The 115,343-nt window shown below is 63.0% G+C and carries 97 protein-coding genes, 1 tRNA gene, 2 pseudogenes and 1 riboswitch (1 of these 101 running past the window's edge); of the genes and pseudogenes, 50 read left to right on the top strand and 50 right to left on the bottom strand.

Features of this window, described 5'->3' with window-relative positions; genetic code table 11:
• The 5 genes from B5V02_RS13400 to pdeM form a co-directional block, all read left to right on the top strand.
• Positions 1-1,208, top strand: the 3' portion of a protein-coding gene (locus B5V02_RS13400) for a leucyl aminopeptidase family protein (RefSeq protein WP_111544650.1). It extends 157 nt beyond the left edge of the window; 1,208 of the gene's 1,365 nt are visible here — the last part of the coding sequence; the start codon falls outside the window, past its left edge; it ends in the stop codon at positions 1,206-1,208.
• A 72-nt stretch (positions 1,209-1,280) separates the two neighbouring features.
• Positions 1,281-1,631, top strand: a complete 351-nt coding sequence (locus B5V02_RS13395) for a MarR family winged helix-turn-helix transcriptional regulator (RefSeq protein ID WP_111544649.1) — start codon at positions 1,281-1,283, stop codon at positions 1,629-1,631.
• A 74-nt stretch (positions 1,632-1,705) separates the two neighbouring features.
• On the top strand, positions 1,706-2,566 hold the full coding sequence (locus tag B5V02_RS13390; RefSeq protein ID WP_111544648.1) for a C40 family peptidase: 861 nt from the start codon (positions 1,706-1,708) through the stop codon (positions 2,564-2,566).
• Positions 2,567-2,688: 122 nt separating this feature from the next.
• Positions 2,689-5,208, top strand: coding sequence for a ligase-associated DNA damage response DEXH box helicase (locus B5V02_RS13385; RefSeq protein WP_111544647.1), 2,520 nt, complete (start codon positions 2,689-2,691; stop codon positions 5,206-5,208).
• Between the two features lie 13 nt (positions 5,209-5,221).
• A complete protein-coding gene (gene pdeM / locus B5V02_RS13380; protein WP_111544646.1) occupies positions 5,222-5,938 on the top strand; it encodes a ligase-associated DNA damage response endonuclease PdeM in 717 nt (238 codons plus the stop codon).
• Positions 5,939-5,961: 23 nt separating this feature from the next.
• Here the strand turns inward: pdeM and B5V02_RS13375 are convergent, their stop codons facing one another.
• The 4 genes from B5V02_RS13375 to B5V02_RS40585 are packed head-to-tail and all read right to left on the bottom strand — an operon-like array spanning position 5,962 to position 10,893.
• Entirely contained in the window at positions 5,962-6,897 is a 936-nt protein-coding gene (locus tag B5V02_RS13375) for a dimethyl sulfoxide reductase anchor subunit family protein (RefSeq protein ID WP_111544645.1), read from the bottom strand.
• Between the two features lie 5 nt (positions 6,898-6,902).
• The gene (locus B5V02_RS13370; RefSeq protein ID WP_111544644.1) at positions 6,903-7,637 is read right to left on the bottom strand and encodes a 4Fe-4S dicluster domain-containing protein; all 735 of its coding nucleotides are present in this window, start codon (positions 7,635-7,637) and stop codon (positions 6,903-6,905) included.
• Positions 7,634-10,564, bottom strand: a complete 2,931-nt coding sequence (locus B5V02_RS13365; RefSeq protein WP_167458487.1) for a molybdopterin oxidoreductase family protein — start codon at positions 10,562-10,564, stop codon at positions 7,634-7,636. Before B5V02_RS13365 ends, B5V02_RS13370 begins: the two co-directional genes overlap by 4 nt.
• Positions 10,561-10,893, bottom strand: coding sequence for a hypothetical protein (locus B5V02_RS40585; protein ID WP_167458480.1), 333 nt, complete (start codon positions 10,891-10,893; stop codon positions 10,561-10,563). The genes B5V02_RS13365 and B5V02_RS40585 overlap by 4 nt, the downstream gene beginning before the upstream one ends.
• Between B5V02_RS40585 and B5V02_RS13360 the strand changes: the two genes are divergently transcribed.
• A complete protein-coding gene (locus B5V02_RS13360) occupies positions 10,843-11,751 on the top strand; it encodes a LysR family transcriptional regulator (RefSeq protein ID WP_111544643.1) in 909 nt (302 codons plus the stop codon). The two genes, B5V02_RS40585 and B5V02_RS13360, sit on opposite strands and share 51 nt — an antisense overlap.
• Before the next feature lie 10 nt (positions 11,752-11,761).
• On the opposite strand, the gene B5V02_RS13355 is transcribed toward B5V02_RS13360, so the two are convergent.
• From B5V02_RS13355 to B5V02_RS13340, 4 genes are all read right to left on the bottom strand, one after another.
• Entirely contained in the window at positions 11,762-13,018 is a 1,257-nt protein-coding gene (locus B5V02_RS13355) for an Hsp70 family protein (RefSeq protein ID WP_111544642.1), read from the bottom strand.
• 221 nt (positions 13,019-13,239) lie between these two features.
• Entirely contained in the window at positions 13,240-14,031 is a 792-nt protein-coding gene (locus B5V02_RS13350; RefSeq protein WP_111544641.1) for a TIGR02186 family protein, read from the bottom strand.
• Positions 14,031-14,954, bottom strand: a complete 924-nt coding sequence (locus tag B5V02_RS13345) for a sulfite exporter TauE/SafE family protein (protein WP_111544640.1) — start codon at positions 14,952-14,954, stop codon at positions 14,031-14,033. Before B5V02_RS13345 ends, B5V02_RS13350 begins: the two co-directional genes overlap by 1 nt.
• A 192-nt stretch (positions 14,955-15,146) precedes the next feature.
• Complete coding sequence (locus B5V02_RS13340; RefSeq protein ID WP_111544639.1) at positions 15,147-19,244, bottom strand: peptidoglycan-binding protein; 4,098 nt, start codon at positions 19,242-19,244, stop codon at positions 15,147-15,149.
• 455 nt (positions 19,245-19,699) lie between these two features.
• Here B5V02_RS13340 and B5V02_RS13335 point away from each other — a divergent pair, with 455 nt between their 5' ends.
• From B5V02_RS13335 to B5V02_RS13300, 8 genes are all read left to right on the top strand, one after another.
• Positions 19,700-20,161, top strand: a complete 462-nt coding sequence (locus B5V02_RS13335; protein ID WP_095082335.1) for a MerR family transcriptional regulator — start codon at positions 19,700-19,702, stop codon at positions 20,159-20,161.
• A 275-nt stretch (positions 20,162-20,436) separates the two neighbouring features.
• The gene (locus tag B5V02_RS13330; protein WP_111544638.1) at positions 20,437-22,227 is read left to right on the top strand and encodes an acyl-CoA dehydrogenase; all 1,791 of its coding nucleotides are present in this window, start codon (positions 20,437-20,439) and stop codon (positions 22,225-22,227) included.
• 50 nt (positions 22,228-22,277) lie between these two features.
• Positions 22,278-23,450 carry an acyl-CoA dehydrogenase family protein gene (locus tag B5V02_RS13325; protein WP_111544637.1) on the top strand — a complete coding sequence of 391 codons (1,173 nt, stop codon included), beginning with the start codon at positions 22,278-22,280 and terminating at the stop codon, positions 23,448-23,450.
• 10 nt (positions 23,451-23,460) lie between these two features.
• The gene (locus B5V02_RS13320; protein ID WP_111544636.1) at positions 23,461-23,862 is read left to right on the top strand and encodes a DUF4259 domain-containing protein; all 402 of its coding nucleotides are present in this window, start codon (positions 23,461-23,463) and stop codon (positions 23,860-23,862) included.
• A 39-nt stretch (positions 23,863-23,901) separates the two neighbouring features.
• On the top strand, positions 23,902-25,110 hold the full coding sequence (locus B5V02_RS13315; protein ID WP_111544635.1) for an acetyl-CoA C-acetyltransferase: 1,209 nt from the start codon (positions 23,902-23,904) through the stop codon (positions 25,108-25,110).
• Between the two features lie 15 nt (positions 25,111-25,125).
• Positions 25,126-27,345 carry a 3-hydroxyacyl-CoA dehydrogenase NAD-binding domain-containing protein gene (locus tag B5V02_RS13310; protein ID WP_111544634.1) on the top strand — a complete coding sequence of 740 codons (2,220 nt, stop codon included), beginning with the start codon at positions 25,126-25,128 and terminating at the stop codon, positions 27,343-27,345.
• An 82-nt stretch (positions 27,346-27,427) separates the two neighbouring features.
• Positions 27,428-28,078, top strand: coding sequence for a S24 family peptidase (locus B5V02_RS13305; RefSeq protein WP_111544633.1), 651 nt, complete (start codon positions 27,428-27,430; stop codon positions 28,076-28,078).
• Positions 28,079-28,087: 9 nt separating this feature from the next.
• The gene (locus B5V02_RS13300; protein ID WP_425374392.1) at positions 28,088-28,939 is read left to right on the top strand and encodes a thermonuclease family protein; all 852 of its coding nucleotides are present in this window, start codon (positions 28,088-28,090) and stop codon (positions 28,937-28,939) included.
• Here B5V02_RS13300 and B5V02_RS13295 read toward each other — a convergent pair.
• Positions 28,905-30,551 (bottom strand): lysine--tRNA ligase, encoded by a 1,647-nt coding sequence (locus B5V02_RS13295; RefSeq protein ID WP_111544631.1) that lies wholly within the window; start codon positions 30,549-30,551, stop codon positions 28,905-28,907. The genes B5V02_RS13300 and B5V02_RS13295 overlap by 35 nt on opposite strands.
• Positions 30,552-30,744: 193 nt before the next feature.
• On the opposite strand from B5V02_RS13295, the gene B5V02_RS13290 reads away from it, so the two are divergent.
• Positions 30,745-31,158, top strand: a complete 414-nt coding sequence (locus B5V02_RS13290; protein WP_167458486.1) for a tellurite resistance TerB family protein — start codon at positions 30,745-30,747, stop codon at positions 31,156-31,158.
• 19 nt (positions 31,159-31,177) lie between these two features.
• Here B5V02_RS13290 and B5V02_RS13285 read toward each other — a convergent pair whose 3' ends face one another.
• Positions 31,178-32,029, bottom strand: a complete 852-nt coding sequence (locus tag B5V02_RS13285; RefSeq protein ID WP_111544630.1) for an ABC transporter substrate-binding protein — start codon at positions 32,027-32,029, stop codon at positions 31,178-31,180.
• A 261-nt stretch (positions 32,030-32,290) separates the two neighbouring features.
• Between B5V02_RS13285 and B5V02_RS13280 the strand changes: the two genes are divergently transcribed.
• The 3 genes from B5V02_RS13280 (at position 32,291) to B5V02_RS13270 (ending at position 34,522) form a co-directional block, all read left to right on the top strand.
• On the top strand, positions 32,291-33,022 hold the full coding sequence (locus tag B5V02_RS13280) for a helix-turn-helix transcriptional regulator (RefSeq protein ID WP_111544629.1): 732 nt from the start codon (positions 32,291-32,293) through the stop codon (positions 33,020-33,022).
• Positions 33,023-33,119: 97 nt separating this feature from the next.
• Complete coding sequence (locus B5V02_RS13275) at positions 33,120-33,758, top strand: acyl-homoserine-lactone synthase (protein WP_111544628.1); 639 nt, start codon at positions 33,120-33,122, stop codon at positions 33,756-33,758.
• A gap of 14 nt (positions 33,759-33,772) precedes the next feature.
• Positions 33,773-34,522, top strand: coding sequence for an enoyl-CoA hydratase-related protein (locus B5V02_RS13270; RefSeq protein WP_111544627.1), 750 nt, complete (start codon positions 33,773-33,775; stop codon positions 34,520-34,522).
• Positions 34,523-34,629: 107 nt separating this feature from the next.
• On the opposite strand, the gene ppk2 is transcribed toward B5V02_RS13270, so the two are convergent.
• On the bottom strand, positions 34,630-35,532 hold the full coding sequence (gene ppk2, locus B5V02_RS13265; protein ID WP_111544626.1) for a polyphosphate kinase 2: 903 nt from the start codon (positions 35,530-35,532) through the stop codon (positions 34,630-34,632).
• 182 nt (positions 35,533-35,714) lie between these two features.
• On the opposite strand from ppk2, the gene B5V02_RS13260 reads away from it, so the two are divergent.
• The 3 genes from B5V02_RS13260 to B5V02_RS13250 all read left to right on the top strand — a co-directional run bounded on the left by B5V02_RS13260 (position 35,715) and on the right by B5V02_RS13250 (position 38,923).
• Positions 35,715-36,980: an ATP-binding protein gene (locus B5V02_RS13260; protein WP_111544625.1), complete on the top strand. Its 1,266-nt coding sequence runs from the start codon at positions 35,715-35,717 to the stop codon at positions 36,978-36,980.
• Positions 36,981-37,095: 115 nt separating this feature from the next.
• Entirely contained in the window at positions 37,096-37,821 is a 726-nt protein-coding gene (gene phoU / locus B5V02_RS13255; protein ID WP_111544624.1) for a phosphate signaling complex protein PhoU, read from the top strand.
• Between the two features lie 91 nt (positions 37,822-37,912).
• A complete protein-coding gene (locus tag B5V02_RS13250) occupies positions 37,913-38,923 on the top strand; it encodes a magnesium and cobalt transport protein CorA (protein ID WP_111544623.1) in 1,011 nt (336 codons plus the stop codon).
• A gap of 86 nt (positions 38,924-39,009) precedes the next feature.
• On the opposite strand, the gene B5V02_RS13245 is transcribed toward B5V02_RS13250, so the two are convergent.
• Entirely contained in the window at positions 39,010-39,528 is a 519-nt protein-coding gene (locus B5V02_RS13245; RefSeq protein ID WP_111544622.1) for a GcrA family cell cycle regulator, read from the bottom strand.
• 358 nt (positions 39,529-39,886) lie between these two features.
• Here B5V02_RS13245 and B5V02_RS13240 point away from each other — a divergent pair, with 358 nt between their 5' ends.
• The 3 genes from B5V02_RS13240 (at position 39,887) to B5V02_RS13230 (ending at position 43,128) form a co-directional block, all read left to right on the top strand.
• Positions 39,887-41,086, top strand: a complete 1,200-nt coding sequence (locus B5V02_RS13240) for an aspartate aminotransferase family protein (protein ID WP_111544621.1) — start codon at positions 39,887-39,889, stop codon at positions 41,084-41,086.
• 17 nt (positions 41,087-41,103) lie between these two features.
• Positions 41,104-42,015: an ornithine carbamoyltransferase gene (gene argF / locus B5V02_RS13235; RefSeq protein ID WP_111544620.1), complete on the top strand. Its 912-nt coding sequence runs from the start codon at positions 41,104-41,106 to the stop codon at positions 42,013-42,015.
• A 78-nt stretch (positions 42,016-42,093) separates the two neighbouring features.
• On the top strand, positions 42,094-43,128 hold the full coding sequence (locus B5V02_RS13230) for an Hsp33 family molecular chaperone (protein WP_111544619.1): 1,035 nt from the start codon (positions 42,094-42,096) through the stop codon (positions 43,126-43,128).
• 45 nt (positions 43,129-43,173) lie between these two features.
• Here the strand turns inward: B5V02_RS13230 and apaG are convergent, their stop codons facing one another.
• A complete protein-coding gene (gene apaG / locus B5V02_RS13225) occupies positions 43,174-43,566 on the bottom strand; it encodes a Co2+/Mg2+ efflux protein ApaG (protein ID WP_095084266.1) in 393 nt (130 codons plus the stop codon).
• A 227-nt stretch (positions 43,567-43,793) separates the two neighbouring features.
• On the opposite strand from apaG, the gene B5V02_RS13220 reads away from it, so the two are divergent.
• On the top strand, positions 43,794-44,945 hold the full coding sequence (locus B5V02_RS13220; protein ID WP_111544618.1) for a ceramide glucosyltransferase: 1,152 nt from the start codon (positions 43,794-43,796) through the stop codon (positions 44,943-44,945).
• Between the two features lie 14 nt (positions 44,946-44,959).
• Here the strand turns inward: B5V02_RS13220 and B5V02_RS13215 are convergent, their stop codons facing one another.
• Positions 44,960-46,147, bottom strand: coding sequence for an O-succinylhomoserine sulfhydrylase (locus tag B5V02_RS13215; RefSeq protein WP_111544617.1), 1,188 nt, complete (start codon positions 46,145-46,147; stop codon positions 44,960-44,962).
• Positions 46,148-46,204: 57 nt separating this feature from the next.
• Positions 46,205-46,282, bottom strand: a riboswitch (SAM riboswitch).
• 132 nt (positions 46,283-46,414) lie between these two features.
• Between B5V02_RS13215 and B5V02_RS13210 the strand changes: the two genes are divergently transcribed.
• Positions 46,415-47,509, top strand: a complete 1,095-nt coding sequence (locus B5V02_RS13210; protein ID WP_111545377.1) for a 2'-deoxycytidine 5'-triphosphate deaminase — start codon at positions 46,415-46,417, stop codon at positions 47,507-47,509.
• A gap of 101 nt (positions 47,510-47,610) precedes the next feature.
• A complete protein-coding gene (locus B5V02_RS13205) occupies positions 47,611-48,384 on the top strand; it encodes an ABC transporter substrate-binding protein (RefSeq protein WP_111544616.1) in 774 nt (257 codons plus the stop codon).
• A gap of 264 nt (positions 48,385-48,648) precedes the next feature.
• Here the strand turns inward: B5V02_RS13205 and araD1 are convergent, their stop codons facing one another.
• From araD1 to chvE, 4 genes are all read right to left on the bottom strand, one after another.
• Positions 48,649-49,641, bottom strand: a complete 993-nt coding sequence (araD1, locus tag B5V02_RS13200) for an AraD1 family protein (RefSeq protein ID WP_111545376.1) — start codon at positions 49,639-49,641, stop codon at positions 48,649-48,651.
• Positions 49,642-49,839: 198 nt separating this feature from the next.
• Positions 49,840-51,132: a multiple monosaccharide ABC transporter permease gene (gene mmsB, locus B5V02_RS13195; protein WP_111544615.1), complete on the bottom strand. Its 1,293-nt coding sequence runs from the start codon at positions 51,130-51,132 to the stop codon at positions 49,840-49,842.
• Positions 51,129-52,661: a multiple monosaccharide ABC transporter ATP-binding protein gene (mmsA, locus tag B5V02_RS13190; RefSeq protein WP_111544614.1), complete on the bottom strand. Its 1,533-nt coding sequence runs from the start codon at positions 52,659-52,661 to the stop codon at positions 51,129-51,131. The genes mmsB and mmsA overlap by 4 nt, the downstream gene beginning before the upstream one ends.
• Positions 52,662-52,782: 121 nt before the next feature.
• On the bottom strand, positions 52,783-53,850 hold the full coding sequence (chvE, locus tag B5V02_RS13185; RefSeq protein ID WP_111544613.1) for a multiple monosaccharide ABC transporter substrate-binding protein: 1,068 nt from the start codon (positions 53,848-53,850) through the stop codon (positions 52,783-52,785).
• Between the two features lie 311 nt (positions 53,851-54,161).
• Here chvE and B5V02_RS13180 point away from each other — a divergent pair, with 311 nt between their 5' ends.
• Both B5V02_RS13180 and B5V02_RS13175 read left to right on the top strand, forming a co-directional pair.
• Positions 54,162-55,151, top strand: a complete 990-nt coding sequence (locus B5V02_RS13180; RefSeq protein WP_111544612.1) for a LysR family transcriptional regulator — start codon at positions 54,162-54,164, stop codon at positions 55,149-55,151.
• A gap of 140 nt (positions 55,152-55,291) precedes the next feature.
• Positions 55,292-55,507, top strand: coding sequence for a hypothetical protein (locus B5V02_RS13175; protein WP_111544611.1), 216 nt, complete (start codon positions 55,292-55,294; stop codon positions 55,505-55,507).
• Between the two features lie 22 nt (positions 55,508-55,529).
• Here the strand turns inward: B5V02_RS13175 and B5V02_RS13170 are convergent.
• The 10 genes from B5V02_RS13170 to B5V02_RS13125 all read right to left on the bottom strand — a co-directional run bounded on the left by B5V02_RS13170 (position 55,530) and on the right by B5V02_RS13125 (position 65,002).
• A tRNA-Gly gene (locus tag B5V02_RS13170) sits at positions 55,530-55,603 on the bottom strand.
• Positions 55,604-55,699: 96 nt separating this feature from the next.
• Positions 55,700-57,652: an acyltransferase family protein gene (locus tag B5V02_RS13165; RefSeq protein WP_245445904.1), complete on the bottom strand. Its 1,953-nt coding sequence runs from the start codon at positions 57,650-57,652 to the stop codon at positions 55,700-55,702.
• 150 nt (positions 57,653-57,802) lie between these two features.
• Entirely contained in the window at positions 57,803-59,284 is a 1,482-nt protein-coding gene (locus B5V02_RS13160) for a hypothetical protein (RefSeq protein ID WP_111544610.1), read from the bottom strand.
• Positions 59,285-59,320: 36 nt separating this feature from the next.
• Positions 59,321-59,797 (bottom strand): GtrA family protein, encoded by a 477-nt coding sequence (locus tag B5V02_RS13155; protein ID WP_245445902.1) that lies wholly within the window; start codon positions 59,795-59,797, stop codon positions 59,321-59,323.
• On the bottom strand, positions 59,775-60,476 hold the full coding sequence (locus B5V02_RS13150; RefSeq protein ID WP_111544608.1) for a class I SAM-dependent methyltransferase: 702 nt from the start codon (positions 60,474-60,476) through the stop codon (positions 59,775-59,777). Before B5V02_RS13150 ends, B5V02_RS13155 begins: the two co-directional genes overlap by 23 nt.
• Entirely contained in the window at positions 60,469-61,488 is a 1,020-nt protein-coding gene (locus tag B5V02_RS13145; RefSeq protein ID WP_208647076.1) for a glycosyltransferase family 2 protein, read from the bottom strand. Before B5V02_RS13145 ends, B5V02_RS13150 begins: the two co-directional genes overlap by 8 nt.
• A gap of 126 nt (positions 61,489-61,614) precedes the next feature.
• Positions 61,615-63,045 (bottom strand): sensor histidine kinase, encoded by a 1,431-nt coding sequence (locus tag B5V02_RS13140; RefSeq protein ID WP_111544607.1) that lies wholly within the window; start codon positions 63,043-63,045, stop codon positions 61,615-61,617.
• Positions 63,042-63,716 (bottom strand): response regulator transcription factor, encoded by a 675-nt coding sequence (locus B5V02_RS13135; RefSeq protein WP_111545373.1) that lies wholly within the window; start codon positions 63,714-63,716, stop codon positions 63,042-63,044. The genes B5V02_RS13140 and B5V02_RS13135 overlap by 4 nt, the downstream gene beginning before the upstream one ends.
• A gap of 58 nt (positions 63,717-63,774) precedes the next feature.
• On the bottom strand, positions 63,775-64,167 hold the full coding sequence (locus tag B5V02_RS13130) for a hypothetical protein (RefSeq protein WP_111544606.1): 393 nt from the start codon (positions 64,165-64,167) through the stop codon (positions 63,775-63,777).
• 217 nt (positions 64,168-64,384) lie between these two features.
• The gene (locus tag B5V02_RS13125) at positions 64,385-65,002 is read right to left on the bottom strand and encodes an outer membrane protein (RefSeq protein ID WP_111544605.1); all 618 of its coding nucleotides are present in this window, start codon (positions 65,000-65,002) and stop codon (positions 64,385-64,387) included.
• A 455-nt stretch (positions 65,003-65,457) separates the two neighbouring features.
• Between B5V02_RS13125 and B5V02_RS13120 the strand changes: the two genes are divergently transcribed.
• Positions 65,458-65,721, top strand: coding sequence for a DUF6460 domain-containing protein (locus B5V02_RS13120; RefSeq protein ID WP_111544604.1), 264 nt, complete (start codon positions 65,458-65,460; stop codon positions 65,719-65,721).
• A 76-nt stretch (positions 65,722-65,797) separates the two neighbouring features.
• On the opposite strand, the gene B5V02_RS13115 is transcribed toward B5V02_RS13120, so the two are convergent.
• Entirely contained in the window at positions 65,798-66,703 is a 906-nt protein-coding gene (locus B5V02_RS13115; RefSeq protein WP_111545372.1) for a histone deacetylase family protein, read from the bottom strand.
• A gap of 132 nt (positions 66,704-66,835) precedes the next feature.
• Here B5V02_RS13115 and B5V02_RS13110 point away from each other — a divergent pair, with 132 nt between their 5' ends.
• Positions 66,836-68,176: an MATE family efflux transporter gene (locus B5V02_RS13110; RefSeq protein ID WP_111545371.1), complete on the top strand. Its 1,341-nt coding sequence runs from the start codon at positions 66,836-66,838 to the stop codon at positions 68,174-68,176.
• Here the strand turns inward: B5V02_RS13110 and B5V02_RS13105 are convergent.
• The gene (locus B5V02_RS13105) at positions 68,169-69,248 is read right to left on the bottom strand and encodes a quinone-dependent dihydroorotate dehydrogenase (protein WP_111544603.1); all 1,080 of its coding nucleotides are present in this window, start codon (positions 69,246-69,248) and stop codon (positions 68,169-68,171) included. The two genes, B5V02_RS13110 and B5V02_RS13105, sit on opposite strands and share 8 nt — an antisense overlap.
• Positions 69,245-69,595, bottom strand: a complete 351-nt coding sequence (locus B5V02_RS13100) for a DUF952 domain-containing protein (RefSeq protein WP_111544602.1) — start codon at positions 69,593-69,595, stop codon at positions 69,245-69,247. Before B5V02_RS13100 ends, B5V02_RS13105 begins: the two co-directional genes overlap by 4 nt.
• Positions 69,596-69,704: 109 nt before the next feature.
• Between B5V02_RS13100 and B5V02_RS13095 the strand changes: the two genes are divergently transcribed.
• Together B5V02_RS13095 and B5V02_RS13090 are read left to right on the top strand one after the other, a co-directional pair.
• Positions 69,705-70,133, top strand: a complete 429-nt coding sequence (locus tag B5V02_RS13095; RefSeq protein WP_111544601.1) for a hypothetical protein — start codon at positions 69,705-69,707, stop codon at positions 70,131-70,133.
• A 126-nt stretch (positions 70,134-70,259) separates the two neighbouring features.
• Positions 70,260-70,919, top strand: coding sequence for a response regulator transcription factor (locus B5V02_RS13090; RefSeq protein WP_111544600.1), 660 nt, complete (start codon positions 70,260-70,262; stop codon positions 70,917-70,919).
• A 32-nt stretch (positions 70,920-70,951) separates the two neighbouring features.
• On the opposite strand, the gene B5V02_RS13085 is transcribed toward B5V02_RS13090, so the two are convergent.
• Complete coding sequence (locus B5V02_RS13085; RefSeq protein ID WP_111545370.1) at positions 70,952-74,440, bottom strand: PAS domain-containing hybrid sensor histidine kinase/response regulator; 3,489 nt, start codon at positions 74,438-74,440, stop codon at positions 70,952-70,954.
• Positions 74,441-74,706: 266 nt separating this feature from the next.
• Between B5V02_RS13085 and mscL the strand changes: the two genes are divergently transcribed.
• Positions 74,707-75,129 carry a large conductance mechanosensitive channel protein MscL gene (mscL, locus tag B5V02_RS13080; RefSeq protein ID WP_111545369.1) on the top strand — a complete coding sequence of 141 codons (423 nt, stop codon included), beginning with the start codon at positions 74,707-74,709 and terminating at the stop codon, positions 75,127-75,129.
• Positions 75,130-75,239: 110 nt separating this feature from the next.
• The gene (locus B5V02_RS13075) at positions 75,240-76,406 is read left to right on the top strand and encodes a pyridoxal phosphate-dependent aminotransferase (protein ID WP_111544599.1); all 1,167 of its coding nucleotides are present in this window, start codon (positions 75,240-75,242) and stop codon (positions 76,404-76,406) included.
• 19 nt (positions 76,407-76,425) lie between these two features.
• On the opposite strand, the gene hemA is transcribed toward B5V02_RS13075, so the two are convergent.
• Positions 76,426-77,703, bottom strand: coding sequence for a 5-aminolevulinate synthase (gene hemA / locus B5V02_RS13070; protein WP_111544598.1), 1,278 nt, complete (start codon positions 77,701-77,703; stop codon positions 76,426-76,428).
• 266 nt (positions 77,704-77,969) lie between these two features.
• On the opposite strand from hemA, the gene galE reads away from it, so the two are divergent.
• The 3 genes from galE (at position 77,970) to B5V02_RS13055 (ending at position 82,149) form a co-directional block, all read left to right on the top strand.
• The gene (gene galE, locus B5V02_RS13065; RefSeq protein ID WP_111544597.1) at positions 77,970-78,965 is read left to right on the top strand and encodes a UDP-glucose 4-epimerase GalE; all 996 of its coding nucleotides are present in this window, start codon (positions 77,970-77,972) and stop codon (positions 78,963-78,965) included.
• 104 nt (positions 78,966-79,069) lie between these two features.
• Entirely contained in the window at positions 79,070-80,320 is a 1,251-nt protein-coding gene (locus B5V02_RS13060; RefSeq protein ID WP_111544596.1) for a D-amino acid dehydrogenase, read from the top strand.
• 2 nt (positions 80,321-80,322) lie between these two features.
• Positions 80,323-82,149: an alanine racemase gene (locus B5V02_RS13055; RefSeq protein WP_111544595.1), complete on the top strand. Its 1,827-nt coding sequence runs from the start codon at positions 80,323-80,325 to the stop codon at positions 82,147-82,149.
• Positions 82,150-82,213: 64 nt separating this feature from the next.
• Here B5V02_RS13055 and B5V02_RS13050 read toward each other — a convergent pair whose 3' ends face one another.
• The 7 genes from B5V02_RS13050 to B5V02_RS13020 all read right to left on the bottom strand — a co-directional run bounded on the left by B5V02_RS13050 (position 82,214) and on the right by B5V02_RS13020 (position 89,459).
• Complete coding sequence (locus B5V02_RS13050) at positions 82,214-83,590, bottom strand: FGGY-family carbohydrate kinase (protein WP_111544594.1); 1,377 nt, start codon at positions 83,588-83,590, stop codon at positions 82,214-82,216.
• Positions 83,587-83,904, bottom strand: coding sequence for an L-rhamnose mutarotase (rhaM, locus tag B5V02_RS13045; protein ID WP_111544593.1), 318 nt, complete (start codon positions 83,902-83,904; stop codon positions 83,587-83,589). Before rhaM ends, B5V02_RS13050 begins: the two co-directional genes overlap by 4 nt.
• Positions 83,904-84,899: an ABC transporter permease gene (locus B5V02_RS13040; RefSeq protein ID WP_111544592.1), complete on the bottom strand. Its 996-nt coding sequence runs from the start codon at positions 84,897-84,899 to the stop codon at positions 83,904-83,906. The genes rhaM and B5V02_RS13040 overlap by 1 nt, the downstream gene beginning before the upstream one ends.
• On the bottom strand, positions 84,896-85,873 hold the full coding sequence (locus B5V02_RS13035; RefSeq protein WP_111544591.1) for an ABC transporter permease: 978 nt from the start codon (positions 85,871-85,873) through the stop codon (positions 84,896-84,898). The genes B5V02_RS13040 and B5V02_RS13035 overlap by 4 nt, the downstream gene beginning before the upstream one ends.
• Positions 85,870-87,411, bottom strand: a complete 1,542-nt coding sequence (locus tag B5V02_RS13030; RefSeq protein WP_111544590.1) for a sugar ABC transporter ATP-binding protein — start codon at positions 87,409-87,411, stop codon at positions 85,870-85,872. The genes B5V02_RS13035 and B5V02_RS13030 overlap by 4 nt, the downstream gene beginning before the upstream one ends.
• A 187-nt stretch (positions 87,412-87,598) precedes the next feature.
• Positions 87,599-88,594 carry a rhamnose ABC transporter substrate-binding protein gene (rhaS, locus tag B5V02_RS13025; protein WP_027055502.1) on the bottom strand — a complete coding sequence of 332 codons (996 nt, stop codon included), beginning with the start codon at positions 88,592-88,594 and terminating at the stop codon, positions 87,599-87,601.
• A 55-nt stretch (positions 88,595-88,649) separates the two neighbouring features.
• Positions 88,650-89,459, bottom strand: a complete 810-nt coding sequence (locus tag B5V02_RS13020) for a DeoR/GlpR family DNA-binding transcription regulator (RefSeq protein WP_111544589.1) — start codon at positions 89,457-89,459, stop codon at positions 88,650-88,652.
• A 185-nt stretch (positions 89,460-89,644) separates the two neighbouring features.
• Between B5V02_RS13020 and B5V02_RS13015 the strand changes: the two genes are divergently transcribed.
• The 3 genes from B5V02_RS13015 (at position 89,645) to ggt (ending at position 94,985) form a co-directional block, all read left to right on the top strand.
• Positions 89,645-91,747: a bifunctional rhamnulose-1-phosphate aldolase/short-chain dehydrogenase gene (locus tag B5V02_RS13015; protein WP_111544588.1), complete on the top strand. Its 2,103-nt coding sequence runs from the start codon at positions 89,645-89,647 to the stop codon at positions 91,745-91,747.
• A 114-nt stretch (positions 91,748-91,861) separates the two neighbouring features.
• Positions 91,862-93,154: an L-rhamnose catabolism isomerase gene (gene rhaI / locus B5V02_RS13010; protein ID WP_111544587.1), complete on the top strand. Its 1,293-nt coding sequence runs from the start codon at positions 91,862-91,864 to the stop codon at positions 93,152-93,154.
• A gap of 91 nt (positions 93,155-93,245) precedes the next feature.
• On the top strand, positions 93,246-94,985 hold the full coding sequence (gene ggt, locus B5V02_RS13005) for a gamma-glutamyltransferase (protein WP_111544586.1): 1,740 nt from the start codon (positions 93,246-93,248) through the stop codon (positions 94,983-94,985).
• Positions 94,986-95,008: 23 nt separating this feature from the next.
• Here ggt and B5V02_RS13000 read toward each other — a convergent pair whose 3' ends face one another.
• Both B5V02_RS13000 and B5V02_RS12995 read right to left on the bottom strand, forming a co-directional pair.
• Positions 95,009-95,356 carry a hypothetical protein gene (locus B5V02_RS13000; RefSeq protein WP_167458483.1) on the bottom strand — a complete coding sequence of 116 codons (348 nt, stop codon included), beginning with the start codon at positions 95,354-95,356 and terminating at the stop codon, positions 95,009-95,011.
• A gap of 349 nt (positions 95,357-95,705) precedes the next feature.
• Entirely contained in the window at positions 95,706-97,877 is a 2,172-nt protein-coding gene (locus tag B5V02_RS12995; RefSeq protein ID WP_146606065.1) for a TonB-dependent siderophore receptor, read from the bottom strand.
• Between the two features lie 194 nt (positions 97,878-98,071).
• Between B5V02_RS12995 and B5V02_RS12990 the strand changes: the two genes are divergently transcribed.
• The 3 genes from B5V02_RS12990 to B5V02_RS12980 are packed head-to-tail and all read left to right on the top strand — an operon-like array spanning position 98,072 to position 101,942.
• On the top strand, positions 98,072-98,995 hold the full coding sequence (locus tag B5V02_RS12990) for an ABC transporter substrate-binding protein (protein WP_425374391.1): 924 nt from the start codon (positions 98,072-98,074) through the stop codon (positions 98,993-98,995).
• Positions 98,988-101,033 carry a Fe(3+)-hydroxamate ABC transporter permease FhuB gene (gene fhuB / locus B5V02_RS12985; protein ID WP_111544584.1) on the top strand — a complete coding sequence of 682 codons (2,046 nt, stop codon included), beginning with the start codon at positions 98,988-98,990 and terminating at the stop codon, positions 101,031-101,033. Before B5V02_RS12990 ends, fhuB begins: the two co-directional genes overlap by 8 nt.
• 24 nt (positions 101,034-101,057) lie before the next feature.
• Entirely contained in the window at positions 101,058-101,942 is an 885-nt protein-coding gene (locus B5V02_RS12980; protein WP_111544583.1) for an alpha/beta hydrolase, read from the top strand.
• Between the two features lie 45 nt (positions 101,943-101,987).
• Here the strand turns inward: B5V02_RS12980 and B5V02_RS12975 are convergent, their stop codons facing one another.
• Together B5V02_RS12975 and B5V02_RS12970 are read right to left on the bottom strand one after the other, a co-directional pair.
• Positions 101,988-102,419, bottom strand: a complete 432-nt coding sequence (locus tag B5V02_RS12975) for a hypothetical protein (RefSeq protein ID WP_111544582.1) — start codon at positions 102,417-102,419, stop codon at positions 101,988-101,990.
• A 187-nt stretch (positions 102,420-102,606) separates the two neighbouring features.
• On the bottom strand, positions 102,607-104,151 hold the full coding sequence (locus B5V02_RS12970; protein ID WP_111544581.1) for a winged helix-turn-helix domain-containing protein: 1,545 nt from the start codon (positions 104,149-104,151) through the stop codon (positions 102,607-102,609).
• Between the two features lie 187 nt (positions 104,152-104,338).
• On the opposite strand from B5V02_RS12970, the gene B5V02_RS12965 reads away from it, so the two are divergent.
• On the top strand, positions 104,339-105,040 hold the full coding sequence (locus B5V02_RS12965) for an alpha/beta hydrolase (RefSeq protein ID WP_111544580.1): 702 nt from the start codon (positions 104,339-104,341) through the stop codon (positions 105,038-105,040).
• A gap of 318 nt (positions 105,041-105,358) precedes the next feature.
• The gene (locus tag B5V02_RS40580) at positions 105,359-105,505 is read left to right on the top strand and encodes a hypothetical protein (RefSeq protein WP_167458482.1); all 147 of its coding nucleotides are present in this window, start codon (positions 105,359-105,361) and stop codon (positions 105,503-105,505) included.
• A gap of 1,839 nt (positions 105,506-107,344) precedes the next feature.
• Here the strand turns inward: B5V02_RS40580 and B5V02_RS12950 are convergent.
• Positions 107,345-107,617 (bottom strand): hypothetical protein, encoded by a 273-nt coding sequence (locus B5V02_RS12950; RefSeq protein WP_342633857.1) that lies wholly within the window; start codon positions 107,615-107,617, stop codon positions 107,345-107,347.
• A 107-nt stretch (positions 107,618-107,724) separates the two neighbouring features.
• On the opposite strand from B5V02_RS12950, the gene B5V02_RS12945 reads away from it, so the two are divergent.
• Positions 107,725-108,021, top strand: coding sequence for a hypothetical protein (locus B5V02_RS12945; RefSeq protein WP_111544577.1), 297 nt, complete (start codon positions 107,725-107,727; stop codon positions 108,019-108,021).
• Positions 108,022-109,205: 1,184 nt separating this feature from the next.
• Positions 109,206-110,228, top strand: a complete 1,023-nt coding sequence (locus B5V02_RS12930) for an acyltransferase family protein (RefSeq protein WP_111544574.1) — start codon at positions 109,206-109,208, stop codon at positions 110,226-110,228.
• On the opposite strand, the gene B5V02_RS12925 is transcribed toward B5V02_RS12930, so the two are convergent.
• Positions 110,212-110,589 carry an SRPBCC family protein gene (locus B5V02_RS12925; protein WP_245445900.1) on the bottom strand — a complete coding sequence of 126 codons (378 nt, stop codon included), beginning with the start codon at positions 110,587-110,589 and terminating at the stop codon, positions 110,212-110,214. The genes B5V02_RS12930 and B5V02_RS12925 overlap by 17 nt on opposite strands.
• 67 nt (positions 110,590-110,656) lie before the next feature.
• Positions 110,657-111,380 (bottom strand): annotated as a pseudogene (locus B5V02_RS12920) (trans-sulfuration enzyme family protein); the annotation flags it as partial.
• Between the two features lie 454 nt (positions 111,381-111,834).
• On the opposite strand from B5V02_RS12920, the gene B5V02_RS12915 reads away from it, so the two are divergent.
• On the top strand, positions 111,835-112,968 hold the full coding sequence (locus B5V02_RS12915) for a trans-sulfuration enzyme family protein (protein ID WP_111544573.1): 1,134 nt from the start codon (positions 111,835-111,837) through the stop codon (positions 112,966-112,968).
• Between the two features lie 30 nt (positions 112,969-112,998).
• On the opposite strand, the pseudogene B5V02_RS12910 reads toward B5V02_RS12915, so the two are convergent.
• The 3 genes and pseudogenes from B5V02_RS12910 to B5V02_RS12905 all read right to left on the bottom strand — a co-directional run.
• Positions 112,999-113,635 (bottom strand): annotated as a pseudogene (locus B5V02_RS12910) (alpha/beta hydrolase); the annotation flags it as partial.
• Positions 113,632-113,763, bottom strand: a complete 132-nt coding sequence (locus B5V02_RS42235; protein WP_281004935.1) for a hypothetical protein — start codon at positions 113,761-113,763, stop codon at positions 113,632-113,634. The gene B5V02_RS42235 and the pseudogene B5V02_RS12910, both read right to left, overlap by 4 nt.
• A gap of 339 nt (positions 113,764-114,102) precedes the next feature.
• Complete coding sequence (locus B5V02_RS12905; protein ID WP_111544572.1) at positions 114,103-114,834, bottom strand: sulfotransferase domain-containing protein; 732 nt, start codon at positions 114,832-114,834, stop codon at positions 114,103-114,105.
• Positions 114,835-115,113: 279 nt separating this feature from the next.
• On the opposite strand from B5V02_RS12905, the gene B5V02_RS41105 reads away from it, so the two are divergent.
• The coding region (locus B5V02_RS41105) for a hypothetical protein (protein ID WP_208647075.1) at positions 115,114-115,343 on the top strand (230 nt) is incomplete at its 3' end.

The raw sequence follows: 115,343 nt of genomic DNA, 5'->3' as shown, positions 1-115,343 counted from the left end.
CCGGCGAAAACGGAGCGCTCGGCGGCGCCTTGTTCGGTGTCGGCGACGGCGAGGGCGCGCTTGCTCTCGGCGCGTTGTCGAAAGCCTTGCCGGAAGGCGACTGGCATTTCGCCTCCGCGCCGGCCGAGCCGGAACTGGCGGCAACCGCGCTGGTGCTCGGTGGCTATGTCTTTACCCGTTATGGCAAGAAGCCCGGCAAGGCGCTGCGCTTCGACTTGCCGGCCGGCGTCGATGCCGGGCGCGTTCGCCGTATTGCCGATGGTGTCTTCCTGACACGCGATCTGGTCAACACGCCGACCAGCGATATGGGCCCGGAAGAATTGGAGAAGGCGGTGCGGAGCCTGGCCGGAGCGCACAATGCCGAAGTCTCGGTGGTGAAGGGCGACGATCTCCTCAACCGGAATTTCCCGATGATCCATGCCGTCGGTCGTGCGTCGACCGGCGCGCCGCGCCTGATTGACATGAAATGGGGGCCGCAAGGCGCGCCGAAGGTGACGCTGGTCGGCAAGGGCGTCTGTTTCGACACGGGCGGTCTCGACATCAAGCCGTCGTCCGGCATGCTGTTGATGAAGAAGGACATGGGCGGCGCGGCCAATGTGCTTGGTCTCGCCTCGATGATCATGGCCGCCAGGCTGAACGTGCGTCTGCGCGTTCTCATTCCCGCGGTCGAGAATTCGATCGCCGGCAACGCCTTCCGGCCCGGCGACGTGCTGACGAGCCGCAAGGGCATTACCGTCGAGATCGGCAACACGGACGCCGAAGGACGGCTGGTGCTGGCCGATGCGCTGGCGCTGGCCGACGAGGAGGAACCACAGCTTCTGGTCGATATGGCGACGCTGACAGGGGCAGCCCGTGTCGCGCTCGGCCCCGATTTGCCGCCTTTCTATACCGGCGACGAAGCGCTGGCGTCCGACCTGGCGGCGGCTTCCGTCGCCGCCGAAGATCCGCTGTGGCGCATGCCGCTTTGGCGGCCTTACGATGCAAAACTGTCGTCGAAGATCGCCGACATCAACAACGTCACCACGGACGGTTTCGCCGGCTCGATCACGGCAGCGCTGTTCCTCAAGCGCTTTGTCGAAAAGACCGCAGGCTGGGCGCATTTCGACATCTTCGCCTGGAACCCCGCCGACCGTCCGCATGGCCCCGCCGGCGGCGATGCGCAAGGCATTCGCGCGCTGGAGCGGATCATCTCGAAACGCTTTGGTTGATGGCCACAGCAGAGCCGGCAAAATTGCTGAAACTGAAACGGAACCGAAACAATTTGCCGTCATGCTGGCGCGATGTCGATTGCGATGCGCCCGAGCCAGGCCTTGCGACTGTGGCAGCAGGTGATGCTGTCGCAGGTGCGCGACGACGAGCCCGACCTGACCATGCGCCAGACGGCGATCCTGTTCACCATCTATCTCGATCCGCCACCGCACACGGTGCGCGGGCTCGCCGCCCGGCTCAATGTCACCAAGCCGGTGATCACCCGCGCGCTCGACACGATGGGTGCGTTGAAACTGGTGTCGCGCCATCGCGACGAACTCGACAAGCGCAATGTTCTGATCAGGCGCACGGTCGAGGGCGCGCTCTTTGTCGAGCGCTTCGGCGATGGTATCATCGCCAAGGCCCACGAATTGCCCATCTAAAGCATGATCCCGAAAAGTGGGAACCGGTTTTCGGACAAGATCATGCTCAAACAAAGTAGTTCAGAGTTGCCGATTTGACTGCCAGGGATGCCCGCCTTCACGCTTTCCGTTCCGACCTTGCCGATGCACGGCTGAAGGGCGAGGTCGCCGCCGACCGCTTCGTCGCCGGCCGGCCGGCGCGGATCACCGCATCCGTGGCCGATGTGCGCAAGGCGCCGCGGCCGGATGCCGGCGTCAACACGCAGCTTCTGTTCGGTGATGATGTCCTCGTCTTCGAGGTCGCCGAAGGCTGGGCCTGGATCCAGGCTGAGCGCGATGGCTATGTCGGCTATATCGCCGATACCATGCTGGGCGGGCAGGACCATGCGGCGACCCATATCGTGTCGGTGCCGCGCACCTTCCTCTACCCCGGGCCGGATCTGCGGTTTCCAATCGCAGGACAATTGTCGATGGGATCGACGGTGACGGTGACGGATGCCGCCGAAACGCGCGGCACGCATTATGCCATCCTGCCCTCCGGCGAGGCGATCATCGCTGGCCATCTGCGGCCTGTCGGTGATGTGGCCGCCGACTATGTTGCGGTGGCCGAGATGTTTCTCGGCACACCCTATCTGTGGGGCGGCACTTCGGGCTTCGGCATCGACTGTTCGGGCCTTGTGCAACTGGCGATGCGCATGACCGGCAGCGACGTGCTGCGCGATTCCGACATGCAAGCGGCGACCCTCGGCGAGCCGCTCGATCCGGATCCGGACTACGGCGGGCTGCGGCGCGGCGACCTCGTCTTCTGGAAAGGCCATGTCGCCGTCATGACCGACACCGAGACCATGATCCACGCCAATGGCCACACCATGCTGGTGTCGCGCGAAGGGTTGAAGGATGCGATCGCCCGCATCGGCTACCTCTATGGCGCCCCGACTGGGTTTCGGCGGCCCTAAATGCTTGTCGCCCAAAAGTGGGCACCGGTTTTGGGTAACGACATGCATCAGAGCGAAGTCTTCGATCCCCTTTTGTTCCGATTCTTCTTGGCGATTGCCTGCCTTCGCGCTACCTCTGGCGCGTGACAGAGCAGCCGCGCCTTGCCGAACACAATGCCACTGTGGCCCTGCCCGAACCATTCATCAGATGGTTTGGCGAGAAGGGCTGGTCGCCGCGTGCCCACCAGATCGAATTGCTGGCAAGGGCCCAGGGCGGGCAATCGGTGCTGCTGATCGCCCCGACCGGCGCCGGCAAGACGTTGGCTGGCTTCCTGCCTTCGCTGACCGAGCTGGCCAACCGGCCAAGGCGAAAACCGGGGCAGGCGCATCGCGGTATCCATACCCTCTACATCTCGCCGCTGAAGGCGCTGGCGGTCGACATCGAGCGCAATCTCGGCAAGCCGGTCGAAGAGATCGGCCTGCCTGTCACCATCGAGACGCGTACCGGCGACACGCCCGCGCACAAGCGTCAGCGCCAGAAGCTGGTGCCACCCGACATTCTGCTCACCACGCCCGAGCAATTGGCGCTGCTGATCGCGGCGCCCGACGCCCGGCGCTTCTTCGAGGATCTGCGCTATGTCGTGCTCGACGAGTTGCACTCGCTGGTGACGTCGAAGCGCGGGCATCTGCTGGCGCTCGGCCTGGCGCGGCTGCGCAGCTACGTGCCTGGCCTGCAGACGATAGGCTTGTCGGCTACGGTCGCCGAGCCCGACGAATTGCGGCGCTGGCTGGTCGGCCAGAATCCGCCAGGCGCCATGGCCGGTCTGATCACCGTGGCGGGTGGAGCCAAGCCCGACATCACCATTCTCGACTCCGAACAGCATGTGCCGTGGTCCGGCCATTCGGCCCGCTACGCCATTCCCGAAATCTACGAGGCGATCAAGCGGCACCGCACGACGCTGCTGTTCGTCAACACCCGCAGTCAGGCGGAATTGCTGTTCCAGGAACTGTGGCGGGCAAATGAGGACTCGCTGCCGATTGCCTTGCATCACGGCTCGCTCGATGTCGGCCAGCGTCGGCGGGTCGAGAAGGCGATGGGCGAGAATGCGCTGCGCGCCATCGTGGCGACGTCGACGCTCGATCTCGGCATCGACTGGGGTGATGTCGATCTGGTCGTGCACGTCGGCGCGCCCAAGGGGGCGAGCCGGCTGGCGCAGCGCATCGGCCGCGCCAACCACCGCATGGACGAACCGTCCAAGGCGATCCTCATTCCGGCCAACCGTTTCGAGGTGCTGGAATGCCGGGCGGCACTCGACGCCAACTATCTCGGTGCACAGGACACGCCACCGCTGATCACCGGCGCGCTCGACGTGCTGTCGCAGCATGTGCTGGGCGTCGCCTGCGGCGCGCCCTTCGATGCCGACTATCTGTTCGAAGAAGTGCGCAGTGCCGCGCCCTATGCCGCGCTGGCGCGCGACACCTTCGACCGTGTCGTCGATTTCGTCGCCACCGGCGGCTACGCGCTGAAGAACTATGAGCGCTACGCCCGCATTCGAAAGACGGTCGGCGGGCTGTGGCGCGTCTCGCATCCGCGTGTCGCCCAGCAATACCGGCTGAATGTCGGCACCATTGTCGAAATGCCGGAACTCAATGTCCGCTATGTCAGGCAGGGCCGTGGCATGGCTGGGCGCGGTGGGCCGGTGCTGGGCAAGATCGAGGAGTATTTCGCCGAGACCTTGCGCCCCGGCGACAATTTCCTGTTTGCCGGCAAGGTGCTGCGTTTCGAGGGCATTCGCGAGAACGAATGCGTCGTCTCCAACGGCACCGGCGCCAACATCATCGTGCCGTCCTATGCCGGCGGCAAGTTTCCGCTGTCGACCTATCTCGCCGATCAGGTGCGCGGCATGCTGGCCGACAGCGACCGCTGGCAGGCGCTGCCCGAACAGGTCGCCGACTGGCTGCGGCTGCAGAAGGAAAAGTCGGTGCTGCCGAAGCGCGGCGACCTTCTGGTCGAGACCTTTCCGCGCGGCAACCGCCACTACATGGTTGCCTATCCCTTCGAGGGGCGGCTGGCGCACCAGACACTAGGCATGCTGTTGACGCGGCGGCTGGAGCGGGCCAACGCCCGCCCGCTCGGCTTCGTCGCCACCGACTATTCGCTGGCCGTCTGGGCGCTGGACGACATGGCGGCACTGTTTAAGGCCAGGAAGCCGTCATTGGCCGCATTGTTCGACGAAGACATGCTCGGCGACGACCTCGAGGCCTGGCTCAACGACAGCTGGATGCTGAAGCGGACGTTCCGCACCTGCGCGGTCATCGCCGGACTGATCGAGAAGCGCTTTCCCGGGCAAGAGAAGAGCGGCCGCCAGGTAACCGTCTCGGCCGACCTGATCTACGATGTGCTGCGCAGTCACGAGCCGGACCACATCCTGCTGCAGGCGACGCGCACCGATGCATCGGCGGGCCTGCTCGATGTCAGCAGACTTGCCGAGATGCTCTCGCGTGTTCGCGGTCGAATCATGCATAAGCATCTTGAGCAGATATCGCCGCTGGCCGTGCCGATCATGCTGGAGATCGGCAAGGAATCGGTGAATGGCGGCGCCAACGAGTCCTTGCTCATGGAAGCCGCCGATCTGGTCGAGGAGGCTATGGGCCAAAGATGAAACTGATTTCGAGATGAATTTTTCGCTGGCGCGCACATCGCTGATCGCCGAGGCCAATCTTGTCGGCATCGCCGGCGAGCGTGCCGTCTGCGACCCTCGCGGCGTGCTTTATTTTCCGGATCTGCGGCTTCTGGCCGTTTCCGACCTGCATCTCGAAAAAGGTTCGTCGCTGGCACGGCGCGGCGCGCTGATCCCGCCTTACGACACCGGTGCGACCTTGCTGAGACTGCAGGCCGTGATCGCCGACTATCAGCCATCCATCGTCATCAGCCTGGGCGACAGCTTCCATGATGGCGGCGGCGCCGAGCGCATGCATGCAAGCTTCCGCGAACGGCTGGAAGCGCTGATATCAGGCCGCGACTGGTTCTGGGTTGCCGGCAATCATGACCCGGAAGCACCGGCCGACCTGCCTGGCGAGACGGTGCGTGAACTCGCCATAGGCTCGCTGCTGTTCCGGCATGAGCCGTCGAAGGAGCGTGTCGAAGGCGAAATAGCAGGCCATCTGCACCCATGCGCGCGCATCGTGCAGCGCGGCCGTTCGGTGCGGCGGCGCTGCTTTGTCGGCGATGGCGACCGCATGATCATGCCGGCCTTCGGCGCCTATACCGGCTCGCTCAACGTGCTCGACCGCGCCTATGCCGGGCTGTTCCGGCTGGACACGCTGATGGCCTACATGCTCGGCGCCGAGCGCATCTTTGCCATCTCCCGCTCGATGCTGCGGCCTGGCTGAAGCCGCTCTTTCGTCAATGGTCTCTATCGGCCGTAGTAGAGGGTCACGGTGTGCTTCGCCTCGGCGAAGAACAGCCATCTTTCGACCAGCATGCCGGCGAACTGGACGATGGCTGCAAGGACCGACAGCATCGCCGCGAAGGGCCACGGCAGGGCGAATGCGGCGGCAAGCAGCAGGACGGGCAGGGCGAAGGCCAGAATCTGCGTGATCTGGCGCAGGCGCGCGCTGTACTTGCGCGCGATGCGGAACCCCATTTCCTTGAGCAGATAGTTCTCCTCGGTATGCGGCCATTCCAGCGATCGTACCGTGCCGCCGGCCAGCCCGGTCGCGGTATTGGCGGTGGTCGCGATGTCCAGCCGGTCATTGTAGCGCCAGGTCGCCAGCTTCCAGCCCCAGCCGAGCAGACCTAGCAGCACCGAGGCCGCCAGAAGGGTCTTCGAGCCGATAGCGAAACACTGCAGCAGCGCGTTCAACAGCACACTGCCGGTCATCGCCGAGAAGATCAGGTAGGCCGGCAAAGTGAAGCGGCTGTGCCACTGGGCGATCGGCTTCAGCGACGCATAGATCATGCCGGTGGTGCAGACGGTGACGACCGCGCCGATGGCTGCCAGCAACCCGGCGATGGCCACCCAGCCGCCGGCGCGGCCGAACAACACCCAGCCGATGCCGAACAGTCCCGCCGGGACAAAGGTGATGACAGAGGCAACGCCTTCGCGCGACAGCCATGAACTGCGCCATTGCGAGAACGCCCGCCAGGCGCGTTCGGGTCTGCCGAGATGACCGGTCGAGGACAGCAGTCCCGCCGCGATCAGGCCAAGCGCCAGGCCCATGCCGATGAGGCCCAGCCAGAAATCGGGCGGGATGATCTGGAAGCCTCCGAGCACCCCAAGCAGTGCAAGCAGCCCATAGCCGGCGCCCGTGGCGGTGGTGAAGAAGACGACGGAGAAGGCTGGATGCATGGATGTCAGTTCGAAAGCATGCGGTCGACCCAGCCAAGGAAGCCGCCTTCGGCACGCACCGGTTCGAGTGCCGGCGCGGCCACCGATGCGGCGCGCTTGGTGTGGGCGCGCGGCAGCAGGTATTTGTTGGTCGGGTGATAGCCGAGTTCCGGCATCAGGTCGACGCCGCCACGTTCCACCACCAGCTGGGAGACGGCCGACGCGGGATCGCCGAGATCGCCGAAATGCCGGGCGCTGGTCGGGCAGGCCGCGACGCAGGCCGGCACGCGGTCTTCCTGGGCCAGATTGTCATTGTAGATGCGGTCGACGCACAGCGTGCACTTCTTCATCACGCCGACATCGGTGTCGAATTCGCGCGCCCCATAGGGGCAGGCCCAGCTGCACAATTTGCAGCCGATGCACTTGTCCTCGTCGATCAGCACGATGCCGTCCGAGGCCCGCTTGTAGGAGGCGCCGGTCGGGCAGACCGTGACGCAGGCTGGCGTCTCGCAATGCAGGCAGGAGCGTGGGAAGTTCACGGTCCGCCCGCCCATCTCGGTGGTGTGCTCGTAGCTGTGGACGCGGTTGAACCAGACGCCGTCGACATGGCCGCCATAGGGGTCGATGTCGGTCAGCGGCGCCATGTGGCCGCCGGTGTTCCATTCCTTGCAGGCGGTGACGCAGGCCTGGCAGCCGACGCAGGTGTCGAGATCGATGACGAGGCCGAGCTTCTTGCCGCTTTGACTTGGCAGACAGGTCATTTTGCCGCCTCTCTTGCCCGGCGGAATTCAGCGCCGAAACTGAGCTTGTCGGGTGAGGGTTCGAAATGCGGCGGTTGCTGGAACCGCTCGAACTGCGGCTCGGTGAAGCCGGCTTCTTCGGCCGCGCATTTGACGATGCGCACGCGCAAATCGAACCACGCCGCCTGGCCGGTCACCGGGTCGGAATTCGAATAGCGCTTGCCGTTGGCGTCGGCCGAGGTCTGGTCGCCGATGATGTGGTTGAGCAGGAAGCCGCGATTGGATTCGGCGGCGTCATCCTTCAGACCCCAGCTGCCACGCCGCTTGCCGATCGCATTCCAGGTCCAGACCGTGCTTTCGTTCACCCCGTCGACCAGCTTGATCTGCCCCTTGACCTTGCCGTTGATGCTTTCGATCCACACCCAGTCGTCATCGACAAGGCCGAGACTGCTGGCGGTTTGGTGATGCACGAACAGCCGGTTCTGGCTGGTGATTTGTCTCAGCCACGCGTTCTGCGAGCCCCAGGAATGATACATATGCATCGGCCGCTGCGTCAGCGCATGCAGCGGATATCTTTCGAAGTCGACTGCCGCTTCCTCGAACGGCATGTACCAGAACGGCAGCGGGTCCATGTAGGTCTCGATACGCTGGCGGTTGCCCTTTGGCGGCACCACACGGCCATGGCCGCGCGCGGCGAGCCTGAAGCGCTGCAGAGGTTCTGAGTAGAGCTGGAAGACGATCGGCTCCGCCTTGGGGATGAAGCCCATCTGCACCGCGAAGTCGAGATAGGAGCGGTTGGCCATCTTGTAGTAGCGCTGGTCTTCAGCGAAATCCTGGTGCCAGAAACCGCCATTGTCGATGTAGCGCTGCAACTGGTCCGGATTAGCCTCGCCCGTGCCAAACGAGGCGCCATCCTTGCCACGCCAGCCAGCAAGCGGGCCGATGCCGGGCGTGCGCTCGTGGTTGACGATGTAGTCGGCATAGTCGCGGTATTTGGTGGAGCCATCGTCATCGACGAAGCCCGGCAGGCCAAGCCGCGCGCCGAGTTCGATCAGCACCGACTGGAACGGCCTGACATCGCGATCCGGCTCGACGACGGGATGGCGGATGGCGTCGCCCGGTCCGTCGGCATGGCTGATCGGCCGGTCGAGCAGGCTGATGCAATCATGCCGCTCGAGATAGGTGGTGTCCGGCAGCACGAGATCGGCGAATGGCACGGTCTCGGAATAGTAGGCGTCGGAATAGATGATGAAGGGGATCCTGTAGTTGCCCGCTTCGTCATGGTCGGTCAGCATGGCGATGGTCTCGACGGTGTTCATCGAGGAGTTCCAGGCCATGTTCGACATGTACATCAGCAGCGTGTCGATCGGGTACGGATCACCGGCCCAGGCATTGCGGATGACGGTGTGCATCAGGCCATGTGCCGCCAGCGGCGCGTCCCAGGAATAGGCCTTGTCGATGCGAACAGGCGTGCCGGCCTCGTCGACCAAAAGGTCGTCCGGCCCGCAGACGAAGCCGAGCGGGATTCCGTCGAGCGGCGTCATCGGCTTGACGGTCTTGCCCGCCGGCTTTGGGCCCGGCGGTGCCGATCTGGGGTAGGGTGGCTTGAAGCGGAAGCCGCCGGGAACATCCACGGTGCCGAGCAGCACCTGCAAGAGATGGATGGCGCGGCAGGTATGAAACCCGTTCGAATGGGCGGAGATGCCGCGCATGGCATGCATCGAGACAGGCCGCCCCTTGATCGTCTCGTGCCTTCGCCCGGCCCAATCGGTCCAGGCGACCGGCAGTTCGATCGTCTGTTCGAAGGCGACATGGGCAAGCTCGGCGGCGATCCTGCGGATCGTGTCGGCAGGAATGCCGCAGCGCTCCGCGACCGCATCGGGTGCGTAGCTCTCATCGAGGTAGCGGTCGGCGATGAGCTGGAACACGGGCACGCAGCGGCGGCCGTCGACGATGGAGCTGCCCGTCAGTGCAGGCTTGGCCTCGGTATCGGTGGCGCTGACCGGTCTCTTCGCAACCCTGTCCCAGGCCAGCGGATTGCCGTCGGCGTCACGCACGAACAGCCCGTCATCGGCAGCATTCGGCTCCTGGATGACGAGCAAATGGGCATTGGTGTAGCGCAGGAGGTAGTCGAGATCGACGCGGCCGGCCTTCAGCAATTCGTGGATGAGGGCGAACACGAACAGGCCATCGGTGCCGGGCCGGATGCCGATCCAGTCGTCGGCAATGGCGTTGTAACCGGTCCGGCACGGATTGATCGAAACCACCTTGGCGCCGCGCGCCTTGAGCTTGCCGAGGCCGATCTTGATCGGGTTGGAATCGTGATCCTCGGCGACGCCGAACAGCATGAAGTATCTGGTGTTGTCCCAGTCGGGTTCGCCGAACTCCCAGAACGAGCCGCCGATCGTATAGAGGCCGCCGGCCGCCATGTTGACCGAACAGAAGCCGCCATGGGCGGCGAAGTTCGGCGTGCCAAACTGGCTTGCCCACCAGCCGGTCAAGGATTGCGATTGGTCGCGGCCGGTGAAGAAGGCCAGTTTTTTGGGGTCGGTCCGGCGGATGGCCGAAAGCCGTTCCGTCGCGATGGAGAAGGCTTCCTCCCATTCGATCTCCCGGAATTCTCCCGAGCCGCGCGGACCGGTGCGCTTGAGCGGCTTCTTCAGCCTTGCCGGGCTGTAGTGCTGCATGATGCCGGAGCTGCCCTTGCCGCAGATCACGCCGCGATTGACCGGATGGTCCTTGTTGCCGTTGATGTAGCGGACCTTGCCGTCCTTGATGTGCACGTCGATGCCGCAGCGGCATGCGCACATGTAGCAGGTCGTCTTGGCGATGCTGTCTGAGATATCCGGCGAGGTGTCGACGCCGTCGCCTTCATCGGGTGCGCGCGTGTCGGCAAGCGGACGTTGCGATGGTGCCGAATTTGCGCCGCGTGGCGGTCGGTGCATCATGATCCGGTGGTGCCTGCGCGGCCGGCGGATTTGGCTCGTGTCTTCGGCCCGGGGCCGCGCATGTAGTGCTCTTCCGGGTGGTATCGGTCACCGACCAGCCGCCGCCGGATGCCGCGGGTCCAATGGGCAAGCAGGGATCTGAACCGCCCGATCATTTTGTTCTCTGCGATTCGATGGCGAATTTTTTCTAACTTCACCCGAAAACGTAGGATAAAGCTATCGATCTGTCTAATCAGTTGTTCTTGTAAATTCGATCGATATTGGTTCTTAATGCGCGCATGACCTTGGACCAATTGCGGATTTTCGTCGCCGTTGCCGAGCGCGGTCACATGACCAAGGCGGCGGAGCTGCTGGGCATTTCCCAGTCGGCCGCGTCGGCCGCCATCCGCGCGCTTGAAGAGCAGCACGGCGTCCATCTGTTCAACCGGGTCGGCCGCAACATCGAGCTCGCCCAGACCGGGCATCGGTTCCTGCCCGAGGCCAAGGCTGTGCTGGAGCGGGCGGCCGCCGCGCGCAATGTGCTTGAGCATGTCTCGCAGACAGTCACTGGCAGCCTCTCGATCGCCGCCAGCCAGACCATCGCCAGCTATTGGCTGCCGCGCCGGCTGGCTTCCTTCCACGAAGCCTATCCCGCCGTCAGGTTGAGCGTCACCATCGGCAACACCAGGCAGGTCGAGGCCAATGTCCTCGATGGCGCGGCGGATCTCGGTCTGGTCGAGGGGCGCACGGAATCCGATATCCTGCGCCGCGCCAAGGTCGACGTCGACAGGCTGATGCTGGTCGTTGCCAGCGCCCATCCGGAGATCGCCGAAGTCTCGCAGGGCCGGCCCGACATCAAGGGCCTGCGCTGGATCATCCGCGAGGGCGGTTCAGGTACGCGCGAAGTGCTGGAGGATCTGGCCCGTCGCGAAGGAATTTCGCTCGCCGATCTGCAGATATTCCTGGTGCTGCCGAGCAACGAGGCGATACGCCAGGCGGTCGAGGCGGGGGCCGGCGCCACCATCATCTCGGAGCTTGTCGTGGCGCGCGCCGTCGCTGAGGGCACCCTGCGGTCGGTGCCGTTCGAATTGCCGAAACGCGACTTCGCCATGATCACCCATCGCGATCGTCAGGCAAGCCTGGCCCAGATGGCGCTCAAGGCGCATCTCGGCGCCAGCGCCGATCAAACAGTGCCCGCCCGCCTGTGAGTGGGCCGTGTCAGCCAAACTTCCGCTGAGCGTCGAGCGCCAGGCCAAGCCCGACCGAGCCGAACATGTCGCCGTCGATGACGGATGCCTGCGGCACCAGCGACAGGATCTCTCGTCTTGCCAGCGGGATCGCGGTCGAGCCGCCGGTCAGGAACACCGCGGTGATATCGGATGGCTTGACCTGGGCGTCGCGGATGGTCTGTCCGACCGTTGCGGTGACCCGCTCGATGTCCCTGGCAATCGTGGCGTCCAGGCCAATACGCGTGATTTCGGCGGCGAACGCCGCGCCCGGCAGCTTCACCGCCACGTCAGCGGATGATCTGTCGGTCAGCTCGATCTTGGCCTTTTCGACAAGTGCTGCCAGCGCATGTCCATAGCGATGCTCGACGATGTGGATAAAGCGGTCGACCAGGTCGGCGCGCACCGCCTCGTAGCGGATCTGGCGCAGATGCGTCATCGCCTTGGCGGTGTAGACCAGGTTGATGCGCTGCCATGTCGCGAGATCGATGAAGTAGCTGGCCGGCAGATTGCGCTTGCCGTCCTTGGTCGGGGTCAGGTAGCCGAGCTGCGGCATCACATGGGCGATGCTCAACAGCCGGTCGAAATCCGTGCCGCCGATATGGATGCCGCGGCTGGCCAGGATGTCGTCCTTGCGGTCAAGCAACCGCGAGCGCTGCGGTGAGACGCGCACGATCGAGAAGTCCGACGTGCCGCCGCCCATGTCGACGATCAGCGCCAGTTCCTCGCGCGTCACCTTCTGCTCGTAGTCGAGCGCCGCCGCGATCGGCTCGAACTGGAAGGCGATGTGTTTGAAGCCCTGCGCACGCGCGGCCTTTTCGAGTTCGCCCTGGGCGTTTGCATCGGCTTCAGGATCGTCGTCGACGAACTGCACCGGGCGGCCGAGCACCACCGTCTCGACCGCGCCCCCGGCATCTTCCTCCAGCTTTTTGCGGAGATGGCCGAGGAACAGGCCGACGATCTCCATGAAGCCGATCGAGCGGGCCTTGATGCGGGTCTTCTCGTGGGCAAGCGAACTGCCGAGCACGCTCTTCAGCGAGCGCATCAGCCGGCCTTCGATGCTGTCGGTGTAGTTGGCGATGGCATGGCGTCCGAAACAGGTGCGGTTGTCCTCGAAGTTGAAGAACACGGCACTGGGTAGCGTGACCTGGCCATCTTCAAGCGCGACGAGGCGCGGCTGCCCGTTGCGGACCACGCCAACGGTAGAGTTTGAAGTGCCAAAGTCGATACCGCCGAATGCTGGTCGCATGGCAAGTTTCCTGTATTTTGTCTTTTGGGGAGCGGCAGCTCGTGTCCGGTCGGGCCGGGGGCGTGCTCTAACGCATGACGCCGGAAAGGGAAACCTTTTTCGGAAAAAAGGTCCGGCGCTTAAAGCGCGTTGCGTCGAAACGGATTCATGCGACGCGCTTTAAGTCTTTGTTTCTATGCATGTCGTTGTCTCAAAACGGGGCCACTTTTGAGCGACACGCATTAATCCTTTCGGAAGATCACCCTTCCGAGCCAGCCCGTCAGCATGGCCAGCGATATCGCGAAGACGCCATAGAGGAAGGAATAATTGTGTGCGACACGGAAGATCGACTGCTCGAAACCGGATTTGCGGATTTCGAGCTGGGCCGAGCTTTCCTTGATGAACACGCCGCTCTTGAACAGGAAGGCGCGCGCCTTGTGGGTGCCGACCGGAACATTCGGCGCCAGCCTGACGGTGGCGCGGAACAGGTTCTGCGACAGGAATTGCACGCCGCCGACATTCTCGCTGTAGAGGCCGGTCGCTGTTTTGCGACTGCGCAGCGCCGCGGTGAATTCCTCGATGGTCGCCGGGCTGTCGCCGTCGTCGGCCGGCTGCATGTAGAGGTTGGAGGCGCCGAGCGACAGCTGCCTGTAGCTGTTCGGTTCGGTGATGTCCTGCAGCGGCCGCGTCGTGGCCACCGAATAGGACATCGGCACATTCTCGAAGGTTTCGGACTCCAGATTGACCCAGACGCCGAGCACCCGGTCCTTGCGGCGCACCACCACCGGGCGCGGCGGACCCTCGAGCACGACGATGACATCGTATCTGCCTTGGCGGGCAACCAGCGGGTCGGGATTTTCCAGCGAGCCGAAAATGGTCAGGTCGGCGCCGGAAAAGCCGGCGGTGATCGAGACATTGTCGGTGGAGAGCCCGATCTGGATACCTTCTACCGGTGGCGTCTGTGCCTTGGCCGGCACGGTGGCCGTAAGCAACGACAGGAGAATGGCGGTTGCGAACGCTTTCGGACCCGTCATCAGTTGAGGCCCGCGGAGGACAGCGAATAGAGATTGGGCGGGGTGACGAAGAGATCGATGGCGAGCCGGATCGCCACCGCCAGCACCAGCAGCGCCAGCAACGCCCTGAGCTGCTCGCCGCGCAGCCTCTGGCCGGCCTTGGCGCCATATTGCGCGCCGGCAACGCCGCCCGCCATCAACAGGAAGGCCAGCACGACATCGACCGTCTGGTTGGTGGTGGCGTGGACCAGCGTGGTGTAGGCGGAGGTGAAGATGATCTGGAACAGCGAAGTGCCGATGACGACGTTGGTCGGCACTTTCAGCAGATAGATCAGCGCCGGCACCATGATGAAGCCGCCGCCGACGCCCATGATCGACGACAGGAAGCCGATGCCGGCGCCAAGGCCAAGCACCGGGATGACGCTGACGAACAGTTTCGAGGCCCTGAACCGCATCTTCAGCGGCAAGCGGTGGATCCAGTTGTGCTGGCCGGATTTCTTCAGCACCGGCGCGGCGCCGCTGCGCGTGGCGCGCAGCGCATTGACGCTTTCGACCAGCATCAGCCCGCCGACAGTGCCGAGCAGCACGACGTAAAGCAGCGAGATGAACAGGTCGAGCTGGCCGAGCCTGCGCAGGAAGGCGAAGACGAAGATACCGCCGGTGGAGCCGACGATGCCGCCGGCCAGCAAGACGCCGCCGAGCTTGAAGTCGAGCGTGCCTCGCTTCATGTGCGAAAGGACGCCGGAGAAGGAGGAGGCGATGACCTGGTTGGCGCCGGTGGCGACCGCGATCGCCGGGGGGATGTTGTAGAAGATCAGCAGCGGCGTGATGAGGAAGCCGCCGCCGACGCCGAACATGCCCGACAGGAAGCCCACTGCCGCACCCATGGCCAGCAGCACGAAGACGTTGACGGAAATTTCCGCGATCGGGAGATAGATGCCCACCCGTCAGTCTCGATCAGTTCTGCCTGTCGGTGAATGCAACCGTTGCGGGCATCTTGACCCGACAAGCCAATTTGTTCTTGCGCTGGAGGTGCAACGAAGTCAAACCGCGTCGCGCCGCCGAAACAAAAAACAACTCAATCAGTTAACAGGCAAATGTGTGGCAAGGGCGTCGTGGAAGCGACGCATCTGCCGTTATTTGCGCGCCAGCAGCGCCTTGACCAGTTTTTCATCGACCGTGCCGGTCGCCGGCAGCTTGTTATCGGTCTGGAAAGCCATGATCGCGGTCTTCGTCTTCTGGCCCATCTTGCCGTCGGCGTCGCCCGCATCGTAGCCATTCTTGTTGAGAATGCGCTGGATGTTCTGGACGGCCTTCTTCATGTCGACGCTGGCGGTCGTCTGCGGCGTGCCGTCCTGCCAGGATTCGGGAATGTCGACCGAATTGGCTGCCGCATCCAGCGACTTGGCCTTCCACAGTTCGGCTGCGGCGCGGGCGCGTTCGAGCTGCTCGGGCCGCATCGCATTGGCGATCTCGTCGCGCTTGGCCGCCGCATCCTTGTCGCCGGTCTTGGCGACGAGCGCGAACCATTTGTAGGATTCCTCGAGGTTCTGCTTCATGCCGACACCTTTGGCAGCGAGGATGCCGAGGTTGAACTGGCTGTCCTTGACGCCGACGTCTGCCGCCGCCTGGAACCAGTGCGCGGCCGACTCATTGTCGGTGACGCCATCCGCAGCCATGGCGAACAGCACGGCCAGATTGTGCATGGCGCTGGCGTTACCCTGCTCGGCGGCGAGCTGGTACCAGGTCTTCGCCTTCTTGATATCGCGCGCGACGCCAATGCCCTTCTCGAAGAAATTGCCGATGCGGTATTCGGCCGGCGCGAAGCCGAGTTCCGCCGACTTCTCGTACCATTTGGCGGCTGCCGCCATGTCTTCCTTGACGCCGCGCGACTCGGCGTAGCGCGAACCGACCTCGAACAACGCCTTGGCGTCGCCATTGCCGGCAGCATCGCGCAAGGCGACCGGGCCGACGTCGGTGGGAATGTCGAACTTGGCCGTCGCCGCCGCTGGCGAAGCGTCCGCCGGCGGAACCGCGCCAGTGGTGTCCTTGGCGGTGGTCGGTTCGGCCACATCAGGCTGGGTGCCGGTATCGGCATCGGTCGCTTCCGCGGCGACAGGAGCCGGACCAGCCAGGACCGCAGCAGCCGAAGCTGTCGTGTCGGACGCCGCCGGGCTCGCATCGGCGGGCGTCGCCGAAGCAGCAGGCGCGGGAGCCGGCTCGGCTGTCGGCGCTGCATCCATCGACGGCTCGATGCCTGGCGGCGTGGCCATCGTGCCTTGCGCGGCCATGTCATCCTTGGCTGCCGGTTCGGACGGCTCGGCCTGTCTGACGGCACGGGCCGGCGCGCTTTCCACGGCCTGGGGGTGAATGTCCGTCTTCGGCTGGCTAGGGGCATCGACCGAGGCGGTTTGCACCGGTTGCGAGGCGGCGATCGGCGCGACGTCGTTGCTCGCCACCTGCGCGGGATCGGCGAAGAAGGCCTTGCCCAACTGCAGGCCGGCAAGCGCCAGCATGATTGCGGCGGCCGCCATCAGGATCGGCTTGCGCCGCGCCTTGAGCAGGTCGCCGATCCGCAGCGCCTTCACCGGTCCGGTCATCGTTGACTGGCGCTTCAGGGCATCGGCTTCGGCGGCGGCGGCCTGCGCCGCGCGCCTGGCGGCGGCGATGAAGTCCGACTTGGCGGCATCAGTGGTGTCGCTGGGCTTGGCCGGCTGGCCGCGCTCGTCGCGCACGCGCTTCATGATGGCATTGAGGTCAGGCGCGCCAGAGCCTGGCTCCAGCGGCCGGTTGGCCATTTTCGGATCGAGCGGTTCGTCGAGGTCGACGCTCGGTGTCGGGGCAGTCGGCGCCGAGCCGGCCAGCGGCGGGATGTCCGCCTCCTTCTTGCCCTTGAATGCGCGTGCCAGCCCGCTGAACAACGATTTGCGGCCGCCTGCCTGTTCGCTTTTCTCGGCGATCGTGTCGGAACTGAGAGCGGCCATGGCCGCGGCAGCGGCGGCCTCGGCCGGCGAGCGCGTGCCCAGGTCGCCACGCATACCCAGGTCGCCACGCGTGCCCAGGTCGCCACGCATACCCAGGTCGCCACGCGTACCCAGGTCGCCACGCATGCCTGGTTCATTTCGCGAACCCGGCTCATCACGCAGGATGGCGGCGGCGCGGCCATCGAGATCGGCCATGTCCCCGGTCAGCGGCATCGGCTGATCGATATCCATCGACGGCGCATCGACGGCCATCTTGGACCGCCGCGCGCCGCGCCGGCTGTTCGGTTCGACCACCGCCGCATCCAGGAGTTCGCTCACCGCCTCGACCGGTTCGCCGGGTTCCAGCGAACCCAGCCGATCGACGATCTTGAGCAACGTGTCGTGGATGGCTTCGAACGTTCTCGAATTGCGCTCGTCCGAGCGCCGCGTCAGCGTTTCGAGTGTCTTCAGATCCTGGGCGAGGCCGGAAACGGCCGTCGTGTTGGCGCTCGAACCGGCCAGCGAACGCACTGCGTTCTCGGCCGCTTCGCGCGCCGCGCCGAGGATGGAATCGCGGGTTCCCGCCAGCGACTTCTCGATCTCGTTGAGACGCGGGCTGATGTCCTCGAATTCCGGCAGCGGCGTGCTGGGCCTTGAAAGGTGGGCGGACAGGCCGGCGACCTGCGCCTCCAGGCTGCGGATCAGCGCCGGATCGATGCCGGCCACCTGCGCGGCCGATGCATCCAGCCGGCTTGAAATGTCTTCGAGCCGGCTTTCCAGGCCGCGGATCGCCGCTTCGCCTGCGGGATCGGGAACACGCGTTTCCATGCGCTTGGCCAACGCGGTGAAGCGGGCGTCGATGGCTTCCATGATGCCGGCGCTGTCGACTTGCGGCATGCGCTGGTCCAGCCTGTCGGCAACCTCGTCAAGCCGCCGCTCGAGATCGCGGAACAGCATGTTGCCCTGTTCGATGGCGTCACCCTGGCGACGTTCCATCATGCCCGACAGCACGTCGAAGCGTTGTTCCAGGCCATGGAAGATATAGTCGGCGTCGGGCATGGCAGGCGCCTGGTCGATCTTGTCCGCGATGAGCGCGATCTGCTTGGCCAGGCGCTCCATCGCCTGCTCGGGCAGGTTGGCGCGGCCGGCGAGATCGTCGACGCGGCTCGACAGCGTGCTCAGCCGATCCATGACCGCATTGCCCGGGCGATCCTGCGCCACTTCCTCGATCTGTTGGGCAAGCGAGTCGATCCGCTTCTCGATGCGCTCGAAAGCCTCGTGGTCGAATGAATTGGCTTGCGCGGCGACCGTCGAGGCGACGATGGCGCGGGAAATCTCGTCCAGCCGCTCGTCGATCATGCCAAGCGTGTCGCTGCCGCGATTGTCCTGCTGGCTGGCGAAATGATCGACGGCGCCGGCAAGGGTGCGGACTTTTTCCTCGAGCGAGCGCAGCGACAGCGATTCCGGCAGGTTGTTGACGGCGTTGCTGATCTGCTCCAGCCGGTCGGTCAGCATCGACAGGCCGGGGTCGTCGGAGCGCTTGCGCTGGTCGGCATCGACGCGATCCTCGAAGGCTGTCCAGCGGCGATCGAAATCGTCCCAGCGGCGATCGACCTTCTGCACGCTCTCTTCGCGCGCCAGCGTGTCGAGCGCGGCCTTGACCTGCTCGAGCTCGAGCCGCAGCATGTTGACGCTTCTGTCGTCGCTCTTCTCGGCCAGTGTCTGGATGGCGCCGGAGAGCCGTTCGAATTCAAGGCCGAGTTCGGCGCTGCCCTTGGCCGAGGCGCCAGGCTTGGCGCTCGACTGGAAAGCCCGCTCGATGTCCTTGCGCAGCGCTTCGAATTCCCGCTGCAGCCCGGCCGTCATCTGGTGGCGCAGTTCCTCGCGCATGCCGCGCAACTCGCCGGCGATCTTGCCAACCATGGCAACGCCGTCTTCCTGGCCGCGCACGCGATCGATGTCGCGGGCGATGGCCTGGTAATTCTGCCCGAAAGCGGCGGCGGGCTGCATCGGGCTCTTCGGGCGCGGCGCCGGCTGCGGATCCTCGTACCAGCGCTGCTGCCTGGAGGGTTGGCCAGAGGGTTGGGCTGCTGGATAGCGCGCGTCGGCCCCGTATTGGCGGGGCTCCGGACGTGCCATCGGGTCCTCGCGCGTACGCTCCAGCCGCTGTTCCAGCGTTTCGAGGGAACGGTTCAACTGCTCGAGCGTGGTCTGCGACCTGCGCTGCCTGCCGGCGTTGAGTGTATCGAGGTAGGACCGCTTGCTATTCATCGGTGCGTCCGTCTTTCAGAATGGCTGGCTCGCGGCCAGATTCCCCCAAGTCCCTGTCGGAACGAGGCGACAGCGGCCATGCCGCGGTGGAAGACGAGCTTCCCGGGTTCTCACCCGCGCTCCGAAAAACCGTGAAAAATTCGATACAGGATAACCACGGGTAGCCGACGCGCCCACATTTCGCCCAACGTGGTAAACAACGCGTTAACCAAACTTAAGAAGTTGCAAGGATGTCGGATGCCGGCCTGACGGTGCGGCATAAAGCTCGTCGCGCAGAACGCCCTTGCGTCATGAGGCGGCTATCGGTATAGAATTGACGTAAACGTAAAAGACGCATCGAGCGTGCTGTTTGCGATTTGTTTGTTGAAACCACGACCGGAAGCAAGCCCCCGCTTCCAGTCAGGCGACGCACGGTCCAGGACCGCGACGCCACCAGACGGGGAAAGCCAGTGACCATGAAGCTTATCTCGGCCGGCGAGACCGCGGCCAATACCAACAATATGTCTGTCGAAACCGGCGAGGACCTTGTCCGCATCGGCGAGATGGCCAAGAAATATGGAGTGACGCTGCGCACGCTGCGTTTCTATGAAGACAAGGGCCTGCTTAACCCGCAGCGCGACGGTTCGACCCGTCTCTACACGCGCCGCGACAAGGCCCGGCTGAAGCTGATCCTGCTTGGCCGCAAGGTCGGGTTCTCGCTGCGCGACGTCAAGCAGATGATGGACCTCTACGATCCGACCGGCTCCAACACCAAGCAGCTGCGGCTGGCGCTGGACAAGTCGGAAAAGCAGCTTGCCCGCCTGCAGAAGCAGCGGGCGCTGATCGACGACGCCATCAACGAGCTGAGCGGCTCGATGTCGGCGGTGCGCCAGATGCTGGCCGAGCGTTCGGCGCCGCAGGCGAGCGTCGCGGGCTAAGTCATCCGCCGATTGTCTGACTATCAAAGCCGCGTGGCCCTGCCGCGCGGCTTTTCGTCGTCTTGGCCGCGCCCCAATGCAGCCTTTCGGCGCTAGCTTGTGCAACGCCGCGCCGCTACGTTCACCGCGCGGTGGGCGGGAAATCTTGTCGCATCGAAAAAATTGACGTTTACGCAAACGTCAATTTTTGCTATCCCGCTAGCAACATGGGTCCGCATGCCACCCTGGCTGACTTCGGGGGCTTTCGGATCAGGTCTGCAGGGTGGAGAAAAAGCATGCCGACATACAGGGCTCCGGTCCAGGATACGCTGTTCGTGCTCAACGAGGTGCTGGGCTATCAGCGCTATTCGAACCTTCCAGGATTTTCCGACGCCACGCCCGATGTTCTGGAGGCTATCCTCGCCGAAGGCGCCAAGCTCGCCGAAAACGTCATGCATCCGCTGAACCGTGTCGGCGACATGGAAGGCTGCGTGCGCCATGACGACGGCTCGGTGACGACGCCGAAAGGTTTCAAGGAGGCCTTCGACCAGTATCGTGAGGGTGGCTGGATGGGCCTGGCCGCACCGGTGGAGTTCGGCGGCCAGGGTCTGCCCTACGCCGTGCACACCGCCGTCGCCGAATATATGGTGTCGGCCAACATGTCGCTGATGATGTATCCGGGCCTGACGCAAGGCGCGATCGCGGCGATCATCACCCACGGCACCGACGAGCAGAAATCCAAATGGCTGCCGAAGATGGTTGAGGGCGCCTGGACCGGCACCATGAACCTGACCGAGCCGCATTGCGGTACCGATCTTGGCCTGCTGCGCACCAAGGCGGTGCCCAATGGCGATGGCACCTACAAGATTTCAGGCCAGAAGATCTTCATCTCGGCCGGCGAGCACGACATGTCGGACAACATCGTGCATCTGGTGCTGGCCCGCATCGAAGGCGCACCGGAAGGTGTCAAGGGCATCTCGCTGTTCATCGTGCCGAAGCTCAAGCTCGACGCATCGGGCAATCCGGGCAACAGGAACACTGTCTCCTGCGGCTCGATCGAGGAGAAGATGGGCATCCACGGCAATTCGACCTGCGTCATGAACTATGACGAGGCCGAAGGCACGCTGCTCGGCGAGGCCAATGGCGGCTTGAAGGCGATGTTCACGATGATGAACGAGGCGCGGCTTGGTGTCGGCCTGCAAGGGCTGTCGCTGTCGGAGATCGCCTACCAGAACGCCGTCGCTTACGCCAAGGACCGCTTGCAGGGCCGCTCGCTGTCGGGGCCGAAGGCGCCGGACAAGAAGGCCGACCCGATCATCGTCCATCCCGACATCCGCCGCAGCCTGATGACCATGAAGGCCTTCAACGAGGCCGGCCGCGCGCTGGCGCTGTGGACGGCGATCAAGTCCGACATCGCCCACCGCTCCGCTGACGACAAGGACCGCCAGGTCGCCGACGACTACACCGGCCTGATGACGCCGGTGGTCAAGGGCGTGCTGACCGACAAGGGGTTCGACCACGCCGTGATGGCGCAGCAGGTGTTCGGCGGTCATGGTTACATCGAAGAGCACGGCATGAGCCAGTTCGTGCGCGATGCCCGCATCGCCATGATCTATGAAGGCGCCAACGGCATCCAGGCGCTCGACCTCGTCGGCCGCAAGCTCGGTTTGAATGGCGGCCGCGCCGTGCAGGCCTTCTTCAAGGAGGTCGGCGAATTCTGCGAGGAAAACCGTTCCGACGAGAAGATGGCGCCGTTCACCAAGGCGCTGAAGAAGGGCCTCAACGATCTGCAGGCGGCGACCATGTGGCTGCTGCAGAACGGCATGGCCAAGCCCGACAATGCGGGTGCCGCCTCGACCGATTTCATGCATCTCTTCGGCCTTGTCGCGCTGGGCTACATGTGGGCGCAGATGGCCAAGGCAGCACTTGGCAAGACGGGCGCCAACGGCTCCCAGTCCTTCTACGACAACAAGGTTGTGACCGCGCGCTTCTTCATGGAGCGGATCATGCCGGAGACCGGCGCTCACCTCGCCCGCATTTCGAGCGGTGCCGATACGCTGATGGCTCTGCCGGCGGAAGCGTTCTAAGCTCGAACGCCGGCACCGCCGGCCTTGTCTGTCGATGCGCGGAGGAAATCGTGGCGACAAATCCCGCCGAAGTGCTCTCTTTGCCGAAGCCCGCCTGGGCGGCGGATGAGGTCGGCATGCTCTACGACATGGCGCACCGCTTCATGTCGGAGGAGATCGCGCCGCGTTACGACGAATTCGAGAAGAACGAGATGGTCGACCGCGAGAGCTGGTTGAAGGCGGGTGCTGCCGGTCTGCTCTGCGCCTCGATGCCGGAGGAATATGGCGGCTCCGGCGGTACCTTCGCGCATGAGAGTGCCATCATCGAGGCCATCGGCCATGTCGGTGTCGATGGTTTCGGCATCGGCCTGCACAATTCGATCGTCGCCCCTTACGTCCTTCACTACGGTTCGGAAGAGCAGAAGAAGAAATGGCTGCCGAAGCTTGCGACCGGCGAACTGATCGGCGCCATCGCCATGACCGAGCCCGGTGCCGGCTCCGACCTGCAAGGCGTCAAGACGCGGGCGCAGAAGGATGGCAACCAGTACAAGATCAACGGCTCCAAGACCTTCATCACCAATGGCCAGCTTGCCAACTTCATCATCGTCGTCACCAAGACCGATCCGGAGAAGGGCGCCAAGGGCACCTCGCTGATCGTCGTCGAGACCGATGAGGTCGAAGGCTTCCAGCGTGGCCGCAACCTCGACAAGATCGGGCTGAAAGCCAACGACACCTCGGAACTGTTCTTCAACGATATGCGCGTGCCGACCTCCAACCTGCTCGGCCATGAGGAAGGGCAGGGCTTTGTCCAGCTGATGCAGCAATTGCCGCAGGAGCGGCTGCAGATCGGCACCGGCGCGATTGCCATGATCGAGCGGGCGCTGGCGCTGACCATCGACTACGTCAAGGAGCGCAAGGCGTTCGGCAAGGCGATCATCGATTTCCAGAACACCCAATTCAAGCTGGCCGAGCTCAAGACCGAAGCGACCATCGGCCGCGTCTTCTACAATGATTGCGTGACCCGCCACATCGCCGGTGGCCTCGATCCGGTGACCGCGTCGATGGCCAAATACTGGCTCAGCGACCTGCAGGGAAAAGTCGTCGACGAATGCCTTCAATTGCATGGCGGCTATGGCTACATGAATGAATATCCGATCGCCCGCATGTTCCGCGACGCTCGCGTCCAGCGCATCTACGGCGGCACCAACGAGATCATGAAATTGCTGATTGGGCGGAGCCTTTAGGATAGCAATTATGGGCGCATGGGGTTTCAAGATTTTCGAAAACGATGACGCAGCGGATTTCGTCGCCGAATTTGAGAACAGTGGCGCCGTCGCTGTTGCAGGCGCGCTCGATGTGGCTTGCAACAATCTGGACTACATCGAGGCTCCGGATGGCTCGGTTGCACTGGCCGCCGCTGCAATTGTCGCCGCAGCTAGCGGGAAGTCCGAGTTCTTGTCGGAACCCGCAGAAACAGCATTGCGAACTGTCTCGAACTGGCAAGCTTTGAGTGGATTGAAGGGCAAGGCAATCCAGGCAGTCGAATGCGTGAGCAGCCCTAACTCTGAACTCATGGAACTCTGGGCTGAAGCCGCTCCTGCTGATGCAGCCAACTTCAAGAACGAACTGAATCGCCTGCGTGCGGCTTTGCGTTAAAGCAAGCCTTAGACGGCACCACAAGGAAGGAACCGAAAGATGGCCGAAGCTTATGTCTATGACGCCGTGCGCACGCCGCGCGGCAAGGGCAAGAAGGACGGATCGCTGCACGAGGTGCCGGCGGTGCGGCTTGCCGCCAAGACGCTTGAGGCGTTGCGCGACCGCAATGGGCTCGACACCGGCAATGTCGACGACATCATCTTCGGCTGCGTCGATCCGGTCGGCGAGGCGGGCTCGGTCATTCCGCGCGCCGCCGCCTTCGAGGCCGGCTACGATACCAAGGCGCCCGGCATGCAGATCTCGCGCTTCTGCGCGTCAGGCCTCGACGCCATCAATTTCGGCGCCGCCAAGATCGCGCAAGGCGCCGATGAGATCGTCATTGCCGGTGGCGTCGAATCCATGTCGCGCGTCGGCATGGGCGCCTCCGGCGGTGCCTGGTTCATGGATCCTTCGGTCGGCCTGCCGGGCTGGTTCGTGCCGCAAGGCATCTCGGCCGACCTGATCGCCACCAAATACGGCTTCTCCCGCGACGACGTCGATGCCTATGCGGTCGAGAGCCAGAAGCGCGCGGCAAAATCCTGGGCCGATGGCCGTTTCAAGAAGTCCGTCATTCCGATCAAGGACCAGAACGGCCTGACCATCCTCGACCATGACGAGCACATGCGTCCGTCAACCGACATGCAGTCGCTGGCCTCGCTCAACCCGTCCTTCGTCATGCCTGGCGAAATGGGTGGCTTCGATGCCGTCGCGGTGCAGAAGCATCCCGAGGTGGAAGCGGTCAACCACGTCCACCATGCCGGCAATTCGTCCGGCATCGTCGATGGCGCCGCCGCCGTGCTGCTCGGCTCGAAGAAGGCCGGCAAGGCGATGGGTATCAAGCCACGAGCCCGCATCCGCACCTTCGCCAACATCGGCTCCGAGCCGGTGCTGATGCTGACCGGTCCGGTCGACGTCACCGAGAAGCTGTTGAAGCGCGCCAAGATGAAGCTGTCCGATATCGACCTGTTCGAACTCAACGAGGCCTTCGCCTCGGTTGTGCTGCGCTACATGCAGGCCTTCGACATCGAGCACGACAAGATCAACGTCAATGGCGGCGCCATCGCCATGGGCCATCCGCTCGGCGCCACCGGCGCCATGATCTTCGGCACGGTGCTGGACGAACTCGAGCGCCGCGACCTCAACACCGCGCTGATAACGTTGTGCATCGGCGCCGGCATGGGCACCGCAACGATTATCGAACGCGTCTGATAGGGGAGAGAAATCATGACCTACACCAATTTCACCCTCGACATCGACGCCGACGGCATTGCGCTGGTCACCTGGGACATGCCTGGCCGGTCGATGAATGTCTTCACCGAAGAAGCGATGCTGGAGCTGAACGCCATCGTCGACAAAGTGGCCGGCGACGCCGCCATCAAGGGCGCGGTGATCACCTCCGGCAAGGATACATTCTCCGGTGGCGCCGACATCACCATGCTGCAGAAGATGCTGGCCACCTTCGCCGCCGAAAAGGACAAGGATGTCGAAAAGGCGACCAAGGCGCTGTTCGACAATGCCGGCTATATGACCGGCCTGTTCCGCAAGCTGGAAACGTCGGGTAAGCCCTGGGTGTCGGCGATCAACGGCACCTGCATGGGCGGCGCCTTCGAATTGTCGCTCGCTTGCCACGGCCGTGTCGCCGCTGATAGCGACAAAGTCAGGATGGCGCTTCCCGAAGTGAAGATTGGCATCTTCCCGGGCGCCGGCGGCACCCAGCGGGTGCCGCGGCTGACCGATCAGCAGCAGGCGCTGCAGATGCTGACCTCCGGCCAGACGCTGTCGCCGCAGAAGGCCAAGTCGATGGGCCTGATCCATGAGATCGCTGAACCGGCCAAGCTGGTCGAAACCGCCAAGGCGATGATCAAGAACGGTCTGAAGCCGGTGGCGCCGTGGGACGAGAAGGGCTTCAAGCTGCCCGGCGGACCCATCTACTCAATGGCGGGCGCCAATCTGTGGCCGCCGGCCATCGCCATCCTGCGTCGCGAGACCTATGGCAACTATCCGGCCGCCGCCGCGATCCTGAAATGCGTCTATGAGGGCCTGCTGGTGCCGTTCGACACCGGCCTGCGCATCGAGCAGCGCTATTTCACCGAGATCATGCAGACCAAGGAAGCGGCGGCGATGATCCGCTCGCTGTTCGTGTCGCTGCAGGAACTGAACAAGGGCGCGCGCCGCCCGGCCGGCGTGCCGGAAACGAAGTTCAAGAAGATCGGCATTCTCGGCGCCGGCTTCATGGGCGCCGGCATCGCCTATGTCACCGCCAAGGCCGGTATTCCGGTCGTGCTGCTCGACCGCGACATGGAGTCGGCCGCCAAGGGCAAGGCGCATTCCGACAGCCTGGTCTCGGATCAGGTGAAGAAGGGCCGCGCCAAGCCCGAGGAGAAGGACAAACTGCTGTCGCTGATCACGCCGACGGCCGACTATGCCGATCTTGCCGGCTGCGACCTGGTGGTCGAAGCCGTGTTCGAGGATTCCGCTGTCAAGAAGAGCGCCACCGAACAGGCGGAAGCCGTGCTTAAAGCCTCGGCGATCTTCGCCTCCAACACCTCGACCATCCCGATTTCCTCGCTGGCCAAGAACTCGGCGCGGCCGAAGAATTTCATCGGCATCCATTTCTTCTCGCCGGTCGACAAGATGATGCTGGTCGAGATCATCCTGGGCAAGAAGACCGGCGACAAGGCGCTGGCCACGGCAATCGACTTCGTCCGCGCCATCAAGAAGACGCCGATCGTCGTCAACGACACGCGCGGCTTCTACGTCAACCGCTGCGTGCTGCGCTACATGTCGGAAGCCTACAAGATGCTGATCGAAGGCGTGCCGGCACCGATGATCGAGAATGCGGCGAAAGCCGCCGGCATGCCGGTCGGCCCGCTGGCTCTGACCGACGAAACAGCCATCGACCTCGCGCAAAAAATCATGAAGCAGACCATGCGCGATCTCGGCGACACCGCTGTCGACCAGAAGCAGATGGCGCTGATCAACACCATGGTCGACAACCATGGCCGCTTCGGCCGCAAGAACGGCAAGGGCTTTTACGACTATCCCGCCAAGCCGGCCAAGAAGAAGCTGTGGCCCGGCCTCAAGGATCTCTTCCCGCAGCTTGCGCCCGAGAAGGTCGATTATGAGGAATTGCAGCAGCGGCTGCTCGTCACCATAGCGCTGGAAGCGGCGCGGGTGATGGAAGAGGGTATCGTCACCGATCCGCGCGAGGCCGATGTCGGCTCGATCCTGGCCTTCGGCTTCGCGCCCTACACCGGCGGCGCGCTGTCCTATATCGACGGCATCGGCGTCAAGGCATTCGTCAAGATCGCCAAGAAACTGCAGAAGAAATACGGCGCCGAATTCAAGGCGCCCAGGCTGCTGCACGACATGGCCGAGAAGGACCAGACCTTCTACGAGCGCTTCGATCCCTACGCCAAGGGTGACGTGAAGCAGGCAGCGTAGGCCAGCCCTTGGACTGTGGACAAGATGGTGGCCCGGGGTTAGAACGGGGAAGGTATTTTTTCCTGTTTCGAGGAGAGCGAGATTGCTCTCGCATGACCGTGTCTGGGCTGCCATCGATGCTCTCGCCGAGCGCTATTCGCTGTCGGCTTCGGGCCTGGCCCGGCGCGCGGGGCTCGATTCGACCGCCTTCAACAAGTCGAAACGTCTGTCGTCGGATGGCCGGCCGCGCTGGCCTTCGACCGAATCGCTGGCCAAGATCATCGAGGCGACGGGCGCTTCGCTCGACGAATTCACCAGCCTGATCGAAGGCAGGGCCGGATCCGTCCAGGTCGCATCGGTCGCCCGCAGGCGCTCCGTGCCGTTGCTCGGCTTTGCCCAGGCCGGCGCCGGCGGCTTCTTCGACGATGCCGGCTTTCCGGCCGGGCAAGGCTGGGACCTGGTCGAATTGCCGGCGCAATCGACCGAGAGCTCCTATGCGCTGCAGGTGCAAGGTGATTCCATGTTGCCGCTTTACCGCAATGGCGACGTTCTCATCGTCGAGCCGGGCGCCATCACCCGCAAGGGCGATCGCGTCGTCGTCAAGACAACCGCCGGCGAAGTGATGGCCAAGGTGCTCGAGCGCCAGACCGTCAAGTCGATTGCACTGGTCTCGCTCAATCCCGATCATCCAGACCGCGACATTCCCATGCGCGATGTCGAATGGGTGGCGCGGATTGTCTGGGCAAGCCAATAGGTCCGGCAGGTGCGGCTCCCTCATCTTGCCCTGGCGGTTCTGATGGTCCCGGTGATGGCGGCCATGGTCGTCGCTGGCGGTCGCACTCTGAAGGGACGTGAGAGCGTGGTCACGCTGGATCAGGTTGATCCGGGCGCCGATGCGATCTCGCAGGAGGGCGCCGAGACGGTGCCCGGAGAGCCGGCCACATCTGCCATAGCCGCTCCGCAGCCGCCAAAGCCGCCGTCACATTCGAGGGCGATCGATCCCGAAATTGTCGCGCCACCGGAACTGCCTGCCGAGGGGCTTGAGCGTGTCGAGCCGCGCGCGCCGTTGAGCAAGATGGCGCTGGCCGTGCCGCCCAAGCCGAAAATGCCCGACGACTGGAACGGGACAAAGCTGTTCCAGCCGGTTACGCCGGCCGCCGGCCTGATCGACGCGAAGGGCTATTCGGTCGCGGTGTCCGGCATAGACATCGTCAGGCAGGACGAGACCTGTAGCGATGACGGCAAGTCCTGGCCGTGCGGCGTCCGGGCGCGGACGGCGTTTCGCGCCTTCCTGCGCGGCCGCGCGGTGGTCTGCACCGTGCCGCCCGAGGGTGGTCGCGACCTGATCGCCGCCGAATGCCGGATCGGCAAGCAGGATGTTGGCCAATGGCTGGTCGAAAACGGCTGGGCTCGGGCCGCCAAGGGTGGGCCCTATGTCGAGGCCGGCGACAAGGCACGCACGGCGAAAAAGGGTATTTTCGGATCGGCGCCGAACCTTGCCGGCATGCCGGCGATGCCGGCCGCACCGAACCCCGCGCCTCAGGCGCCGAGCTCGATCCTGGAAGAGGTCGACGGCGTGCTCAGGCCAGCTGACCAGCCAGCGCCCGCTCAATGAGCGCCCGCGTCTCGGCAATGCCATAGAGCGCGGCGAACGAGCCGAAGCGCGGGCCGCGCTCCTGGCCGATCAGCACCTGGTAGATCATCTGGAAGAAGGCACCCGATACGCCGGGGCCGCCCTCCGGGCTCTGCTTGGAATGATCCTGATAGCGTTCGATCCTGCGCGCGACGTTGAGCGAAGCGTTCTGGATCGCTTCGCCGTTGGCGTCAGCCGGCAGCGCGCCAAGCGCCGTGTCGAGGGCTGCCAGCGCCTCGCGCTCGACCTCGTCGGCGGGACGGAAGGTTTTCGTCGGCTTCACGAAATCGTCGAAATAGCGGATCGCATGGCCGACCAGCTGGTCGAGCTCGGGATGCGTCTTTGGCGTCACGCCTTGCGTATGGCGCGAAATGAAGCCCCACAGCACATCCTTGTTCTGCGCGTTGGAAGCGCTGACCAGGTTGAGCAGCAGCGAGAACGGCACCGGCATGTCGATGGCCGGCGGGTTGCCGTCATGCATATGCCAGACCGGGTTGCCCAGCCGCTCCTTCCAGTCCTGCCGGGGATAGGCTGCAAGGAAGGTGTAATACTCGTCCACGGCCCTCGGGATGACATCGAAATACAGCTTCTTGGCCTGCCGCGGCCGCTGGTACATATAGAGCCCGAGGCTTTCGGTCGGCGCATAGGTCAGCCACTCGTCGATGGTCAGCCCGTTGCCCTTCGACTTCGATATCTTCTGGCCGTTCTCGTCCAGGAACAGTTCATAGACGAAATGCTCCGGCGCGCGCCCACCCAGAATGTTGCAGATGCGGTCATAGACCACCGCATTGGTCTGGTGGTCCTTGCCGAACATCTCGAAATCGACGCCGAGCGCTGCCCAGCGCATGCCGAAATCCGGCTTCCATTGCAGCTTCACCCTGCCGCCGGTGATCGAAAGCGTGGTCTCGGTGCCCTCATCGTCGAATGTGATGGTGCCGGCCTTGGCGTCGACATGCTTCATCGGCACGTAAAGCACGCGGCCGCTTTTCGGCGAAATCGGCAGGAATGGGCTGTAGGTCGCCTGCCGCTCGGGTCCGAGCGTCGGCAGCATCACCGCCATGATCTGGTCATAGCGCTCGGCGGCACGCAGCAGCATCGCGTCGAAACGGCCCGACTTGTAATATTGCGTCGCGCTGGCGAACTCGTAGTCGAAGCCGAACGTGTCCAGGAAGCGGCAAAGCATCGCGTTGTTGTGATCGGCAAAGCTCGCATAGTCATCGCCGAACGGATTGGGCACCGACGACAGCGGCTTGTGCAAATGCGGCTCGAGCGCTGCGCGATCCGGCACGTTGTCGGGTATCTTGCGCATGCCGTCCATGTCGTCGGAAAAGCACAGCAGCTTGGTCGCAACCTTGTCCTGCGTCAGGACGCGAAAGGCATGCCGCACCATCGACGTGCGCGCCACCTCGCCGAACGTGCCGATATGCGGTAGGCCGGACGGTCCGTAGCCGGTCTCGAACAGGATTGTTTCGGGAAAGTCGGTGCCTTTGTAGCGCTCGATGATCTTTTTGGCTTCCTCGAACGGCCATGCCTTGCTTTCGGTCGCAGCCGCCAGCAGCTCGGGATTGAGATCGATGATGTTTGATCCCGCCATGTCACTGTTTTCCAAATCAGTCACTGTCTTCCAAATCGATCGCCGGCCCAAATCATTCGAAGGCGGGGCCGGAGCAGGGGTTTTTCAACCGGTCTCTAGGCGTGCATGGCCGGAGCGTCAACGCGTGCAGCGCTTTTTCCTTGCGGTGCAGATACCGCGTTCCTACCTTCGGAGCCCGTTCAAGGAGTATAGAATGTCGTTGCCGACGCCGCATGAAGCGCTGATCTACCTGATGGTCATCACCTCGGCCTCCGATCGCGACATGACCGATGTCGAACTGGCCCGGATCGGCGAGGTTGTCCGCTCCTGGCCGGTGTTCGAGGATTTCAACCACGACCGGCTGGTCGGCGTCGCCCAGGCCTGTCAGAAGATGCTGCATGAAAAGGACGGGCTGGAAGGCGTTCTTGCGCGGGTTGCCGAGGCCTTGCCCGAGCGCTTGCGCGACACTGCCTATGCCGCCGCCTTCGAGGTGGCCGCTGTCGATCTCGAGATGCGCATGGAAGAGGTACGGGTGCTGCAGCTCATCCGGCGTCAGCTCGATCTCGACACGCTGACGGTCGCCGCCATCGGCCGTGCCGCCAAGGCGCGGCTGCGCACTCTGACCTAGGGCGCTGCCTTTCGGTTGGCTAGAAAAAGCTGACCGGAAAATAGCGCAGGTAGAATTCGGCGAACGTGCCTTTCATCGAGATCTCCTGCAGCGCGTAGTCGAGCGCGGCGGCCAGCGCCGGATTGTCCGCCCTGGTGGCTATGGCCATGCCCGAACCCAGATATTCGGGCGCCAGATAGGGGCCGCCGGCAAAGCGGCAGCAGCCTGCCGCATCCGAGCCGCCCAGCCAGAAGGCGAGGCGCATGCCGTCGCCGAAGGCGGCGTCGAGCTTGCCCGCCTTGAGATCGGTATAGAGGTCTTCCGGCCTGTCGAAGGGGACGATCTGAACGGTATTGAAATAGTCGCGCAGCATGCGCTCATGCGCCGAGCCAGCTAGCACGCCGACACGCTTGCCGCGCAATTTGTCGAAGACCGGTTCGGTCAGCGCCTTGCCCTTCTGCATGACGAAGCGGGCCGGGAACTGCAGGTAGGAGCGCGAGAAGGCATAGGTCGCGCGCGATTCCGGCGTTGCGGCGATGCCGGCGATGATCGCTTCGCCCTCACCTTTCTGCAGCGCGCCTTCGAGCTCTGCCCAGGGCAATGCCTGGATCTGGCATTTTTCGGCAATGCCAAGCTCGGCGCAGATGGCGCGTGCCAAATCGATGTGGAAACCGGACAGCTTTCCCGCGCCGTCGAGGAAATTGAAGGGTGGGAAATCCGTGGTCGTCAGGAAGCGCAGCCGGGGCAGTGCCGAAAGGTCCGGCTTCGGCAGCCGCTCCTTGGCATCCCACAGCACCGGCACCTGCGGCTCAGCGGCGCGTGCGGCATCGGCGACCGACAGCGCTCCGATCAGCATCGACGCAAGAGCCAAAAACCTCCACTGGAACGCCACGATAAAACTCCGCCGCAGTCGTGTTGGCAGGGTTTTGGTACGAAAATGACACAGGTACAATGCTTTTTGATTTCAACGCGTCGATTTCAGGATATGCTTTAGGTGATTTGCAAATAGCCGTGGCTGCCTTGGTGGGGGACCAGGGTCGAGAACCACGACCGAAAACAAGCGGTTTGCAATCCGTGGTCGGTGGTGAAGTGCAAACGAAGCACGCATCATTGGTCGCAATGCATAAGGCAGCAACATGGGGTTGATGTTGCGATGGGTCAGTTCGATCGCACGCTGGAATTCATAGACCACCTGCAGCACGCCGGAACGGCGGCGGCAGTCTGCGAAACGTTGCTGGGCATAACGTCGGATTTCGGCCTCACCGCGCTGATGGCGGGAACCGTGCCGCAGCCGGGCACGCCGAGCGGCCTGCAAAAGCAGCATGTGCTTCTCTGCGACTGGCCCGTCGAATGGCTGGAGCGCTATGTGGCGCGCAACTATGTCGATCACGACCCGGTCGTCAGCCATATGAAACAGCTGCAGGCGCCGTTCCAGTGGCGCGAAGCCTCACAGGGCGCCCGCATCGACAAGAGCAGCGGCGAAGTGATGGGCGATGCCGGCGTGTTCAAGTTGCGCGACGGACTGGCCTTCCCGCTGATCACGCTCGACGGCCAGATCGTCATGGTGTCGCTGGGCGGCGAGGCAGTTGAATTGTCGGCGGCCGAGTTCGGCCTGGTGTCGCTGGTGTCGACCTATGCGGTCGGCCGCGCCATGCAGCTCCACACGATGGCGAGCAACACCATCGATCACATCGTATTGACGCCGCGCGAGCGCGAATGCCTGCAATGGGCCGCCGTCGGCAAGTCCGAGTGGGAGATTTCGCAAATCCTCGGCATCTCCGAACACACCTCGGAGAAACATCTTCTTAACGCCAAAAGCAAACTTGGTGCCGTCAACCGGGTTCAGGCCGTCGCGGAAGCGATAAGGCGGGGCTACATTAGCTAGGTCGGCCGTGCCGGCCTAGCAACTCTAGCCTACGCGATCACGCAATTTTCTCATCGAAGCACGGCCGTATCTTCCTCTGAAACCAGGAGATGACGGAATGCTTTTTTCTCTCACAACCCAAGAATTGATGGAACGTCCCGACCTTTGGGAGGCGGTCCATCGCTTGCGCTACAAGATCTTCGTCGAGGAGATGGGGTGGGATGATCTCAGGCGCCCCGACGGGCTCGAATGCGACCAGTTCGATCATGACGAAGCCGTCCATCAAATCGTCATCAGGGGCAGTGAAGTCGCAGGCTACCAGAGGCTTTTGCCGACGACACGCGGGCATCTTCTGACCGAGGTGCTGACCGACCTCTTTGAGGGGACGCCGCCCTCCGGTCCCAACATCTACGAGTTGACCCGCTATGCGGTCGCTCCCGGTTACCGCGACGGCCGTCGCGGTGTGTCGACCGTCGGCACCGAGCTGATTGCCGGCTTCGTCGAGTGGGGACTGAAGCGCAACGTCAACCAGATGATCATCGAGTTCGAGCCGATGTGGGTGCTGCGCGCATTGCAGCTGCATTTCCTGGCGACCCCGCTGGGCTATCAGCGCACCTATGGCAACCAGCAGGTCGTAGCCACCCTGCTTACCTTCAACGAGCACACGCTCGATGTGGTGCGTTCGCGCCGCAATCATTTTGCTCCCGTGCTGGCCAGGGGATACCCCGACATGCTCGGCCAAAGGCGTGCGTCGTGAGATCGGAGACCGTCATGAGCCCCCATCCGCAACCAGAACTCCGCAACCACACGTTGATCGTCACCGTATCGTCTAGTGACGGCCGGCCGGTGCTGGACAGAAGAGCCTATGAAAGCCTGGCAAAGACCTTCCATGAAGCCGCCGACAATGAGGAGGTGCGCGTCGTCGTGCTGCGCGGCCTGGCAGGCTGCTTCTGTCTCGGCGGCGATTTCTCCGAATTCCTCGACGCCACCAAGCACCAGAAACTGATCGCCGCCGTCACCGATCTGTTTCGCACGCTGGCGACGTTTCCAAAGCCCATCCTTGCCTGCGTCGATGGCGATGCCGTCGGCGTCGGTTGCACCATCCTATTCCATTGCGACATGGTGATCGCATCCGATCAAAGCACGTTCCGGGTGCCGTTCGTCGATTTCGGCCTGGTCCCGGATGCGGCGACCAGCATCCTGGCGCCGCAGAAACTCGGCTATGCCGGTGCTTTCCGCTTCTTCTGCCTCGGCGACACGCTTCGCGCCGAGGACGCCAGGGCGCTCGGCCTCGTCGCCGAGATCGTGCCGGGCGGCAGCGTCGAGGAAGCGGCCCTCGGCCGGGCGAGACAACTTGTCAAGAAGCCGGTCGCCGCCTTGCTGGCGACGCGAGGCCTGCTCAAGGGCAACACCGGCGCGCTGTGCGACCGTATCGATCAGGAGATTTCGCTCTTCCAGCAGGCGCTGCAGGATGACACCACGCTGCGACGCCTGCAGCGCATTGCCCGGCTGGTGGCTTAGACTGGGAGTCACGAGGAAAAAGGCATCGCCGCGCGGCCTCTGGCTGCGCGGCGCAAAAGCGTCAGCCCTGTTTTCCCAGGCCATGGCCTGGTTTCTTGCGGGCCATCCTATTCTTTCAAAAACGACGGCCCTTCGCCGATGATCTTCTTGTCTTCCTTGCCGATGATGTCGAGATCGCGCCCGTCATAGGGCAGCGACAAGAGGATGCGCCGCATGACCGCCAGCCGCGCGCGCCGCTTGTCATTGGCCCGTACGATGATCCACGGCGCGAATTCCTTGTGGGTGCGCTCGAACATGGTGTCGCGGACCTTGGTGTAGTCGTCCCATTTGGTGATGCCGGCAACGTCGATCGGCGAGAACTTCCAGCTTTTCAGCGGGCTGTAGCGGCGATCGTGAAAGCGCTCGAGCTGCGTCTCCTGGCCGATGTTCAGCCAGAATTTGAAGAAGTGGATGCCCTCGTTGGCGATCATCCGTTCGAAATGCGGCGTCTCGTCGAGAAACTGATCGTGCTGCTGCGGCGTGCAAAACCCCATCACCGGCTCGACGCCGGCACGGTTGTACCAGGAGCGGTCGAAGGTGAGGAACTCACCCGATGTCGGGAAATGGTCGACATAGCGCTGGAAGTACCATTGCCCCTGCTCGGTCGGGGTCGGCTTGGTCAGCGCCACGTTGCGCGCGGTACGAGGGTTGAGGTACTGGCGCAGCACGAAGATCGTGCCGCCCTTGCCGGCGGCGTCGCGGCCCTCGAACAGCGCCATCACCCGTTTGCCGGTCGACTGCAGCCACGCCTGCGCCTTGACCAGCTCGATCTGCAGCTTCTCGAGCGTCTCGTCATACTCGTCGCTTTTCATCTTCTTGTCGTAGGGGTAATCGCCGGCGGTCAGCTTGTTGTCCTCGACCCAGTCGGGAAGCACGGGATTTTCAATATCGAACTCCCGCTCCTTGCCGTCGATCCTGATCTTCAGCGGACCCGAAGTCGGCGCGGCGGGAGTTTCCTTGGCTTTTTTCATCGAGGCGAACCCTTTCCTGCTTCCGGACTCATGCTATTGGGAGCCACTACAGCACTTTGATTTTGCGCATGATCCTTTCAGAAAATCGATTCCGATTTTTCTGGGTCATGCGCTAGACCGGTCCAGCGGAAGTTTCCGTCACTGGTCGGGTGCGAGGCATTGGGTGCGGGCGCGCGAGCGAAATGGCTGACCTGGACGCAGAGCAGAAAGGCACGGCGCAAGCCCTGGCCGTCCGGCTGTGGAACAGCCGCTGGCTGCTGATCGCCGGTGTCGTCGCGATTCTCGCTGTGTATGCCTTGGCCGCGATATCCGCATATATCGTCCTTGCGGCGCTGGCGCTGCTGCTTGCGGCGGCAATGCTGCCGGTCAGCGGCACGCGCCAATCGGCCGAGAGTGCCGCGGCGATCGAGGCATTCGGGTTGCAACGGCTCTCCGGCGAATATCTTGCGGCCGCCGTCGCCGACCCGCTGATCATCTTCGACCGGACCGCCACCATCGTCCACGCCAATGCCGCCGCTTTCGCCGCCTTCGGCGGGATCGCGCCTGGTCTGTCGCTGTCGCTAAAATTCCGGGCGCCGGAAATGCAGGCTCTGCTGGACGGCGTGCTGTCGGGCGATGTCGCCTCTGACGTCGTCGACTATACGGAGAAGCTGCCGGTCGAACGGGCCTACCGGGTGAGCGCGTCTTCGGTCGGCCACGGCACAGATCTCTATGTGCTGGTGTTCAAGGACCAGAGCGAAGCGCGCAGGATCGACCGCATGCGCGCCGATTTCATCGCCAATGCCAGCCACGAACTGCGCACGCCGCTCGCCTCGATCGCCGGCTTCATCGAAACGCTGCGCGGACCGGCCCGCAACGACCCGGCGGCGCGCGACCAGTTCCTGCAGATCATGCAGAGCCAGACCGGCCGCATGGCGCGTCTGATCGACGATTTGTTGTCGCTGTCGCGGCTCGAGATGAAGCCCTATCTGAAGCCGGGCACCGAGGTCGACCTGCGTGAGACAGTCGACAGCGTCATCGATTCGCTCGGACCGCTGGCCAGGGAAAACAGTGTTGCCGTCGAGCGGGATTACGCCGACGGGCCGCTTGATGTTCCCGGGGATCGCGACGAGCTCTTCCAGGTTTTCGAGAACCTCTTGGAAAACGCCTGCAAATACGGGCAGTCGGGTGGCCGCGTCGTGGTGTCGATCGCGCGCAGCGATGCCGGCTCGGAGCCAGGCATCGACGTGACCATCAGGGACTTTGGCCCCGGCATTCCCGAGGAACACATTCCGCGCATCACCGAGCGCTTCTATCGCGTCGATGTCGAGACCAGCCGCACCCAGAAGGGCACCGGCCTTGGTCTGTCGATCGTCAAGCATATCCTGACACGCCACAATGCCCGGCTTTCGATCAAGTCCGAGTTCGGCAAGGGCGCTGCCTTCTCGGTTCATTTGCCGACGCACTGATACTGCCCTATTTTTCCACTGGAGCGTTTCTTTTTTCTGTCATCCGGCTAGCGTATCAGCGGGGATTCGAGGAAACGACTCAAAACCAAGACACTCCGTGGGAAGGCATTTCGCCATGCAGTCCGTGCATATTATGAGCGCCTATGACGAGGAGCTGAAATATCTGTCGAAGCGCATCGCGGCGATGGGCGGCCATGCCGAGCGTATGGTCGAACAGGCGGTTGCCGCCCTCGTCAATGCCGACCCCGGCCTCGCCCAGAAGGTCATCCGTGACGATGCCGTGCTCGATGAAGGGCAACGCGAAATCGACGACAAGGCGATCATCATCATCGCCAAGCGCCAGCCGATGGCGACGGACCTGCGCGAGATCGTCGGCGCCATCCGCATTTCCGCCGACCTCGAACGGGTCGGCGACCTCGCCAAGAACGTTGCCAAGCGGGTGGCAGCTGTCACCGACGGACGCCAGCCGACCAGCCTGTTCCGCGGCCTCGAGGCCCTGGCCAACCTGGCGCTGACCCAGCTCAAGGAAGTGCTCGACGTCTACGCATCGCGCTCGGTCGACAAGATCGGCTTCGTGCGCGACCGCGACGACCAGATCGACGCCATGTACACCTCGCTGTTTCGCGAATTGCTGACCTACATGATGGAAGATCCGCGCAACATCACGCCGTGCACGCATCTGCTGTTTTGCGCCAAGAACATCGAGCGCATCGGCGATCACGCCACCAACATCGCCGAGACCATCTACTACATCGTCACCGGCGAGCAGATGCCGGCCGAGCGGCCGAAGGGCGACAAGACCGACAAGATCAGCGTTTCCGCGACGCTGCCGGTTAATTGAACGGTCACACTCTCGAAGCGTCATCCGAATTGCGCTAGACTTTCCGGGCTTTCCTGTATCCTCGTCCGTGGATTGGCTTCGGGAGGTTGTGATGGAAAATGTTCGGAACCTGACTCCGGCGCCTGCGCCGGCATCCGGCATTATCGCTTGCGGCGTCTACACGGCCGGGCGTCGTATCGCCGACATTCCAATCGAGGAAGCCGGCGAATGGGCAAAAAAATCCGGTCATGTCGTCTGGATTGGCCTGCTCGAGCCCGACCGCAACCTGCTGCTTCGCGTCCAGGCGCAGTTTCACCTGCATGAGCTGGCGATCGAGGATGCCGAGCACCCGCACCAGCGGCCGAAGATCGAGCAATATGGCGACGCCTTGTTCATCGTCGCCCGCACAGCGCAGCTGATCGACGGCCGGGTCACCTTCGGCGAGACCCATTTGTTTGTCGGCAGCGGCTACATCGTCAGCGTCAGGCATGGCCCGTCCACCTCCTACGCCGCCGTTCGTCAGCATTGGGAAAGCTGCCCGCATTCGCTGGCCAAGGGCGAGGATTTCGTCCTCTACGCCATTCTCGATTTCATCGTCGACAATTACATGCCGGTGCTCGAGCAGATCGAGGACGAGGTCGAGGTGATCGAGGACAGGGTCCTGCTGAAGCCGATGACCGGTCCTGACATCGAGCGGCTCTACATGCTGCGCCGCGATCTTTTGCGCCTGCGCAATGCGGCACTTCCGCTGGTCGAAGTCTGCCGCCGGCTGACCAGTGCCGACCTGCCGCAGATCCATACGGCCATGCATCCGCTGTTCCGTGACGTGACCGACCATATCCGCACCGTGCAGGAAAAGATCGACAGTCTGCGCGAGGTGCTGGCGTTTGCTTTCGAGGCCAGCCTCCTAGTCGGCCAGAGCCAGGAAACGGCGATCTCCAAGAAGCTTGCCTCATGGGCCGCCATCCTGGCGGTGCCGACGGCATTCGCCGGCATCTACGGCATGAATTTCAACGACATGCCGGAATTGAAGATGGAATACGGCTACCCGGTGGTGCTGGCCACGATCGCGCTGATCTGCTCGTTTCTCTACTGGCGTTTTCGCAAGAACGGCTGGCTGTGAAGAGAGGGCAGTAGGGCAGCATTTCGTGAGCGCGACTTTCCGCACACCTACTGCCGTACTGCCTTACTCCCCTATTCCGTTACGTCCTACCTGTTCCGGCGCCGCTCCGATGCCGGCTGGAACGCCACGCGGGCGTGGTACTTGCAGTAGGGTCCGGTTTCGGCGGCTTCGTTGCCGCAGAAATGGAAGTCCTCCGAAAGCGGATCGCCGTTCGGCCATTTGCAGGTCCGCTCGGTCAGCTCGACGAGCTGCAGATGGCGTGAGATCGGGACCACGACATTCTCGACTGGGCGGATGTAGTGGCGTGCCACCGGTTCGGCGTCGAACTGCGTCTGCAACGCCGTGGCGCCGATCGATGTCGTGACATGACGGACGGCGCTTGCGGCGCGCGACACCGATTTCTGAACGGTCGATCCTTGCGCCGCCTTCTTCTGGCGTGCCGGCGTGGCGGTCGATCGCCCGCGGCCCGACAGTTTCAGCCGGTGCACCTTGCCGATGACCGCATTGCGGCTGACCCCTCCAAGCTGCGCAGCAATCTGGCTTGCGCTCAGACCCTCCGACCACAGTTTTCTGAGAAGTTCTACCCGCTCGTCAGTCCAGTTCATGAGACCGCGCTCCTGCTAAGCGTGCGGCAATCGGAATCCACTCCCGACCCGGCAACATTTGCCGGGGCAGACACCACATATATCTGGTGATTAGGTCCGCCGCACGAAATCTAGTTATTTCTCGACTACAACTACTCTATGCGCTGACTCGGTGACAAGAGTCCCAAGGGCAACACGAATCGGTTTTTTCGGTTTTCCCCAACTTGCCCGGTCGCTCATGAGCCGGCGTTGCGTCAGGGGGCTTGCCGCGGGGCACTACGCGACGTTTTCGTTGACTTCATGGCCGAAAAACACGATAAGCCGCAAAGGCCGCCGCTTGGGCGGCTTTTTTGATTTTCCGGTACCGGAGACGCATATAATGAGCGGTTCGGCGCTTTACGAGACCTTTGCTCGCGCACCCCTGGCCTTCGACCACGGGGAAGGCACCTGGCTGGTTACCGACAAGGGCGAGCGATATCTCGATTTTGCCGGCGGCATCGCCGTCAATTCGTTGGGCCACAGCCATCCGCATCTGGTCGCCGCACTCACCGAGCAAGCCGCAAAGCTTTGGCATGTCTCCAATCTCTACGAGATTCCGGGTCAAAGCCGGCTCGGCGAGCGGCTCGCGGACGCCACCTTCGCCGACAAGGTGTTTTTCACCAATTCCGGCGCCGAGGCGCTGGAATGCGCGATCAAGACGGCGCGGCGCTACCATTTCGTCAAGGGACATCCTGAACGCTTCCGCGTCATCACCTTCGAAGGTGCCTTCCACGGCCGCACGCTGGCGACCATCGCGGCGGGCGGTCAATACAAGTACCTTGAAGGGTTTGGACCCAAGGTCGAGGGCTTCGACCAGGTCGGCTTCGACGACATCGATGCGGCCGAAAAGGCGATCACGCCAGAGACCGCGGCGATCCTGATCGAACCGGTACAGGGCGAGGGCGGCATCCGCCCGGTGCCGACGCAATCGCTGAAGCGGCTCCGGCAGTTGTGCGAACAGCACGGCCTGCTCTTGATCTACGACGAGGTCCAGTGCGGCATCGGCCGAACCGGCAAGCTGTTCGCGCATGAATGGTCCGGCGTCACGCCCGACATCATGGCGATCGCCAAGGGCATTGGCGGCGGCTTCCCGATGGGCGCCTGCCTTGCCACGGATGAAGCGGCCATTGGCATGACATCCGGCGTGCATGGCACCACTTTCGGCGGCAACCCGCTGGCCATGGCGGTTGGCAACGCCGTGCTCGACGTGGTGCTGGAAGACGGCTTCCTGGAAGATGTCCAGCGCAAGGCGCTGCTGATGAAGCAGGGGCTGGCGGCGGTCGCCGACGAGTTTCCCGAGGTCATCGAGGACATCAGGGGCACCGGGCTGATGCTCGGCCTCAAATGCGCGATGCCCAACACCAAGGTGAACATGGCAATGCGCGACCAGCACCTGCTGGCGGTTCCGGCCGGCGACAACGTCATTCGCCTGTTGCCGCCGCTCACTGTCACCGATGCCGAGATCCACGACGCGCTCAACCGCATCCGCGCCGGCGCCAAGGGCCTGGCGGAGGCGATCGCCGCCGCCGCCGCGAAGTAATCCCGGAACCATTGCTGATGTCAGTTCGCCATTTCACCGATCTTTCCGCCGTTTCCGAAGGCGATCTGCGCTTCATGCTTGACGATGCGGTGGTGCGAAAGGCTCGCCTCAAGGCTGGCGAGCGGACCAGGCCGCTCGAAGGCAAGGTGCTGGCGATGATCTTCGACAAGCCGTCGACGCGCACGCGCGTGTCCTTCGACGTCGGCATGCGCCAGCTCGGCGGCGAAACCATCATGCTGACCGGCACCGAGATGCAGCTCGGCCGCTCCGAGACCATTGCCGACACCGCCAAGGTGCTGTCGCGCTACGTCGACGCGATCATGATCCGCACCACCTCGCATGAGCGGCTTTTGGAACTGACCGAGAACGCCACCGTTCCGGTCATCAACGGACTGACCGACGACACCCATCCCTGCCAGCTGATGGCCGATATCATGACCTTCGAGGAGCATCGCGGTCCGGTCGCCGGCAAGACCATCGCCTGGACCGGCGACGGCAACAATGTGCTGCATTCGCTGCTCGAAGCCTCGGCGCGGTTCCGCTTCAACCTCAACGTCGCCGTACCCGAAGGCAGCGAGCCGGCGCAGAAGCATATCGACTGGTCGCAGGCGCATGGCGGCAAGCTGCACTTCACCCGCTCGCCCGAGGAAGCCGTCGACCAGGCCGATTGCGTGGTCACCGATTGCTGGGTGTCGATGGGCCAGGAGCATCGCGCCCGCGGTCACAACGTGTTTTCGCCCTACCAGGTCAACGCCAAGCTGATGGCGAAGGCCAGGCCGGATGCCCTGTTCATGCACTGCCTGCCAGCGCATCGCGGCGAGGAAGTGACCGACGAGGTCATTGACGGGCCGCATTCTGTGGTCTTCGACGAGGCCGAGAACCGGCTCCATGCGCAGAAGGCCGTACTCGCCTGGTGTCTCGGCGCTTGATCTCTGGGGGTGTGATGCCTATCTGCGCCGCATCACGCAAATCAAGCGCGTTTCGAAGCATGCGCCCTCCAGGGCGGCATGGCCGCGCCCTGGAGCTTTGTCATGTTGGAAACCTATCAAGTGACTGAACATCACCCCAAACTCGGCGAATTCGGCTACGCCGGCGACGATCACGTCGTGCCCTTCGAGGTCGGCCCGCTCGATGTGCGCGGCCGCACCGTTCAGCTCGGGCCGATGCTCGACGCTATCCTCACCCGTCACGACTATCCCGAGCCGGTCGCCCGCCTGCTGGCGGAAGCCTGTGTGCTGACTGTGCTGCTCGGCACCTCGCTGAAGTTCGAGGGCAAGTTCATCCTGCAGACCCGCACCGACGGGCCGATCGACATGCTGGTGGCGGATTTTTCCACGCCTTCGGCACTGCGCGCCTATGCGCGCTTCGATGCCGATCGGCTGGAGGCGCTGGTCGCGGCAGGCGAAACGTCTCAGCAGACGCTGCTCGGCAGCGGCGTGCTGGCGCTGACCATCGACCAGGGCGCTCATACACAGCGCTACCAGGGCATCGTCCAGCTCGACGGCGAAACGCTGGAGGATGCGGCCCGCACCTATTTCCGCCAGTCGGAGCAGATCCCGACCGATCTCAGGCTCTCTGTGGCCAAGTTGCTGACGCCCGGCATCGGCGGCGCCCGCGAGCAGTGGCGCGCCGGTGGCATCCTGGCGCAGTTCCTGCCTCAGTCGCCCGAACGCATGCGCGTTCCGGACCTGCCGGGCGGCGTTGGTGATCCGCGCGAGGAGATCCACGATCCGGCCGACAATTCCTGGCAGGAGCTGCTGGCATTGCTCGGCACCATCGAGCCGACCGAACTGATCGACCCGACGATCGGCGCCGAGCGGCTGCTCTACAGGCTGTTCCACGAGCATGGCGTGCGCGTCTTCGGCGGCGTTCCGGTCGCCGACCAGTGCTCGTGCTCGCGCGACAAGATCCGCGGCATCCTCGAGGGCTTCTCGGCGCAGGAGATCAAGGACAGCACCGAAGACGGCGGCATCCACGTCGCCTGCGAATTCTGCTCGAAGCAATATGACTTCGACCCTGCGGAATTTACGGTGGCCCAGTAGGGAAAAACACGCCTTACCGGCTGCTTCGCTGCCGGTAAGGCGAAACTAATTCACCGTCCGCCGCGTGCCCGGCAGGTCCAGCGAGAAGGCAGGGATGGCGATGTCGAACGTCTCGCCCCGCTTGTTGCGCATCGTGTAGTGCCCGACCATGATGCCGGACGGTGTCGAAAGCGGGCAGCCGGACGTGTATTGATAGCTGTCGCCGGGATTGAGTTCGGGCTGGTCGCCGACGACGCCGGGGCCGCGCACCTCCTCGACCCGGCCGGTGCCGTCGGTGATGTGCCAATAGCGCGACAACAGCTGCACAAACTCATCCGACTGGTTGTCGATCGTTATCTGATAGCCCCAGACATAGCGGTTCTCGGACGGATCCGAGCGATCCTCCAGATAGAACGGCCTGACCTGCACTTCGATGTTGCGCGTCACGGCGCGGTACATAAGCGGCTCCAAAACAATCCGGTAACTTTCGGCGCTCCGCGCGGACTGGTCAACGGTGCGCGTCCTGTCATTGCGGCCTCAAAGGCAGGTGCCGGCAAAGAATGTCATTTAAGTGACACACGACAATGATGGTGTGCGCCGACCAGTGCCGCGCGACTCGGGCGCTCTGTCGAACTGTTGAAATCGGTCGTCATGCGGACCGGTTTTTCTGGAGTGACCGGATTTCGATGGAACTCACTCTCATAGCCGCCACGCTTTCAGCTGCTCTCATCCTCTCAAACCTCGCCAGCATCCTGCTCGCCGCTTCGCGTCTGAAGCGCCGCCGCACCATCGCGCCGCCGGCCGGCAAGCCGCGGCCGGTGTCGATCGTCGTGCCGTCGCGTGGTGTCGAGCCGTTTACACAGGAGACGCTGGAGCGTGCCTTCTCGCTCGACTGGCCGCGCTACGAACTGGTCTTTTGCGTCGCCCATGCCGATGATCCGGTGGTCAGGCTGATCCGCGCCGCCATTGCCCGTTTCCCCAAGGTGCCGGCTCGGCTGTTGATCGGCGACGACCGCATCAGCGCCAATCCGAAACTCAACAATTGCGTCAAGGGCTGGGAAGCCGCGCGCCACGATTGGGTCATCCTGGCCGATTCCAACGTGTTGATGCCGAGAGACTACGTCCAGCACCTGATGGCCGCATGGCGGCCGGACACCGGCCTTGTCTGCTCGACGCCGATCGGCTCGCGGCCGGCCGGCTTCTGGGCCGAAGTCGAATGCGCCTTCCTCAACACGCTGCAGGCGCGCTGGCAATATGCCGGCGACGCGCTTGGGCTCGGCTTTGCCCAGGGCAAGAGCATGCTCTGGAACAAGCCGATGCTGGATGCCAATGGTGGCATCCGTGCGCTGGCCGCCGAGATCGCCGAGGACGCTGCCGCGACCAAGCTGGTCAATGGCCTTGGCCTGCGCGTCAATCTCGTCGCCGCGCCCTTCGAGCAGCCGCTCGGCCGGCGCACGTTTGACGAGATCTGGTCGCGTCAGGCCCGTTGGGCGCGCCTGCGCCGCGTCACCTTCCCGCTGTTCTTCGCACCCGAAATCCTGACTGGCGCGGTGGTGCCGCTGGTGCTTGCGCTGGTTGCGGCGTCGGCCGCCGGCGTCAGCCTCTGGGCAACCGCCATTGCCGTGCTTGCGGCCTTCTACCTTCCGGAATGCGCCCTGGCTGGGTCCAAGGGCTGGCACCTGTCGCCGCGCATGGTCGCGGCGATATTGGTGCGCGACATGATCCTGCCGGCGATGTGGGTGCGCGGCTGGCTCGGCGGCGCCGTCGACTGGCGTGGCAACGCGATGACCATTGGCACCAAGGCGGCCGAACTGGAAGAGACGCCGTCCGGCGCCTGATAGCCAAAGGTCCCTTATTTGGCCTTCAGCGCCTGTTCGATGTCTTCCAGCAGATCATCGGTATCCTCAAGGCCGACCGACAGTCTGAGCGTGCCCGGCCCGATGCCGAGTTCGGCGCGGGCCTCGTCGCTCAAATTCTTGTGCGTCGTCGTCGCCGGATGGGTGATCAGGCTCTTGGCATCGCCGAGATTGTTGGAGATCAGCACGATGTCGAGGGCGTTCTGCAAGGCGAAGGCCACCTGCTTGCCACCCTTGACGTCCAGGCAGATCAGCGTCGAGCCGCCCGACATCTGCTTCTTGACGATGGCCGCCTGCGGGTGGTCGGCGCGGCCGGGATAGATGACGCGGGCGATTTCCGGCCGCTCGGCCAGGAAATCCGCGATCTTGCCGGCGCTTTCCGTCTGCTGGCGCACGCGCAGCGGCAGCGTCTCCAGGCCCTTCAGCAGCGTCCAGGCATTGAACGGCGACAGGCTCGGGCCGGTGTGGCGGAAATAGTCGTGCAGGTTCTCGTCGATCCACTTCTTGTCCGACAGGATGACGCCGCCGAGACAGCGGCCCTGGCCGTCAATATGCTTGGTCGCCGAGTAGACGACGATGTGCGCACCGAGCTGCAAAGGCTTCTGCTGCAGGGGCGTGGCAAAGACATTGTCGACGATCAGCCGCGCACCGATCGAATTGGCAAGCGCGGCAACTGCGGCGATGTCGACCACTTCCAGCGTCGGGTTGGTCGGACTTTCCAGGAAGAACAGCTTGGTGTTCGGCTTGACCGCCTTTTCCCAGTTGGCGATGTCGGTGCCGTCGACCAGTGTCGCCTCTATGCCGTATTTCGGCGCCAGCGTCTCGACCACCCAGCGGCAGGAGCCGAACAGCGCGCGCGCCGCCACGATATGGTCGCCGGCCTTGGCGCTGCACAGAAGGGCTGCCGTCACTGCGGCCATGCCCGACGCGGTGGCGCGCGCATCCTCGGCGCCTTCGAGCGCGCACATGCGCTTTTCGAACATGTCGACGGTCGGGTTGGCATAGCGCGAATAGATGAAACCCGGCTCCTCGCCCTTGAAGCGGGCTTCGGCAGCTTGCGCCGTTTCGTAGACATAGCCCTGGGTGAGGTACATCGCCTCGGAGGTTTCGCCGAAACCGGAACGCAGGGTTCCGCTATGCACGAGTGCTGTTTGAGGTTTCCAGTTGCGCTTCTTGGTGCTCATCGCTTTTGTTCCAGACACAAAAAAACCGGCCGCGAAAGTCGCAACCGGTCCATACGGCCTTGCGGCCCGACGGTCCTTTAGCGACTTGTTTAACGTGGCTGCAAGCCGACCGGCCAAATCACCACGGGATAACGACCCTTTAGACCCGCGCCACGCTTGCGTCAATTGCCGGCTTGATTAAGAGGTTTGTACCAAGCCGCAAAACTGTTCCATGGTTTTGCGGCAGGAACCTGCGACAAGAAAATCGCCTGGCCTAGGAGTGGAGCCTTGCGGCAGACAGGCATTCTTCCCGATCAGGACATTTCGGCGCTGTTCCAGTCCGGCGCGCTGAAGTCGCCGCGCGCGTTCGATGCCGACCAGATCCAGCCGGCGAGCCTGGATCTGCGGCTCGGCGACAAGGCCTGGCGCGTGCGGGCCTCGTTCCTGCCGGGCCCCAACCACAAGGTTTCGGAAAAGCTCGACCGGCTGCAGCTGCATGAGATCAATCTTGCCGAGGGCGCGGTGCTGGAGACCGGCTGCGTCTATATCGTGCCCTTGCTTGAAAGCCTGGCATTGCCGGCGGACATTTCGGCCTCGGCCAACCCGAAAAGTTCGACCGGTCGGCTCGACATCTTCACCCGCGTCATGACCGATCGCGGCCACGAGTTCGACAAGATCGCCGCCGGCTATCATGGCCCGCTCTATCTCGAGGTCAGCCCGCGCACCTTTCCGATCGTCGTGCGCACCGGTTCGCGCCTGTCGCAGATCCGGTTCCGCACCGGCAATGCGCTGCTCTCGGAAGCCGAGTTGCATGACCTGCATCGCGCCGAGATGCTGGTCGCCACCGAGCCGCCGAACATCTCCGGCGGCGGCATCGCGCTGTCGATCGATCTCAACGGCGATCAGAACGGCCTGGTAGGCTATCGCGGCAAGCATCACACCGGTCTTGTCGACGTTGACAAACGCGCGGCACAAGAGGTCGTCGACTTCTGGGAGCCGATCCACAAGAGCGGCGCCGGCGAGCTGGTGCTCGATCCCGATGAATTCTACATCCTTGTCAGCCAGGAAGCGGTGCACGTGCCGCCGCTCTACGCTGCCGAGATGACGCCCTTCGATCCGCTGGTCGGCGAATTCCGCGTCCACTATGCCGGATTCTTCGATCCGGGCTTCGGCCACTCGGCGTCCGGCGGCACCGGCAGCCGGGCGGTGCTCGAAGTGCGCAGCCACGAAGTGCCGTTCATCCTCGATCATGGCCAGATCGTCGGCCGGCTGGTCTACGAGCATATGCTGAAGCGGCCGCAGGCGCTCTACGGCACCGATCTCGGCTCCAACTACCAGGCGCAAGGCCTGAAGCTGTCCAAGCACTTCCGCGCCGCGCGCTGACCTCCCATTGCCGTCTGGCAATATGCTTGCCTGCGCTGGCTCGCCATGCTTGGCTGCCTTGCTGGTCGTCAAGATGCCGGCGTTCAAGGGGAACCAAGAAAATGCAGATTTCCAAATGGATCATATCGGCAGCTTGTGCTGCCATGCTGGTGATGGCGGCCGGCTCTCTGTCGGCGCAGGCAGCGGAGAAACTGAAGATCGGCACCGAAGGCGCCTATCCGCCGTTCAACACCATTACCTCGGATGGCAAGGTCGTCGGCTTCGACATCGACATCGCCAATGCGCTATGCGCGCAGATGAAGGTCGAGTGCGAGATTGTCACCCAGGACTGGGATGGCATCATTCCCGCCCTGCAGGCCAAGAAATTCGATGCCATCATCGCCTCGATGAGCATCACCGAGGAGCGCAAGAAGCAGGTCTCCTTCACCAACAAATACTATACGACGCCTCTGGCGCTGGTGGCGCCGAAGGATACCGATCTCACCTCGACCGAACCCGCGGCGCTCGCCGGCAAGACGGTCGGCGCCCAGGCTTCGACCACGCAGGCCGACTATGCGCAGAACGTCTATGGCAAGGCGGGCGCGGAGGCGAAACTCTACCCGACCCAGGAAGAAGCGATCACCGATCTGACGAACGGCCGTCTTGATGCCGTGCTCTCCGACAAGTTCGTGCTGATGGACTGGCTGAAGAAGGCAAGCGAGGGCTGCTGCAAGCTGGTCGGTGACGTCAAGGGCACGGAGACCCAGGCCGGCATTGCCGTTCGCCTGGAAGACACCGCGCTACGCGACAAGCTCAACGCGGCCATCGATGCCATTGTCGCCGATGGGACCTACAAGAAGATCCAGGCCAAGTATTTCGACTTCGATATTTATTGAGGTTCGGCCGCGCCTTCTTCCTTCTCCCCCTGTGGGGTGAGAAGCGGTGGCCGCAGGCCTCGAAAAGCCAATTGCTTGGCTTTTCGAGCTTCGAACGCCCTGAGCCTGCGAAGGGCCGGGAGGCGGCCGATCCCCTGCCGGGCCCCCGCTGCTTCGCAGCGTCCCGGCGTTCGCCGGCCTTTCATCGTGCCACTGGCACGATGAATTCGCCTTCGGCGAACCGGCTGCTCACCCCACAGGGGGAGAAGGAGAAATGCTGGCGCCTCACAGCGCCTTCACCGCCACCTTCACCGGCTGCTCGATCTCGAGTGGGTTGCGCAGCGGCAGGCCAAAATCCTTGGCTTCGATCTCGAACAAATCGCCGGCCTCGGTGTTGATGCCATCGGCGAAGGACAGCGTCGCCGTGCCGAACATGTGCACATGCACGTCGCCCGGCTGACGGAAGGCGGCATATTTGAAGTGATGGTGTTCGAGATTGGCGATGGTGTGCGACATGTTCGCTTCGCCCGACAGGAACGGCTTTTCCCACAGCACCTCGTTGTCGCGATAGATGCGCGAGCTGCCCCTGATGTCGGCGGGCAAGTCGCCGATCAGGATCTCCGGTCCGAACGAAGCGTTGCGCAGCTTGGAATGGGCGAGGAACAGATAGTTCACGCGCTCGGTGACGTGGTCGGAAAACTCGTTCGACAGCGTGAAGCCGACGCGGAACGGCGCGCCGTCGTCGCCGATGACGTAGATGCCGGCCACTTCAGGCTCTTCGCCGGCGTCCTTGGCGAAGGCCGGTGACAGGAGTGCGGCCCCTGGCGCCACCGCCATCGTGCCGTTGCCCTTGTAGAACCATTCCGGCTGCACGCCGATCTGGCCTTTCGCAGGCTTGCCGCCCTCCAGTCCCATACGGAACATCTTCATGGAATCGGTCAGCTGTTCCTCGCCGTCGGCGCTGAGCTTCTTGTGCATGGAATCGCGCGTCGCGGCCGAGCCGAGATGCGTCAGTCCGGTGCCGGTCAGATGCAGATGCGCCGGATCGGGATGATTGATCGGCGACAGCAGCCGTCCCTTCTTGTAGGCGGCATCGAGATCGACTGTCTCGCCGAGCCCCTTGCGTTCGATCAGCGCGACGAGGCCGACGCCGGTGCGGGCGGCCTCCATCGCCAGCGAATAGACGCTGCGCGCGCCATTGATGATCCGGGTCTTGCCGCCGTTGCGGGCAACGACGCGGATGGTCTCGGCGTCGTCGAGAATCTGGGAGATCAGCATGATGAATCCTCTCTCATTTGCCTTGGCGTGGCTGCCGAAACGACAAACCTTGCCCAGCGCGGCCGGGACTTCGTCCATGCCACGGGTGAAATTCTCCGTTCGGATTGCGCTCGCGAGCCTGGTCCCTCTTGGGACTTCTTCGTGCCGCCGGGTTGCCGGGCAGCGCCGCGATGTGACCCGTATGCCTTCCTGGTTCCCTCAGCCCTTGTTCTTGTTGTAGACGTCGAACACCACCGCGCCGAGCAGCACCAGGCCTTTCACCACCTGCTGCCAGTCGACATTGACGCCCATGATCGACATGCCGTTGTTCATCACGCCCATGATGAAACCGCCGACCACCGCGCCGATAACTTGGCCGACACCACCCATCGCCGAGGCGCCGCCGATGAACACCGCGGCGATGACGTCGAGCTCGCTGCCGAGACCTGCCGCCGGCACCGCCTGCCCCAGGCGCGCCGCGATGATCAGGCCGCCAAGCGCCGACAGCACACCCATATTGACGAACACCATCAGGGTCAGTCGCTCGGTCTTGATGCCCGATAGCTGCGCCGCTTTGGCATTGCCGCCCATTGCGTAGATGCGTCGGCCGATCGTCATGCGTTTGGTGACGAACACAAACAGGGCGATCAGCACGCCCATCACCATGAGAACGATCGGCAGGCCCTTGTAGGTGGCGAATTGATAGACCAGGAACAGCGCGAGCGCGCTGGTCACCAGGGTCTTGACGACAAACAGTGTGAAGGGCTCGGCTTCGTAGCCATGCTGCTCGCGTGTGCGTCGTGCCTTGAGCCCGAAATACGCATAGGCGAGCACGGCGACGACGCCGATCAGGATCGTCGTCATGTGCAGCGTCAGGCCGCTGCCGATGATGGTCTTGCCGGCGGCGTTCACCGTCGGCGGGATCAGCGTCAAGGGGCCGATCACGTCCGGAATGAAGCCGGAACTGAGCGCCTTGAAGCCGTCTGGAAGCGGCCCCACGGAAGACCCGCCCCCCAGCAGCGCCTGGCAGATGCCGCGGAAGATCAGCATCCCGGCCAGCGTGACGATGAAGCTCGGTATTCGGTGATAGGCAATCCAGTAGCCTTGGGCCGCGCCGATACCGCCGCCGATGATGAGGCAGATGATCGACACAACCAGCGGATTGCTGAAGGGGCCAAGCGGCCAGATAACCATCATCATCGCCGCCAGTGCGCCGATGAAACCGGCGACGGAGCCGACGCTGAGGTCGATATGGCCCGAAACGATCACCAAAAGCATGCCCAGCGCCATCACGATGATGAAGCTGTTCTGCTGCACTAGGTTGCTCAGGTTCACCGGCTTGAACAGCGTGCCGGAGGTCGTGAACTGGAAGAACACCATGATGGCGATCAGCGCCAGGATCAGGCCGTATTCGCGCAGATTCGTGATCAGCGCCGATACGGCCACACGTGGCCCCTGCTGCACATCTTCGGCGACGCCGCTTTTCGGCGCGGGAGCGCTTTCGGTAGTCATGATGCTTTTCCTTCTCCCCGAACGATGGCGCGCATTATTTTTTCCTGGCTTGCGTCCGCCGCGGGCATTTCCCCGACGATGCGCCCTTCGTTCATGACGTAGATGCGGTCGGTGATGCCGAGCAGTTCCGGCATCTCCGACGAGATGACGACGATCGCCTTACCCTCGGAGGCGAGGCGGGCGATGATGGTGTAGATTTCGTACTTGGCACCGACGTCGATGCCGCGCGTCGGCTCGTCGAGGATCAGCACTTCCGGATTGGCGAACAGCCATTTCGACAGCACCACCTTCTGTTGATTGCCGCCCGACAGATTGCCGGTCATCTGATAGACGCTGGACGAGCGGATGTTGGTCTTGGCCTTGTAGTCGTTGGCGACGGCAAGTTCGCGCAGGTCGTCGATCACGGCGTGGCGCGACACGCCGGGTAGGTTGGCCAGCGTGATGTTGTGCTTGATGTGATCGATGAGATTGAGACCGTAGGTCTTGCGGTCCTCGGTGACGTAGGCAATGCCGTGTTCCACTGCCTTGCTCACCGACGAGACATCGATCGGCTTGCCCTTGAGCAGCACCTCGCCAGTGATGCGGCGGCCATAGGAGCGGCCGAACAGGCTCATCGCGAATTCGGTGCGCCCGGCGCCCATCAGCCCGGCGATGCCCACCACTTCGCCCTTGCGGACATTGATATCGATGCCCTTGATCACTTGCCGCTCGGCGTGGATCGGGTGATAGACCGACCAGTCCTTCACCTGGAGCACGATCTCGCCGATCTTGGGTTCTCGCGGCGGATAACGGTCGTCGAGCGAGCGGCCGACCATCGAGGTGATGATACGGTCTTCCGAGATGTCTTTCTTGGCCAGCGTCTCGATGGTCCGCCCGTCGCGGATGATGGTGACCTTGTCGGCGACCCGGTTCACCTCGTTGAGCTTGTGCGAGATCAGGATCGAGGTGATGCCTTGCCGCTTGAACTCGAGCAGCAGATCGAGCAGCGCCTGGCTGTCTTTCTCGGACAGGCTCGCCGTCGGCTCGTCGAGGATCAGCAGCTTCACTTCCTTGCTGAGCGCCTTGGCGATCTCGACCAGTTGCTGCTTGCCGACGCCAATATTGGTGATCAGCGTCTTGGGGTCCTCCTTGAGGCCCACCTTCTTCAGCAAGGCGCTGGTACGTGTCTCGTTGGCATTCCAGTCGATGATGCCAAATCTGGCGTGTTCGTTGCCAAGGAAAATGTTTTCGGCGATCGACAGCATCGGCACCAGCGCAAGCTCCTGGTGGATGATGACGATGCCCTTGTGTTCGCTGTCGTGAATGCCTTTGAAATGGCATTCCTCGCCACGGTAGACGATTGCGCCATCATAGGTGCCGGACGCATACACGCCTGACAGCACCTTCATCAGCGTCGACTTGCCGGCGCCGTTCTCGCCGACCACGGCATGGATCTCGCCTTCCTCGACGCTGAGGTTGACGTTCGACAGCGCCTTCACGCCGGGGAACGTCTTGGTGATGTCGCGCATCTCCAAAATCGTCGAGGCCATCAGGAATACCGCTCCTCCAAGGTCCGGAACAATGCCCGGGGGCTAGTATGCGAATTTTGGATTCGCCGCGCTAGCAAAAAGGGCCCCGCTTTGCGCGGGACCCCAGGCTTTGCAAATGCGATTACTTCAGGTCGTCGGCCTTGATGTAGCCGGAGTCGACCACCAGCGCCTGGTAGTTCGACTTGTCGACTTCATGCGGCGTCAGCAGGATCGAAGGAACGACCTTGACGTCGTTGTTGTAGGTCTTGGTGTCGAGGCCGTCGGGCTTGCCGCCCGACAGCACCTTGTCGACCAGACCGACAGTGGCCTTGGCCAGTTCGCGGGTGTCCTTGAACACGGTCGAGTACTGCTCGCCCGAGATGATCAGCTTGACCGAGGCGGTCTCGGCGTCCTGGCCGGTCACGATCGGCCAGGGCTGAGCGTCCGTGCCGTAGCCCACGGCGCGCAGCGATGCGGTGATACCGCGCGAAAGGCCGTCATATGGCGACAGAACGCCATCGACGCGGCTGCCGTCCGAGTAGTTGGCGGAGAGCAGATTGTCCATACGCGCCTGGGCGGTTGCCGCCAGCCAGCGCAACGTGCCGACCTTGTCCATACCCGTCTGGCCGGACTTCACGACGAGCACCTTGCTGTCGATCAGCGGCTGAAGAATGGACATGGCGCCGTTGTAGAAGAAGAAGGCATTGTTGTCGTCCGGCGAGCCGCCGAACAGCTCGATGTTGAACGGACCCTTCTTGTCCGGATAGCCGAGGCCCTTGAGCAGCGAATTGGCCTGGATGACGCCGACACCGAAATTGTCGAAGGTGGTGTAGTAGTCGACATTGGCGGTCTTCTTGATCAGGCGGTCATAGGCAACGACGACGACGCCGGCGTCAGCGGCCTTCTGCAGCGCGTCCGACAGGGTGGTGCCGTCGATCGAAGCGATGATCAGCGCCTTCGGGCCCTTGGTGATTTCGTTTTCCAGCTGGCTGAGCTGGTTTGGAATGTCGTCCTGCGCATATTGCAGGTCGACCGTGTAGCCCAGAGCCTCGAGCTGGGACTTGACGGCGTCGCCGTCATTGATCCAGCGCTGCGAGGTCTTGGTGGGCATCAGCACGCCGATCAGGCCTTTGTCTGCTGCGTAGGCGGTGGCCGACATGGCCGCGATGCTGACCGCCAAGGCGGCGACTAACGTCTTGATGATTTTCACTTAACTCTCCCTGGTTGATGGACGCGGTCCCCCGGGGGTCGCGGGCCGCGCAATCGTGCAGAAGCGCCAAGGCACTGCTGCCGTCATATCGATCTCCGGTATCCTCCCATGGCCCCGAGGCGCTGATTTCAATCGATACGATGTTTCTCGTCAGCGACCGTCGCGTCTCGGAACGCGCGAAGGTTCTGATCCTTTGCCATAACTGTCAAATGCGATCTTTGATAGTTGCTATATCATGATTGGTATGTGGTATTGAGGCGAGGCGGCCGGCGCGACTGCCGACGCACCGCGAACAGGAGCAAGGAGAGGCAATGGCGGCGCTAGGGAATCCGACTGCGGTTTCAAACGGTTACAGCGAGAAACAGGGCGACGGCGAAACCTTGCTGCGCAGTGGTCTCAGCCTGCGCCACATGCGCATGATCGTCGCGCTCGACGACCATGGCCGGGTGAGCGCGGCAGCCCAGGTTATGAACATTTCTCAGCCGGCGGCCTCGCGCATGATCAGCGAGATGGAGGCCGTGCTGGAGGTCAAGCTGTGTGAAAGGCTGCCGCGCGGCATCACCTTGACGCCTTACGGCAAGGCACTGGCCAGGCGCGCGCGCTCGATTCTCTTGGAAATGCGCGAGGTCGACCGCGAGATTTCCGAGCTCAAGGCGGGCAAAGGCGGCTCGGTATTCCTGGGTGCCGTGACGGCACCGGCGATCGAACTGGCGGTGCCGGCAATTCGCGAAATCCGCCGCATCTATCCGCGCATCGAGATCACCATGCAGGTCGAGACCTCCAACGTGCTGGCACGCGAATTGATCGCCACGCGCCATGATTTCATCATCGCGCGCATCCCCGACGATCTCAATCCGCGGCTGTTCGAATCGCGCGTCATCGGCGTCGAGAAGGCCTGCCTGATCGTGCGCCGGGGCCACCCGCTCACCAAGGGCGAGGCGGTGCGGCTGGAGGACACCGCCGCCTACGACTGGGTTTTCCAGTCGGGCGGTTCGCCCTTGCGCCAGGCGATGGAGAGCAATTTCCTCAACCGCAACATCGCCTTGCCGGACCGTATCCTCAACACCAGCTCGCTGCTCTTGACCCTGGTCATGGTCGCGCAGTCCGATGCGATCGCGCCGGTATCGATCCAGGTGGCGAAATTCATCCAGAATCCCGACGGGCTGGCCGGCGCCATCGACGTCGTCCAGACCGAATTCGACATCGAGGTCAGGCCCTACAGCCTGATCACGGTGAAGAACCGCGTGCTGTCGCCGGCCGCCAAGATGCTGCACGATTTCATCCTGCGAGAGGTGGGGTGACGGCTCGGACAGGCGTCGAGTGCGCGTAAAGCACATGAATGAGCCGCCAGGCCGAGGCTAGCGAACAGCGAGCCGGGAACATTATTTCCTGCCGGCGCGTTCATATCCTTGCAACGGACGATTTCTTCAGGAGGCCGAACATGCGCAGCTTCGAAATGATCGACATGCTTTGCGTGGTTGAGGCCTGCAAGCACGATCGATCGGTCGGGAATTTCGTGTCGATGGCTGAAGGCGTGGAAGAATTGCGGGTACTGACCGGCGATTTCGTCTCATCGGATGACGTAGTGGCAAACGCGCTTGCAACGGTCGCGCTTGCACGAGGCTGCTCGGTTTTGTTCGACGAACAGGCAGGCTGAAATTGTTTCTGGCGCCATGGGCTGGAGCGGGTAGAGGGAATCGAACCCTCGCGTTCAGCTTGGGAAGCTGACAAGCTACCATTACATCATACCCGCGTGAGCCCTCGTTACCATGCGGGTTGGCCTTCGGGCAATCGCAAAGCGGCTTTCACACCGCAGGCTGCGCGGTTCCCCGAGTGCGGACCGCGATTGCTATCTTGCCTTGGCGATCTTGTTGCCGGCGGCAAAGCTTGGCCAGTACTTCGAGATGGCCAGCGTCGCGCCGGCGGAAGAAAAGTGGCCATAATCGAAGTAGAGAAATTGCCTGCTGTCGAGATCGGCGTACGAACAGCCGGCCGCATCGCACAGATATGCCAGCGGATCTATGAACGTCGCGCCTTTGGCGAACGGCAGCACCCGCTTGTTGATGCCCGGATCCATGGCCATCGGCCAGGACGCATTCCCGACATGCTCCCGTCTTGCGAAGAAAGCGATTTTCTGGACGTCGGCGATGAATTCCGGCGACTGGCCGATGACATAGACCTTGACGCCCATGTCGCGAAGCCGATCGATCGTTTTTTGCAGGCCATCGAAGCCCCTGACCTGGTAGTCGGTCCATCGGCCGCTCAGGATTACCGCCCGGATGTTGGCGTCGCGGATAATCGACAGGGCCCGTTCGTTGAAACGGGTACAGCTTGGCCGGGCATAGGAAAAATAGGTGAGGTCGGGCGGGCAGCCGGCATAGGTGTACTGGATGACATTGGCCTGGATTTTCTGGGCGTTGGCCTCGAGTCCCGAAACATAGTGGGCGGCGAAGGAATCGCCCCACAGCAGCACATTGGTGGCAAAGCCTTGCGTGCGGGTGCAGTCGGCGAGGCTCCAGGTGTCGATGCGGGCCCCTTCGTTGAAACAGACGCCGTTGCGCCAGTCTCCGACCCGGACCCGCTCCGTCGAGAAGTCCGGGAACCGTTGTGGAAAACCACCGCCGAGCGCGCCGGCCAAGCCGCCGACACAGAGCAGAGCGATCGCCGTTGCAGAAAAGGCGAAGATCGGCAGCGGGGCGGTGAACGCCCGTTTTCGGCGAAAAGGCTGCTCGACATATTTCCAGGAAAATGTCGCCAAGGCGAAACTGGCCACCATCATCGCGATGACCGTCGGAACGCCGATGGCCTTCAGCGAGAGATAGTGGACGAACGAATTGATCGGCCAGTGAACGAGGTAGAGCGAATAGGAAATGAGACCGACCCAGACCAGCGGCGCGAACCGAAGGACGCGGGTGGCAACAGGTGCCGGCCTGTCGGCGCCAGTGTGATCGTGGCCCGCATAGATGAGCAGGGCGGTTCCGATGCAGGGGAACAAGGCATTGTAGCCCGGAAACGGGTCGCTCTCCGAAATCGTCAGAAAGCCGAAGGCGATCAGGGCAAAGCCGGCGAGGCCGATCAGTTCCATCGCCGGCCGGCTGGCAAGCGCCGGTGGCTTCTTCAGCATCAGCATGGCGCCAAGCGCCAGTTCCCAGAGGCGCGTCGGCAAGAGATAGAAGCCGGCCGTCGGCGCCAGCGAGGTTGCCATGACCGCCAGGGCAAAGCTGCCGATGGTTATCGGCAGCAGTACCGTCAGCCAGCGCTTCGAGACATATCGGTAGATCAAATAGAGCAGGATCGGCGCGAAGATATAATACTGCTCCTCGACCGAAAGCGACCAGGTGTGCAGCAGTGGCCGCAGTTCAGCGTCGATGGAGAAATAATTCGTCGTCTTCCAGAAATACAGGTTCGACCAGAAGGTCGAGGCGGCGATCACGCTCCAGCTGAATTCGTGCAGGTCCGACGGCAGCAGGATGAACCAGGCAGCAATGCTCGCGAGCAGGATGACGAAGGTCAGCGCCGGCAGGATGCGCCGTGCGCGGCGCCAATAGAAGCGGCCGATCGAGAACTGGCCGCGCTCGAGATCGTCGAGCAGGCTGCCGCTGATCAGATAGCCCGATATGACGAAGAAGATGTCGACGCCGGTGAAGCCGCCGGGAATGGCCGAGACGCCGAAGTGGAAGAGCAGGACGGGCAGCACCGCCACGGCCCGCAGGCCATCGATGTCGCGCCTGTAGTTCATCCGGACCGGCTCGCGCGCCGCGGCCGGAGGCATTGGTGCTGCGGAACTCGAGACGCCGCTCATACGGCGATGTCCCGCTCCTGCAAAAAATCCCGGCTCGTCAGTCTCACACGCCTGTCCTCTGCGGTACAACTTTGCTGCACCGCAATATGAGTGTCAAGGCATATGCCAGTTCGAATGCTGGCGAAGCCGGTTCGCGCCGGCGGAGCAGGATCAGGCGCCGGGCAGGTAGATTACCGCGTAATCGTCCGAATAGGCCCGCTTCCAGCCCAGCTGGTCGAGGAAGGGAATGCGATTGTCGTCGGCCGCCAGCAGCGCCCAGCCTATTGCGTATTTCTTCAGCTGGGCTTCGAGGAGCGGCCTGCCGTTGCTGTGCCCCGTCTCGTCATCGGTTTTTGTGAAACCGCCCAGGAAGAGCTGGTCCGTCCGACCGTCGATATAGGTCTTGATCCCATGGAAAATCAGCGTGCCGCCGAAATTGTAGGAATTCAGCACGTTGCCGGACAGATGATGGCTTTCGGCGAATGCCAGCGCCCCGCTGGCCGACGTCTTCGGGCTCGGCGCGACCTGATAGACGCTGCCGAACACGGCAACCGCGCCGATCAGCAACACAGCTGTCGCGCCGCAGATCGCATAAAACCGCCTGGCAAAGAATTGTTCCAGCCCGTCGCGCTTTTCAGCCAGCCATGCGGTGGCCGAAAGCGAGGGGTACTGCTGTGCGACCTCCACCGCGACCACCAGTGGAACCAGGAGGAAGAACAGATACATGAAACGTATATGGGCGAGAAAGGCATGCAAGGTGAAGACGATGAACAACGCCTTGGCCCAGCCAATTCGCAACCGTGACACCAGCAGCCCGAAAAGCCCCACCAGCATCGCAACTTCCTGGACAACGAGATCCTGCGCATTGAACGGTCGCCATTCCGCGATCAGCGACACCGCCTCATTGCCATAGGCCACGGCGAAGGTCGCCAGGATGGCCTGGACGCCATAGGGGTGGATCAGGCTGACCAGCGGACAGAGCAGACCGAATGCGATCCATTTCGCCACGAGGGCCGGTTTCGAGAGACCCGTGCGCGTCAGCAGATCGAGACCGGCGAAAGCCGCAATGACGAAGCTCAGGGTGAAGGTAGCGTGCAGGTTCGCCCACAACACAACCAGCACAAGCAGCCACCAGGGTGGCGCGCGCTCTTCCCTTGCCGCACGAAAGAGCGTCGCCGTCCAGATGACGATGATCGGGAAGGTGAAGATATGTGGACGCCCCGTAAAGATCGGGGTGATTAGGGCCATCGCGACGAAGGCCAGCATGGTCGCCAGGATCGGCTTCAGCCATCTGCTGAGAAACCACCCCATCAGGAAAACCGTCAGGGATATCGTGGCGATAATCAGCGTGACCACGCCGTTCCAGCCTCCCGCCCTGTAGGCAAGAGCCAGCAGGACCTGCCCCAGCCATTCCTTGGCGATCCATGGCTGGCCGGCAAAGGTGTAGGAATAAGGGTCGACTGTTGGAAATGTCCGGTTTGCCAGGAAATCCAGCCCGACCTTCACCTGCCACCAACTGTCGGGATCCTGCAGGATGGCGGGGGCAAAGGCGGCCAGCACCGCCGCCATGATACAGGCGGTGAACAGGCAGAATATCAGCCGGATCCGCTCGTCGTAGGTTGCGGCCCCAGCACTGGCCTGAGCGTTGTTCATAGCGCCGCCTCTAATCGCTTCCGATGACAGTTTGGTTCAAGGAGTTCGACTGGTCGGCCCCCGCCGGGGCCCATCGGTCACCCGACTATTCCGCTCGGCTTTATCGTCTTCGCGACCTCCGCGCCCGACAAACACGAAGTGAGCCGAACCGAGGTAGAAGACACCCGAATAGACGCAGATTCCCGCGAGGTGAACCAGGGGGCTTTCGGTGAAGCCTGCAGAACGGCTGGCGATCACGACTGCCAGATTGATGCTGTAGGCGAGCAGAAAGACGCCCCCATATCGCAGCAAGGTTCCGGGCCGGAAGCCATCGGCGCTGGTGAAGGTCCATTGGCGGTTGAGGAAGAAGCCGAAGACAAGGCCGGCGGCATAGCCCGTGGCATTGGCGAGGATGTCGCCAAGACCCAGTGCAAGCCCGGCCAGAATGACCGCGTAGCCCAGCGCCGTGTTCAACAGACCGACGGCGCCAAATCGCAGCATCCGCGGATAGTCAAACGGCAGATTTGACCGCATGCGCAAAATATTGGGCTCCGACCGGAATCTTGGTGAGGAAACGCTCGAACGGCCTCAACCTCGCAAGCAGCCGAGGAAAGAAGATCCGGTAGATGATCCGGGTGTTGGCAAGACCCGCCTCGGCCATGCGCCTGCGCATCTCGTGCGAATTTATCAAAACCGCGTTCTCGTCGAAGGCGCAATTTCTCACCGCTTGCGTGGTCAGCGGGTTCCACGGATTGTGTTCGAAAACAAAGAAGCTGCCGCCATCGGCCAGTACCCTGCCGATCTCCGCGAGCAGTCCGACCTGGAGGTCCTCGGGAATGTGGTGAAAGACGCAGGCCGCGAAAGCCAGGTCGAAGCTGCAGTCGGCAAAGGGAATTGTCTTGCCGTCGAAATGCGTGAAGGCGGCTTGGCCAGGGAAGCGCTTGCTGGCGATGTCGAGCGATTCCCGCGAAGGATCGAGCAAGGTGATCTCGCTGTCGGGAAAGGCGTTGCGCATATGGCCGAGCGAGTTGCCGACACCGGCGCCGAAGTCGAGTATCCGTCGCGGTTTCACACTAGCCCGCCGCAGCGTCGCGGCGATGTCGTCGATCTTGTATTTGGCGAAGAAGTCCGGCGTTTCGCCGCTCAGCCTTATGCTCGCGGCATGCTGCTCCTGGTATTCCCGCGCAAACTGGTCGAACTCCGCCTCAAGCACGTGCGGCCCTCTTTGCCATCTCCTGCAGGCGGTGGACGGGCAGATCCTTGTCCTCGATTGCCTGGCTGCGCGAAACGATCTCGTTGACGAAGTAAAGCGGCCGCCGCTTTGTCTCCATGTACATGCGCCCGAGATACTCGCCGAAGATACCAAGCACCATAAGCTGCACGCTGCCAAGGATCAGCACGATCGCGGCAAGGCTGGTCCAGCCGGGCAACACGTTTCCGACCGACCACTCGACCAGGGTGTAGCCGAGCACGACCATGCCCAGAAGCCCGAACAACATTCCAAGCAGCGAGGCGAACCGCAAGGGCGCGATGGAAAAGCTGGTCATCGCGTCGACCGCCAGAAGAACCATCTTCCTCAGCGGATAGTGGGTGGTGCCGGCAAAGCGCCGGTGCCGTTCATAGGGGAAGGCCACCTGTTTCAGCCCGATCCAGCTCACCATGCCGCGAATGAACCTGTAGCGTTCGGGCATCGCGTTCAGATGGTCGAGCGCGCGGCGGCTCATCAGCCGGAAATCCCCCGAATTCGCCGCGATCTCGACGTCGACCATGCGGCGCAGCAAGCGATAGAATATCGACGCGGAGGCGAGCTTGAACCAGCTTTCCCCGTCGCGGCTCTGCCGCTGGCCGTAAACGACATCGAAGCCTTCATTCATCTTCGCCATCATCGCGCCGAGCAGCTCAGGCGGATCCTGCAGGTCGGCATCGAGAATGAAAATGCGCTGGCCGCGACAGAATTCGAGCCCCGCGCTCAACGCGATCTGGTGGCCGTAGTTGCGGGCAAGGTCGATGGCGACGACATGGTCGTCCTTTTCGGCCAACTGGAAAATGGCCTCGCGCGTGCCGTCCGTCGCGCCGTCGATGACAAGGACGATCTCATAGGAGGATCCCTGTTCCAGGCATGCGGCCGTCACCCGTCGATGAAGTTCGGCCACCCCATCCAGCTCATTGTAGCATGGGACGACCACCGACAGCATGACGGCGCGTCGCGCGGTGTTTTTCTCCATCTCCACCAAAAGCCTTGCTCCCGCTATTCGATTGGGAATAGCGGCAATTGGTTAGAAAACAGATAAGCCAGCGGGGTCGGCCGCGGCCATTGGCCGGCCGCCTTTTTCGGTCGCCGGCGGCCACAGTCACGACCGAACCGGCAGTTCCATGCGGATGCGCGCACCGCGCCAGGTTCCCGCCAATATCCGAATGGTGCCGTCGTGCAGCAGCGCGATCTGCCGTGCAAGGTTCAGTCCCAGCCCCGCCCCGCGCGACTGTGGCTGCAGGCGGTAGAAGGGCTCGAGGACATTCTCGTGCTCCTCGGCCGGAATGCCCGGGCCTTCATCGCGCACTTCTACGCCGCCGGTCTCGTCGACGGCTATGGTGATCGTGCCGCTGCCGCCGCCATGGTCGATGGCATTGCGCACCAGATTTGCCAGCGCACGTTCGATCTGCAGGACGTTGACCTCGACATGGGTCTTGTCGGGCGAGGGCTCGAAGGCAATGTCATAGCCGGCCTCGATGGCAAGCGGCGCGAAGTCGGCGGCGACCCGGCTGACAATGTCGCAGAGATCGATGATCTGGCGCTGGTCCGTCGGGCGGTCTAGCAATTGGTGGTCGAGCAGCTGTTGGGCAAGATGCGACAGGCGCTCGATGTCATGCAGCAGACGCGCGCTTTGCGGCTCCTGCTTCAGCAATTCCGCGCGTGTGCGCAAGATGGCGATCGGCGTGTGCAGTTCATGGGCCGCATCGGTGAGGAAGCGGTTGTGCCGGTCATAACCTTGGGCGAGGCGCGCCAGCGTCTGGTTGAACGCCTGCACCAAAGGCGCGATTTCCTGCGGCACGTTCTTGACCGGCAGCTGCATCGTCCGGGTACCGATATCGATGCGCGCGGCCTGCTGGACGGTTTCGACAAGGCCGGCAAAGGACCGGCGCACCACCGCAGGCGTAGTCACCAGGGTGGTGGTTCCCATGACGAGGACGATCGGCAACAGCAGGATGATGATGATGACCGCAAGCGCCGGAAGCGCTTTCTCCCAGTTTCTGCTGCCGTCCGGATTCCTGGCGACGTCGATCGTCGCCGAAATGTTGATCTCGAGGCCATCGGTTTCGTCGCGCGATGACCGTGTCGCGGCGATGATCTGCACCGTGCCGGCCCTGGTCGAAACCCTCTCGAGATAGGCTTCCGGCCTCAAATCGTCTTCGGAAAATCCGATGGTGGCATGATCGGCCTCGCCAAGCAGATCGCCAAAATTCCTGGCGTAAACATCGGGCACGTTGCCGAAATGGACGCTTTGGCCGCTGCCGTCGCGAACGATGTACCAGACATTGGGGAAGCCATCGCGAAAGGTAGCGAGCCCGTCGGTCTGATGGACGATCAGCTTGCCGTTCCCGTCTCGGTCGACGGCCTCCTTGATGGCGGCAACGACAGCCTCGTTGTCGATCAGCAGCCGCGGATTGGCGATCCACAGCGCGGCCGCACACAGCACGATGAAGATGAGAAGCGTCGCTGCCTGCAGCAGGATCAGCCGCCGCACCAGCACCCATTGCAGCGAGCGCGTGCGCGGCTTTTTCACGAGGCCGCCCGCAGGAGATAACCGAGGTTGCGGATGGCCCTGATCTCGATGCCGGCAGCGACATCGTCGAGCTTGCGCCGCAGCCGCGAAATGTGCGCATCCAGCGCGTTGGAGCCGATCTCGTCGTCAAGCGCATAGACGGCTTCTTCCAGGGCACCGCGCATGATGGTTCGGCCCGGCCTGCGGATGAGCGTTTCGAGCACCAGCCGTTCGCGCCGCGGCAACTCCAGCGCATGATCCTCGACAAGCGCCTCGCGATGGCGAAAATCATAGGTGAGGCGGCCGACCACCGTCTGGTTGGCGCGCGTGGTGAACGAGCGCCTGTGCAAGGCATTGAGCCTGGCAACCAGTTCCACCGTGGCGAACGGCTTGACCATGTAGTCGTCGGCGCCGGCATCGAGCCCGGCCACCCGGTCGTCGAGCCCGCTAAGTGCCGTCAGCGCGATGACAGGCACATCCAGATGCAAGGCCCGCAGGCGCGGTATCAGGCTGAGGCCGTCGCCATCCGGCAGGCGGCGGTCCAGCACCACGGCGTCGTGGTATCCGAGCCGGGCCATGGCCTCCGCATCGGCCAGTGTCGCGGCATGGTCGACGATGATATCCTGGCGCTCGAGCGCCGTCTTCAGCACCGAGGCCATTTCCGGTTCGTCCTCGATCAGCAGGATGCGCATGCGCATTCTCCTTCACGGGCAACCAGATGGGCACGGGCAACCAGCGGGCTGAAGCAATTCATTCGCATTCCAGCTTCGGTTGGCGAAAATTGGTGATGAACCATCGGCCGCCCGAAGAGCGGGCGTAGAACGTATAGAAGCATTCCTGACGCTCGATATAGCCCGGCGTTTCGGTCTCTTCGTAGACGGTTCCGTGTTTTGTGTGGCGAACCTCGCCGCTGGAGGTCCCGGAAACCGCGTTGGTGGATATTTTCCGCCACTGATAGGCCCGTTCGCCCTGGCCGAGGTCAACGACGGCGGTTGGCGGACCGTAGTCCAGAATGACCGATTCGACCGGTTGCCCGATGTAGTTCTTCATGATGTCGGAGGCGCACCCCGTCAGCGCCAGCACGATTGCGACGAAGACCGCCCTTGAGATCCACATAAGATGGTTTGCGCTGCATTTGGGCATTATCCGATTCCCCTCATCAAGGTCATCCGCGGCACCTAGGGTGTGAAGATTGCATCGACATTACGCAGGAGCTGGCTGAGGCGCGGTCGGCTGATGGTGTCGATGCCGGCAGATGGAGGCACGCCATTGCGCGGCACCCGCTGCCTCCGGGCACCGCGCAAGGTCTGTTCGAACGGACTACAAGACGGCTGAGTTCAACCGAACCTGGGGGCCTGCTCTAGAACCGATAGTTGATGCCGGCCTTCAGTTCATGGCTGCCGATCGTCGCCTTGGATTTGCCAAAGGCCGATGTGGTTTCGACGCCGGGGGTGCGGACATAGTCATATTCGACCTTGGCCGAGAGGCCGTCGGCGAAACCCTGCTCGATACCGGCGCCGACAAGATAGCCGAGTTTCCATCCGTCGGTGCTGCTCACCTTGTCGCCCTTGTCGAATTTGGTCATGGCAACGCCACCGGTTCCGAACAGCAGCGTCTGGTCGAAGCTCAAGCCGGCCCTGGCCTTGGCGGCACCGCGCCACTTTTCCTTGATCTTGCCGCCCTCGACGTCGTGCTCGGCGCCGCCCAGATAGGAGCCTTCGATCTCGGCCCCCAGGATTCCCGGGCCTACTTGCTGATTGTAGCCGGCCTGGAAACCGCCGCTGAGACCGTTCCGGCCGGCAAACGGGTTCGGCATCCCTGTAAACGCCGTGCCTCCATGCACGCCGACATAGGCGCCGCTCCACTCGAAGGCGGGGGGATCGTTGTAGGCCGGCGAAAGATCGGCGGCCATTGCCGAACCGTTCAGGCACATGGCAAGCGCACTTGCCGTCAGCAGCATCATTGCTTGGCGGGACATTGCATTACTCCACACGCACGCGCATCCGACGACACGCAGGTTGATCTCCTAGGAGCCTGACCGTTGGGGCGGTCATCCTCCGGCTCACTTGTCTCACCGGGAATGGTCGCGCGGGTCACGAGAACTGACGCAAGGCAGTCGTGGTAGGTGACCGGATCTTTCGCGCAACCTCTGCCTGAAAGACGTGGATTATCTCGCAGGCGAAAATTGCACGCACATTGCGGGAAATCGAAAAATGAAGATTTTTCGCTTTATTTTCAACAAATTAAAGCGGAACTGGTTACCCATTGTTAACCAATCGGCATGGGTTCGATCAGTACAATTCGCACGACAGTGCCGCGCTCTGTCTCGCCCAAGGCCTCCGATATCCAATCAAACCTGTCGGCTTGAAGCCGGGAAGCCAAGTGCGTATGTCTGGGCCGACGCCCTCGGGCACCTCAATCGGGAGACGGGCCTTGTCCGCATTGACACGCTTTCTCGGCGACTCGCCGTTCAGGGTGATCCTGAAGCTGCTTGTGGTGTCGTTCCTCGTCGGCCTGGTCATGAATGCCTTCGGCTGGTCGCCGATGGACGTACTGTACGGCATCCAGAAGTTTTTCCGCGACCTGTGGAACCTCGGCTTCCACGCCATCGATCGCTTTCTGGGCTATATCCTGCTGGGTGCGGCGATCGTCGTTCCGGCCTTCATCCTGCTCAGGATCGCCAGCTACCGGAAATAGGGCATGATCCCGAACCGCAGGTCCGCGTCAGCGAAACTTGGGAACCGGTTTTCGGACAAGATCATGCTTGAAGGGATTATCGGGCATAGGCCGAGGCGACCTCGAACAGGATGGCGTGGCGCGCGGCGAGCGTTGCCACATCGGTTGAATAACCGCCACCGATGACGCCGCAGGCGGGAATGCCGAGCGCGCGGAAGTGGCTGATCACCATGTCGTCGCGGGTGCGCAGGCCGTCATCCGATAGCGACAACCGTCCAAGCCTGTCCTCGGCGTGGACGTCGACGCCGGCATTGTAGAAAACAATATCCCAATGCGCCCTGGCCGACAGCTCCGGCAGGATGGCGGCGAGCCTTTCGATATAGGCAGCGTCACCTGTGCCGTCGGGCAGCGCGACATCGAGGTCGGAGGCGATCTTGCGCGCGGGGTAGTTGCGGTCGCCATGCATGGAAAAAGTGTACACGCGCGGATCGCCCGCGAGAATGTCCGCCGTGCCGTCGCCCTGATGCACGTCGAGATCGACGACCAGGATGTTTTGTGCGGCGCCGCCGGCAAGCAGGACCAGCGCGGCGACAGCGACATCGTTGAAGGTGCAGAAGCCGGCGCCTTGCGCGCGCCGCGCGTGATGGCTGCCGCCGGCGGTGTTGCAGGCGATGCCGTGGCGCAAGGCGAGCCGCGCCGCCAGCACCGTGCCGCCGGTGGCAAGCTGTGCGCGCAGCGAGACGCGCGGGCCAACCGGAAAGCCGATCTCGCGCTCGATTTTTTCAGGCACGGAGCAGCAGATGACCTGGTCGACATACTCCGCGGCATGGGCAAGCTTCAGCCATGATGCCGGCGCGGGTTCGGCCATGTTGAGCGCGTCGGGTCCGGCCAGTCCGCGTGCGCGCAAGGCGTCCATCAGCAGCGGATATTTGCTCATCGGAAAGCGATGGCTGATGGCGAAGCCGGCGTCGTAGTCGGGATGGTGGACGATCTGCAGGGGCATGAACTGGATCCGGCGGGCTCGCGCCAGACCGGGGATTCGGTTGGCCGTCACGGGATGGGTGATTGCGCGATGCCGGCAAAATGGGGCACACCGCCTGTTCGATCAAGCCGCAATCAGCAAGGCAGCAATCCTTTGGACAAGGGTGCAACCCCAGCCGACGCCAGATCCTTTGTCGTCACCAATCGTTCCGTGCTCGCCATAGCGGTGCCGATGACGCTTGCCTATCTGACGACGCCGATGCTCGGCCTGGTCGATACGGCGGTTGTCGGCCAGTTCGGCGACGCCGCCTTGCTTGGCGGCCTGGCGGCCGGCGCGCTGATCTTCGACGTCGTCTTCACCACCTTCAATTTCCTGCGCTCGGGCACCACCGGTCTCGTCGCCCAGGCTTTCGGGCGCGGCGACGAACTGGAGGAACAGGCGGTGTTCTGGCGCGCCGTGCTGATCGCGGTTGTTGCTGGCATCGTGCTCGCAGCGCTTGCGCCGCTGGTCGCCGTCGCCGGGCAAAAGTTCATGGGCGCCGAACCGCGCGTCAGCGAGGCGATGGGCGTCTATATCCGCATCAGGCTGCTCGCAGCCCCCTTCTCGCTGATCAACTATGCCATCCTCGGCTATGTCCTGGGCCGCGGCGAGGGCGGGCTCGGGCTGATGCTGCAATTGGTGTTGAACGGCATCAACATCGCGCTCTGCTTCCTGCTTGGATTGAAGCTTGGCTGGGGCGTCGCCGGCGTTGCCTGGGCGACCGTCACCGGTGAGTTCCTCGCCATGCTGCTCGGCCTGGCGATCGTGGTCCGCCGGTTCCGGGCGGCCCCGTCTTTGCCACGCCACCGCCTGCTCGACATGGCCGCCTTCCTGCGCATGCTGTCGCTCAACCGCGACATCATGATCCGCTCGTTCTCGTTGCTTGCCGCCTTCGCGCTGTTCACCCGCCAGGGCGCGCAGTTCGGCACGGTGACGCTGGCCGCCAACGCCGTGCTGATGAATTTCTTTCTCGTTGCCGGCTATTTCCTCGATGGCTTTGCCACCGCCGCCGAACAACTGGCGGGCCGTGCCGTCGGCGCGGGTGCGGCAACACCGTTCCGGCAGGCCGTGCGGCTCACCTTGTTTTGGGGGTTCGGGCTGGCGGGTGCGGCCACGCTGATCTTCTGGCTGGGCGGTGCCGGTTTGGTCGCCTTGGTCACAACGTCGCTGGACGTTCGCGCCGTCGCTGACATCTATCTGCCCTGGGCGGCATTGACGCCGCTCAGCGGTGTGCTGGCATTTCAGATGGACGGTGTTTTCATCGGCGCCACCTGGTCGCGCGACATGCGCAACATGATGCTGCTGTCGTTCCTCGTCTTCTCAGGCGCGCTGCTGACTCTGGCGCCCACCTTCGGCAATCATGGCCTGTGGGCGGCGCTGCACGTCTTCCTGCTGGCGCGGGGCTTCAGCCTGCTTACGATTTTGCGGCTCAGGGTGCGGACGGCGTTCAGCTGAGCGGCTTCGATGCCCATTGATCGAGATGGCCGTCGCGCAACTCGCGAATGGATCTGAGCCGCTCCGTTTCGGCAAAGCGTGCCATCCCGGCGACGATGCGGCCCGGCAGTGCGGGGCCGGCATAGATCATGCTGGTGTAGAGCTGAACGAGATCGGCGCCGGCGCGGATCTTTTCCAGCGCCGCGTCGGTGGAATCGACGCCGCCGACGCCGATGATGGCAAGCTCTGGCCCGAGCAGTTTGCGCATCCTGGCCAGCACGATGGTCGAGCGTTCGAACAGCGGCCTGCCGGAGAGCCCGCCGGTCTCGCGCGCGGCGTCGCCGCTGCGCAGCGCTGGCCGGGAGATGGTGGTGTTGGAGACGATGACACCGTCGATCTGCTTCTCGGTGACCTCGGCGGCGATGTCTTCCAGTTCGGCCTCGACCAGGTCCGGCGCGATCTTGAGGAGGACCGGCGGCTGTGCCGTTGCAGCGGCGCGCGCGGCCATGACGCGTGACAAAAGCTCGCCGAGCTGCTCGCGCGCCTGCATGTTGCGCAGGCCCGGCGTGTTGGGCGATGAGATGTTGACCGTCAGATAGCTGGCATAGGGCGCAAAGCGGGCGACGCCTCGCTCATAGTCGCCGATGCGGTCGGCACTGTCCTTGTTGGCGCCGATGTTGACGCCGACGATGCCGCTGCGGCCCTTGCGGGCAGCGAGGCGCTTTTCGGCGGCCGCATGGCCTTCATTGTTGAAGCCCAGCCGGTTGATCACCGCTTCATCCGCCGTCAGCCGGAAGATGCGCGGCTTCGGGTTGCCGGCCTGTGGCAGCGGCGTGATCGTGCCGACCTCGGCAAAGCCGAAGCCGAGCCCAAGCAGCGCATCGGGCACCTCGGCGTTCTTGTCATAGCCGGCAGCCATGCCGAGCGGGTTGGGGAAATCGAGGCCGCAGACCGTCACCTTCAGCCGCGCATCGCGCGTTGTCCGCGCGCCGACAGGCAGGCCGCATCGCAGCGCCGCGATCGACATGCCATGCGCGGTTTCCGGATCGAATGTGAACAGCAGCTTCTGGCCGAGCCTGTCGAGCACGCTCATTCGGCCTCCAGTGCCGGGAACTGGTGGGTACCGTCGGCGCCAAGCGGCAGCGGTCGGACCCACAGGACGGCTTTCAGGTCCAGCACGCCATAGAGATGCGGAAACAGCGCGCCGCCGCGCGAGACCTCGTATTTCAGCGCTGCGCCCAGACGCGAGCCGTCGATGGCGACCAGCAGAAGGCCGGTCTGGCCGGCAAAATGCTTTGCCGCCGTTTCCTTGACCTGCCCTGCCGTGGAGAAATGAATGAAGCCGTCCGCGACATCGATCGGCGCGCCGGTGAAGCAGCCATTTGCTTCGGCCTCGCGCCAGGGCGCTTGCGGGGTTATCTTGTAGATAAACTGAGACATGGTTGCGCTATAGTCCGAACCAGCCACGCGGGAAAGACCACGCCAAGGGTCTTCCCCATTTCCGGCGCAAACATGCGATAAATCTGACTTTGGCCATGGAGGATACAACATGCGTCTGCAGCACATCTTGATCCCCGCCGCGCTGGTTTCGCTGGTCGCGGCATCCGCATATTCGGAAGAAACCGATCGCTACCGGCTGGAAAAGTCTGATAACGGCTATGTCCGCATGGATACGCAGACCGGTGCGATGTCGATCTGCGAGGAGCGCTCCGGTCAGCTCGTCTGCAAGATGGCGGCCGACGAACGCGCCGCTTTCCAGGACGAGGTCGACCGCCTCCAGACCTCGATGAAGGCGATGGACGAGCGGGTCACCAAGCTCGAGAATTCGCTCTCCGCCCGCCTCGAATCGCAATTGCCGAGCGAGGAGGATTTCAACAAGACGATGAGTTACATGGAGCGTTTCCTGCGTGGCTTCATGGGCATCGTCAAGGATTTGGACAAGGACAACGGCGCCCAGCTCAACTCGCAGAAGACCTGAGCGCTCGAAACAGGGAAATCGCGGCGCGCTGGCTTTGCCGCTTGAAAACAGCGCGCAGCCCCTCATAATCGTCCAACTGATCCCAGAAAAAAGCTAAAAATCATCGGGGGATTCGGGGAGGGACATTTGCCGGCAGGCTATTCTTTCGTCATCGCCGACGATCACCCGCTGTTTCGTGGTGCGCTGCGCGAAGCGCTCGCCGGCATCGGCAATGTCGCGGCGATCCACGAGGCCGGCGATTTCGAGAGCGCCAAGGCGCTGGTCGTGGCCAATGAGGATGTCGATCTGGTGCTGCTCGATCTGTCGATGCCGGGCGCCAGCGGCCTTTCCGGCCTGATATCGCTGCGCGGCATCCATCCGGCGGTGCCGCTGGTCGTGGTCTCGGCACATGACGATCCGGCGACCATCAGGCGTGCGCTCGATCTCGGCGCTTCCGGCTTCATCTCCAAGTCGGCCAGCATGGAGGAGATCCGCGATGCCGTGCAGTCGGTGCTTGCCGGAGACATCGCCGCGCCCGTCGGCGTCGATCTCGGCGTCGAGCGCGATCCCGAGATTTCCGACCTGATCAAGCGCCTGCAGGCGCTGACGCCGCAGCAGACCCGCGTGCTCGGCATGCTGGCCGAGGGCCTGCTCAACAAGCAGATCGCCTATGAACTCGGCGTCTCCGAGGCGACGATCAAGGCGCATGTCTCGGCCATCCTGCAAAAGCTCGGCGTCGACAGCCGCACCCAGGCGGTGATCCTGCTGTCCAAGATCGGCGGCGACCCGTTGCAGACGGCCGGCTGACACGCGGTCCCCGGCGAAATCAAACGACTGGATTATTCGGCGGCCGATGCCAGCGGCCTGACCCTGGCCATCGTCGAACGCAGCACCGCCGGTTTCAGCGGCTTGTTGATCAACGGAATCTCGAGCCCGCCCGCGACTGTGCGCACCTCGTTGGAGCGGTCGGCGGTGACCAGCACGGCCGGCAGGGTGTCGCCATGGATCGCGCGCAACCTGACGATGATGTCGAGGCCGGTTTCACCGTCGAGATGGTAGTCGGCAAGGACGATGTCCGGGCGGTGCATCGTGGCACTCGCCAGATCCCTTGAGCCGGACACCGTGTCGACACTGCAGCCCCAGCCCTCGAGCAGGAGCCGCATGCCTTCGAGGATGCGGGCATCGTTGTCGATACAGAGCACGCGCAACCCGGCCAGCGAAGCCGTCGCATGGGCAGGAGCCCTGGTTTCGATCTCGCGTCGCGGCTCCTGTACCGCCGCGACCGGCAGGATGACGGAGAAGCGCGTACCCTTGGCCGGATTGGAAAAGATCCGGATCTCCAGGCGCAACACCCGGGCGATACGGTCGACGATGGAGAGGCCGAGACCGAGGCCCTCGGCTTCGCGCGCACCTTCGTCCAGCCGGGTGAACTCGTGAAAGACAGTGTTCAACTTGTCGCCGGCGATGCCGATGCCGGTGTCGATCACCTGGATCTCGGCCAGTTCGCCGCGTCGCCGCACGCCAACCAGCACACGGCCGTTCCGCGTGTATTTGATGGCGTTGGAGACGAGATTCTGGATCAGGCGGCGCAGCAGGTTGCGGTCCGTCATCACGGTCAGCGATGACGGCATGATCGTCAGGCCGAGCTTCTTTTCGGCGGCCAGCGGCCGAAAATCATTGCCGATCTGGCGCAGCAGTCCGTCGAGGTTGAAGGCGGTGTCGTCCGGCTTCATTGCGCCGGCATCGAGGCGGGAGATATCGAGCACGGCGCCGAGAATGGTCTCGACCGATTCCAGCGAGGATTCGATGTTGACCGCTGCCTTGCCGGCAGGCCCCTTGCCGGCCTTCTCGATCAGTGACGAGCAATAGAGCCGGGCGGCATTCAGCGGCTGCAGGATGTCGTGGCCAGCGGCAGCGAGGAAGCGCGTCTTGCCGAGATTGGCTTCCTCGGCCAGCATCTGTGCCTGCGCCAGTTCCTCGTTGACGCGGGTCAACTCGATGGTGCGGGTCTTGACGCGCTGCTCCAGTGATTCATTGGCGCGCTTCAGCGCCAGATCCTGTTCTACGCGTCCGGAAATGTCGGCATAGGTGGCGACGATGCCGCCATCCGGCATCGGGTTGGAACGCAGCTCCAGGATGCGGCCGCTGGTCTTCAATTCCATCTGCCATGGGCTGACGAAACTGGTCAGCCGGTTGAGCATCGCCACACGCTGGTCCGCCGGAATGTCGCCACGCTCGGCGAGATGGCGCAGGATGCGGTCGAGCGAGACGCCGACCTGACCCATCTCGTCGGGCAGGTCGAACAGCGCCCGGTACTGGCGGTTCCAGCAGATCAGGCGGAAATCGCGATCGAAGACGGTGATGCCTTGCTCCATCTGGTCGAGCGCGATCTGCAAGAGGTCGCGGTTGTGCTGCAGCGCCTCGGTGGCGTCGTCGAGCAGCCGGAAGGCATCCTTGGATTCGCGGTCGTGGCGCCGAAACAGCAGCGACAGGATCAGCCGTGCCGAGGAAGAACCGACGGCGCTGGCCAGCAGCTGCTCGGAAAATCGGATGACGTCCATGCTCGCCTGCTCGTTGCCGTGCAGCGAGGCACCGTTGGTCTTTTCGAACGACTGGAAGGACCGCTCGGTGCGCTCGACGCCGAGATAGCGCGAGATCGTGTCCTTGAGGTCGTTGACAGTGATGGCGGTGCGGAAGCGGCGCAGGCTGGGCATCGGGCCGGCATCGCGCGGCACGAAGATCGACGCCTGGATGCGTTCCAGCGGCACCGACGCGCGCGACAGCGAGCCGAGCACGAAGAACACCGCATTGATCGACAGGCTCCACAACACGCCGTGGTTCAGCGGTTCGGCGACGGTGCCGAACAGTGCCTGCGGCCGCAACGCCTCGAAGCCGAACAGTCCGTGCACGATGATACCGGTATCGGGTGCGGCAAGCGATGGAAACAGCAGCGTGTAGCCCCAGACGAGGATGCCGGCGACCATGCCGAGTGCTGCACCCCTGCCATTGGCGCCGCGCCAGATCAGCCCGCCGATCAGCGCCGGCGCGAACTGGGCGATGGCCGCGAAGGACATCAGGCCGATCGACGACAGGCGCGCGCTGTTGGTGCTCTCACGGTAGTAAAGGAAGGCGATGAACAGCAGGATGAAGATCGCCCCGCGCCGCACATTGAGGATGAGCGTCGACCAGTCTTCGTTCTCGGAGGTCGAGGTCTTGAGCAGGCGGCGCACGAACAGCGGAATGACGAGGTCGTTGGAGATCATGATCGACAGCGCGACGCTTTCGACGATCACCATGGCCGTTGCCGCCGACAGGCCGCCGATGAAGGCTGCCATCGCCAGCAGATCATGGCCGCTGAACAAAGGCAGCGACAGCACATAGAGATCGCTGCTGGTCCCGGTGCCGACCAGCGACAGGCCGGCAAAGGCGATCGGCAGCACGAACAAATTGATCGCCACGAGGTAGAGCGGAAACACCCATGTCGCGGTGCGCAACTCGGCCTCGTCGCGGTTCTCGACGATGGTGACGTAGAATTGCCGCGGCAGCATGATGATGGCAAAGCCGCTCAGGCAAGTCAGCACCAGCCAGGTGGCAAGCGAGGTGCTGTAGCCCATCGCCTGCCGGACCTGTGCGTTCTGGGCGAGCTTGTCGAACATATCGCCCGGGCCGCCGAAAATCAGGAAGGTGACCATCAGGCCGATCGCCAGGAAGGCGGCGAGCTTGACCACGGTCTCGACCGCCACTGCGAGCACCAGCCCGTCCTGATGTTCGGTGGCGTCGGCGTGGCGGGTGCCGAACAGCACCGCAAACAGCGCCAGCAGCATGGCAACGACCAGCGAGATGTCGCTGACGAACGGATCGAAGGAGGGTGGTGAGCCCGTGTAGTGCTCGACCATCAGGCTGACCGAACCGGAGATCGCCTTCAACTGCAGCGCGATATAGGGCACCGCGCCGATGGTGGCGATCAGGGTCGCGATCGCGGCGACGGTGAAGCTCTTGCCATAGCGGGCGCCGAGGAAGTCGGCGATCGAGGTGATCTTCTCTGTCTTGGCCAGCCGCACGATGCGGTTGAGCAGCGGAAAACCGAACACGAACACCAGTATCGGGCCGGTATAGATGCCGAGGAATTCGAGGCCGCGCTCGGAGGAGAGGCCGACCGAGCCGAAGAAGGTCCAGGACGTACAGTAAATGGCAAGGCTGAGCGCGTAGATGAACGGCCGCGCCCGGCTCGGCCCGGATATCGCCGAACGGCGATCGCCCAGGCTGGCGATGGCGAACAACAGCGTCACATAGGCGATCGCGATGATGACGATGAACAAGCCCTGCACGCCTGGAATTTCCTCCTTTGCCGTCTTTTTGTCCGGCTTGTCCGAACGCAATCACAGCTTGGCGTCCGAGTCCATTGCGGCTTTGGAAGCATGATTGCGGCCGCGACATTCAGACACCACACAGCCAAGGTGCCGCAAGGTAAGGCGAAACCGGTTGTTTTCTCCTTTTCGCCCATGTTGCAACCCCAGGTTTTTGTTATGTTGTCTTCAGGTCGATGCCGCAAGGACGGAACGGCAGCGGGGCCGGTCATGACAAGGAGGGTCGAATGCTGAAAGAATTCCAGGAATTCATTTCCAAGGGCAACGTGATGGACTTGGCCGTCGGCGTCATCATCGGCGCTGCTTTTGGCAAGATTGTCGATTCCCTTGTCAACGATATCATCATGCCGATCGTCGGCGCGATTTTCGGTGGATTGGACTTCAACAACTATTTCTTTGGACTGTCCTCGGCCGTCAACGCCACCTCGCTGGCGGACGCCAAAAAGCAAGGCGCTGTTTTCGCCTTTGGCAGCTTCATAACGGTGGCGCTGAATTTCATCATCCTCGCTTTCATTATCTTCCTGATGGTCAAGGCGGTGAACAATCTGCGCAAGCGGCTTGAGGCCGAGAAGCCGGCAGCACCTGCCGCGCCGCCGCCCGCCGACGTTGCGCTGCTGACCGAAATTCGCGACCTGCTCGCCAAAAGATAGTTTAGTACAGCATTGCTGGACCAAAACCCCGGTCGTTCGCGGCCGGGGTTTTCTGTTTTCGCATCTGGTAAGGAGCGCTGATTAACGCCCGAGATTGGAACGGAGCCGCCATGACCTTGATCGACAGCTTGCGCGCGGAAGCCCGCGCAGCGCCCGAAAGCGGCATTGTCGCCGTCGTCAATTACGGCCGCCTGCGCGAGGGCATGATCCCGCTCTGGGCCGGTGAGGGCGACCTGCCGACGCCTCCATTCATCACCGATGCCGCGTCGAAGGCGCTGGCCGGCGGCGAGACGTTCTACACCTGGCAAAGGGGCATCCCCGATCTCAGGCAAGCGCTTGCCCGCTACTACGCCAGGCATTTCGGCAAGACCTTCCCCGAGGAACAGTTCATCGTCACCGGGTCCGGCATGCATGCCATCCAGCTGGCGCTCGACGCGCTCGCCGGCGCCGGCGACGAGGTTGTCTATCTGTCGCCGGCCTGGCCGAATTTCGACGCTGCCGCGGCGATATCGGGAGCCGTTCCGGTGCCGGTCACGCTCGACCATTCCGGCAATGGCTGGTCCTGCGACGTCGAGAAGATCGCGGCGGCGATCACGCCGCGCACCAAGGCGCTGTTCATCAACACGCCGTCGAACCCAACCGGCTGGACCGCCGACCATGAGACCTTGCAGGCGATCCTCGATCTTGCGCGTGCGAAAAACCTCTGGATCATCGCCGATGAGATCTATTCGCTGTTCCACTATGGCCATGGCCGCGCGCCGTCCTTCCTCGACATCGCGACGGCTGAGGATCGCGTCCTGTTCGTCAACAGTTTTTCCAAGAACTGGGCGATGACCGGCTGGCGCGTCGGCTGGATCAAGACCCATCCCGCCTTGCAGCAGGTGTTCGAGAACCTGATCCAGTATTCGAACTCCGGCGTCGCCCAGTTCATGCAGCGTGGCGCGGTAGCAGCCCTTGATGAGGGCGATGGTTTCATTGCCGAACAGGTGGAGCGGGCGAGGAAGGCGCGCGACTTGGTCTGCGGCATTCTCGGGGCCACCGGCCGCGCCCGGTTCACCGTGCCGCAAGGCGCGTTCTATCTGTTCTTCACGGTCGACGGCATCACCGATTCACGCACCGCCGCCTTCGACATCGTCGACAAGGCCAATGTCGGCCTGGCGCCCGGCACCGCCTTCGGCCCCGGTGGCGAAGCCTTTCTCAGGCTGTGCTTCCACCGCCGCCTCGACCAGGTCGAGGAAGCGGCGCACCGGCTGGCGAAGTGGATGAAGAGCGTTTGAGTGGAGTTTCAAACGGGCTTCAGCCGCCTGACTTGGGCACCAGCAGTGGAATGACCCGGTCGCTCTTGGCGACCGAAGGCCGGCCGGCGGAGCCGTAGGGAATGCCCAGCGCATCCCAGGTCTCGACCAGCGCGTCCTGTAGCTCCGCGATCAGCGCGTCGGAATGGAACGGCGTCGGCGTGATGCGCAGCCGCTCCGTGCCGCGCGGCACGGTCGGGTAATTGATCGGCTGGATGTAGATGCCGTGCACGCCAAGCAGGCGGTCGCTTGCCATCTTGCAGAGTTCCGGGTCGCCGACCAGCAGCGGCACGATATGGGTGGGCGACTCCATCACCGGCAGGCCGGCGGCCGAGAGGATCTGCTTGGTTCGCGTCGCCTGCCGCTGCTGGGCATCGCGCTCGGCCTGCGAGCGCTTGAGATGGCGGATCGACGTGGTCGCGGCGGCGGCGATCGCCGGCGGCAGCGCCGTGGTGAAGATGAAGCCCGGCGCATAGGAGCGCACGGCGTCGATGACAGCGCTGGTGCCGGTGATGTAGCCGCCGAGCGTGCCGAACGCCTTGGCCAGGGTGCCTTCGATGATGTCGATGCGGTCGGCGAGGCCTTCGCGCTCGGTGATGCCGCCGCCACGCGGTCCGTACATGCCGACGGCATGGACCTCGTCGATATAGGTCATGGCGTTGTGGCGCTCGGCGAGCTCGACGATCTGCTTGATCGGCGCGATGTCGCCATCCATCGAATAGACGCTTTCGAAGACGATCAGCTTGGCGCGTTCGCGGCCGGCCGCCTGCAGCAAGCTTTCCAGATGCGCGACGTCATTGTGGCGGAAGATCTTCTTTTCCGCACCCGAGCGCCGCACGCCTTCGATCATCGAGGCGTGGTTCAGTTCATCCGAAATGATCAGGCAGTTGGGCAGAAGCCGTGCGATGGTCGAGATCGACGCTTCGTTGGAGACGAAGCCGGAGGTGAAGACAAGGGCCGCCTCCTTGTCGTGCAGGTCGGCAAGCTCCAGCTCGAGCTCGACCAGCGGGTTGCTGGTGCCGGAAATGTTGCGGGTGCCGCCGGCGCCAGAGCCCATCTTGCCCGCCGCATTCTGAAACGCGGCGATGACATCGGGATGCTGGCCCATGCCGAGATAGTCGTTGGAGCACCAGACGGTGATTTCCTCCGCGCGGCCATTGGAACGCCAGATGGCGCGCGGAAACTTGCCTGCAATACGCTCGAGGTCGGCGAAGACGCGGTAGCGACGCTCGGCATGGAGCTGATCGATCGCTTCCTCGAAGAACCGCTGATAGTTCATGTCGACTTCCCAATTTTGCGCGGGATCATAATCATTGCCCTATTGGTCGTCCACCGGGCCTTTTTGGTCAAAATGCCACGCCCCGGACCTGTTCCTAACGACCACGGATCGTGGCCTATTCCCTTGATGTGGATCAACTTTGTTTCAGGATGATGCCACATGCCGATGATGCCGGTTACCACGGGTTCTAATGGCCATGCGGCAGGCTTTCCAGTAAGGCGGTGGTTGAGACAGTTTCCGATAAATCTTAAGATGCGAGGACTGGGATGACGGTTTTGTTGACAGGCGGTGCCGGCTATATCGGCAGCCATATGGTCTGGGAGTTGCTGGATGCCGGCGAAAGCGTGGTCGTTCTCGACCGCCTTTCGACCGGCTTCGAATGGGCGGTGGCGCCCGAGGCAAAGCTGGTCGTCGGCGATGTCGCCGACAAGGAACTGGTTGGCGGCATCATTCGTGACAATCAGGTCGACGCGATCATCCATTTCGCCGGTTCCATCGTGGTCCCGGAATCGGTCGCCGACCCGCTCGGCTATTACGAGAACAACACCTGCAAGACGCGTACGTTGATCGAAACCGCGGTGCGCGAGGGCGTGCCCAATTTCATCTTCTCCTCGACCGCCGCCGTCTATGGCGGCGCTGGACTGGAGCCGGTGCGCGAAGATGCCCGCCTGGCGCCGGAATCGCCCTATGGCCTGTCCAAGCTGATGAGCGAATGGATGCTGCGCGATGCGGCAATCGCGCATGGGCTCCGCTACACCGCGCTGCGCTACTTCAACGTCGCCGGCGCCGACCCGAAGGGCCGCACCGGCCAGTCGACGCCCGGCGCCACCCATCTGATCAAGGTCGCTTGCGAAACGGCGCTCGGCAAACGCCCCTTCATGCAGGTGTTCGGCACCGACTACCCGACGCCGGACGGCACCTGCATGCGCGACTATATCCATGTCAGCGATCTGGCGGCGGCGCATCGCCTTGCCCTGCAGCGGCTGCGCGACGGGGGGCAGAGCCTCGTCGCCAATTGCGGCTACAGCCATGGCTATTCGGTGCTCGAGGTCATCGACAGCGTGCGCCGCGCCTTTGGCCATGATTTCGAGGTGAAGATGGGCGATCGCCGTCCCGGCGACGCCGCGGCGGTGGTTGCCAATTCGGACCTCGCCCGCGCGGAACTCGGCTGGACCCCACAACGCGACGATCTCGACCAGATCGTTGCCGACGCACTGGCCTGGGAGCGCATCCTGACCGGCAAGAACTCCGCACGGGGCTGACAAGGGCTTTCTCCAAGGGCTCGCAAGGCGCGCGGTGAAGCGCTATTGAAGGCATTCGCGGCAGGCGTGGAGGCGCTGTGCCGCGAAGAGTTTCGGGGGATGGCATGAAAATAACGGTGCTTGGGGCCGGCGTTGTCGGTACGGCGGCCGCCTATTATCTGGCCAGCGAAGGTCACGACGTCACCGTGATCGAGCGCCATGCGGCGCCGGCGCGCGGCACCAGCCAGTCGAATGCCGGCCTGGTGTCGCCGGGCGACGCCACTGCCTGGGCCTCGCCGGCGGCGCTGAAGACCTTCCTGCGCGCGCTCTACAACCATGATCTCGGCATCAAGGTGCGGCTGCGCTTCGATCCCTATTTCCTCGCCTGGAGCCTGCGCTTCCTGCGCCAGTGCACGAAAGAGCGCTTGCGCGCCAACAGCCGGGTCAAGCTGCGCCTGGCGCTCTATTCGCGCGACTGCATCAACGCCATCTCCGCCGACACCGGCATCGGCTATGACGAGCGCAAGAAAGGCATCCTCTATTTCTTTCGCTCGCAGCACAGTCTCGACACCGGCACCGACAATTATCGCTATCTGGCCGAGCATGGCCTGCCGATCGAGATCGTCGGCCGCGACCGGCTGATCGAGCTTGAACCGGGTCTTGCCGGCGTGAAGGAAAAGATCGCCGGTGGCGTCTATTCGCCGATCGACCAGACCGGCGATTCCCGGCAGTTTGTGGAGAAGCTCGCCGCCTACGCCGCCGAAAAGCTCGGCGTGAAATTTCTCTACGGCACGACGGTCGAGGGCCTCGACATCGAGGGCGACCGGGTGCGCGCGGTGATGACTTCGGCCGGTCCGATTGCCGGCGATGCCGTGGTCATCTCGATGGGACCGGAGAGCGGCTTGCTCGGCCGCCGTTACGGCATCGACCTGCCTGTCTATCCGGTGAAGGGCTATACGGCGACGATTCCCCTGGAGGACGAGAGCAAGGGTCCGACCATGGGCGGCGCCGACGAGGACCAGCTGATCGCCTATTCCAGGCTGGGCAACCGGCTGCGGCTCGCCTCGACCGCCGAATTCACCGGCTTCGACCGCACCCACAAGCCAAGCGACTTCGCAGCCATGTTCAGAACCGGGAAGGATCTGTTCCCCGGCGCCTTCGACGAGAAGAAAGCGGAGCTGTGGGCGGGCCTGCGGCCGATGATGCCAAACTCGGTGCCGGTCATCGGCCAGGCGCGGTATGAGAATCTCTATCTCGACACCGGCCATGGCCATGTCGGCTGGACCATGGCTTGCGGCTCGGGGAAATTCCTTGCCGATCTGGTCGCCGGCCGCAAGCCGGAGATCGATCCGCAGGGACTGGTCTACGGAGGCTAGGAATGTCGGGACCGCAAGTCGCCATCGACCTTGGCCGCATCGAGCGCAACACGCGCACAATCGTCGAACGCTGCGCGCTGTCGGGCATCAAGGTGTTCGGCGTCACCAAGGGCACCTGCGGCATGCCGCAAGTGGCGCGCGCCATGCTACGCGGTGGTGTCGCCGGCATCGCCGAATCGCGTTTCGAAAACATCCGCCGGCTGCGTGACAGCGGCATCAACGCACCGATCATGCTGCTGCGCAGCCCGCCGATGGCGCGTGTCGAGGAAGTGGTGCGCACCGTCGACGTGAGCCTGCAGTCGGAACTGACCATCATCCGCGAGATTTCGCGCATCGCCGAGCGCATGGGCCGCGTCCACGACATCATGCTGATGATCGACCTCGGCGATCTCCGCGAAGGCATCTGGCCGAGCGACCTGATCCCCACAGTCGAGCAGATCCTGCAGTTCAAGGGCGTGCGCATTGCCGGCATCGGCACCAATCTCGGCTGTTTCGGCGCCATCATGCCGACCGAGGAAAATCTCGGGCAGCTCGTCGCCCACGCCTACAAGACCGAGCGCCTGTCCGGCAAAAGCCTCGACTGGATCTCCGGTGGCGCCTCGTCGTCGCTGCCGCTGTTATTGGAAGGCAAGCTACCGGCCGGCATCAACAATCTGCGCGTCGGCGAGGCGATCCTGCAAGGTGGCGTCGAAACCTTCCGCGATGTGCCGTGGGCTGAACTCGAACCCGACGCCTGCCGCCTGACCAGCGACATCATCGAGGTCAAGCTCAAGCCGTCACGGCCGATCGGGCAATCCGGCTACGACGCCTTCGGCAACCAGCCGGTCTTTCCCGACGAGGGCGACAGGCTGCGCGCCATCGCTAATATCGGCCGCGAGGATGTGCTGGTCGAGGGGCTGACGCCGATCGCCAAGGGCGTGCGGGTGCTAGGTGCCTCCAGCGACCATCTGCTGCTGGATGTCGCTGATGCCGATCCGCCGCCGGCCGTCGGCGACCGCGTCGCCTTCCGCATGAGCTATGGCGCCATGCTGCTGGCGATGACCTCGGAATATGTCGAAAAGGCCCCGATGCACGATGTCGAGGATTTTTCCGGCCGCAAGATGGTGTCGATACTGGCGGAACAGGGCGCTGCCGGCATCCTGGCCCGGGAAGGAACCGGCGCCCGGCTTGAGGCGATGAATTTCGACGTCGTCGAACTCGCCGATATCGAGCGGCCGCCATCGGGGTTGATCCGGCTGGCCGCCGGCGCCGATCGCCGCATCGCGCACAAGGCGCTGACGGCAACGGCGCGCGCGACGCATTCCTTCGGCCTGATCTGGATCGATTCCATCGCCGCCCTAATGCCCGAGGACGAGGATGGCATCGACCTTCCGGAAGGCTCGGTGCTGGCGCGCGCCCTCGGCCTCGACCACAAGGCGGGTGCGCTGCAGCCGCAGCTGTCGCCGGAGAATGTCGTTATCGTCGGCCTGCGCCACGCCGATCCGGCGGAAGCGCGGGTGCTGAAGGATTCGCGCGTCGCGGCCTTCACCATGACCGATATCGACGCCATGGGCATGCGCGACCTGATGCATGAGGCGATCCGCATCGCCACCTCCGGCACGCAGGGTTTTCATGTCAGCTATTCGCCTGATGTCACCGAATTCGCCGGCTGGGCCGCCGGCTCCGGTGGCCTCACCGTGCGCGAAACCCATCAGGCGATGGAGGCAATCGCGCTCTCCGGTGGGCTGCTGTCGATGGATGTTTCGGGCCTGAGCGCGGATCTGGAACCTCGGATCGGCACCGACACGATCAACTTCGTCATGTCGGCCTTCGGCAAGCGGATCTTGTAGCTGGGCATGATGCCGAAAAGTGGGTTCCGGTTTTCGGAAAAAATCATGCCCAAACAAACAGACCCTATCCCTGTGCTTCGACCGCCGCACGCCACGCGCTGACGTAATTGACCCAGGCCGGATCGGTCGGCGGCTCCATTCTTTCGCCTTTGCCATGAGCCGTTGCCCGGTCCCTAGCCAGCAACGCGGCGCCGATACTGGTGCCGGTGGCGGCCTCGGACGCGACAACGGCGCGCGCCGTGCTTGCCGCCAGCATGCCGACAAAGAGCCGGTTGCGCGCAAAGGGCCCTTCGACCGTGGTCGGGCCGTCGGCGCCGATCAGGTCGAGGCAGGTCGCCGTCATCAGTGCCAGGTAGAACGAGATGGCGGCAAAGCGCTGGCCACTGTTCATGCCGTCAGCGTCAAGCCATATCGCGGCATGGTGCGGGAACGGTCCCGACCCTTGCTGGGTCGATGGCAGCAGCAATGTCTTTTGCGCCAGCACGGCGCCGACATCCTCTTCGGTCCAGTTGTCCGGATGGCCTTCCGTCAGCACGGAAAACTCGCGGCCTCCCATGAACCGTGCCGAGGGGACAGGGTTGCCGAGCGCACTGACATTGACCAGCGTATCGCGCGCCGCATCCAGCACAATCTGTTTGCCGCCGACGGCCATCGACACCACCCAGGTGCCAGTCGAGACCACGGAGAAGGGTGGCGCGTCGGACAGGAGATGCGGCAGCAGCGAGGCGTTGGAATCGTGCAGGCCGCAGAACACCGGCGTTCGCGGATCGATGCCGGTTCGCGCGGCAAGCGCGGGCAGGATCGGGCCGAGGCGGTCTTTGGCTGGCCGCACCGGCGCCATCAGGTCGCGCCAACCCAGGCGGTCGACCAGCGATGAAAAATCCGCTTGCCACGGGTTCCACAGATCGGTGTGGCAGCCGAGCGAAGTCACCTCGTTGGCGGCGACGCCGGTCAGGCGTAGCGCCCAGTACTGCGGATACATCAGCATCGCGGCGGCCTTGGCGAATTCCGCCGGGAAGCTTTTTTGCTGCCAGAAGAATTGCGCGCCGAGATTGAGGCCGAGCGGCAGGCGCGGCGTGCCGGTCTCGGCGAAGGGTGGGCGGATCGCATCATAGTCCACTGCCAGCCTGTCGGGGCCATCGAATTCATAATCGAGGACTGGCAGCACAAGTTCGCCCGCAGCGTCGACCAGCGTGCCCGTCGCACCATGCGTGGTGATCGAAATGGCGTCGATGCGCTGTTCGCGGTTGAGGCCGGCAAGGCTGTCGAGGATGAACGTCCACAACGCCTCGACATCGTGATGCGGGTAGGGCGCCTGCCGCACCGGCGCATTGGCCATGCGGCGCAGCGCGATCTCACTCAACGTCGCGAGATCGACCAGCGCCACCTTGGCATTGGTCTTGCCGATGTCGATGACGGCGATGTGGCGCATCGCGCTCATGCCATATGGAACACGGTTTCCAGCGGCACGGCCACCGGCTCGTTGTCCGGCTTGGTCTCCATGATGTCGGCCATGTGAGCCCACCAGCGCTGCATCACCGGATGCTTCGGCAGATCGTCCATACCGTGATCGTCTCGCCGCCACAGCACGCCGAACAAAATGTTGGTCTCCGCGTCGACATGGATCGAATAGTCGGAAACGCCGGCCTGCTTCAGCAGAGCGACCAGCGATGGCCAGATCTCGTCGTGACGCTTCTTGTATTCGGCCTTCATGCCCGGCTTGAGCTTCATCTTGAACACGTATTTCTCAGCCATCAGCGTCCTCCGCGCAGCCGCCGCCAGACGATCGGCAGCGCGATGACGATGATCAGCAGCAGGCCGATGAAGATCGACATGACGATGCCGGGCACGTTGAGCAGGCCAAGGCCGAAGGTCACCAGCCCCATGATGAAGGCGGCGAGCACGACGCCCAAAATGCTGCCGGCGCCGCCGAGGATGCTGACGCCGCCGAGCACCACCATGGTGATGACTTCGAGCTCATAGCCCTGCGCGATTGACGGCCGGGTCGAGCCGAGCCGCGAGGTGATCAGCACAGCGGCGATGCCCGACATCAGCCCGGTCAGGCAGAACAGGATGAACTTGGTGCGGCCGACGCGCACGCCGGAAAACTGCGCCGCGACCGGATTGTTGCCGATGGCAAAGACACGACGCCCGAAACTCGTCCGATGCAGCACGAACCAGTAGACGACGGCCGCGATGAGGAAGAGCACCAGCTCGAACGACACCACCCACCAGACGTAACCCTGGCCGAAGAAGGCGAAGCTTTCGGGATAGCCCTTGTAGGCCTGGTCGCCGAGGATGATGAAGGCGATGCCGCGAAACAGGCTCATCGTGCCGATGGTGACGACGATGGACGGCAATCCCAGCCGTGTCACCAGCAAGCCGTTGAAGGTGCCGCAGCCGAGCCCGACGACGATGCCGATCAGCACCAGCACCGGCGTGCCGGCGCCGGCCTGCACCGCCATGCCCATCATGGTCGACGCCAGCGCGATGATGGCAGCCACCGACAGGTCGATCTCGCCGGAAATGATCAGCAGCGCCATGGCAAAGGCGATCAGGCCCTTCTCGGTGAAGTTGAAGGTGAGATCGGACAGCGAATAGGGATCGAGGAAATAGGGCGAGGCGAAGCTGTTGATGGCGAAGATGGCGGCGGCCACCACGACCAGCAGCGCCTCCCAGGAAAAGATCGCTGAGCTCAGCGGCTTGTCGAGCCGGTCGGGAATGTGGCGGGGGGCCGGGACGTCGGTCATGCCGCCTCCACTTTTTTGAGGATGATGCGGCCCTGCTGGCGTTCGCTGCGCGCGTTGAGCACGACGGCGAGAATGATGGCGCTGCCCGAAATCGCCATCTGCCAGAAGGGCGAGATGTTGATCACCGGCAGTGCGTTGGAAATGATGCCGAGGAACAGCGCGCCGAGCACCGTGCCGCCGACCGAGCCGATGCCGCCGGCGATCGAGATGCCGCCGATGACGCAGGCGGCGATGATGTTGAGCTCATAGCCGTTGGCGACCTCGACCGAGGCGATCACATAGCGCGAGATCCAGAGGTAGCCGGAAAGCCCGCCGATCATGCCGGAGATGCAGAAGACGATGAATTTCGTCCGGCCGACATCGATGCCGGCATAGACCGATGCCGTCGGATTGACGCCGATGGCATAGATCGAACGGCCAAGCGCTGTGCGTGTCATCAAGACGAAGAACAGCGCGATCACCAGGATGGCAATCCACGACAGCACCGGAATGCCGAGGAAGGCCGCACGCTGAAAGCCGATGAAGTCGGGGCTCATCTTGTCGGCATTGACCCAGGCGCCGCCGGACAGGACGAAAGTGGCGCCGCGATAGATCGTCAGCGTGCCCAATGTCACCACGATCGAGGGGATGTTCAGCCGCCACACCAGCAGGCCGTTGATGGCGCCGAGCACCAGCCCGACGACCAGTGCGATGACGATCAGCAGCGGGATCGGGATCGCCGGGTGTGCGGCGTTCAGCATCGCCACGACCATGCCGGTGAAGCAGAGGTTGGACGCCATCGACAGGTCGATAGACCGGGTCAGGATCACCACCATCTGGCCAAGCGCCAGGATCATCAGGATAGAGGTGTCGTTGAACACCTGGCGCAGATTGCCGGGGTCGGCAAAGGCCGGGAAGCGGGTCGAGATCAGCCCGATCAGCACGACGATGGCCGCAAGCAGCCAGATTTCGCGGTATTTGAGAAAGGCTTTCATGCCGCGATCCCCGCTGCCGTCCTGACCAGCGTCTCGGCGTCCAGTCCCTTGTTGTCATAGACCGCCGCGACAAGGCCTTCGCGCATGACGACGACGCGGTCGGACATGCCGAGGATTTCCGGCAGCTCGGACGACACCATGATAACCGACAGGCCCTGTGCCACCAGCTCGGCCATGAAGCCGTGCACGGCGGCCTTCGAGCCGATGTCGATGCCCTTGGTCGGTTCGTCGAGGATGATCACCTTGGGCGTGGTCGCCAGCCATTTGGCGATGACGATCTTCTGCTGGTTGCCGCCCGACAGCGTGCCGACATCCTGGCTGAGCGAGGAAGCGCGCAGGTCGAGCCGCTCGGTGTAGGAGCGGGCGAGCGCGAACTCCTCCGACAGCCGCAGCAGGCCGGATTTGGAGGTGCGGTTGAGCGAGGGCAGCGAAACGTTCTGGAAGATCGGCAGGCCGATCACCACGCCCTGCTTGCCGCGTTCCTCCGGCACGTAGACGATGCCGGCATCGATCGAATCCGCCGCCGATTTCGGCGCGATCGTCTTGCCTTCCAGCGTGATCGTGCCGCCATTGGTGCGGGTGATGCCGGATATCGCTTGCATCACCTCGCTGCGCCCGGCGCCGACAAGGCCGTAGAAGCCGAGGATCTCGCCCTTGTGCAACTCGAAGCCGATGTCGTTGAACTCGGTCGGGTGCGACAGGCCGGAAACGGAAAGCACCGGCGCGCCGATCTCGGCCTTGCGCTGCGGAAAGATATGGTCGACCGAGCGGCCGACCATCATGCGCACGATCTGGCTCTGGCCGGCATCCTTGATCAGGCCTTCGCCGACCATCTCGCCATCGCGGAACACCGTGTAGCGGTCGGCGATGCGGTAGATCTCGTCGAACTTGTGGCTGATGAACAGGATCGCCTTGCCTTCGCTCTTGAGGAACTCGATGAGCAGGAACAGCTCCTCGATCTCCTTCATCGAAAGCGCCGCGGTCGGCTCGTCCATGATGACGATCTGCGCGTCGATCGACATGGCACGGGCGACGGCGACGAGATGCTTGTTGGCGATGCCGAGGTCCTTCAGCCGCGCATCGGCGTCGATATGGCCGGCATGCATGGTGTCGAGCACTTCGCGCGCATTCTTGCGCATCGTGCGCCAGTCGATGGTGCCGAAGCGCGTGCGTGGCGCGTGGCCGAGAAAGATGTTTTCAGCGACCGTCAGATCGTCGAACAGCACCGTTTCCTGATGGATCGCGGTAACGCCATAGCCGAAAGCGGCGTGCGCGCTGGGCAGAGTGATGGCCTGGCCGTCTATGCTGATGGTGCCCGTATCGGGCTGGTAGATGCCGGTCATGATCTTGACCAGCGTCGACTTGCCGGCGCCGTTTTCGCCGATCAGGGCTGTCACCTGGCCCGGATAGAGCGACAGGCTGACATCGTGCAGCGCGCGCACACCGGGAAAGCTCTTTGAGACGCCGGACAGCGTCAGGCGTGGGGTCGAGGCCAATGGCCTCTCCTTTGCCGTGCCGTGTTGGGCTGTCGTGTCCATCGTCGTATCAAGCCCTGAAACAAGGTCGGTTTAAAGTCGCGGCGGGACAGCGCATCCGTCAAAGTTGAAGACTTTGACGATAAGATCATGCGCCGCTTTGATTCTGGAGCACGATCAAACGCAAAACCGGCTTCCACTTTTGCTGATCGTGCTCTGCCCCGCCGCGTTAGCTCGAAGGAGCTCCAGATCAATAGATCTTGGAGAACTTCTCGATGTTGCTCTTGTCGAACTGGAAGGGCGGAGCCATCGCAGCCGAGTTGGTGTCGTCGAGCGTGACCTTGCCGACGCGGCCGATCGACAGCGTGGCGCCCGGCTTGGCCTCTTCCTTCTTCACCGCCAGATCATGGGCGAGGTAGACGGCCGAGTAGCCGAGGTCGATCGGGTTCCACAGCGCAACCGCCTGCGAGGCGCCGTTGTCGATGAACTTCTTGAACTCGGACGGCAGCGCGAGCCCGGTGACGTTGACCTTGCCGATCAGGTTCTCGTCGGTCACCACCTGGGCCGCGGCAACAACGCCGACGGTGGTCGGTGCGATGATAGCCTTGAGGTTCGGGTAGGACTTCAGCAGGCCCTTGGCTTCGTCCGTGCTCTTGGCCGAATCGTCATCGCCGTAGACGGTGGCGACGAGTTTGATCTTTGGGAACTTCTCCGGCAGGATTTTCTTGGCCGCGTCGATCCAGGCGTTCTGGTTGGTCGCAGTGGAAGACGCCGACAGGATGGCGACGTCGCCGCCTTCCGGCAGATAATCGGCTGCCAGCTTGATGATGGTCTCGCCGATCAGGCCGGTGTCGGACGGGTTGAGGTGAAGCTGGCGGCCTTCCTTGGCGACCCCCGAATCCCAGGAGATGACGGTGATGCCGCGCTCCATGGCCTTCTTCAGCACCGGCACCAGCGCGTCGGCGTCGTTGGCCGAAATCGCGATGGCGTTGACCTTCTGTGCGATCAGCGAATTGACCACCTCGATCTGCGCTTCGGCGGTCGCCTTGGTCGGGCCGGTGTAGATGATATCGACATCGCCGAGTTCCTTGGCCGCCTCTTCGGCGCCCTTGTTGGCGGCATCGAAGAAGCCGTTGCCAAGCGACTTCACCACCAGTGCGATCTTGACGTTTTCTGCATAGGCTGCATTCACGAACATGGCGGCCGAGAACGCCGCCGTCACCATCAATTTCTTCAAAAAGCTCATCGAATATCCTCCCTTGAGCGTTGCATTCCATCGCCGCTGCGGGCGTGAGTTGGCCTCAGGCCTGCAGTGAAGATTCTTCCTTGTTGGTTGCCGACTTGCGGGCGACGATCAGCGTCGCGCCAGCGGTCTCGAGCATTTTGGCTTCGCGATCCTCGATGCCGTCATCGGTGATGACGGTGGCGATGCGCGACAGTCCGCACAGGATCAGGCTGGAGCGTTTGCGGAATTTCGAGGAGTCGACCAGCACCACCAGCTCGTCGGCCTGGTCGATCAGTTTCTGCTCCGCCTGGATCAAAAGCGGGTCGCCTTCCATCAGACCGAGCGGTCCCAGCCCCTGGGCGCCCATGAACATGCGGCGCGCATAGAAATTGCGGGTCACGTCATTGTCGAAGGGCGACAGGATGATGTTCTGCTCGCGGTAGATGGTGCCGCCCGACAGCATCACCGTGTTCTTGGAGTGCTTGAGCAAATGCTCGGCGATCGGGAACGAATTGGTGAAGATCGGCATGCGGCGGCCGGTCAGGAAATGCACCATCTGGAAGGTGGTGGTGCCGCCATTGATGATGATCGGCTCGCCGTCTTTGCACAATTCGACCGCTTCGCGGGCGATCGCCCGCTTCTGCGCGGCATTGAGCGTTTCGTTGACTGAAAAGGGCCGGCCGGCGAGGCCGATGAACTGCGGCGGCGAGATCGCCTCGGCGCCGCCGCGCACACGGCGCAGGCGCTTCTGGACGTGGAGCGCCGCGATGTCGCGCCGGATCGTCGCCTCGGACGACTCCGTCAGGTCGACCATCTCCTGCACCGTCACCACAGGCTTTTCCTGGACGGCGGACAGAATGATCCTGTGGCGCTCTTTTTCGTGCATGGTTCCTCCCTGCCCAAGCATCTAGGCACCCAAAACGCGCAGTGTCAATCATTTCCGATCATATAATTTCATTGTGCAGTGCAATATGATCGGTGTTGATCGTTTGTGATTGACAAGCCGGACGCTTCCGTGGAAATTCGGACCAAATGGGCCGCACCGTTTGCGTGCCTTCGGGAGGATTATCCATGCTCGACAAGCGCACCGGCGCACGCCTCGCCAATCTGTGGGACGAGGCCAAGGCTCAATCGATGAGCGAGCCGGAGATTCTGGTTTATCGCTCGAACACGCTCGGTTCCGACAAGCGCGTCACCAATTATGGCGGCGGCAACACCTCCTCGAAGATACGGCAGAAAGACCCGCTCACCGGCGAGGACGTCGAAGTGCTTTGGGTCAAGGGTTCGGGCGGCGACAGCGCCTCGATCAAGCTCGACGGTTTCGCGACGCTCTACATGGACAAGCTGCGGGCGTTGAAGGGGCTTTATCGAGGCCTCGCGCATGAAGACGAGATGGTTGGCTTCCTGCCGCACTGCACCTTCAATCTCAATCCGCGCGCGGCCTCGATCGACACGCCACTGCATGCCTTCGTGCCGAAGCCTTATGTCGACCACATGCATCCCGACGCGATCATCGCCATCGCTGCCGCGAAGGATTCCAAGGCGCTGACCAGGGAGATTTTCGGCGATGCCATCGGCTGGCTGCCGTGGAAGCGGCCGGGTTTCGAACTCGGCCTTTGGCTGGAGAAATTCTGCCTCGAACATCCCGCGGCCAAGGGTGTCATCCTGGAAAGCCATGGCCTGTTCACCTGGGGCGACACGCCGAAGGAATGCTACGAGACGACGATCTCGGTGATCAATCAGGCGATCGAATGGTTCGAGCGCCGCTCCGAGGGCTTGGCCATCTTCGGTGGCGAGGCTGTCAAATCGCTCGACGCCACCGCACGCCGCGCCATCGCTGCGAAGCTGATGCCCAGGATCCGCGGCCTGATTTCGGAAAAGAGCCACAAGCTCGGTCATTTCGACGACCAGCCCGCCGTGCTCGAATTCGTCAACTCCAGGGATTTGCGTCCGCTGGCGGCACTCGGCACCTCGTGTCCGGACCATTTCCTGCGCACCAAGATCCGCCCGCTGGTGATCGAATTCGATCCGGCCAACCCCGATGTCGATGCCGTCATCGCGCGCCTCGCCGACGACGTGGCCGCCTATCGTGTCGGCTACCAGGCCTACTACGACAGCTGCAAGCATGCGGATTCGCCCGCAATTCGCGATCCCAATGCCGTGGTCTACCTGATGCCTGGTGTCGGCATGTTCACCTTCGCCGGCGACAAGGCGACGGCGCGTATTTCGGGCGAGTTCTATGTCAACGCCATCAACGTCATGCGCGGTGCCTCGACGGTCTCGTCCTATGTCGGCTTGCCCGCACAGGAAGCCTTCGACATCGAATATTGGCTGCTCGAGGACCTGAAGCTGCAGCGCATGCCGAAGTCAAAGGCGCTTGCCGGCCAGATCGCGCTGGTCACCGGTGGCGCCGGCGGCATCGGCCGCGCGACGGCAAGCCGGCTGCTGCGCGAAGGCGCCTGCGTCGTGCTGGCCGACATCGATGAGACAGCGCTCGCCAGCGCCAATGACGAGCTGGCCAAGGCCTATGGCAAGGATTTCGTCCGGCCGGTGCTGATCAACGTCACCTCGGAGGATCAGGTCGTCTCCGGCTTCGCCGACACGGCGGTCGAGTTCGGCGGCATCGACATTCTGGTGTCGAATGCTGGTCTCGCCTCTTCGGCGCCGATCGAGGAGACGACGCTGGCGCTGTGGAACAAGAACATGGACATCCTGTCGACCGGATATTTCCTGGTCTCCAGGGAAGCATTCCGGCTGTTCCGGGTGCAGAAGATTGGTGGCAACGTCGTCTTCGTCGCCTCCAAGAACGGCCTCGCCGCCTCGCCCAATGCCGCAGCCTACTGCACCGCCAAGGCCGCCGAGATTCATCTGGCGCGCTGCCTGGCGCTGGAAGGCGCGGAAGCGCAGATCAGGGTCAATGTCGTCAACCCGGACGCTGTGCTGCGCGGCTCGAAGATCTGGACCGGCGAGTGGAAGGAACAGCGCGCCGCCGCCTACAAGATGTCGACCGACGATCTGGAGGAGCATTACCGCTCACGCTCGATGCTGAAGCGCTCGGTGTTTCCCGAGGACATCGCCGAAGCTATCTATTTCTTCGCCTCCGACATGTCGGCCAAGTCCACCGGCAACATCATCAATGTCGACGCGGGCAACGCGCAGAGTTTTACGCGATAATCGTTTGAAGGCGGTGCCGGAGCGCTTCCCTTCTCCCCGTGTCTATACGGGGAGAAGGTGCCGGCAGGCGGATGAGGGGCAGCGCCGGCCGAACGCATTTGGGAGGAAACAATAGTGTCCGAATCCATCATCTCCGCCGACCTCGTCGACAAGGACAATGCCGCGCGCAGGGCCAATCTCGAGCGTGACTACACCTCGCTCGGTGAGCGCCTCGACCGTCGCGGCATCGCCATCGACGTCATCCGCGACAAGGTCGAAAAATTCGCCGTGGCGATCCCGTCCTGGGGCGTCGGCACCGGTGGCACGCGCTTTGCCCGCTTTCCCGGCGCGGGCGAGCCGCGCGACATTTTCGACAAGATCGAGGACTGCGCCGTCATCAAGCAACTGACGCAGGCGACGCCGACCGTGTCCCTGCACATTCCGTGGGACAAGGCCGACCCGAACCGGCTGAAACAGGCGGCCTCGCGCTTCGGCCTCGGCTTCGACGCCATGAATTCCAACACCTTCTCCGATGCCAAGGACCAGACGCTTTCCTATAAATTCGGCTCGCTGTCGCATGCCGATGCCGGCACGCGCCGGCAAGCGGTCGAGCACAATCTCGAATGCATCGAGATCGGCAAGACGCTGGGCTCGAAAGCGCTGACGGTGTGGATCGGCGACGGTTCGAACTTCCCCGGCCAGGTCAATTTCGCGAGAGCCTTCGAGCGCTATCTCGACGCGATGAAAGAGATCTATGCCGGACTGCCGGACGGCTGGAAGCTGTTCACCGAGCACAAGATGTACGAACCGGCCTTCTACTCCACCGTCGTGCAGGACTGGGGCACCAACTACATGATCGCCAAGGAATTGGGCGACAAGGCGTTCTGCCTGGTCGACCTTGGCCACCATGCGCCCAACGTCAACATCGAGATGATCGTCTCGCGGCTGATCCAGTTCAAGAAACTCGGTGGCTTCCATTTCAATGATTCGAAATATGGCGATGACGACCTCGATGCCGGTTCGATCGATCCCTACCGGCTGTTCCTGGTCTTCAACGAACTGGTCGATGCCGAGCTTTCAGGCGCCGAGGGTTTCGATCCGGCCCATATGCTCGACCAGAGCCACAACGTCACCGATCCGATCGAAAGCCTGATGCTGTCGGCGGTCGAGGTACAGCGCGCCTATGCACAAGCGTTGTTGGTCGATCGCAAGGCGCTGGAAGGCTACCAGGACAGCAATGACGCGCTGATGGCGACGCAGACGCTGAAAGCCGCCTATCGAACCGATGTCGAGCCGATCCTCGCCATGGCGCGGTTGAAGACGGGCGGCGCCATCGATCCGGTTGCCGCCTACCGGGCGGCCGGGTACCGCACCAAGGTGGCGGCGGAACGTCCCGTGGTCGCCGGCGGCTCGGGCGGCATTGTCTGACATCTGAATTGATCTGCCTGGTCCACCATTGATGGTGGACTCGGCGGCCCTGACGGGTTCTTCTAGGCGTCCCCCCGCCCGGAGAACCGCCATGCCTCTCACCCGTCGGACATTGATCGCCGCCAGTCTTTCCATCACCTTCGTCCTGGCCCCATTGACGAGCGTCTTCGCCGCGTCGCCCGCACCAGCCAAGGGCGAGCATGGCATGGTGGTGACAGCCCAGCATCTGGCGTCGGAAGTCGGCGTCGAGGTCCTGAAAAAGGGCGGCAATGCGGTCGATGCGGCAGTCGCCGTCGGCTATGCGCTCGCCGTCGTCTACCCCAATGCCGGCAATATCGGCGGCGGCGGCTTCATGACCATCCGCTTCAAGGACGGCAAATCGACCTTCCTCGACTTTCGCGAGCGGGCGCCGCTTGCGGCGACCAAGACGATGTATCTCGACAAGGACGGCAACCCGGTGAAGGGCGCCAGCCTCAACGGCTACCTCGCGGTCGGCGTGCCGGGCTCAGTGGCTGGTTTAGAGATGGCCCGCGAAAAATATGGCAAATTGTCCAGACAGGATCTGATGGCGCCGGCGATCAGCTATGCCAAGGACGGGTTCATCCTCAATCAGGGCGATGCCGCCTCCTTTGCCGGCAGTGCCGACAGGCTGGCGAAGGACCCCGCGGCTGCCGCCATTTTCATGAAACCCGATGGCAAGCCCTATGGCATCGGCGAGCGCCTGATCCAGCCGGACCTTGCCGCCTCGCTTGCCGCCATTTCCGAAAAGGGCCCTGATGCCTTCTACAAAGGCGCCATTGCGGATGCCATCGTCAAGGCGAGCGGCGCCAAGGGCGGCATCCTGGCCAAGCCGGACTTCGAGCAATATGCGGTTCGCGAACTCAAGCCGGTGACCTGCACCTATCGCGGCTACGAGATCACATCCTCGCCGCCGCCGAGCTCCGGCGGCGTCATCATCTGCGAAATCCTCAACGTGCTGGAAGGTTATCCGTTGTCTTACCTCGGCGCCGGTTCCGCCGAGACGATCCATGTCATGGTCGAGGCGATGCGCTACGCCTATGTCGATCGCAATTCGGCGCTCGGCGACCCCGATTTCGTCGAAAACCCGGTCTCGAAACTGCTGGACAAGGCCTATGCCAAGGACATCCGCGACAAGATCGATCCGTTCCGGGCCGGCGTGTCGCAGGACCTGATGCCGAAGGGCTTTGGCGAGAGCAAGGAGACGACGCATTATTCGATCATCGACAATGACGGCAATGCGGTCGCCGTTACCTATACGCTGAACGGCTCGTTCGGCGCCGGCGTCGTCGCCGACGGCACCGGCATCCTGCTCAACAACGAGATGGACGATTTCACCCAGAAACCCGGCGTGCCCAACCTCTATGGTCTGGTCCAGGGCGAAGCCAACGCCATCCAGCCGAAGAAGACGCCGCTATCGTCGATGAGCCCGACCGTCGTGGCCAAGGACGGCAAGCCGTTCATGGTCATCGGCAGCCCGGGCGGTTCGCGCATCATCACCATCACGCTGGAAGCCATCGTCAACGTCGTCGACCATGGCATGAACATCCAGGAGGCGATCGACGCGCCGCGCATCCACCACCAATGGCTGCCCGACACGGTTTACATCGAGCCGTTCGGTCTGTCGCCGGACACTGAGAAACTGCTGGCCGGCATGGGTTATCACCTCGATCTCAGTGATTCGACCTGGGGCCAGGCGGCGGGCATCCTGGTTGGCGGCAAGAGCCTGGCGGAAATCGAGAAGGGCGGCGGCGCCCGCTACAATGGCGCTATCGACAGCCGTGCCGCATCGGGCGAAGCGCTCGGATATTGATGTCCTAATTCACAGCCAGACCGTCACGAAATCAGCGTGACGGTGGACGCTATCAGCATCAACGCGGCGATGCCGACAAACAGCGCGTAAATGCGCGGCCGGTCGAGCAGCAGCGCGTTTCCCGATATCCAGGCCGATGTGGCGCCGCCAAGTGCAAAAAGGAACCCATTGCGGTGCCCGAAGGTCATCGATGCAGCCATCAGCCCGCCAATGATCAGCGCGCCGAACACGATGATCACCGCAACCGCATATTTCTCGAAGTCGTTGCCGCTTCCCATGCTTGGACCTATCGCATTCAACGTCGGCAGATCGTCCGGATCGAAGGGACTCGTCGACCCATATTCGTCTTGACCGGCAGGCTCTCGCATCATTCGTTCTCCGTATAGCGGCAACAAATCATCAAGCCTCGCCGAGCGCAACCCGATCGCACTGCGCTTGATGCATTCGGCACGGTCTTCACCATCTTCCGACGGCGGCTTGCCGCTTGCTTTTGATTCGTGCCCCAGGCGACCGTGGACCGGCCCATTATGGACTGAATTCGTGGAGGAAAGATGATGCCGGGTTTGGATTCGACTGCGCGAGCCGCGATTCTGGGCGGCGTCATGTCGCAGCGGGCGTGACGGGTGGAATCGCCTTGCAGCCGGCGCCGATAAGCACCGGGCCGTGCCTGACTGGCCCAGATCGCCACAACCTGGGCAATTGGGCAGCGTGATTAGAACTTCATGCTGAGGCTGCCCTTGATGACGCGGCCTTCGCCATAGATGCAGCTGAGGTCGGACTTGCTGCCGCTCTCATAGCAATCGAGTAGTAGGTCTTGTCGAACAGGTTGGAGACATTGAGCGCCGCCTGCCAGCCGTTCTTCTTGTAGCGCAGTGCCGCGTCGACCAGCGTGTGGCCGGGCACGTTGACTGTGTTCGTGTTGTCGCCAAAGCTTGCGCCGATGTAGCGCACGCCGGCGCCGAAGCTCAAGCCCTCGAGCACGCCGCTGCCAACTTCATAGTTGGCCCACAGCGATGCCTGGTGTTCCGGCACCCTGGCAGGGCGGTTGCCGGCGTCGTCGCCCTTCGCTATCTCCGCATCGAGATAGGTGTAGGCCGCTGTCGTGCTCAGGCCGAAAGCGAGATCGGCATTGGCCTCGATCTCGAGGCCGCGATGGCGGACTTCTCCGGTCTGCACCTGGCCGAGCGGATTGCTCGGATCGGTCGTCAGCACATTGGTCTTGCGCAGGTCGAACAGCGAGGCGGTGAGGTATCCGGGGAAGAAGGTCGGCTCGTACTTCACGCCGACTTCGTACTGCTTTCCCTTGGAGGGCTGGAACGGCACATTGGACAATGTCTGGCCGATATTGGTGGTGAAGGATTCGGCATAGCTGGCATAGGGCGTCAAGCCATTGTCGAAGAGATAGCCGATGCCGACATTGCCGGTGAAGGCATGGTCCTTCTGATCGTAGCTGCCCGTACCAATCCGGTCCTGATTGGTGTTGTCGATCCAGGCCTGCCGGCCGCCGAGGGTCAGAACCCAGTGGTCGGCGATCTTGGACTGGTTTTGTGCATAAAGACCGATCTGGCCGATCGTCTGCACGCGATCGGCAATGATCAGGCTCGGCGCCGTGACCGGGATCGAGTAGTCCGCGTTCAGCGTGTCTAGCGGCGGACCCTCCCCGTAGCCGTTCTGCCCGTCGACCGACTGCCTGTTGTAATCGAGACCGAACAGCAGCTTGTTTTCGACCGCGCCGAAGCTCGCCTTGTATTCGGCCTGGTTGTCGACATTGAAAAGCGTTGCCGTCTCGTCCACGGTGAACAGCGTGCGCGACATCGTATGGTCGTTGATCATGTCTGGGCCGCCAAGCCATTCGCCATAATAGAGCTGCCGGTAGTCGGTTTCCTGCTGCGAGTAGCGCAGGTTCTGCCGCACCGTCCAATGGTCGTCGAACTCATGGCTGAACTGGTAGCCGATCGACCCATGGTTGGCATCGAAGCGGTCGAAGTCGGGCGAGCCGGTGAAGAAATTACGCGGCAGATTGCCGTATTCCGCTGGCAGGAACTGAATCGGGGTCAGCCTGTCCCATTGGTAGTTGGCCAGGATGGTCAGCGAGGTCTGCGCATCCGGCTGCCACTTGAGCGCCGGCGCGACGAAGATGCGGTCGTTGCGGGAATAGTCGGTTTCGATCTCGCCGTTGCGAACCAGACCGGTCAGCCGGTAGGACCATATGCCGGCATCGTCGATCGGGCCGCCGACATCGAGCCCGGCCTCGACCGTGTTGAAGCTGTCATAGCTGAGGAAGCCGTCATAGATCGGCTTATCCGTCGGCCGCTTGGTGATGGCATTGACCATGCCGCCGGCCTCGTTCTCGCCGTAGAGCACCGAGGACGGTCCCTTCAGCACCTCGATTCGCTCCAGCCCATAGGGTTCGATCTTGAAGCCGGAGAAATCGATCACCTTCTGCGGCAGGCCGTCGCGATAGATCGCCGACGTGCAGAGGTCGAAGCCACGGATCAGGCATTGGTCGAAGCGGTCGTCGATACCCCATGGCGAAGTCGTGACGCCGGCAAGATAGGATAGGCTGTCCTCGAGCTGCCCCGGCTGGCGGTCGTCGAGTTGTTTGCGAGTGATGACCGACACCGACTGCGGAATTTCCTTCAGCGGCGTGTCGGTCTTCGAGCCGGTGGTGGTATTCTTGGCGATATAGCCGTCATCCGGGCCGACCGGGCTGCCGGTCTGCCCCTCGACATTGATCGGGTTGAGCTCGGTCGTGGCGTCCTGCGCAAGGGCCTGCGCGCAAAGCAGGGTCGAGAGCGATGCGACCACAAGGCCCTGGGCCCGGCTTCGCCGACGCGCCGCACGATATGCACTCAACCCCATCTCGACACCCTCACTGCCTGCGATGCGCACAGCGGCGTTCCGGCCGCGCACCAAATTCAAATTGTTGAGTCATTTAATCATCTTCAATGTTGACTATTAAAGTCATGTTTCATAGTCAACCGGCCATCGGCTGCCGACAGCCAGATTTTTGGAATTGTGTTGTTCTGGAGAAAGACCGTGCCTGACATCCACGCCCAGACGGCTTCCCGCACAGGCACTGTGCGATGATGGCGGCCCTCGAATCTCACAGGGCTGACCGTCTCCGCAGCCGGATCACCCGGCGCGGCGCGCTGGGGCTTTTCGTTCTGTCCTTCACCGCAATTGCATCGCCATCTGCCGCGGCCAGGCCGCTGCGCATCGTCTGCCTGGATGACGGGCTGGCCGAGACCTTGCTCACGCTCGGTGTCAGCCCGGTCGCCATTGCCGGTCGTGACGTCTGGGAGACCTGGGTGGTCGAGCCGCCGCTGCCGCCTGACATCGCCGATGTCGGCACGCTGCTCGAGCCCAATCTCGAACTGCTGCGGCAGCTCAGGCCCGACATCATCCTGGCCATGCCGTATCTCGACGGTATCAAGCCGCTGCTCGAACGCGTGGCGCCGGTGACGACGATCGGGCTCTATACCGAAGCCGGGCAGCCCTATCGGCGCGCCGTCGAGGCGACGCGCCAGCTCGCCAGGCTTGTCGGCAAGGAAAGCGAAGGCGAAGCGCTGATCGCGGCGACGGATGCGTATTTTTCGGAAGTTCGCCAGCAGCTGGCGCCGCTTTCGGCGCGGCCGATCTATGTCGTCAGCTTCATGGACCCGCGCAATGTGCGCGTCTACGGCAAGAAAAGTCTGTTCCAGGAGGTGTTCGACCGCATCGGGCTGAGCAACGCCTGGACCGGCGAGACCAACTATTGGGGGTTTTCGACCGTCGGCATCGACGGCCTGACGACATCCAGCGACGCACGCCTCGCCTATCTGGAGCCTTTGCCCGACGGCGCCGGCGGCACGCTGACCGAAAGCCCGGTCTGGAACGCCATGCCTTTCGTGCGCAACCGCTCGATCATGCGTCTTCCCGCCGTGCTGATGTTCGGCGCGCTTCCGTCCGCGACACGCTTCGCACGCGTCCTGGCCAAGGCGATGATCGAGGAAGCCGCCAATGGCTGAGGACGGGGCGATCATGGCATCAGAACGCAAGCTTGCCGCCTGGGTCTTGCCGCGTGGCTTATTCGTCAATCAACCGGTTGGAGCGATCCTGCTCTTCTCGTTGCTCACCGCCGCTGCAGTGGCGGCGACCGTCTCCAATCTCAATGTGCAATTGCCGGCGGCGCTCTGGCTCCAATCGCTGACTGCCCCCGACATCGAGGACATGCGGCAGGTGCTCGTCCACTACGCCTTCCTGCCCAGGCTTGCGGTCAGCCTTCTGTGCGGCGCGGCACTCGGACTTGCCGGAACCGTCCTGCAACAGGTTCTGCGCAATCCGCTTGCCTCGCCCGAAACGGTCGGCGTCTCGGCCGGCGCCTATCTGGCGCTGGCGCTGGCGACGCTTCTTTCGCCTTCCTTGCTCGCCTTCGGCCGCGAATGGGTAGCGCTAGCCGGCGCTTTCCTCGCCCTTGCCGCCGTCTTTGCTCTGTCCTGGCACAAGGGCCTGTCGCCGCTTTCGGTCGTACTGGCGGGGTTGGTCGTCAGCCTCTATGCCGGCGCCATCGGCGCGGCGCTTATCGTGCTTCGGCATGAATGGCTGGCCAGCCTGTTCATCTGGGGTGCGGGCTCACTCGGCCAGCAGGACTGGTCGACGACGCTGTGGCTGTTGCCGCGCATCGGCACTGCTGCGCTGGCGATCTTCCTCATGGTGCGGCCGCTGACCTTGCTTGGCCTCGACGATGAAGGCGCGCGCAGTCTTGGCGTGCCGCTCGGCGCCTATCGCTTCGCCGGGCTGGCGGCGGCCGTCGCGTTGATCGCTTTCGTCGTTGCCGCTGTCGGCGTCATCGGCTTTGTCGGCCTGGCCGCCGCGACCCTGGCGCGCATCGGCGGCGCACGCCGGCTGGGCCAGCAACTGGTGCTGGCGCCGCTCCTCGGTGGCGCATTGCTGTGGGCCGCCGATCAGGGCGTGCAGATCGCCACCGGACCGCAAGGCGATCTGCTGCCGACCGGAGCCATCACCGCGCTCCTCGGCGCGCCGCTGCTGCTTTGGCTATTGCCCCGCCTTGCCCTTGGTTCTGAAGCCCCGGCCTTGACGGCCGAGCGTCTGCCACGCGCAGGCCGGCCCGGCCTTGTGCTCGCAGCATTCGGCCTGGCTCTGCCTTTGTTGCTGGGCCTGGCCTTGCTCTATGGGCCGGGACCGCATGGCTGGACCTTCGCTCTCGCCGATGAGCTACAGCCGCTGCTGTCGTGGCGGTGGCCGCGCGTGCTTGCCGCGCTGAGTGCCGGCGCGATGCTGGCGCTTGCCGGGCTGATGATGCAGCGGCTGACCGGCAATCCGATGGCCAGCCCCGAAGTGCTGGGCATCAGCGCCGGTGCCGCGCTCGGCATGATGGTGGCGTTGTTCTCCATCTCCGATGCAGGCCGTCCGCTGCAGACCGCGGCGGCAACCATCGGCGCCTTCGCTGCTCTTCTGGTGACGCTGGCGATCGGCCGCCGTGCTGCCTATGCGCCCGAACGGTTGCTGCTTGCCGGGGTGGCTTTGACGGCTTTGTTCGACGCGCTGATCCTGGTGCTCACCGCCACCGGCGATCCGCGCGCCATGCTGCTGCTCAACTGGCTCACCGGCTCGACCTATGGCGTCGATGTGGGCGCTGCCTTGATGACGGGCGGTATCGCCGTCTGCCTCTTCGCGTTTGCGCCCCTCTTCATGCGCTGGCTCGACATCCTGCCGCTCGGCTCCGCTGCCGTTCAAGGCCTCGGCGTCAACGTGAAGAGGACGCGGCTTCTCGTGCTGCTGATGGTCGCCGCGCTCACCGCCGCCTCGACGTTGATCGTCGGTCCGCTGACCTTCATCGGCCTGATGGCGCCGCATCTTGCCCGCCGCCTTGGCCTTTCCCGCGCGCTGCCGCAAGCCGCCGGCGCGGTGCTCGCCGGCGCGCTGATCATGGTCGCCGCCGACTGGATCGGCCGCATCGCCATCTTCCCGCGCCAGATCCCGGCCGGTCTCGTTGCCACGCTGATCGGCGGCCCGGTGCTGATGTGGCTGCTGCGCCGCCGCTGACTTTTTGTCCCTGTGGAGATATCCATGTCCAAGTCGATGGCGACGCCAGCCTTTATGGCCGACACCACGGTCCGTGATTTCATGCCGGCGCATGGCGGTGCCCCCTGGCGGATTTTCCTGCACGTGCCGGCAAAGCCGGCGCCGCAAGCCGGCTGGCCGATCCTATACATGACCGACGGCAATGCCGTCATCGGCACGGCCGTCGACGCGGCGCGCGCGCAGGCGAGCTATCTCGCCGGCACCAATGTCTGCGAAGGCGTCATCGTTGCCATCGGCTATCCCGTCGAGGGGGCCTATGATCCGCTGCGGCGCTCATGGGATCTCGGCCCGCCGCCGGGCAAGACCTATCGGCCCTTCTTTGATGGCACCCCTGATGTCAGGACGGGCGGGGCAGGGGAATTCCTTGCCTTCATCGAGGATGAGCTGAAGCCCTGGGTGGCGAGTCGCGCCAGGATCGATGAAAGTCGCCAGGCGCTGTATGGCCATTCCTTCGGTGGCCTGTTCGCTCTCTATGCCCTTTTCACCCGCCCGCTCTCGTTCCGGACCTGGATCGCAGCCAGCCCTGCCATCTATTGGGAGGACCGCGCCCTCGATGGCTTTCTCGAAGCCTTCGAGGCGGCCAATCCCGAACTGACGGTTGACGTGATCCTGTCGGCTGGCGAGTACGAGACCGAGAAGCTGGCGCCGTTCCAGATTGGTGCCGAGGACGAAGAAAAGCGGCTGCAGCAGAAGAAGGTGACACGCACCGACGAATTCGCGCGGGCAATGGCGGAGCGTCTCCACGCCGTCCCGGGCGTGCGCGCGAGCTTCGAGCTGCATGCCGGCGAGAACCACATGTCGATCCTGCCGGTCACTGTCAATCGCGCGGTGCAGGCGGCGTTTGCGGTGCGGAGGGCGGACGCCACCTAGCCACCCGCCCCCTGAGTAGTGGCGCCTGTAGCATTCCGAGATTTCTTATGCAGGCGGCAGCTCGAACAGGGTGGCACCGTTCTCCTGGCCGCGCTGGACATAGCCGATGACTCCAAACCATCTTGCGACATCCGGCCCCTGAAGCCAGCTGCGCGAGTGGATGGGGAGGTTGCCGGCGAGCGCCTGGATGTGCCTGATATGCCGCTTGCAGAAGCGGACGGTCGTGGCACGGAAGAAGTCCTCCTGCGCGGCAAACAGCGTATCGGCAGCGTCGCTATTTTCATGCCAGGCGATGATCGCCACGGTCTTGTCGCCTTCGACAAGCGCATGCGCACGGCCTTCTTTCAAGTTCATCATCAGATTGTCGTACGCGCTCTTGCTGTCCTTGCCCGCGGCGACGTATTCGTCCGACATTCGCTTGGACAGACCGCGAAAGACATCCTCGAGATCCCCGAGCGTTGCTGCGCGTGCTCTCATTTCTCCTCCTAGCGCCCCGGTAGGCAGTTTGCCCTAAGGTTGGGGGATCACCAAGCAAATCAAATCCGCAGGCAGCCCAATGAGCGCAAAGTTGTTTCGCCGGGTGAACGAACGGCCCGCGGTCTCATGGGGCCAGCTGCTTGCGCAGGGAGCGTTCGCCCCGCCAGTTGGCATGCGCCCTTATCAGCTATTCCGGTAAGCCGGCCATCCGCATGGCGTCGGTGACGTCATCGATGATATCGGGTGCAAGTCCCACGGCGGCGGACCAGCGGCCGATGGTGAAATGCGGGTCGAGCGACAAGAGCCGCGTGGCCGCCGCTTTTGCCTCGTCGAGCCGCCCGAGCCTGGCGAGCGGCGCCGCCAGCCATCCGTGCAGGATGCTGAACCCGGGATTCAGTTCCACCGCCCGCCGGCCGGCCATGACGGCCTGCTCGTGCCGGCCGGACAGGAAGTTGCCGAAGCCGATGATGCCTTGCGGCACACAGCTCATGGCGTCGAGGGGGCTGAGCCGCATCGCCTGCTCGCACCAGTCGATTGCCCGCGCCGCGTCGCCGCCATAGGCCACCGGCACGCAGCCGAAGACATAGACGAAGGCGCAGGATGCACTGAGCGCCAGAGCCTGAGCAAATGCCTCGTCGGCCAGCCTGCGGTCATGCTCGACCAGGCCGATGGTGAACCCGGCAAGGGCGAGCGCCATCGCGTCGCCCGAGCCATGCTCGATCGCCGCATGGGCATGGCGGATCGACTTCTCGCGGTTCTCCGGCTGCAGGCCACCGCGCACAAACAGCGTCTGGTGCGCCCAGGCGGCAAAGCCGCGGGCAAGCGCATAGGTCGGCTCGATGGCCAGAGCCTGGTCGAGCAGCGGCAGACCCTTGGCGGCGCCCTGTGGCATGAAAGTGTAGACATCGGGCAGCGCGCGCAGCAGCAGATCGTAGGCGTCCAGACTGTTGGGACGATCGCGTCGGACGCGTTCGATCTCGGCCCGGCGCAGATTGGGCTCTATTGCCGCGACCACGCTGACGGTGATCTCGTCCTGTAGTGCGAACACGTCGGTCAGCTCGCGGTCGTAGCGTTCGGCCCACAGGTGGCTGCCGTCCTCCGCGTCGATGAGCTGGCCGGTAATGCGGACGCGGGTTCCCACCTTGCGCACGCTGCCTTCCAGCACGTAGCGCACGCCGAGTTCGTGGCCGACCTGCTTCACGTCCACCGCGCGGCCCTTGTAGGTGAAGCTGGAATTGCGCGCGATGACGAACAGCCAACGGATGCGCGACAGACCGGTGATGATGTCCTCGACCATGCCGTCGGCGAAATAATCCTGCTCCGGATCGCCGCTCAAATTCACGAAGGGCAGCACGGCGATGGAGGGACGGGCGGGAATGCCCAGGCCAGGCTTCGGTTTTTCCACCGGTGCCGTCACCTCGGCCTCCTCGCGCACAGTGCCGACGAAGCGAAGGCCCCTGCGCAGGATGGTGCGGATGAGCCGCTGCTCCTCGCCACTGTCCCGGAGTGCATTGCGGGCGGCGTTGATGCGGCTGGCGAGCGTGGCGTCGGAAACGATGCGCCCCTGCCAGACCGCATCGACCAGATCGTCCTTGCTCACCACCCGCTCGCGATTGCGGATCAGATATTGCAAGAGGTCGAACACCTGCGGCTCGACGGAGATCAGGTCGTTGCCGCGACGCAGTTCCCGCCGATCGCCATCCAGAGCAAAATTCTCAAAAAGATACGGCAAACTGCTTGCTCCAGATCGTGCGGCGAAGAGGACACGACACTGTAGCCGCGTCGTGGACGCAAAATCAAAGCGATCTCAAGGTAAAATCAAGGGAACCTGAAAGCCGCCTGAAAGCGCGCCCCTCAGCCCTGCCGCATAGTCCTCCTGCAACAAACGCTCAACCAACGATTTGAACAGGAGAACCCAAATGTCGAACACTGCAACAAAGTCCGTCGTCCTCGTGCATGGCGGCTTCGTCGATGGCTCCGGCTGGGACGGGGTCTACCAGATCCTCAAGAAGGACGGCTATGACGTGACCATCGTCCAGAACCCGACGACCTCGCTTGCCGACGATGTCGCCGTCACCAAACGCGCCATCGCCGCCGCTCCCGGCAACGTCATCCTGGTCGGCCACTCCTATGGCGGCGTCGTGGTGTCCGAGGCCGGCACCGATCCCAAGGTGGCGGGTGTCGTCTATATCGCGGCCTTCGCGCCGGATGCCGGCGAATCTGTCTCCACCCTGATCGCCAACCCGCCGCCCGGAGCGTCGGTGCCGCCGATCCTGCCGCCCGTCGACGGCTTCCTGATGCTCGACAAGGAGAAATTCGCCGCCTCGTTCGCCGCCGATGTCCGTCCCTCGCTCGCCTCCTTCATGGCGGACTCGCAGGTGCCGTGGGGTGTGGCGGCGCTCGAAGGCAAGGTCACCGCTCCCGCCTGGAAGGTGAAGCCCTCGTGGTATCTTGTCGCCACCGACGACAAGATGATCCCACCGCCGGCGCAGCGCCATATGGCGACCCGCGCCCAGGCGACGGTTGTGGAAGTGCCCGGCAGCCACGCAGTCTACGTCTCCAACCCCGCAGGCGTCGCCAAGCTCATCGAACAGGCGGCCACCAGCGTCGTCAAGAACTGAACCCGCATCATCGAGATGAACAGCCTGGGCGCTTGGCGGCGCCCAGGCTTTTTTGCTCTGCCAGGCCCGTTCCAATTCGCTGATGGCAGGTGAAGATTTAGCTTCCTTTGTCACGCCCTATGTTGGGGGACTCCCAAGTCGCCAAATGGCACCCGCGTTGGATATTTCAGCCAGCGGTTTCGTCAGCCTATAGGACGGGAACGCGTCAACTGCCTCGCTACTCGCCACCAGGTAAATCGGACAAGTCGCGCATAGCGCAGCAATTGCTCTTTGTTCACGGTCAAGGACGTCCTCGCTTTCTATCGTGCGGATGACATGATGGCCGGAATAGTAGACGAACACCATATCACCGTAGGGCTCTATGCCCGCCAACTCAGGTCGGCGCCGATCGTGTTCAAGCCGGCCGACCGTGGCAAGATGCGGAAGGCCAAGCTCAGCGAAATCGAGAAGCGGGCGGCGGCATAGGCTCCAGCAAAGCCACAGGCGGGCGCCAGAACGCGCCAGACGCTTCGGCGGTGTAGGACAGCAAAGAACGCGCACCAGATAGCGCTACCCGGCACCCGGCGGTTTAGGCCAGGGGCCGTGGCCCTCCGAAGCAGGACGTGGCGCGGAATTTGCGACGGCATCATCATATCAGGGAGAGGAGTCAAAGATGATGCGTCAAGATGGAACAACAGCGCGAAAATCACCAACACGGCGCGTGCCAGAATGGCGCCTCAACAAGAGAACGTTTGAGGTTCCGTACCTCATGAAGCTCGGCAACATTAGCCGCCAGGAAGCGCTGGCTTTGATCGCTAGGCATAGTGGGGACAGAGACGAAATCACTGCTGAGCTGTTCTCGCGGAGAGGTCGATCACATTAGCTTTCAAAACACGGGCGTGGTGGATGATCGAAAGCGGTCCTAAGATTGTCTGCAATTCATGCAGAGTGCCCCTTAGCAGCATCAGTGGGCCGCAAGGGTCCGACCTCTTGTCTTGCCCCAATTGTCGAGTTTCCGACACATACGACAACGTCATGCTTGAACTTGGCCAGCGCACTGCTGACGCACTTTCGCGCGCGATGTACCGACCTGTTCCCTCGAGGATCTATCGTTTCGCCCTTCTCTTTTCAGCAGGGGGACACCCCAAGCCGACAAGGTCGCCCCTAGGGATGAGCACGACTAGTGACGAGGACCACCGTATGCGAATGCGGGTCAGGCGGAAGAAGGATGGCCCCTCCCGTGCCTAGTCGAGGCAAGCGGCGATGCCAGCCGGCTTGCCGGCGCCATCAAGATCAGGAATATAATCCTCCCGTTGCGGCGAACCCCTTCAACGGAGATCGCCATAAATGGCTAGAACCAAACTTCACAAACAGCTTTCACAGGCTGAAATCGACCGCTTTCTGGTAGAGGCGGACCGGCTTCATAAGAGCATCGTCCAGCCGCTTCTATCGCCTAGCAGCGAGCATTACCGGGCTCTGCAGCGTACGCATGAGCGCTGTTGAAGACGGTCAAAGACATCACCGGCAAGGATGCGCCGTTCATTCAATGGAACGGGACGGGACCGGTGCGGCCTACGGCTGGGTAGCGATCAAAGCCGCGATGACCAATCAATCGCGTCCGCTTCCACAAACAGATAAATGCCGGCCAAGATAGGGACGGCCAGCACAATCCAAAGCGTGATTTTCAGCCTGTTCATAGGCGGGTAGGTAGTCAGTCACCGCCCGAGCCGCAACTCAAATGGCCGTATGTGCGGCAGGCCTCTACGGCTGGGTAGAGCGCCTGAGGGGCGCCCTGACCGGAATATCTCGTTCCCAGCCACCCGAAGATCCCAGGGCTCAGGACTAGGCGGCCCGGCATCTCTGCACCGGCGGGGTGGCCAGCAGAGCGCCGGGCCTGACCGACGCGGGGGGGTGGGCGTAGGCGGGCGCGCCAGCTAGCAAATATATACGCTTCCGCTAATATAAAGGCATTTATCAATATGTACGAAGGAAGCAGCAAAAGGTGGGGCGCAAGCCGGTAACGATCTAAACGCAAGGCCAAAGCGATGGCGAAGGCGTTCGACGAAGCGGGCCTTTAGGGCCGCCAAACCAAGGACTTCAGTCTTAATTGCGTGATTGCTAATGTAATATAGACTTATCAACCAGCGGGGGTTTTCTCGCGATGGCCGGTGCTCGCTTACAACCCCTCATCGCCTACACCGGCCATTTCTTCGCGAGGCTACTAGCGGCCCAGCGGCCAAGGGCGGGTGGGCTTGGGTTGACCACCGGGCCTGACCGGCGCAGGGTTGGGGTGCGCCGGCTGGGCGAATTATACGCCGTTCTCGCTTAGTCGACCATGTCTCGCAGCGGCTTCTTGCGGGTCGGCGGCCGGTATTTCTCCACCAACCGAACCTTGTCGATGGCGACCGTCACCAGCGGTCCCAAGGCGATCGTCACGGTCTCGTCATCGATGCGCGTGACCTCGCCGGTCAACTCTATCTGCTGGCCACGTTTGACCTTGGACGAGTCGCGGATCGCGTGCGGGAAATCGTAGGACGGAATCGAGACGCTAACGGTGTCTTCATCGACCCGCCGCCGCACCGTGGCCGTGACCGCCACCAGGTCTCCAATGCCAATTCCCCGCACCATGCGGAAGATTCTGGAGCGCGAGGAGCGTTAGTCAAGCGCTTGCTAATATTCGTCCGGAGGCGCAAAGTTTCTGAAACATGAAGCTCTTTTTGATCGCGCTTGCCGTCGCTCATAGCTGGTATACCGGCTACCACGATCCGGTCACCGGCTATGAATGCTGCGACGACAAGAAGGATTGTCGGGTCATCAGCCCTCGATATGTCGAGCCGCTGCCGGGCGGCGGTTTCAATATCCGCACGGGGTCCAAGACCCGATATTTCATCCCCAGGAACCGCGTTATAGAGAGCGAAGACAGCCAGTATCACATCTGCACGTCCCCACCGCATTTGACTATCCGCTGCTTCTTTGCCCCGCACACGGAGGCGAGCCGATAGCGGCCGGCGCCATCTTCGCATCGATCAGAGATTGCAACGTCCAGCCCGTTGCCATCCGGAGGTTCAGGCATGCGCGCGTTCGTCGTTTTCCAGGAAAGTCTATACGATCAGGCAAAGTTCGATGCCTACCGCAAGGTGGTTATGCCCACGTTGGCTGCGTTCGAAGGCAAAATTATTGTCCGCGCGGTGACTTTTTCCCCTCTCTTGTACTTGCAGTCGCACGCGCTCCCAGCCTCGATGGGCAATAGATCATTCCATAAAGGAAAGCGAACAAGACCCCGTGCCAAATCCCCCCAAAGCTTAGGTACGCCCCAACCCACGAAGCTTCTCGCGCCTTGCTGCTTCAGCGGCATCTGCAGCAATTTGCTTTGACTGGTCGCCATCAGGCAATCGCAACGGCACAGCAAACACTCTCTGCTGACCGTCTGAGAACGGCTGTCCTTGCCGCCTTCGGCGCCCAAGCCCCAAACCCCGATTGATCCCTTGCCGCCGACAGAAGATTCCGCCGTTACGGCGACGTCAAGTCGACGCGCGCGAACACACCGAACTCGGGAAGCACGGACAGGTTGCTGCCCAGAGTCCCGGGAAAGGCGGCATTCACGTTCCCATATCCGAGGTTTGAGCGTTAGCAACACCGGCCAGTATTTGCCCAAGTGTTTCAGAGATGAACTCTTCGAGGGTCCAATGGTCGCCTCCCATGTCGCATCCATGTCGCACGGACCAGCCGATAGTCGCAGGAAACCCTTGGAAATCAATGGTAGCCAGTTGCAACATGACGCGACATGAAATCGATCAAGTGGCAAACTTTTCAACTTGATAAGGTGTTGTTTCTGCTTAGGAAGGTGATGGTGCCCAGAGGCGGAATCCAAGTGAAGGAAATCTGCTTTTGTTTCCATATAGTTGACTATTCGCCCCCGGCGATCTTATCCAACGAAAATACCAACAAAATATTTCTGTGGATTGGTTCTGTTCCCGAATATTGTTCGCTTGGCGACGCCACCTAGCTAGCCTCCTTTGCTTGAGGCAGTTCCGGCCGCTTACTGCCCCTGAAACTGCCCCGGCGGCAATCTCGCACTTGCACAAACTTATCTTGCACTGCAATATGATTTTCGGGCGGGAATGCGAGTCGGGTTCGGAATGCATACCGCTGTGCCCTTTCGCGTGACCAATGCGAAAGGATCAGCATGACCGACATCTCCGCGGCGCATGTCGTCCCGTCCCGACCCGTCGCCGACAGAGCGGCCAGAACAAGACTGGCCTATCTCGATGGCTGGCGCGGCCTGTCGATCGCCCTGGTGCTGATCGGCCACTTCTTTCCCGTTCCCGGAATCAATCTCGGCGTGCTGGGCGTCGAATTTTTCTTCGTGCTCAGCGGCCGGCTGATGGGCGAGATCCTGTTCATCGAGCGCTACCCGCTGAAGAAATTCTTCAAGCGCCGCTTCTCCCGCATCTACCCCGCACTTCTGGTCTTCGTGGTCGTCGCGATGATTGCGCTCTCCGGTACATTCGTCGCCTTCAAATGGAAGGCGGCGCTGACCGCGCTGACATTCACTTACAATTATGCCGGCATTCTCGTTACGCGGGCCGGAGCGCTCGACCATATCTGGTCGCTCTGTATCGAGGAGCACGCCTATATCATCCTGGCGCTGATCAGCGTCGTCGTCTCAAGCCGCTCTCGCGTCGTCGCGCTGCTGCTGACGCTGGCCTTGCTTGCGATGGCCAACGGCGCGGCCTCGTACTGGGTGTTCGGGATGGACTATGAAACCACTTACTGGCGCACCGATGTGCATATCGCCTCGATCCTGCTGTCGGCTTCGATCTGCCTGCTCAAGGCCGACGGCAGGCTGCCGGCGATTTTCAGCGGCAAGTACGTGGCACTGGCGGCATCGATCTGCGCGATTGTGCTGTTCCTCGATCCGGTGCCGACGCCGATCCACTATCTGTTCGCTGTGCCGCTGCTGGCGCTGGCCGTCAACGCGCTCGATTTCAGCTCCCGGTATCTGACCGGGTTGCTGTCTTCCTGGCCGATGGCGACGCTGGGGCTGTGGTCGTATTCGCTCTATCTGTGGCAGCAGCCGTTCTACAAATTCGCCTACGAGCAAGGCAGCGCGCCGATCCCGATGCTGGCCGGCGTCTTCGCTTGCGCGCTCTGCAGCTACTACGTCATCGAGCGACCATCGCGCGAATGGCTCAACCGCAATTGGTGAAGTCAGGCCGAGGCGCTGTTTTCCGCGCCCTAAGATTGCGTCGCAGGCCGGCTTCACCGCGCGGCGTCGTCCAGCGATGATTCCAGGCGAAGGCCGGCTGCAGCAGCGGTGCAAGGAATTTGAGGATTGGCCGCAGCACCGTGACCTGCCAGGTCAATTGCACGCCGGTGCCGGTGCCGGACGGCGACAATTCCGCCCGCCACAGCCCGTCGAAATCGCCGAGGGTTTTGACCACCACCAGCCGGCCGGGTTCGAGTTCCGCTGCCTCGATGATGAAGTTCAGCTCATAGGGCAGGGCGCCGCGAGCCCGTGCTCTTGCGCGTGAGCCAACGGTCGCCTTGCCCTTCCTGTCCAGCGGCACCACTTCCTTGTAGACGTCACCCCATCAGAGCGGCAGCAGTTCGGCATCCGAGAGCACCTCCCACACTTCCAGTGGCGTGCCCTCGGGGATGTGTTTTCGCATCACCGAGGATCGCCCCGCCGAGAGCATCGCCGTGGCCGTTGATATACTTGGTCAGCGAGTGGATCACGATGTCGGCCCCGTGTTCCAGCGGCCGCTGGAGCGCGGGCGAGGCGAAGGTGCTGTCGACCGCGACCTTCACGTCGCGCGCATGGGCGCGTTCGGCAATGGCCGCGATGTCCAGAATGCGGCTCAGCGGGTTGACCGGCGTCTCGAAGAAAACGAGCCGAGTCCTGTCAGTGATGGCGTCCTCGAGATTGCTGGCTTTTGACAGATCGACCGCAACAACCTTGATGCCAAATCGCGGCACCGCCTGTTCGACCATCGCCAGCGTATTGGCATAGAGCGTCTTGTGAACGACGAGTTCGTCGCCTTGCGACAGCAGCAATAGGATCAGCGTGCCGAAAGCAGCCATCCCCGAGGCGGCGACCAGTCCTGCTTCAGCTCCTTCGAGATTGGCGAGCCGTTTTTCAAGGATCTCAGTTGTTGGATTGTATTCGCGTGCATAGAGCCTTTCGCCGAGCGCGCCAGCTGCTTCGTTCGCCTCCACGCTCTCGAAGCCGTATGTGGAGTTAAGAAACACGGGTGGCTTGAACGGCGTTAGAGAAGCTGGCCGTATTGTAGCCATGATGGATTGCGCGGGTGGCGAAACTGAGGTCAGCGTCGCACTGCGACCGCTCCGCAGCATACATTTTGGTTTGATCGGTCGTGCGGGGGTCAGGCGCACGAGATCTCGACACGGCCAACGGCCGTGCACGTGTGACTGTGAGCAGCCAACCACGGACACTGGACCGGGTAGATATGAAAAAATGGCACTGTTGATCGGACCAAGTTCCCGGGCAGAGTTCTCGATCCCTTATGGTGACTATGATAACCGGTGCATACCATTCAGCCGCGCCTCTCGAGCCGAGGGATTGATGAAGGATGGCCCCGCCTGGCGCCCGCAAGGCCATGACGTTTCAGCAGGATGCTCGACCGCAAATCGGGCGAGCGGGCGAGCATCGCCATTCGGGCGCACTTTATTCCTATTGTTCGGCGCGGGAGCGTGATGACCAGCTTGGCCGCGGGAGGGCTTCATCCTAGAGAAATCAGGCTGCTCCAGTCATCCCTGCAATCTTCTTCTCAACTCCACGTAAGGAGGTTCCGATGCACATAGAAACCAAAGCAGTACATGCGGGTCGGGATGTCGACCCTTCCACAGGGGCCGTCACCATCCCTTTGCATCCCAGTACGACCTTCGAGCGCGGTCCGGACGGATCCTTTCCCTCCGGCTACGAATACATCCGGGATGACAACCCGACTCGCCACGCGTTCGAGACGGCGATGGCGGCGCTCGAAGGGGGTTGCGCTGCGGTTGCCTTTTCCTCCGGCATGGCCGCGATTACCGCAGTATTCGAGGCGCGTCCCAGCAGGGGTAATCGCATCGTCGTGCCGGACGACATGTATTTCGGCATCCGGTCGCTGATCGAGGAGACCGACATCGGGCACCGGTTCGACTTCGTCGCCGTTGACATGCGCGACCTGGGGGCGTTGCGCACAGCCGTCGGGGCCGCGCCCACCGGCCTTGTTTGGATCGAGACCCCCTCCAATCCGCTCATACGCGTCGTGGATATCCGGGCGGCTTGCAAAATCGCGCACGAGGCCGGTGCCCCCGCGGTGGTGGACAATACCTGGGCGACGCCGATCCTCCAGCGCCCGTTCGAGCTCGGGGCCGATGCGGTGATGCATTCGGCGACGAAATACATTGGCGGCCATTCCGATCTGATGGCAGGGATTGTTGTCGTGCCGGAGGCATCGCCGTTCGAACGCCCGTTGCGCATGATCCAGAAGCACAAGGGCAGCGTCGCCGCTCCCTTTGACTGCTGGCTCGCGTTGCGCGGGCTCCAAACCCTTCCGGTGCGGATGCGCGCCCACTGCGACGGCGCCCAGAAGGTGGCCGAAGCGCTCAGCAGGCATCCGGCTGTTGACAGTGTTCTCTATCCGGGATTGCCCCACGACCCGGGCCATGCCCTGGCTGCAGCGCAGATGTCCGGGTACGGCGGCATGTTTTCTTTTGTCGTAAATGGGGGCGCTGAAGCAGCCATGTTGGTTGCCGCCGGCCTTAAAATCGTGGCGCGGGCCACAAGTCTGGGCGGTACGCACACGCTTATCGAACATCGGGCCTCGGTCGAAGGGCCAAAGTCGCTGGCGCCGGCGGGGCTGCTGCGCATCTCCGTCGGGCTCGAGCATCCACAGGATATCATTGACGACCTCTATCAGGCTTTGTCGGTGGTCAAATGACGACGCTCTGAACTTCGCCCGCGGCACAGAAGCCCATTGACACAATCGCTTCAGCAGAACGCGCTTCAAGAACGGCCAGAGAGCCGTGCATGATTCCTTTGGTAGCGGACCCCATGCGGCATAGGGCCGGCCGAGGCCGAGAAGACAGAACAGCGAACAGATGCGGCGAACGGTTTTTATCGAAACCGACAGGTCGGGCACGGCGAAGAACGGTGCGATCAGCACCATGCGGCGCACGCGGTTCGCCATCGAGGGCGCAGCGAGCAGCGCAATCAGCGCCCCGGTCGAATGGGCCAGTATATAGTAGGGTCCCCGGCAATCGGGCAGCACGATCTCTTCGAAGAACTGCTCCAGATCGCCGGTATAGTCGAAGAAGCTCCGGACGTAACCGCGCTGTCGGTCACCGATCAGCCGGTCGGAAGCGCCCTGGCCGCACCAGTCGAGGGTTGCCACGCCAAAGCCCCGGTCGGCAAGCCAATGGTCTCGAAATACTTCTCGATCGACTCGTTGCGGCCGGTCAGGACGACCACGGTGCCCGTCAACGGACGGCTAACCGCGAGGCAAACAGCCCATAGCGGATCTTCTTGCCGTCGCGCGTGGTGAAGAAGCCGCCGGCTGCGTTTTCCGGCAGCGGATTGCCTGGGGTCTGATGAAACAGATCGGTCATACGGTATTTGACCGGGTGCCGGCATGGGCGCAGGTCAGATACAATCGCCGATGCGCCAAAAGCAAAAGAATGACATCGGCGGTGAGTTCGATGAGGGTGTCGATGTTACTATCGGCTTCTTCTGTCATGAAAACTCTCACGGCGGCTTGAACCAATGTCGGCGAAGTGGCGCTTCAAAGTAGCAGTCGCCGCTGAAAGCAATGATGTCTCGAGGATCATGGCGATGCTCGTCCAGCAACGTCTTTCGACCTCGTCCCTATGGGACTGAAAAATAGAGCTTTGCAGATACGGGCAAGCGAGGGCTAGGGTTGGGATACGAGGACCGTCTGTGAACGCTAACGACTAAATTGGAAGGGATGGCGGCTTTGCGCAGCATGGTGGCCATGGAGGGTGCATTTGGATCATGTCTCCGCGGCGTGGTGTGGCTGGCGGAGACACCGAAGAACGCTTCTGGCTGCGAAGGCCAGTCAGACGTCAAAGAATCGCGCGTAAGGTCCATCCGCGAAGTGGAGCCGCAACGCATCAAAATTCTGCACCGTTTGGTCCAGCGGTCGCGTTTCCTGGCGCTGAAGGGTGGCGCGATCAGATAGCTCTAGCGCTGGAGCGCCCAGGAAATCCCAAACTTTTCCTAAGCAAGCAGCGGGTTCGTGAAGAAGGCTCTCGTATTCGACGACGAGCAGGTTGGTCGACGTGAACGAGTGCTCGACGCGAGCGTGAAAATCGTCCGCGGCTTTGAAGTAAGCCTCGCAGTCAGCGATTGACAATCTGACGCGCGGCGGCCGAGCGGCGTCCTTGTCTGAACTGAACTTCAGCCATTGGCCGCTTTGTCTTGCCTGCGCAAAGGATCGCAGCGATTCCAATATGTTCCGAGTTACAAGGATGACCTTGAGTGCTGGCCAACGAGTCAGTTCCGCAAAAAAAGCTGGACGATCGTGAAATTGGGGTTCGTTGATCTTGCACCCAATATGCGTCACATTCTTGTCTTGCGCGGGATAGCGTAAATAGGCTTGTTCGAGGAGCTCGCGATCGGTGCGTAGCAGGCGATCCTTCCCGAACCAATTAGTATCATACTCGTTGAGCAACTCACCGTTGCTCAATACCGTCGGATGCTCGTTTAGCAATTCCTCCAAATAATGTGTACCAGTCCTCGGCATAGCAAGAATAACAAAAGGCTGAGGCGTCGGCGTGCGGTGAGTCATTGCATGTGTTTCCAGCTAATAGTGGTCGCGAGGGTTTAGGGGGGCGCCAGGCACAAGAAGCTCGCCTGCTATGTCCTGGACGCGGATGATCCGCGCTCATGTAACCGGACCCCTGAGCTTTTTCGTCGCGAAGATCGGAGCGTGCCTGCATCAAAGGCTGAGTGGCGCCTCCCCTTTAGTGTGCTGTGCCAGGCACAATTCCAGGCCAAGCACGCTTGGCTCCAGCTCGGATGTGGCCAGTTCCGATACGGCACTGAGGGCCTCCTTCACGTGCCCGTCGTGAGTAGCGTCAACGCATCAGGCGTCGACGAAACAGCGCAGCCGAGAGGAAAAACGGCAATACCGCCCTCCCCAAGCAAGGAAGCACAGGCAGCCATCGAGAGAACTTTCGTGGTACTGCATCATGGATCGCCATCGCTCTCGGAAGTCATCTCAGCGCAGCAGGCGCCGGCGAAGCAGTATCATCGAGAGGAAGAACGGCAACACCGCGTACATGCAAAGCGCACCGA

The organism is Mesorhizobium kowhaii (assembly GCF_003253745.1).
Lineage (GTDB): Bacteria > Pseudomonadota > Alphaproteobacteria > Rhizobiales > Rhizobiaceae > Mesorhizobium > Mesorhizobium kowhaii.
Note: the sequence above shows the minus strand (reverse complement) of the source record. Positions and strands in the feature narration are given on the sequence as shown.

What these genes read in the sequence shown, in the direction of transcription:
- rhaS (WP_027055502.1), bottom strand. Translation starts at nt 88,594, where the DNA reads ATGAGCTTTTTGAAGAAATTGATGGTGACGGCGGCGTTCTCGGCCGCC.
- B5V02_RS13355 (WP_111544642.1), bottom strand. Translation starts at nt 13,018, where the DNA reads ATGCGACCAGCATTCGGCGGTATCGACTTTGGCACTTCAAACTCTACC.
- B5V02_RS13280 (WP_111544629.1), top strand. Translation starts at nt 32,291, where the DNA reads ATGGGTCAGTTCGATCGCACGCTGGAATTCATAGACCACCTGCAGCAC.
- B5V02_RS12990 (WP_425374391.1), top strand. Translation starts at nt 98,072, where the DNA reads ATGATGGCGGCCCTCGAATCTCACAGGGCTGACCGTCTCCGCAGCCGG.
- B5V02_RS12945 (WP_111544577.1), top strand. Translation starts at nt 107,725, where the DNA reads ATGAAGCTCTTTTTGATCGCGCTTGCCGTCGCTCATAGCTGGTATACC.
- B5V02_RS13060 (WP_111544596.1), top strand. Translation starts at nt 79,070, where the DNA reads ATGAAAATAACGGTGCTTGGGGCCGGCGTTGTCGGTACGGCGGCCGCC.
- B5V02_RS13145 (WP_208647076.1), bottom strand. Translation starts at nt 61,488, where the DNA reads ATGGAGAAAAACACCGCGCGACGCGCCGTCATGCTGTCGGTGGTCGTC.
- phoU (WP_111544624.1), top strand. Translation starts at nt 37,096, where the DNA reads ATGCAGTCCGTGCATATTATGAGCGCCTATGACGAGGAGCTGAAATAT.
- B5V02_RS13340 (WP_111544639.1), bottom strand. Translation starts at nt 19,244, where the DNA reads ATGAATAGCAAGCGGTCCTACCTCGATACACTCAACGCCGGCAGGCAG.
- B5V02_RS13250 (WP_111544623.1), top strand. Translation starts at nt 37,913, where the DNA reads ATGGAAAATGTTCGGAACCTGACTCCGGCGCCTGCGCCGGCATCCGGC.
- B5V02_RS13315 (WP_111544635.1), top strand. Translation starts at nt 23,902, where the DNA reads ATGGCCGAAGCTTATGTCTATGACGCCGTGCGCACGCCGCGCGGCAAG.
- B5V02_RS13295 (WP_111544631.1), bottom strand. Translation starts at nt 30,551, where the DNA reads ATGGCGGGATCAAACATCATCGATCTCAATCCCGAGCTGCTGGCGGCT.
- fhuB (WP_111544584.1), top strand. Translation starts at nt 98,988, where the DNA reads ATGGCTGAGGACGGGGCGATCATGGCATCAGAACGCAAGCTTGCCGCC.
- B5V02_RS13095 (WP_111544601.1), top strand. Translation starts at nt 69,705, where the DNA reads ATGCGTCTGCAGCACATCTTGATCCCCGCCGCGCTGGTTTCGCTGGTC.
- B5V02_RS13330 (WP_111544638.1), top strand. Translation starts at nt 20,437, where the DNA reads ATGCCGACATACAGGGCTCCGGTCCAGGATACGCTGTTCGTGCTCAAC.
- B5V02_RS40580 (WP_167458482.1), top strand. Translation starts at nt 105,359, where the DNA reads ATGGCCGGAATAGTAGACGAACACCATATCACCGTAGGGCTCTATGCC.
- B5V02_RS13015 (WP_111544588.1), top strand. Translation starts at nt 89,645, where the DNA reads ATGCTCGACAAGCGCACCGGCGCACGCCTCGCCAATCTGTGGGACGAG.
- B5V02_RS13270 (WP_111544627.1), top strand. Translation starts at nt 33,773, where the DNA reads ATGAGCCCCCATCCGCAACCAGAACTCCGCAACCACACGTTGATCGTC.
- B5V02_RS12975 (WP_111544582.1), bottom strand. Translation starts at nt 102,419, where the DNA reads ATGAGAGCACGCGCAGCAACGCTCGGGGATCTCGAGGATGTCTTTCGC.
- B5V02_RS13260 (WP_111544625.1), top strand. Translation starts at nt 35,715, where the DNA reads ATGGCTGACCTGGACGCAGAGCAGAAAGGCACGGCGCAAGCCCTGGCC.
- argF (WP_111544620.1), top strand. Translation starts at nt 41,104, where the DNA reads ATGTCAGTTCGCCATTTCACCGATCTTTCCGCCGTTTCCGAAGGCGAT.
- mscL (WP_111545369.1), top strand. Translation starts at nt 74,707, where the DNA reads ATGCTGAAAGAATTCCAGGAATTCATTTCCAAGGGCAACGTGATGGAC.
- B5V02_RS13310 (WP_111544634.1), top strand. Translation starts at nt 25,126, where the DNA reads ATGACCTACACCAATTTCACCCTCGACATCGACGCCGACGGCATTGCG.
- B5V02_RS13000 (WP_167458483.1), bottom strand. Translation starts at nt 95,356, where the DNA reads ATGATGCGAGAGCCTGCCGGTCAAGACGAATATGGGTCGACGAGTCCC.
- B5V02_RS13175 (WP_111544611.1), top strand. Translation starts at nt 55,292, where the DNA reads ATGCGCAGCTTCGAAATGATCGACATGCTTTGCGTGGTTGAGGCCTGC.
- B5V02_RS13375 (WP_111544645.1), bottom strand. Translation starts at nt 6,897, where the DNA reads ATGCATCCAGCCTTCTCCGTCGTCTTCTTCACCACCGCCACGGGCGCC.
- apaG (WP_095084266.1), bottom strand. Translation starts at nt 43,566, where the DNA reads ATGTACCGCGCCGTGACGCGCAACATCGAAGTGCAGGTCAGGCCGTTC.
- B5V02_RS12915 (WP_111544573.1), top strand. Translation starts at nt 111,835, where the DNA reads ATGCACATAGAAACCAAAGCAGTACATGCGGGTCGGGATGTCGACCCT.
- B5V02_RS13320 (WP_111544636.1), top strand. Translation starts at nt 23,461, where the DNA reads ATGGGCGCATGGGGTTTCAAGATTTTCGAAAACGATGACGCAGCGGAT.
- B5V02_RS13115 (WP_111545372.1), bottom strand. Translation starts at nt 66,703, where the DNA reads ATGCCCCTGCAGATCGTCCACCATCCCGACTACGACGCCGGCTTCGCC.
- B5V02_RS13290 (WP_167458486.1), top strand. Translation starts at nt 30,745, where the DNA reads ATGTCGTTGCCGACGCCGCATGAAGCGCTGATCTACCTGATGGTCATC.
- rhaM (WP_111544593.1), bottom strand. Translation starts at nt 83,904, where the DNA reads ATGGCTGAGAAATACGTGTTCAAGATGAAGCTCAAGCCGGGCATGAAG.
- B5V02_RS13360 (WP_111544643.1), top strand. Translation starts at nt 10,843, where the DNA reads ATGACCTTGGACCAATTGCGGATTTTCGTCGCCGTTGCCGAGCGCGGT.
- B5V02_RS13100 (WP_111544602.1), bottom strand. Translation starts at nt 69,595, where the DNA reads ATGTCTCAGTTTATCTACAAGATAACCCCGCAAGCGCCCTGGCGCGAG.
- ppk2 (WP_111544626.1), bottom strand. Translation starts at nt 35,532, where the DNA reads ATGAAAAAAGCCAAGGAAACTCCCGCCGCGCCGACTTCGGGTCCGCTG.
- B5V02_RS42235 (WP_281004935.1), bottom strand. Translation starts at nt 113,763, where the DNA reads ATGACAGAAGAAGCCGATAGTAACATCGACACCCTCATCGAACTCACC.
- B5V02_RS13160 (WP_111544610.1), bottom strand. Translation starts at nt 59,284, where the DNA reads ATGAACAACGCTCAGGCCAGTGCTGGGGCCGCAACCTACGACGAGCGG.
- B5V02_RS13130 (WP_111544606.1), bottom strand. Translation starts at nt 64,167, where the DNA reads ATGCCCAAATGCAGCGCAAACCATCTTATGTGGATCTCAAGGGCGGTC.
- B5V02_RS13035 (WP_111544591.1), bottom strand. Translation starts at nt 85,873, where the DNA reads ATGAAAGCCTTTCTCAAATACCGCGAAATCTGGCTGCTTGCGGCCATC.
- B5V02_RS13155 (WP_245445902.1), bottom strand. Translation starts at nt 59,797, where the DNA reads ATGCGGTCAAATCTGCCGTTTGACTATCCGCGGATGCTGCGATTTGGC.
- galE (WP_111544597.1), top strand. Translation starts at nt 77,970, where the DNA reads ATGACGGTTTTGTTGACAGGCGGTGCCGGCTATATCGGCAGCCATATG.
- araD1 (WP_111545376.1), bottom strand. Translation starts at nt 49,641, where the DNA reads ATGCTGATCTCCCAGATTCTCGACGACGCCGAGACCATCCGCGTCGTT.
- B5V02_RS13230 (WP_111544619.1), top strand. Translation starts at nt 42,094, where the DNA reads ATGGCCGCGCCCTGGAGCTTTGTCATGTTGGAAACCTATCAAGTGACT.
- B5V02_RS13040 (WP_111544592.1), bottom strand. Translation starts at nt 84,899, where the DNA reads ATGACCGACGTCCCGGCCCCCCGCCACATTCCCGACCGGCTCGACAAG.
- B5V02_RS12930 (WP_111544574.1), top strand. Translation starts at nt 109,206, where the DNA reads ATGACCGACATCTCCGCGGCGCATGTCGTCCCGTCCCGACCCGTCGCC.
- B5V02_RS12905 (WP_111544572.1), bottom strand. Translation starts at nt 114,834, where the DNA reads ATGACTCACCGCACGCCGACGCCTCAGCCTTTTGTTATTCTTGCTATG.
- B5V02_RS13215 (WP_111544617.1), bottom strand. Translation starts at nt 46,147, where the DNA reads ATGAGCACCAAGAAGCGCAACTGGAAACCTCAAACAGCACTCGTGCAT.
- pdeM (WP_111544646.1), top strand. Translation starts at nt 5,222, where the DNA reads ATGAATTTTTCGCTGGCGCGCACATCGCTGATCGCCGAGGCCAATCTT.
- B5V02_RS13105 (WP_111544603.1), bottom strand. Translation starts at nt 69,248, where the DNA reads ATGAGCGTGCTCGACAGGCTCGGCCAGAAGCTGCTGTTCACATTCGAT.
- B5V02_RS13365 (WP_167458487.1), bottom strand. Translation starts at nt 10,564, where the DNA reads ATGATGCACCGACCGCCACGCGGCGCAAATTCGGCACCATCGCAACGT.
- B5V02_RS13180 (WP_111544612.1), top strand. Translation starts at nt 54,162, where the DNA reads ATGGCGGCGCTAGGGAATCCGACTGCGGTTTCAAACGGTTACAGCGAG.
- B5V02_RS13135 (WP_111545373.1), bottom strand. Translation starts at nt 63,716, where the DNA reads ATGCGCATCCTGCTGATCGAGGACGAACCGGAAATGGCCTCGGTGCTG.
- B5V02_RS13335 (WP_095082335.1), top strand. Translation starts at nt 19,700, where the DNA reads ATGAAGCTTATCTCGGCCGGCGAGACCGCGGCCAATACCAACAATATG.
- B5V02_RS13075 (WP_111544599.1), top strand. Translation starts at nt 75,240, where the DNA reads ATGACCTTGATCGACAGCTTGCGCGCGGAAGCCCGCGCAGCGCCCGAA.
- B5V02_RS13370 (WP_111544644.1), bottom strand. Translation starts at nt 7,637, where the DNA reads ATGACCTGTCTGCCAAGTCAAAGCGGCAAGAAGCTCGGCCTCGTCATC.
- B5V02_RS12980 (WP_111544583.1), top strand. Translation starts at nt 101,058, where the DNA reads ATGTCCAAGTCGATGGCGACGCCAGCCTTTATGGCCGACACCACGGTC.
- B5V02_RS13275 (WP_111544628.1), top strand. Translation starts at nt 33,120, where the DNA reads ATGCTTTTTTCTCTCACAACCCAAGAATTGATGGAACGTCCCGACCTT.
- B5V02_RS13165 (WP_245445904.1), bottom strand. Translation starts at nt 57,652, where the DNA reads ATGAGCGGCGTCTCGAGTTCCGCAGCACCAATGCCTCCGGCCGCGGCG.
- B5V02_RS13020 (WP_111544589.1), bottom strand. Translation starts at nt 89,459, where the DNA reads ATGCACGAAAAAGAGCGCCACAGGATCATTCTGTCCGCCGTCCAGGAA.
- B5V02_RS13055 (WP_111544595.1), top strand. Translation starts at nt 80,323, where the DNA reads ATGTCGGGACCGCAAGTCGCCATCGACCTTGGCCGCATCGAGCGCAAC.
- B5V02_RS13395 (WP_111544649.1), top strand. Translation starts at nt 1,281, where the DNA reads ATGTCGATTGCGATGCGCCCGAGCCAGGCCTTGCGACTGTGGCAGCAG.
- B5V02_RS13245 (WP_111544622.1), bottom strand. Translation starts at nt 39,528, where the DNA reads ATGAACTGGACTGACGAGCGGGTAGAACTTCTCAGAAAACTGTGGTCG.
- hemA (WP_111544598.1), bottom strand. Translation starts at nt 77,703, where the DNA reads ATGAACTATCAGCGGTTCTTCGAGGAAGCGATCGATCAGCTCCATGCC.
- B5V02_RS12965 (WP_111544580.1), top strand. Translation starts at nt 104,339, where the DNA reads ATGTCGAACACTGCAACAAAGTCCGTCGTCCTCGTGCATGGCGGCTTC.
- B5V02_RS13205 (WP_111544616.1), top strand. Translation starts at nt 47,611, where the DNA reads ATGCAGATTTCCAAATGGATCATATCGGCAGCTTGTGCTGCCATGCTG.
- ggt (WP_111544586.1), top strand. Translation starts at nt 93,246, where the DNA reads ATGCCTCTCACCCGTCGGACATTGATCGCCGCCAGTCTTTCCATCACC.
- B5V02_RS13050 (WP_111544594.1), bottom strand. Translation starts at nt 83,590, where the DNA reads ATGAGCGCGATGCGCCACATCGCCGTCATCGACATCGGCAAGACCAAT.
- B5V02_RS13220 (WP_111544618.1), top strand. Translation starts at nt 43,794, where the DNA reads ATGGAACTCACTCTCATAGCCGCCACGCTTTCAGCTGCTCTCATCCTC.
- B5V02_RS13240 (WP_111544621.1), top strand. Translation starts at nt 39,887, where the DNA reads ATGAGCGGTTCGGCGCTTTACGAGACCTTTGCTCGCGCACCCCTGGCC.
- B5V02_RS13125 (WP_111544605.1), bottom strand. Translation starts at nt 65,002, where the DNA reads ATGTCCCGCCAAGCAATGATGCTGCTGACGGCAAGTGCGCTTGCCATG.
- B5V02_RS13030 (WP_111544590.1), bottom strand. Translation starts at nt 87,411, where the DNA reads ATGGACACGACAGCCCAACACGGCACGGCAAAGGAGAGGCCATTGGCC.
- mmsB (WP_111544615.1), bottom strand. Translation starts at nt 51,132, where the DNA reads ATGACTACCGAAAGCGCTCCCGCGCCGAAAAGCGGCGTCGCCGAAGAT.
- B5V02_RS13350 (WP_111544641.1), bottom strand. Translation starts at nt 14,031, where the DNA reads ATGACGGGTCCGAAAGCGTTCGCAACCGCCATTCTCCTGTCGTTGCTT.
- mmsA (WP_111544614.1), bottom strand. Translation starts at nt 52,661, where the DNA reads ATGGCCTCGACGATTTTGGAGATGCGCGACATCACCAAGACGTTCCCC.